This window comes from Pedobacter sp. BS3 (genome assembly GCF_008274585.1).
In the GTDB taxonomy this organism is placed as follows: domain Bacteria; phylum Bacteroidota; class Bacteroidia; order Sphingobacteriales; family Sphingobacteriaceae; genus Hufsiella_A.
The window spans coordinates 115,344-230,686 of the sequence record NZ_VTRT01000006.1; the positions used below are offsets into that span (position 1 = coordinate 115,344).

General features: G+C 44.0%; 100 protein-coding genes and 1 tRNA gene (1 of these 101 only partly in view). 58 read left to right on the forward strand and 43 right to left on the reverse strand.

The window, feature by feature from the left end; translation table 11 throughout:
• Both hemC and hemA read right to left on the reverse strand, forming a co-directional pair.
• Positions 1-1,370, reverse strand: partial view of a hydroxymethylbilane synthase gene (hemC, locus tag FW774_RS15600; RefSeq protein WP_149349141.1) — the 5' portion only. Its footprint begins 229 nt before the window's first position; 1,370 of the gene's 1,599 nt are visible here — the first part of the coding sequence; its start codon is at positions 1,368-1,370; its stop codon lies beyond the left edge, outside the window.
• A gap of 293 nt (positions 1,371-1,663) precedes the next feature.
• On the reverse strand, positions 1,664-2,890 hold the full coding sequence (hemA, locus tag FW774_RS15605) for a glutamyl-tRNA reductase (protein WP_149349142.1): 1,227 nt from the start codon (positions 2,888-2,890) through the stop codon (positions 1,664-1,666).
• Between the two features lie 233 nt (positions 2,891-3,123).
• Here hemA and FW774_RS15610 point away from each other — a divergent pair, with 233 nt between their 5' ends.
• Positions 3,124-3,588 carry a MarR family winged helix-turn-helix transcriptional regulator gene (locus FW774_RS15610; RefSeq protein WP_149349143.1) on the forward strand — a complete coding sequence of 155 codons (465 nt, stop codon included), beginning with the start codon at positions 3,124-3,126 and terminating at the stop codon, positions 3,586-3,588.
• A gap of 51 nt (positions 3,589-3,639) precedes the next feature.
• On the forward strand, positions 3,640-4,473 hold the full coding sequence (locus tag FW774_RS15615; protein WP_242457857.1) for an alpha/beta hydrolase family protein: 834 nt from the start codon (positions 3,640-3,642) through the stop codon (positions 4,471-4,473).
• Between the two features lie 463 nt (positions 4,474-4,936).
• Here FW774_RS15615 and FW774_RS15620 read toward each other — a convergent pair whose 3' ends face one another.
• The 3 genes from FW774_RS15620 to FW774_RS15630 all read right to left on the reverse strand — a co-directional run bounded on the left by FW774_RS15620 (position 4,937) and on the right by FW774_RS15630 (position 11,233).
• Entirely contained in the window at positions 4,937-6,523 is a 1,587-nt protein-coding gene (locus FW774_RS15620; protein WP_149349144.1) for a RagB/SusD family nutrient uptake outer membrane protein, read from the reverse strand.
• A 12-nt stretch (positions 6,524-6,535) separates the two neighbouring features.
• A complete protein-coding gene (locus tag FW774_RS15625; protein ID WP_242457858.1) occupies positions 6,536-9,967 on the reverse strand; it encodes a TonB-dependent receptor in 3,432 nt (1,143 codons plus the stop codon).
• Positions 9,968-10,081: 114 nt separating this feature from the next.
• Entirely contained in the window at positions 10,082-11,233 is a 1,152-nt protein-coding gene (locus FW774_RS15630; RefSeq protein WP_149349145.1) for a FecR family protein, read from the reverse strand.
• 289 nt (positions 11,234-11,522) lie between these two features.
• Between FW774_RS15630 and FW774_RS15635 the strand changes: the two genes are divergently transcribed.
• Entirely contained in the window at positions 11,523-12,497 is a 975-nt protein-coding gene (locus tag FW774_RS15635; RefSeq protein WP_149349146.1) for an NAD-dependent epimerase/dehydratase family protein, read from the forward strand.
• 16 nt (positions 12,498-12,513) lie between these two features.
• The gene (locus FW774_RS15640; protein ID WP_149349147.1) at positions 12,514-13,806 is read left to right on the forward strand and encodes an HAD-IB family phosphatase; all 1,293 of its coding nucleotides are present in this window, start codon (positions 12,514-12,516) and stop codon (positions 13,804-13,806) included.
• Between the two features lie 112 nt (positions 13,807-13,918).
• On the opposite strand, the gene FW774_RS15645 is transcribed toward FW774_RS15640, so the two are convergent.
• Positions 13,919-15,205 carry a sensor histidine kinase gene (locus FW774_RS15645; protein WP_149349148.1) on the reverse strand — a complete coding sequence of 429 codons (1,287 nt, stop codon included), beginning with the start codon at positions 15,203-15,205 and terminating at the stop codon, positions 13,919-13,921.
• Between the two features lie 271 nt (positions 15,206-15,476).
• On the opposite strand from FW774_RS15645, the gene FW774_RS15650 reads away from it, so the two are divergent.
• The 12 genes from FW774_RS15650 to FW774_RS15705 all read left to right on the forward strand — a co-directional run bounded on the left by FW774_RS15650 (position 15,477) and on the right by FW774_RS15705 (position 30,814).
• Positions 15,477-16,556 (forward strand): sensor histidine kinase, encoded by a 1,080-nt coding sequence (locus FW774_RS15650; RefSeq protein ID WP_149349149.1) that lies wholly within the window; start codon positions 15,477-15,479, stop codon positions 16,554-16,556.
• Entirely contained in the window at positions 16,553-17,269 is a 717-nt protein-coding gene (locus FW774_RS15655) for a LytR/AlgR family response regulator transcription factor (RefSeq protein WP_149349150.1), read from the forward strand. The genes FW774_RS15650 and FW774_RS15655 overlap by 4 nt, the downstream gene beginning before the upstream one ends.
• A complete protein-coding gene (locus FW774_RS15660) occupies positions 17,266-18,075 on the forward strand; it encodes a hypothetical protein (protein ID WP_149349151.1) in 810 nt (269 codons plus the stop codon). Before FW774_RS15655 ends, FW774_RS15660 begins: the two co-directional genes overlap by 4 nt.
• A 62-nt stretch (positions 18,076-18,137) precedes the next feature.
• Complete coding sequence (locus FW774_RS15665; RefSeq protein ID WP_149349152.1) at positions 18,138-21,068, forward strand: TonB-dependent receptor; 2,931 nt, start codon at positions 18,138-18,140, stop codon at positions 21,066-21,068.
• A 551-nt stretch (positions 21,069-21,619) separates the two neighbouring features.
• Positions 21,620-22,951 (forward strand): PP2C family protein-serine/threonine phosphatase, encoded by a 1,332-nt coding sequence (locus tag FW774_RS15670; protein WP_242457859.1) that lies wholly within the window; start codon positions 21,620-21,622, stop codon positions 22,949-22,951.
• A 150-nt stretch (positions 22,952-23,101) separates the two neighbouring features.
• On the forward strand, positions 23,102-23,713 hold the full coding sequence (locus FW774_RS15675; RefSeq protein ID WP_149349153.1) for a ribonuclease HII: 612 nt from the start codon (positions 23,102-23,104) through the stop codon (positions 23,711-23,713).
• Between the two features lie 40 nt (positions 23,714-23,753).
• On the forward strand, positions 23,754-24,971 hold the full coding sequence (locus tag FW774_RS15680; RefSeq protein WP_149349154.1) for a glycosyltransferase family 4 protein: 1,218 nt from the start codon (positions 23,754-23,756) through the stop codon (positions 24,969-24,971).
• Between the two features lie 326 nt (positions 24,972-25,297).
• Positions 25,298-26,377: a glycine cleavage system aminomethyltransferase GcvT gene (gcvT, locus tag FW774_RS15685; RefSeq protein ID WP_149349155.1), complete on the forward strand. Its 1,080-nt coding sequence runs from the start codon at positions 25,298-25,300 to the stop codon at positions 26,375-26,377.
• Positions 26,378-26,388: 11 nt separating this feature from the next.
• Entirely contained in the window at positions 26,389-27,111 is a 723-nt protein-coding gene (locus FW774_RS15690; RefSeq protein ID WP_149349156.1) for a 2-phosphosulfolactate phosphatase, read from the forward strand.
• Between the two features lie 569 nt (positions 27,112-27,680).
• A complete protein-coding gene (locus tag FW774_RS15695) occupies positions 27,681-28,397 on the forward strand; it encodes a phosphoadenylyl-sulfate reductase (RefSeq protein ID WP_149349157.1) in 717 nt (238 codons plus the stop codon).
• Between the two features lie 122 nt (positions 28,398-28,519).
• Positions 28,520-29,428, forward strand: a complete 909-nt coding sequence (cysD, locus tag FW774_RS15700) for a sulfate adenylyltransferase subunit CysD (RefSeq protein ID WP_149349158.1) — start codon at positions 28,520-28,522, stop codon at positions 29,426-29,428.
• A gap of 141 nt (positions 29,429-29,569) precedes the next feature.
• A complete protein-coding gene (locus FW774_RS15705) occupies positions 29,570-30,814 on the forward strand; it encodes a sulfate adenylyltransferase subunit 1 (protein ID WP_149349159.1) in 1,245 nt (414 codons plus the stop codon).
• A gap of 218 nt (positions 30,815-31,032) precedes the next feature.
• Here the strand turns inward: FW774_RS15705 and FW774_RS15710 are convergent, their stop codons facing one another.
• Positions 31,033-32,244 carry a DUF763 domain-containing protein gene (locus tag FW774_RS15710; protein ID WP_149349160.1) on the reverse strand — a complete coding sequence of 404 codons (1,212 nt, stop codon included), beginning with the start codon at positions 32,242-32,244 and terminating at the stop codon, positions 31,033-31,035.
• Positions 32,245-32,586: 342 nt separating this feature from the next.
• Here FW774_RS15710 and gcvP point away from each other — a divergent pair, with 342 nt between their 5' ends.
• Entirely contained in the window at positions 32,587-35,457 is a 2,871-nt protein-coding gene (gcvP, locus tag FW774_RS15715; RefSeq protein ID WP_149349161.1) for an aminomethyl-transferring glycine dehydrogenase, read from the forward strand.
• Between the two features lie 250 nt (positions 35,458-35,707).
• On the opposite strand, the gene FW774_RS15720 is transcribed toward gcvP, so the two are convergent.
• Both FW774_RS15720 and FW774_RS15725 read right to left on the reverse strand, forming a co-directional pair.
• Positions 35,708-36,136: a DUF6157 family protein gene (locus FW774_RS15720; RefSeq protein ID WP_149349162.1), complete on the reverse strand. Its 429-nt coding sequence runs from the start codon at positions 36,134-36,136 to the stop codon at positions 35,708-35,710.
• 31 nt (positions 36,137-36,167) lie between these two features.
• A complete protein-coding gene (locus FW774_RS15725) occupies positions 36,168-36,818 on the reverse strand; it encodes a YceH family protein (RefSeq protein ID WP_149349163.1) in 651 nt (216 codons plus the stop codon).
• A gap of 87 nt (positions 36,819-36,905) precedes the next feature.
• Here FW774_RS15725 and FW774_RS15730 point away from each other — a divergent pair, with 87 nt between their 5' ends.
• From FW774_RS15730 to gldN, 7 genes are all read left to right on the forward strand, one after another.
• A complete protein-coding gene (locus FW774_RS15730) occupies positions 36,906-38,654 on the forward strand; it encodes a BamA/TamA family outer membrane protein (protein WP_149349164.1) in 1,749 nt (582 codons plus the stop codon).
• On the forward strand, positions 38,654-39,649 hold the full coding sequence (locus FW774_RS15735) for a DUF4271 domain-containing protein (protein ID WP_149349165.1): 996 nt from the start codon (positions 38,654-38,656) through the stop codon (positions 39,647-39,649). Before FW774_RS15730 ends, FW774_RS15735 begins: the two co-directional genes overlap by 1 nt.
• Before the next feature lie 15 nt (positions 39,650-39,664).
• Positions 39,665-40,435, forward strand: coding sequence for a uroporphyrinogen-III synthase (locus FW774_RS15740; protein ID WP_149349166.1), 771 nt, complete (start codon positions 39,665-39,667; stop codon positions 40,433-40,435).
• Between the two features lie 246 nt (positions 40,436-40,681).
• Positions 40,682-41,998 carry an SUMF1/EgtB/PvdO family nonheme iron enzyme gene (locus FW774_RS15745; RefSeq protein WP_149349167.1) on the forward strand — a complete coding sequence of 439 codons (1,317 nt, stop codon included), beginning with the start codon at positions 40,682-40,684 and terminating at the stop codon, positions 41,996-41,998.
• Positions 41,999-42,049: 51 nt separating this feature from the next.
• Positions 42,050-42,850 (forward strand): gliding motility protein GldL, encoded by an 801-nt coding sequence (gene gldL, locus FW774_RS15750; protein WP_149349168.1) that lies wholly within the window; start codon positions 42,050-42,052, stop codon positions 42,848-42,850.
• A gap of 42 nt (positions 42,851-42,892) precedes the next feature.
• Positions 42,893-44,428: a gliding motility protein GldM gene (gldM, locus tag FW774_RS15755; RefSeq protein ID WP_149349169.1), complete on the forward strand. Its 1,536-nt coding sequence runs from the start codon at positions 42,893-42,895 to the stop codon at positions 44,426-44,428.
• Position 44,429: 1 nt separating this feature from the next.
• Complete coding sequence (gldN, locus tag FW774_RS15760) at positions 44,430-45,290, forward strand: gliding motility protein GldN (protein WP_149349170.1); 861 nt, start codon at positions 44,430-44,432, stop codon at positions 45,288-45,290.
• 176 nt (positions 45,291-45,466) lie between these two features.
• On the opposite strand, the gene FW774_RS15765 is transcribed toward gldN, so the two are convergent.
• From FW774_RS15765 to pheS, 6 genes are all read right to left on the reverse strand, one after another.
• A complete protein-coding gene (locus FW774_RS15765; protein ID WP_149349171.1) occupies positions 45,467-45,658 on the reverse strand; it encodes a hypothetical protein in 192 nt (63 codons plus the stop codon).
• 166 nt (positions 45,659-45,824) lie between these two features.
• Complete coding sequence (locus FW774_RS15770; protein WP_149349172.1) at positions 45,825-46,241, reverse strand: helix-turn-helix domain-containing protein; 417 nt, start codon at positions 46,239-46,241, stop codon at positions 45,825-45,827.
• 3 nt (positions 46,242-46,244) lie between these two features.
• A complete protein-coding gene (locus FW774_RS20930; RefSeq protein ID WP_149349173.1) occupies positions 46,245-46,541 on the reverse strand; it encodes a type II toxin-antitoxin system HigB family toxin in 297 nt (98 codons plus the stop codon).
• A 136-nt stretch (positions 46,542-46,677) separates the two neighbouring features.
• Positions 46,678-47,256, reverse strand: a complete 579-nt coding sequence (locus FW774_RS15780; protein WP_149349174.1) for a TetR/AcrR family transcriptional regulator — start codon at positions 47,254-47,256, stop codon at positions 46,678-46,680.
• Between the two features lie 4 nt (positions 47,257-47,260).
• Positions 47,261-47,680: a hypothetical protein gene (locus FW774_RS15785; RefSeq protein WP_149349175.1), complete on the reverse strand. Its 420-nt coding sequence runs from the start codon at positions 47,678-47,680 to the stop codon at positions 47,261-47,263.
• Complete coding sequence (gene pheS / locus FW774_RS15790; RefSeq protein ID WP_149349176.1) at positions 47,680-48,732, reverse strand: phenylalanine--tRNA ligase subunit alpha; 1,053 nt, start codon at positions 48,730-48,732, stop codon at positions 47,680-47,682. Before pheS ends, FW774_RS15785 begins: the two co-directional genes overlap by 1 nt.
• A 240-nt stretch (positions 48,733-48,972) precedes the next feature.
• On the opposite strand from pheS, the gene FW774_RS15795 reads away from it, so the two are divergent.
• The 3 genes from FW774_RS15795 to FW774_RS15805 all read left to right on the forward strand — a co-directional run bounded on the left by FW774_RS15795 (position 48,973) and on the right by FW774_RS15805 (position 53,578).
• Positions 48,973-50,064 carry a PAS domain-containing sensor histidine kinase gene (locus FW774_RS15795; RefSeq protein WP_149349177.1) on the forward strand — a complete coding sequence of 364 codons (1,092 nt, stop codon included), beginning with the start codon at positions 48,973-48,975 and terminating at the stop codon, positions 50,062-50,064.
• A gap of 103 nt (positions 50,065-50,167) precedes the next feature.
• Complete coding sequence (locus FW774_RS15800; RefSeq protein WP_149349178.1) at positions 50,168-52,627, forward strand: DUF5686 and carboxypeptidase regulatory-like domain-containing protein; 2,460 nt, start codon at positions 50,168-50,170, stop codon at positions 52,625-52,627.
• A gap of 678 nt (positions 52,628-53,305) precedes the next feature.
• Positions 53,306-53,578: a DUF2683 family protein gene (locus tag FW774_RS15805; protein WP_149349179.1), complete on the forward strand. Its 273-nt coding sequence runs from the start codon at positions 53,306-53,308 to the stop codon at positions 53,576-53,578.
• Positions 53,579-53,583: 5 nt separating this feature from the next.
• Here the strand turns inward: FW774_RS15805 and FW774_RS15810 are convergent, their stop codons facing one another.
• The 3 genes from FW774_RS15810 to FW774_RS15820 form a co-directional block, all read right to left on the reverse strand.
• Entirely contained in the window at positions 53,584-54,324 is a 741-nt protein-coding gene (locus tag FW774_RS15810) for a LytR/AlgR family response regulator transcription factor (protein WP_149349180.1), read from the reverse strand.
• Complete coding sequence (locus FW774_RS15815; protein WP_242457860.1) at positions 54,321-55,358, reverse strand: sensor histidine kinase; 1,038 nt, start codon at positions 55,356-55,358, stop codon at positions 54,321-54,323. The genes FW774_RS15810 and FW774_RS15815 overlap by 4 nt, the downstream gene beginning before the upstream one ends.
• 131 nt (positions 55,359-55,489) lie before the next feature.
• Entirely contained in the window at positions 55,490-56,374 is an 885-nt protein-coding gene (locus tag FW774_RS15820) for a LiaF transmembrane domain-containing protein (RefSeq protein WP_149349181.1), read from the reverse strand.
• Between the two features lie 135 nt (positions 56,375-56,509).
• Here FW774_RS15820 and FW774_RS15825 point away from each other — a divergent pair, with 135 nt between their 5' ends.
• From FW774_RS15825 to FW774_RS15835, 3 genes are all read left to right on the forward strand, one after another.
• Positions 56,510-57,493, forward strand: coding sequence for a 2-hydroxyacid dehydrogenase (locus FW774_RS15825; protein ID WP_149349182.1), 984 nt, complete (start codon positions 56,510-56,512; stop codon positions 57,491-57,493).
• Complete coding sequence (gene crtD / locus FW774_RS15830) at positions 57,493-58,965, forward strand: 1-hydroxycarotenoid 3,4-desaturase CrtD (protein ID WP_149349183.1); 1,473 nt, start codon at positions 57,493-57,495, stop codon at positions 58,963-58,965. The genes FW774_RS15825 and crtD overlap by 1 nt, the downstream gene beginning before the upstream one ends.
• Positions 58,966-59,086: 121 nt before the next feature.
• The gene (locus tag FW774_RS15835; RefSeq protein WP_149349184.1) at positions 59,087-59,776 is read left to right on the forward strand and encodes a hypothetical protein; all 690 of its coding nucleotides are present in this window, start codon (positions 59,087-59,089) and stop codon (positions 59,774-59,776) included.
• A gap of 350 nt (positions 59,777-60,126) precedes the next feature.
• Here FW774_RS15835 and FW774_RS15840 read toward each other — a convergent pair whose 3' ends face one another.
• Positions 60,127-61,392, reverse strand: a complete 1,266-nt coding sequence (locus FW774_RS15840; protein ID WP_149349185.1) for a 3-deoxy-D-manno-octulosonic acid transferase — start codon at positions 61,390-61,392, stop codon at positions 60,127-60,129.
• 157 nt (positions 61,393-61,549) lie between these two features.
• Here FW774_RS15840 and FW774_RS15845 point away from each other — a divergent pair, with 157 nt between their 5' ends.
• From FW774_RS15845 to FW774_RS15865, 5 genes are read left to right on the forward strand one after another with little or no spacing between them, the layout of a single operon-like run.
• Complete coding sequence (locus tag FW774_RS15845) at positions 61,550-62,863, forward strand: UDP-glucose dehydrogenase family protein (protein WP_149349186.1); 1,314 nt, start codon at positions 61,550-61,552, stop codon at positions 62,861-62,863.
• A complete protein-coding gene (locus tag FW774_RS15850) occupies positions 62,863-63,852 on the forward strand; it encodes a UDP-glucuronic acid decarboxylase family protein (RefSeq protein ID WP_149349187.1) in 990 nt (329 codons plus the stop codon). Before FW774_RS15845 ends, FW774_RS15850 begins: the two co-directional genes overlap by 1 nt.
• Positions 63,853-63,854: 2 nt before the next feature.
• Positions 63,855-64,883 (forward strand): UDP-glucose 4-epimerase GalE, encoded by a 1,029-nt coding sequence (gene galE / locus FW774_RS15855; RefSeq protein WP_149349188.1) that lies wholly within the window; start codon positions 63,855-63,857, stop codon positions 64,881-64,883.
• A gap of 21 nt (positions 64,884-64,904) precedes the next feature.
• A complete protein-coding gene (gene rfbB, locus FW774_RS15860; RefSeq protein WP_149349189.1) occupies positions 64,905-65,957 on the forward strand; it encodes a dTDP-glucose 4,6-dehydratase in 1,053 nt (350 codons plus the stop codon).
• Positions 65,957-66,697: a tyrosine-protein phosphatase gene (locus FW774_RS15865; RefSeq protein ID WP_149349190.1), complete on the forward strand. Its 741-nt coding sequence runs from the start codon at positions 65,957-65,959 to the stop codon at positions 66,695-66,697. The genes rfbB and FW774_RS15865 overlap by 1 nt, the downstream gene beginning before the upstream one ends.
• Positions 66,698-66,884: 187 nt before the next feature.
• Here FW774_RS15865 and FW774_RS15870 read toward each other — a convergent pair whose 3' ends face one another.
• The 3 genes from FW774_RS15870 to FW774_RS15880 all read right to left on the reverse strand — a co-directional run bounded on the left by FW774_RS15870 (position 66,885) and on the right by FW774_RS15880 (position 72,246).
• Positions 66,885-67,364: a hypothetical protein gene (locus FW774_RS15870; protein ID WP_149349191.1), complete on the reverse strand. Its 480-nt coding sequence runs from the start codon at positions 67,362-67,364 to the stop codon at positions 66,885-66,887.
• A 27-nt stretch (positions 67,365-67,391) separates the two neighbouring features.
• A complete protein-coding gene (locus tag FW774_RS15875; protein ID WP_149349192.1) occupies positions 67,392-69,035 on the reverse strand; it encodes a hypothetical protein in 1,644 nt (547 codons plus the stop codon).
• Positions 69,036-69,357: 322 nt separating this feature from the next.
• On the reverse strand, positions 69,358-72,246 hold the full coding sequence (locus FW774_RS15880) for a CHAT domain-containing protein (RefSeq protein ID WP_149349193.1): 2,889 nt from the start codon (positions 72,244-72,246) through the stop codon (positions 69,358-69,360).
• A 486-nt stretch (positions 72,247-72,732) separates the two neighbouring features.
• Here FW774_RS15880 and rpmB point away from each other — a divergent pair, with 486 nt between their 5' ends.
• The 8 genes from rpmB (at position 72,733) to rimO (ending at position 76,949) form a co-directional block, all read left to right on the forward strand.
• Positions 72,733-72,966, forward strand: a complete 234-nt coding sequence (rpmB, locus tag FW774_RS15885; RefSeq protein ID WP_149349194.1) for a 50S ribosomal protein L28 — start codon at positions 72,733-72,735, stop codon at positions 72,964-72,966.
• A gap of 42 nt (positions 72,967-73,008) precedes the next feature.
• Complete coding sequence (gene rpmG / locus FW774_RS15890) at positions 73,009-73,191, forward strand: 50S ribosomal protein L33 (protein ID WP_149349195.1); 183 nt, start codon at positions 73,009-73,011, stop codon at positions 73,189-73,191.
• Positions 73,192-73,249: 58 nt separating this feature from the next.
• Entirely contained in the window at positions 73,250-73,420 is a 171-nt protein-coding gene (locus FW774_RS15895) for a DUF4295 domain-containing protein (protein WP_149349196.1), read from the forward strand.
• An 89-nt stretch (positions 73,421-73,509) separates the two neighbouring features.
• Positions 73,510-74,472, forward strand: a complete 963-nt coding sequence (ftsY, locus tag FW774_RS15900; protein WP_149349197.1) for a signal recognition particle-docking protein FtsY — start codon at positions 73,510-73,512, stop codon at positions 74,470-74,472.
• Positions 74,473-74,611: 139 nt separating this feature from the next.
• Positions 74,612-74,989 carry a GxxExxY protein gene (locus tag FW774_RS15905; protein WP_149349198.1) on the forward strand — a complete coding sequence of 126 codons (378 nt, stop codon included), beginning with the start codon at positions 74,612-74,614 and terminating at the stop codon, positions 74,987-74,989.
• A gap of 101 nt (positions 74,990-75,090) precedes the next feature.
• A complete protein-coding gene (locus tag FW774_RS15910) occupies positions 75,091-75,309 on the forward strand; it encodes a hypothetical protein (protein ID WP_149349199.1) in 219 nt (72 codons plus the stop codon).
• Positions 75,293-75,622: a type II toxin-antitoxin system RelE family toxin gene (locus FW774_RS15915; RefSeq protein ID WP_187774922.1), complete on the forward strand. Its 330-nt coding sequence runs from the start codon at positions 75,293-75,295 to the stop codon at positions 75,620-75,622. The genes FW774_RS15910 and FW774_RS15915 overlap by 17 nt, the downstream gene beginning before the upstream one ends.
• 10 nt (positions 75,623-75,632) lie before the next feature.
• Positions 75,633-76,949, forward strand: coding sequence for a 30S ribosomal protein S12 methylthiotransferase RimO (gene rimO / locus FW774_RS15920; protein WP_149349201.1), 1,317 nt, complete (start codon positions 75,633-75,635; stop codon positions 76,947-76,949).
• 54 nt (positions 76,950-77,003) lie between these two features.
• On the opposite strand, the gene FW774_RS15925 is transcribed toward rimO, so the two are convergent.
• Positions 77,004-77,195: a hypothetical protein gene (locus FW774_RS15925; RefSeq protein ID WP_149349202.1), complete on the reverse strand. Its 192-nt coding sequence runs from the start codon at positions 77,193-77,195 to the stop codon at positions 77,004-77,006.
• 209 nt (positions 77,196-77,404) lie between these two features.
• Here FW774_RS15925 and bshC point away from each other — a divergent pair, with 209 nt between their 5' ends.
• The 12 genes from bshC (at position 77,405) to FW774_RS15985 (ending at position 89,639) form a co-directional block, all read left to right on the forward strand.
• Positions 77,405-79,000, forward strand: a complete 1,596-nt coding sequence (gene bshC / locus FW774_RS15930; protein ID WP_149349203.1) for a bacillithiol biosynthesis cysteine-adding enzyme BshC — start codon at positions 77,405-77,407, stop codon at positions 78,998-79,000.
• Between the two features lie 254 nt (positions 79,001-79,254).
• The gene (locus tag FW774_RS15935; RefSeq protein ID WP_149349204.1) at positions 79,255-80,343 is read left to right on the forward strand and encodes an Ldh family oxidoreductase; all 1,089 of its coding nucleotides are present in this window, start codon (positions 79,255-79,257) and stop codon (positions 80,341-80,343) included.
• 74 nt (positions 80,344-80,417) lie between these two features.
• Positions 80,418-81,137, forward strand: coding sequence for an ATP-binding cassette domain-containing protein (locus tag FW774_RS15940; RefSeq protein WP_149349205.1), 720 nt, complete (start codon positions 80,418-80,420; stop codon positions 81,135-81,137).
• Positions 81,138-81,217: 80 nt separating this feature from the next.
• Positions 81,218-81,736 carry a hypothetical protein gene (locus FW774_RS15945; RefSeq protein ID WP_149349206.1) on the forward strand — a complete coding sequence of 173 codons (519 nt, stop codon included), beginning with the start codon at positions 81,218-81,220 and terminating at the stop codon, positions 81,734-81,736.
• 296 nt (positions 81,737-82,032) lie between these two features.
• Complete coding sequence (locus FW774_RS15950) at positions 82,033-82,428, forward strand: endonuclease domain-containing protein (RefSeq protein ID WP_149349207.1); 396 nt, start codon at positions 82,033-82,035, stop codon at positions 82,426-82,428.
• Between the two features lie 217 nt (positions 82,429-82,645).
• Complete coding sequence (gene gldF, locus FW774_RS15955; protein WP_149349208.1) at positions 82,646-83,374, forward strand: gliding motility-associated ABC transporter permease subunit GldF; 729 nt, start codon at positions 82,646-82,648, stop codon at positions 83,372-83,374.
• A complete protein-coding gene (gldG, locus tag FW774_RS15960; protein WP_149349209.1) occupies positions 83,368-85,050 on the forward strand; it encodes a gliding motility-associated ABC transporter substrate-binding protein GldG in 1,683 nt (560 codons plus the stop codon). Before gldF ends, gldG begins: the two co-directional genes overlap by 7 nt.
• Positions 85,051-85,161: 111 nt before the next feature.
• Complete coding sequence (gene dnaN / locus FW774_RS15965) at positions 85,162-86,286, forward strand: DNA polymerase III subunit beta (RefSeq protein WP_149349210.1); 1,125 nt, start codon at positions 85,162-85,164, stop codon at positions 86,284-86,286.
• 236 nt (positions 86,287-86,522) lie between these two features.
• Entirely contained in the window at positions 86,523-87,221 is a 699-nt protein-coding gene (locus FW774_RS15970; protein ID WP_187774923.1) for a DUF4397 domain-containing protein, read from the forward strand.
• Between the two features lie 70 nt (positions 87,222-87,291).
• Entirely contained in the window at positions 87,292-88,074 is a 783-nt protein-coding gene (locus tag FW774_RS15975) for a DUF4397 domain-containing protein (RefSeq protein ID WP_149349212.1), read from the forward strand.
• Between the two features lie 125 nt (positions 88,075-88,199).
• The gene (locus FW774_RS15980; RefSeq protein WP_149349213.1) at positions 88,200-88,919 is read left to right on the forward strand and encodes a DUF4397 domain-containing protein; all 720 of its coding nucleotides are present in this window, start codon (positions 88,200-88,202) and stop codon (positions 88,917-88,919) included.
• A gap of 75 nt (positions 88,920-88,994) precedes the next feature.
• Complete coding sequence (locus tag FW774_RS15985; RefSeq protein ID WP_149349214.1) at positions 88,995-89,639, forward strand: DedA family protein; 645 nt, start codon at positions 88,995-88,997, stop codon at positions 89,637-89,639.
• A gap of 1,120 nt (positions 89,640-90,759) precedes the next feature.
• Here FW774_RS15985 and FW774_RS15990 read toward each other — a convergent pair.
• A complete protein-coding gene (locus tag FW774_RS15990) occupies positions 90,760-91,758 on the reverse strand; it encodes a zinc dependent phospholipase C family protein (RefSeq protein ID WP_149349215.1) in 999 nt (332 codons plus the stop codon).
• Positions 91,759-91,764: 6 nt separating this feature from the next.
• Positions 91,765-92,247, reverse strand: a complete 483-nt coding sequence (locus FW774_RS15995; protein WP_149349216.1) for a hypothetical protein — start codon at positions 92,245-92,247, stop codon at positions 91,765-91,767.
• Positions 92,248-92,446: 199 nt separating this feature from the next.
• On the opposite strand from FW774_RS15995, the gene FW774_RS16000 reads away from it, so the two are divergent.
• Positions 92,447-92,923 carry an ABC transporter ATPase gene (locus FW774_RS16000; RefSeq protein ID WP_149349217.1) on the forward strand — a complete coding sequence of 159 codons (477 nt, stop codon included), beginning with the start codon at positions 92,447-92,449 and terminating at the stop codon, positions 92,921-92,923.
• 236 nt (positions 92,924-93,159) lie between these two features.
• Here FW774_RS16000 and mtgA read toward each other — a convergent pair whose 3' ends face one another.
• The 6 genes from mtgA to pdhA form a co-directional block, all read right to left on the reverse strand.
• Positions 93,160-93,873 (reverse strand): monofunctional biosynthetic peptidoglycan transglycosylase, encoded by a 714-nt coding sequence (mtgA, locus tag FW774_RS16005; RefSeq protein WP_149349218.1) that lies wholly within the window; start codon positions 93,871-93,873, stop codon positions 93,160-93,162.
• Positions 93,874-93,935: 62 nt separating this feature from the next.
• Positions 93,936-94,379: a 50S ribosomal protein L9 gene (gene rplI / locus FW774_RS16010; protein ID WP_149349219.1), complete on the reverse strand. Its 444-nt coding sequence runs from the start codon at positions 94,377-94,379 to the stop codon at positions 93,936-93,938.
• A gap of 13 nt (positions 94,380-94,392) precedes the next feature.
• Complete coding sequence (gene rpsR, locus FW774_RS16015; RefSeq protein ID WP_149349220.1) at positions 94,393-94,656, reverse strand: 30S ribosomal protein S18; 264 nt, start codon at positions 94,654-94,656, stop codon at positions 94,393-94,395.
• A complete protein-coding gene (gene rpsF / locus FW774_RS16020) occupies positions 94,656-95,021 on the reverse strand; it encodes a 30S ribosomal protein S6 (RefSeq protein ID WP_149349221.1) in 366 nt (121 codons plus the stop codon). Before rpsF ends, rpsR begins: the two co-directional genes overlap by 1 nt.
• A 643-nt stretch (positions 95,022-95,664) precedes the next feature.
• Complete coding sequence (locus FW774_RS16025) at positions 95,665-97,344, reverse strand: pyruvate dehydrogenase complex dihydrolipoamide acetyltransferase (RefSeq protein WP_149349222.1); 1,680 nt, start codon at positions 97,342-97,344, stop codon at positions 95,665-95,667.
• A 224-nt stretch (positions 97,345-97,568) separates the two neighbouring features.
• Positions 97,569-98,564 (reverse strand): pyruvate dehydrogenase (acetyl-transferring) E1 component subunit alpha, encoded by a 996-nt coding sequence (gene pdhA, locus FW774_RS16030; RefSeq protein WP_149349223.1) that lies wholly within the window; start codon positions 98,562-98,564, stop codon positions 97,569-97,571.
• A 237-nt stretch (positions 98,565-98,801) separates the two neighbouring features.
• Here pdhA and FW774_RS16035 point away from each other — a divergent pair, with 237 nt between their 5' ends.
• Positions 98,802-99,362, forward strand: coding sequence for a C40 family peptidase (locus FW774_RS16035; RefSeq protein WP_149349224.1), 561 nt, complete (start codon positions 98,802-98,804; stop codon positions 99,360-99,362).
• 93 nt (positions 99,363-99,455) lie between these two features.
• Here the strand turns inward: FW774_RS16035 and FW774_RS16040 are convergent, their stop codons facing one another.
• The 10 genes from FW774_RS16040 to FW774_RS16085 all read right to left on the reverse strand — a co-directional run bounded on the left by FW774_RS16040 (position 99,456) and on the right by FW774_RS16085 (position 112,951).
• Complete coding sequence (locus FW774_RS16040; RefSeq protein ID WP_149349225.1) at positions 99,456-100,715, reverse strand: YeiH family protein; 1,260 nt, start codon at positions 100,713-100,715, stop codon at positions 99,456-99,458.
• 179 nt (positions 100,716-100,894) lie between these two features.
• Complete coding sequence (locus tag FW774_RS16045) at positions 100,895-102,328, reverse strand: phytoene desaturase family protein (protein ID WP_149349226.1); 1,434 nt, start codon at positions 102,326-102,328, stop codon at positions 100,895-100,897.
• A 2-nt stretch (positions 102,329-102,330) separates the two neighbouring features.
• Positions 102,331-103,239 (reverse strand): TIGR01777 family oxidoreductase, encoded by a 909-nt coding sequence (locus FW774_RS16050; RefSeq protein ID WP_149349227.1) that lies wholly within the window; start codon positions 103,237-103,239, stop codon positions 102,331-102,333.
• Between the two features lie 17 nt (positions 103,240-103,256).
• On the reverse strand, positions 103,257-104,747 hold the full coding sequence (locus FW774_RS16055; RefSeq protein WP_149349228.1) for a hypothetical protein: 1,491 nt from the start codon (positions 104,745-104,747) through the stop codon (positions 103,257-103,259).
• A 12-nt stretch (positions 104,748-104,759) separates the two neighbouring features.
• On the reverse strand, positions 104,760-106,211 hold the full coding sequence (locus tag FW774_RS16060; RefSeq protein ID WP_149349229.1) for a hypothetical protein: 1,452 nt from the start codon (positions 106,209-106,211) through the stop codon (positions 104,760-104,762).
• 4 nt (positions 106,212-106,215) lie between these two features.
• Complete coding sequence (locus FW774_RS16065; RefSeq protein WP_149349230.1) at positions 106,216-107,544, reverse strand: DoxX family protein; 1,329 nt, start codon at positions 107,542-107,544, stop codon at positions 106,216-106,218.
• An 18-nt stretch (positions 107,545-107,562) separates the two neighbouring features.
• Positions 107,563-108,939 carry a RagB/SusD family nutrient uptake outer membrane protein gene (locus FW774_RS16070; protein ID WP_149349231.1) on the reverse strand — a complete coding sequence of 459 codons (1,377 nt, stop codon included), beginning with the start codon at positions 108,937-108,939 and terminating at the stop codon, positions 107,563-107,565.
• Between the two features lie 14 nt (positions 108,940-108,953).
• Complete coding sequence (locus FW774_RS16075; protein WP_149349232.1) at positions 108,954-111,950, reverse strand: SusC/RagA family TonB-linked outer membrane protein; 2,997 nt, start codon at positions 111,948-111,950, stop codon at positions 108,954-108,956.
• A 294-nt stretch (positions 111,951-112,244) separates the two neighbouring features.
• Positions 112,245-112,315, reverse strand: a tRNA-Cys gene (locus FW774_RS16080).
• 417 nt (positions 112,316-112,732) lie between these two features.
• Positions 112,733-112,951, reverse strand: a complete 219-nt coding sequence (locus FW774_RS16085) for a hypothetical protein (protein ID WP_149349233.1) — start codon at positions 112,949-112,951, stop codon at positions 112,733-112,735.
• 134 nt (positions 112,952-113,085) lie between these two features.
• On the opposite strand from FW774_RS16085, the gene FW774_RS16090 reads away from it, so the two are divergent.
• A complete protein-coding gene (locus FW774_RS16090; RefSeq protein ID WP_149349234.1) occupies positions 113,086-113,283 on the forward strand; it encodes a hypothetical protein in 198 nt (65 codons plus the stop codon).
• Between the two features lie 44 nt (positions 113,284-113,327).
• Here FW774_RS16090 and FW774_RS16095 read toward each other — a convergent pair whose 3' ends face one another.
• Positions 113,328-114,545, reverse strand: a complete 1,218-nt coding sequence (locus tag FW774_RS16095; RefSeq protein ID WP_149349235.1) for a sterol desaturase family protein — start codon at positions 114,543-114,545, stop codon at positions 113,328-113,330.
• A gap of 1 nt (position 114,546) precedes the next feature.
• On the reverse strand, positions 114,547-115,293 hold the full coding sequence (locus FW774_RS16100; RefSeq protein ID WP_149349236.1) for an alpha/beta fold hydrolase: 747 nt from the start codon (positions 115,291-115,293) through the stop codon (positions 114,547-114,549).
• Positions 115,294-115,343 lie beyond the last annotated feature (50 nt).

A 115,343-nucleotide genomic window follows, 5' to 3' on the forward strand; every position in this document is an offset into this window, starting at 1 on the left:
TAAACCGGTAAATCTATAATTTTAGTATCGGCAGACATGGCTTTCTGCACTGTACGCAATGAATCTTTTGCGCCTGGAAACAGCACGGTACTGCCACCTGCTATTTTGTTAAATTCAATGGCTATATCGGCTGTATCAATACCTTCTTCCTCACCGTTAAAATCAGGAACAATACCAAAACTACGCAGCATATCTTCAGAGCCCCGACCTAATACGCCATATTTGGTACGTTTTGAAAGCTCGGGTTTTAAAGCCATGAAATATTCTATAGCATTTTTACTGCTGAAGAATATCCAATCTACACTGCGTAAGATGTAAGGATCGAGCTTGTGTATCATGGGTAGGGTACGTATCAGCGACCGGGCATCAATTTCAACCTGGTGCTTTTGCAGGGCTTTACGCAAGTAGCTGTTTTCAGAAAGATCGCGGGTGATAAATACGCTGGCCGGCAGTCTGCGTTCGGGCGAAAACCTGGCAACAATGGCCTCTGCAAGTCCATCAGTAGTTTCGGATTCGATAAAAAGACGGTCGGGAAAATCTTCATCATCTTCGGCTTTGGCTGTCCAAACCTGGAATTTCCCTTCATCTTTTCGGCAATAGCATCCTAATGGCATGTGGCAACCGCCTTCAAAAAGTTCCAGCACTTTACGTTCAACGGCAATCTGTTCGGCCACGTCCGGATTATGTATGCTTTGCAGGGCCTGGTAAAGTTCTTTATCGCTTTCGCGGATTTGTATCGCCAACGCTCCTTGTGCCGGGGCCGGAATAAACTCCATCGGCTCCAGTTCTTCCACATGAAATTCGGATAGATCTATTCCCAGGCGGTGTACCCCGGCTTTTGCCAGGATGATGGCATCAAAATCTTCATTCCGTAATTTCTGAATGCGTGTCGGGACATTTCCACGTAAGTCATCCACTTCCAGATCGGGGCGAACCGCCAGCAATTGTGACTTACGGCGATTGGACGATGTGCCCACCATAGCGCCATATTTCAGCGAAAGCTTTTGCTGAATGTCTACGCAATCTTTTAATATCAGTAAAAGCTCTGATGGTTCTTCGCGTTGGGGGACGGCCGCGATAATTAATCCCGGAGGATTTTCGGTTGGCAAATCTTTGTGTGAGTGTACCGCCATATCGATGCTGCCGGCAAGCAGCTCTTCCTCTAACTCCTTCGTGAAAAAACCTTTGCCTTCCAGCTTGTCTAAACGCAGGTTGAGGATGTTATCGCCCTGCGTTTTAATAATTTTTAAGGTAGATTCAATGCCAGCCTCCGCTAACCTGTCTTTTACATAATTGGCTTGCCATAACGCCAGCTCACTCCCTCGTGTACCAATGGTAACAATAGCTTTTTTGTGGTTATCTGTGCTCACTATAGATAGATTTGCAATACTGATACTGAAAAGCCCGAATTTAGTAAGACTTTTTGAGAATTCATTATGGATTTATAAGTGTTGGCATATAGTTCATGGTTTATATAGCTTATAGTCCGAAAGTTGGGAAGACCGAAAGACCGAATGTAAGCCTTAATAATGGACAGATGACAATGGACAGGTGACAATGTGGATAATATTTTTAGAGACAAGAGCATACGGAATATGACAAGGAACAGAAATTACTCCCTCCCTTTGGGAGGGTCGGGGTGGGCTTTCTCACTACTATAAAATCAGCAATTATTTACCAGGATATCTTTAGCCATAACCATGGGTACACTGATGTATTTTTTCTCCATGTAGGCTAATACTTTTTCAAGCACTTCGCGTGAGTTGGGGTCAAGTCCGCTTACCTCATTGGCAAAAACTGCCGTAAGCGCCGTATTGCGGATCTCTTTGATCTTTAACGGTACTTCACGCATGGCAAGCTCAACGCGACGCTGCCTTAATTCGGGCATAAATTCGGCAATATTACGCTCAATAATGCGCTCGGCATGAACAAGCTCCTGGTAACGGTCTTGCAGGTTTTGGTTGGCAATGTCCTGCAGGCTATTTATTTCGATATAGTGGACAGGATTGTTTACTATAACGTCTTCGCTGATATCGCCAGGCACGGCCAGATCTACAATCACTTTGGTACCGGTTTCGCCGTTAAGCAATGATTGGTAAATGTCATTGGTAACAATGGGCTCGGTAGCACCGGTACAGGTTATCAATATATCAAAGCCCTTTTTGTATTCCGAAAGCTGATCCAGGCTGTGAGCTTCACCGTTCAGGTCGGCAGCCATTTCACGGGCACGGTCGAGCGTTCTGTTAAATATCGAAAAATTGGAATATTTATGTTTCTGGAGGTATTTTGAGAGGTTACGGTTGGTTTCGCCTGCGCCGATGATCAGGATGCGGGCATTGGCGCACATTTTTAGATCGCGTAGCTTACGGTATGCTAACGAAACGATAGAAATGGGCTTTTTTGAGATGTTCGTGTTGGTATATACCTCTTTGGCGGTTTTGACCACCCTGTTCATTACCATACGCAGGTAATCGCCGGTAAAGCCAACTTCTTTGCAGCATTCATAGGCTTTACGTACCTGTGCCAGTATTTCTTTTTCGCCTACGATCAGGCTTTCGAGCGAGCAGGATATACGCAGCAAATGATTAAGCGCCTCCAAATCCTGGTACAGCGATACCTGTTCAGAAAAGCTGTCTAACTGATCTTCGGGCACACAGAAATTAAGCGTACGAATGAAATCCTTTACAAAAGCGGGAGAAATGTCTCCGTCATAACAGAAAACAAATTCTACGCGGTTGCACGTACCTACATAAAAAATCTCAGGGATATGGAACGTATCTTTAAGTCTTCTTAACCTGTCTTCAAGAGTTTCGTTGCAAATCACAAACTTCCCCAAATCTTTTAACTCGATTTTCTTGTGCGTAAAGGCTATAACTTTTAAAGATTTCAACGCTTATTACTGTTTCTAAAAAACCGAACAAATGTAGCTAATATGCCATAGGGGCACTGTCACCTCTTTGTAAAACACAACAATTTAGAATGCATATAAATAATCAACCGCCAGAAAAGTTATTAAATACTAAATTAAAATTCAAACAATTAATTTATTATTTATCCTATAAAATTATCACTATATTCTTTTTATGAATAATTTTAAGCATCTTTAAGCCCCATTTCACAATAATGAACAGTAAAGAGCAGATTAAACAGCGTTTCCCGTTTGCCACCATTGACGAGGTACCGGGTTTTTTGGTTTGGCAAAGTTCCATGTGCTGGTTACGAATAATTAACCAGGCACTACAAAAACAACAACTAACTTATACTCAATTTGTTGTGCTGCTTGTAACGTCCTGGTTAAATCACCATAACGAAAAAACGTATCAGCATCATGTAGCAAAAACAGCCCGTATAGATCGTATGATGACTTCACGGATAATGAATAGCCTGGAGCAAAAAAAATACATTAAACGTGTAAAGCAATCAAACGATGCCCGCACGAACCAGGTATTTGTTACGGAAACCGGCTCGGAAGCACTTACGCAGGCCATGCGGATTAATCATGAAATGGAACAAGACTTTTTTAAGCCAACAACTGCAATAGGAAAGGATTTTGTGAATTATATGCAGACATTATTGCCCGAATGCTAACTTATATCCGGGCTTTACGTATTAAGGCCTGAGAGATTTTTATTGCGCTTTATGTCTTCGATTGTTACTCGTGATTTTGTTATTAGTGGCGCCAATAACCGGCCTGTTAGTATGGATATTACCATACCGGCTGAGACCAATGTTAAAAACCTGGTTTTGTTTGCGCATGGGTTTAAAGGTTTTAAAGATTGGGGAACGCATAACATGGTTGCCCGTTATTTCGCGTCCAGGGAGCTGCCGTTTCTGAAGTTCAATTTCTCGCACAACGGTACTACGCCGCAACAATTGTGTGACTTTGCAGACCTCGAGGCCTTTGGTGAAAATACTTTTAGCAAGGAACTATATGATATCAATTGTGTGATTGATTTCTGCCTTAGCGGCGAAGAGTTTGCCCGGCCGGAGCAGCTTTTCCTGATAGGGCATAGTGTGGGCGGAGGCATCAGTATTATCCAGGCCGCGGAGGATAAGCGAATCAGCAAGCTGGTTACCTGGGCTTCGGTAAATAATTTTAATACTATCCTGAAAAATATCAATGCGCATTTATGGCGCAGCAATGGAGTTGTATATGTAGAAAATAGTCGCACGGGACAACAAATGCCGCTTGGTATTGACTTATTGGAAGATCTGGAAGCTAATGAAGACAGACTATCTATTAGCCGGGCCGCGGCGGCCGTTAAGTGTCCCTGGCTTATTATTCATGGTGATGCCGACGAAACCGTGCCGCTGGCCGCTGCCTTCGACCTGCATCTGGATAGAAAAAATAATCTTGTTATCATCCCCAGGGGAAATCATACGTTTGGTGCATCGCATCCTTATACAGAAGCCACTTTGCCTACCCTCCTGAAAAATGTTTGCGACAAAACGATTGCGTTTCTGAAGCTGTAGTAAAGCCTCACTCCGGCCCTCCCCAAAGGGGAAGGAGGAAGACTGTACTATTCGTCTTGTCTCTGTGTTCTTATCTCTAAAAATACTATCTGCCGTGAACTATGGATACAGACCTGTTTGCGCTCGTTTGCAAAACGAGTGCATAAATCTCCGGCGTTTGCAACGCCGATAATAGCGACTTTTGATTGCTTTAAGCGACATTACGGCGTTGCAAACGCTGTTTTATAGTATCCCGATTGCAAATCAGGACGAGCCTGCGCCTTAACCCTAACTTACGTTACATTAGTGCTTTTAGCTCTAAAAACGTAAAACTTCTTGTATCTTGCATCTTTGTTCTTATTCCTCTCTTAACTTCAGGATCTAAAAAACCGGAGAGTGTTTTTTCTCCCCGGTCATTATGTCTCCAAATCAACTATGGGTATAGATTTAGTTGGGACAGTGTTTTTATATTAAGCTAAAATTGTCAATAGTTAAGGTTTTGCGACAGGTTTGGATTTACATCCCGCTGTGTCTGGGGCACCGGCCACCAGTAATCCCGTGCAGGATTAAATGTACGGGTTACAATAGGCAGGTTTTGCGAATTGTAGATGTACCCGGGTAATACGGTCTCCGCAATTTTCCACCGACGGATATCATTGTAATAAAATCCTTCCATAGCAAATTCAATGCGCCTTTCATGCCGGATAATTTCACGCATTTCTGCTTTGGTTTTTCCGGGTGGAATTTCGTAGGGATTTAATCCTGCACGCTGCCGCACCTTATTAACCGCACTATAGATGGTTACCGCGTTTACATCAGCCTGTGGCGCAGCTAACACCTCGTTTTGTGCTTCAGCGTACATTAACAGCACATCGGCATACCGTATAACCATGAAGTTGGTTTCAGATTTGCCTTCAACAATAATGGGATTGGGATTAGGCTCTTTATCATTCAGTGTGTATTTTTTTACACCGTAGCCGGTGATCTTAAACGGGTCTGTGGTGGTGGTTACGGCTCCCAGATATGTATCTCCGGGATAAACAATCGTCTGGTACATCCGTGGGTCGCGGTTATCGTAGGGTTTTGACGCATTATATAAGGGCGATTGCGAAGTCGGCAAGCCATCTTTCATATCATAAGCATCAATCATAGCGTGCAGGGGCGCATTGCTGTTAAATGAACCTACTACAACGTCAAACGAATTTCCTAATCCGTTTGCAACTACCGAAAACTGTACATCAAATATCGATTCAGAGCTATTCTCATTAGCGGGCAAAAACAGGCTTCTGTAATTAGGAAATAAAGCGTAGCCGGTGCCGGGCAGCTCTATTACAGCCCTGGCTGCGTTTGCAGCAGCACTCCATTTGCTTACGTCATTTGAAGGATTGTTTAATGGACTGGCTTCAAAAAGCAGTACCCTTGCTTTTAGTGCCAATGCGGCGCCCTTGGTTGCCCGGCCAACATCGGCTCCCGAATACTTTAAGGGCAATACAGCAGCAGCCTCGTCAAGATCCTTCAGTATCTGGGTAACGACTTCTTCGCGGGTATTACGTGGCAGATCAGCTTGTGCATCAAAATTGGGGGCATCTAAAATTAAGGGGACGCCGCCATAATACATCTCCAGCATGGTATAATACAGGGCCCGTAAAAATTTAGCTTCGGCTTTCATCCTGTCCTTTAAAGCGTCTGTTGATATAGGTGCGGCATCTATGCGTTGTAACAGCGTGTTACAGCGTCCTATACCTTTATAGCAATCCTGCCAGCGTAAAACAATAATTCCGCCCGATGAAGCATTGTGTGTGCCTAAAGCAATTACATTGAAGCCACCGCGATTACCTGAATTGTAAGCGTTTGGAGTAACTGTTTCTTCGAGCAGAGGTGTTGCAGCCCCAAACAGTCCTTCGGCCATCAGTGCGTTATAACATCCTGATAATGCGGCCATCGCATTTTTTTCTGTTGTCCAGTAGGTTGCTTCTGTATACCTGTCGTTGGGTTGTGTATCTAATTCAGATTCAGAGCAGCCAACAATCAGCAGCGTGCCTATGATATATAATATTGATAACTTTTTCATTGTTCTTATCTTTTAGAAAGTTGCATTTATCCCGAAACTGTATGTTTTTAGTGTAGGGTATTCATAAAAGCTGTCGCCTGTAACATCCTTTTCGGGGTCAAAATCTTTGTATTTACTGAAGGTTACCAGGTTTTCACCGTTAACAAAAAGCGATATATTTTTCATCGATATTTTAGACAGCCATTTTGTGGGAAGATCATATTTAAGCTGGATATTTTTAAGCCTCAGGTATGAGCCCTTCTTTAACCAGAAGGTAGAAGGCTGAAAATTCTCTGTGGCATCTGTAGCAACGGTGAGTATAGGTAACCTGGCGTTGGGGTTTTGGGGAGTCCAGGCATCGGTAGCCCATTCTTTTGTAACACCCGCCCCGTTATTAAACGGCACAGCCCAGTTTAATGTTGGATATAGATCTATACCCTGCACTCCCTGAAAGAATGTGGACAGGCTGAAACGTTTATAACCCACATTAAGGTTAAATGAGTAATTGTATTTAGGGCTTGATATGCCGGTAATTATCCTGTCATTCGCATCAATTTTTCCATCGGGGACACCATCCGGGCCGCTTAGATCCGCATACTTAAGATAGCCTGGTCTTACACCGGCCCCAAGGTTGGGACTTGAATTTATTTCTTCCTGGTTTTGATATATTCCGATGGCCTTATACAAATAATATGAATCTATCGGGTAGCCTTCCTGTGTGATTCTGCGTGTAGATATTATTTTTTCTCCATGCAGATCAATTACCTTATTATTAACGTGGCTGATATTTCCTGCAAGCTCATAGCTGAACTGGTTTATTTTATTACGATAGATCAGGCTTATTTCATAACCTGTGTTATCTACTGTACCGATATTTTTGGTTGGGCCTGCAAGTCCGCCTACCTGGTTGGGTATTTTAACGGTTCGTATAATGTCGGATGTCCGTCTCTTGAAAACATCAAATACCACACCCAACCTGTTTTTAAACACATCTATATCCAGACCGGCATTATACGTGGTGGTGGTTTCCCAGGTAATGTTCGGATCGTTATAGGCCGCAATTGCTGCACCGGACGATATGTTATTGGCAAACGTATAGTCGTAACCGAGATTAACGGTGTTTAAGTAACTATACAGGTTTACTGCGTCCTGGTTTCCCATTTTGCCCCATGAGCCACGGAGCTTTAAGAGATCGATAAATGTCAGATCCTTCAGGAAGTTTTCCTTATCGAGCCTCCAGGCTGCAGATACGGCGGGGAAAAAGCCCCATCTTTTGTTCCTGGCAAAACGTGATGATCCGTCGTATCTGAACGTTCCTTCTAACAGATATTTATCTGCAAACCCATAATTCAGCCTGCCCAGGTAAGACATAATGATATTTTTGGTGATCTGGCCCGTTACCGAAGGCAGCGTGGAACCGGCATTTAAGTCGGTAAGCTCGTTATCGAAATATCCTTCAATGTGGCCGGAGAAATTAATCGTGTTAAAATTGTTATAGCTTGTACCAACCATTGCACTGAGGCTATGCTTTTTTGCAAAAGTTTTATCCCAGGTTAATGTTTGGTAGAATGATTGGTTTAAATAATTCTCATCGGCATTATTTGATGCAGGGTGTGTATTGTAATTATTGGGTGCTCCGGTTATAGGGTGGTAGGAAACCAGGTATGGTTCAAAGCTCTTTCTGAAAGCATCTTCCTTGTCCACACCATAGTTCAGGTTATATTTCAGGTTAAACGGCAGCTCATAAGTTGCTTCTATTTTTGCCAGTATACTTTGTCCGGCATAGGTATTACTGCCTTCTTTTATGAGCATTAAAGGGTTTTCAATGGTATTTCTTTTGGGAGTTACAAATACAACGTTAGCATATTTACCATCGGCCGTATATGTGCCGAAGATCGGCAGTGCACGGGTAAGACGGTTAAAATAATAATTGGTGGCATTGGCTCCGCCGAAAGCCGGTTGGCTGAATGTTTTGTAATTGCCAATAATGCTGGTTCCAATTTTTAGCTTCGGGGTTACATTTGCCGAGATATTGGCATTCAAGGTGTACCGGTTGGCGTGGTTAGCCTGGATCAATATACCGTCCTGGTCCATGTATCCCAGACCAATATTGTAAAGCACAGCATCGCTTCCGCCCGAAAATCGTACATTATGTTGCTGAATGTAGCCGGTTTTTAAAATAATATCAAACCAATTGTTCTGTGGATAGGTGAGCGGATCGGTGGCCATTCCGTTACGATATTCTTCTATCTGGGCCGGAGAATAATCTACCGCGGCGGGCGATCTTCCTTCGTTGATCAGCGCCTGATCTTTCATTTGCATATAAAGTATCGGATCCCAAACCACATCGGGTAACATGGTTGGGCTTTGCCTGCCATACGAATAACTGTAGTTGATATCGGTTTTGCCTTTACGGCCTTTTTTGGTGGTTATCAGAATTACCCCGTTAGCAGCCCTCGACCCGTATATTGCCGCAGAGGCATCTTTTAATACGGTGATGTTTTCAATAAAGGCTGGGTTTATAGCATTCAGATCATATTCAATACCATCTACCAATACCAATGGGTTGTTTTTACCGGCCTCGCCGATGGAGCCTATACCTCTTATGCGGATGGATGCTACATCTTGTCCTGGCTGGCTACCGGCCTGATTGATCCACATGCCCGAAACTCCATGCAACGCCTGACTGGCGTTGGTAATGGGCATATTTTCCTTGCTGCTCATTTTTAGGGTAGACACCGAGCCTGTTAAGGTTTCTTTTTTAGTAGTGCCGTAACCTAACACCACCACTTCGGTGAGCGCCTGCTTATCTTCTTTTAGAACTATTTGCAGGCTGCCTGATACATTATCTATAGTGATTTCGCGGGTAATAAAGCCCGTGTACGATACCTGCAGAACATCCGACTGATGTATATTTTTTATGCTGAATTTTCCATCCGCATTGGCAACAGTGCCCGTCTGGCTACCTTTTATACGTATAGTAGCGCCAGCCAGCGGTTGCCCTTTTTCATCGGTAACCTGGCCGGAAATGTCTATCCATACATTATCCTCTACGGTGTTAGAAAATATATCAGCCGCTTTTATAATAATGGTTTTGTTTGTTATTTTATAGGTAAACGGCTGGTCTTTAAAACATTGTTCCAGCACGTCTTCGATGCTGGCATTGTTAACGGAGATAGTAACGATTTTAGCATTCTTTACAAGATCTATAGGATAAACAAAATCATAACCGGTTTGTAGCTGGATATTCTTTAATACGTTTTTTAAGCTGGTGTTATTTTTTGATAAAGTAACTTTTTGAGCATAGGTAACAGCACTTACTTGTAAAAGAGCGCCTATTATCATCATCAGTGTAAGATTGGCCCTCATGACTATTTTTCGTTTTAATTCGGAATCCATTCCGGCAAAAAGCCGGTTAATATATTTCCTTATCGCACACGAATGGCGATTGTATAAGAATTTCATATATTTGTTTATTAGGGTTAATATTTGAATTAGATTATTGCCAAATAACTATTTTACCGGCCCTGATTGGCCAGAGGTGTACCACCACTTCTGGCTTTTTGGCCACTTTAAAGCTTATGTCATAACAATTACCCTCCTTCCCTGAATTTTAAAGTGAACATATCCTGTTGCTTCTAAAATATTGAGTACCTCAGAAAGGTTCTTAGAGCGTGAAACGGAGCCTCCGAATCGTGAAGCGGGAATGCCCTGGTATTCGATTTCAACATTATACCAGCGTGAGAGCATACGCATAATGCTTTGGATATCCGCATCAAAGAATTGTATTTTGCCGTTCTTCCATGCTATAGCATTGTCAATATCAGGGTCGTTAACAAGTCTGATGGCTGATAATGTGGTTTCTGCCTGCTCGCCTGGTTTAAGAACGATGGAATTAGCTGCATTTTTTATAGCTACCGACCCTTTAAGCAAGGTGGTTTTTACGGTGGCCTCGTTATTGTATGCCATGACGTTAAACTGTGTACCCAATACTTTAATTTCCTGATCTCTGCTAACTACCTTAAATGGCTTTGATGCATTATGGGCCACTTCAAAATAAGCCTCGCCTGTGATGCTTACTTTGCGTTCCTTACCAGTAAACGCAATGGGGAAATGAATTGACGATTCGGCATTTAACCAAACCCTTGTTCCATCAGAAAGATTAACCTGGTACTGGCCTCCCGCCGGGGTCTGGATGGTATTGTAGCCGTGCAGATTCTGGGGTTCCTTAGCAGAGGATGTCAGATCGTAAACCAGCTGCCCCCCGGCTTTTTTATATATTTTTATCCCGTTTTGATTAACAAGTTCATTATCGGGGCCATCGGACAGATTGATTTTGCGTCCGTTAGCCAGGATCAGGATCGCTTTATTTCCGCCCGGCGCTACATCGTTTGTACTTTTTGTTTTGGCAAACTGTTGTTGTGGGTTATGATTTATGATAAAATAACCTGCAAACGAAAGCGCTATTATCAGCATGGCGGCAACAGCTACCCGCCAGAAAATCATGCGTTTTATAATGGTTTTGGATTGAATGCCTTCTTTGGTTAGGATGGCTTCAAACAACCGTTCTTTGAGTTCATCGGGCGTTTCGTCAGAAATCTCCTCAAGCCTGGTATCATCAAAAGAGTGATACCAGGTGTTAAATTCTTCTTTTTCACTATTTGTTATAGTGCCTTCCTGCCATTTACGGGCAAGGTTATATATTTTTTGATGGATATCCTTGTTGGTCATAAAGAATAATTGGCCTTTAACTATAAGCCAATTGTTCTTATAAAATCCCTTAGTCCCCGGTTAAATTTTATGAATAATGTTTTTTGACTTTTTGGTCAGCCCCGGCCCGGGGCCATGGACGGGGCCTTCGGCCTGCCGTTCACAATTAGCAGAGATATGAAGTTTAAACAAAACTATTAAAGACTTTAAAGAGGAAAAAAGCTATGTACCTATGTGTTAAAAAACTCCGTTAGCGTCACAGAATATCCACCTTTAATTTTTACTTTTGAAAGCAATTTAAAAATCCCTGATGATATTAGTTACCGGTGCTACGGGCTTTTTAGGTTCAGAGCTTGTTAAACAGCTTACAGATCAAGGTAAAGCGGTTCGGGCATTGAAACGCCAGGACTCTGTTATTCCTGTTTTTTTACAAAATAACCCGGCTATAACATGGGCCGAAGCTGATATACTGGACTATTTTGCGTTGGAAGATGCGTTTGAAGGCATCTCGTACGTGTATCATTGCGCTGCTTTTATCTCGTTTAACCCGGCAGATAAGCGCAAGTTACACCATATCAATATTGAGGGGACGGCAAATGTAGTAAACCTGTGCTTGCAGAAAAACGTTGAAAAGCTGGTTCATGTGAGCTCGGTAGCAGCGGTTGGCAATGCAAAGCCCGGTAACCTGACCACCGAAAAAAACCACTGGGAATACGATGGCAAACAGCACGATTATGCCATTTCAAAATACGAAAGCGAGATGGAGGTATGGCGTGGCGTGGCCGAAGGATTAAATGCGGTCATCATTAATCCATCGCTTATTATTGGCGCTAATGCGGGAATATCCGGTAGCGGACAGCTATTTGACATGGTGCGTAAGGGGTTAAAATTTTATACCGAAGGCGGAACCGGCTTTGTAGATGTTACCGACGTTGCCCGTGCCATGATACAGCTGATGGAAAGCGACATACGACAGGAACGATTCCTGGTCAATGCCGAAAACAGAAGCTATCGCGATATTTTTTCATTAACCGCATCGCATTTCGGCTTGCAGCCACCAACCATTAAGCTACGTAAATGGATGCTGTCGCTGGCCTGGCGTGCCGCAAAATTAGTATCCCTGTTTAACAGGAAAGCGCCCGGCTTAACCAAATATACGGCTGCCAGCGCCCTGGTAAAACACTACTATTCCAACGAAAAGATCCGGCAGGCTATCGGAATAGAATTTAAGCCGGTTAATGTTTCGATACAAGAAATTTGTTCAAATTTGCAGACGATTTACTAAATCTATAATCCATACATTGAAGAACTATTATATCATTGATTTCGACAGCACCTTTACCCAGGTAGAGGCTTTAGATGAGCTGGCCCGGATATCATTAAAAAATCACCCTGAACGGGAAGCCATTTACCAGAAAATTGAAGATTTAACCAATGCCGCGATGGAAGGCCGCCTGTCGTTTCGCGAAAGCCTTACCGGTCGCGTATTGTTGCTCGAAGCTAACCGCGATCACCTGAAACAGCTGGTTAGCCGGCTGAAGAAAAAAGTATCCGCTTCGTTCTCACGCAACCGCACATTTTTCAGGAAATATGCCGATGAGGTGCTGATTGTTTCGGGTGGATTTAAAGAATTTATAACGCCTGTTGTTACCGCTTACGGCATCAAAAAAGAAAATATCTACGCCAATACGTTTGTGTTTAACGATGAAGGTAAGATTATAGGTTACGATGATAGCAATCCGCTTTCTGACGAGGGTGGAAAAGTAAAATTGCTGCAGCAGATGAACCTGACCGGTAATATCTACGGCATTGGCGACGGTCATTCTGATTTCCAGCTGAAGGAATCGGGATTGATCAAAAAGTTTTTTGCTTATACCGAAAATATAGAGCGTAAAACGGTTGCGGCTAAGGCCGATCACGTGGCTCCAAGCTTCGACGAGTTCTTATATGTCAATAACCTTCCACGGGCAATTTCATATCCTAAAAACCGCATTCTTTGCCTTGTTATTGGCGATGTGCCCGAAGAAAGTATCCAGCTGCTGAAAAAAGACGGCTTTTCTATCCGCCATAAAGCCACTTTTGAAGAAAAGTATGTGCCCGATGTTGGTATGATGTTGCTGGCTAATGGCGAAAAGCTGGAAGATGAAAAGTTACGGCGTGCCGTAAAGCTGAAAACCATCGGTTACCTGGGTAACAGTAAGCCCAATCTATCCAGGCAGCTATGTGTTGAAATGGGTATTGTGCTGTTTGACGATCCGAAAGAAAATCCCCGCAACCGGCAGTTCATACCTAAACGTGTAGCCGATTTTATCAACAAGGGCGATACGTACATGAGCGCAAACTTCCCGAATTTGCAGCTACCCAAAATCGCAAAAGCGCACCGGCTCATACACATCCATAAAAATGTTCCGGGCATTATGGCTAAAATTAACCAGGTTTTTGCGCAGAATCACATTAATATAGTAGGCCAGTTTTTAATGACCAACCCGGATATTGGTTATGCCATTACCGATATTAATTCTGAATACGATAAAAAGATCCTGAAAGAGCTTAAGCAAATTGAGCATACCATTAAATTCAGGATATTGTATTAGCCGGAGTCGCCTCAAAAAGTAATGTTTTGCCATTAAGGTGTTAAGGCACGAAAAGATAAAGCAGTAAAAAAGGCTATAACCTTGTGCCTTTGAAACTTTGTGGCATATCTTATTACTCCTTTCCAGGCAAAGAAATATAGAACGTAGTGCCAACGTTTGGCTGTGAAGTGAACCATATTTTCCCGTTTTGCCGTTCCATATATTCCCGGCATAGCATCAATCCCAGGCCGGTTCCCTGCTCCTTATTCGTGCCGGGTTTGCTGACAATATTTAGCGAGAATATGTCTTTCTGATCTTCTTCGGTTATACCGCTGCCATTATCTTCAATACTGATCAGGCAATTCTGGCTATCTTTTTCAGGCTGAGCCGTAATTTTTACTGTACCATGTGGCGGCGTAAATTTAAGAGCATTATAAATCAGGTTGCGGATAACCAGGTTGAGCATGTTTTCATCCGCGTAGACCGACAGATCATCCGGGATCGCAATTTGAAAAGCAATTTCTTTTTTTGCAGCTATCAGTGCCATGTGCCCTAACGTTGCCGAGATCTTATCCTTTAAATTGAAATAGCCAAGCTGCGGCGCCGTTCTTCCCAGCTGGTTTTGCGACCAGGCCAGCAAATTGTTCAGCAGCTCATGTGTACTTTTGGTCGATTCCAGCAGATCATGCTGAATAGCAGCCCTTTCTTCTGTACTAAGCTCTACCAGTGATAACGCCTCCAGGTACTGTTGTATATTGGCCAGCGGCGAACGCAGATCGTGAGAGATAATGGAAAAAAGTTTGTCTTTTTCTTTATTAATAGCTTCTAATATGACGGCTTTCTGCTCTATCTCTTTCCTCTGCCTGATATTGCTCTTTCTGATAGTAAGTGTTCCCCAAAAAATGATAAACACAACTACCATATAAGAGAACAACATATCAACAAAATAATCGCTGCGATTTGTGTAATTAAAAACTACCAGGTGCGGGAAATAATATTCCACACAAGCTAAGCCTGCTACTAAAACAACATTTAAAATTAACCAAACCGAGGTTTGCCTTAATGGTACTACCGTAATAGCAAAATATAATGTAATGGCCAGGTAAAGTATGCTCGGCCCCTTTATACCTGCGTTATAGAAATAATTAGCAGCAAGCAAAACACTGGTCACAAATATGGAGGCAAAAACGGCAATCTTAAAATATTTATTATTTCTGCCGATATAGTAGATAATGCTCTGTAAAATAAATACACCGCCCGAGATACCTAAAAGGCCCCATGATTGGATGTAGACGTTGATTAATGAAGCCAGCAGCGCTGCGCACACAGCAATAAGTGAGAAAGAATAAAAAATGCGCTTTTCAAGATCATTTTCAGCTGGTGTATTATCTTCAAGGTTGCCGGAAGAGTAATCGCTCATTCTATCTCTCTTATATATGTGTTTATCAAATAAAAATACTAAATAAAGAAAAAAGCCTGACTTTTAGTTTAATGATATGCTTTAACTGATATGCTATACCTGCCATATCGCTGTAATTTTAATAAAATCAGGCATTTACACCAGGCGGATAAGCATGATTTCAACAGGTTGCTGATCTTGTCGCTTAAAAAACACGATTGGTCTAAAAAAAACGTTGAACAGGCGCTAATTTATAACGGGATGAAAGTTTAGCTGTAACTTTATTCTCATTATGCTGAAAAAGCTTTATTTGAATAAGTACCTGCTCATTGCCATACACGTGTTGTTTTGGGGCCTGTTCATTATGTTACCCTATTTCTTCAGGCCATCTGCCCCTGAGCATCGCTTCGGGGCCGTAAACAGTATGTTTCAATACCGGTTTATAGCAAGCAACCTGCTATTGGTAGTACTGTTTTATGTAAATACATATCTGCTGTTCCCCTTATTTTACAAGCGCAAAAAGCTGCTGATCTATATCATCAGCGTTTGTGCTCTGATTGTTCTTTTTGTTTATCTGTCATCGTATATAGACCGACATTTTTTTTCAGAAAACCTGTATTTTAAACATACAGAAAATTCATTCCCGCATAAGCGGATAGTGAAGTTTAAGTGGTGGTTCTTCCCGCAAATGATGTCGTATCTCTTTGTAACCGGTATCAGCTTTAGCTATGCCATTATTGTAGACACCGCCAAAAAAGAAAAAATCCGGAAGGAAAAAGAAAACGAAAACCTTAAAACCGAGCTTGGCTTTCTTCGCTCGCAGGTAAGTCCGCATTTTATTTTTAATACCCTGAACAACCTGGTATCGCTGGCCCGTAAAAAATCAGACCAGCTAGAGCCGGCACTTATCCGGCTGTCAAACCTCATCAGGTATATGCTGTATGAAAACGATGACGAAAAGGTCTCGCTATCTCGCGAGATAGATTACTTACAGGATTATATTGATTTGCAATATCTCCGCTTTGGCGATGATATCACCATCCATTTTAAAAAGCCCCGTTATACCGAAGCTTATATGATAGAGCCCATGCTGCTTGTTCCGTTTGTAGAAAATGCGTTTAAGCACGGCATCGGGCTGGTTGATAACCCGGTTATCTCAATCAATGCCACCATTGACGATAAAACCGGCTGGCTGAATTTTGACGTTGAAAACTCTATACCCTCGCAACAAAGCGCAAAAGACAAAAGCTCCGGCATTGGCCTGAATAATGTGAAACGTCGCCTGGAATTGTTATATCACGATAGTTACGAGCTGAATATTACCGAAACGGAAAGCAAGTTCAGGGTTAACCTTAAAATTAAATTGTTATGATGAACTGCCTGCTGGTTGACGATGAAAAGCTTGCTTTAGACCTGATGGAAGATAACATCAGTCAGGTGCCGTTTCTTACCCTGAAAGGCAAATGCAAAAACGCGATGGAAGCGATGGAGTTTCTGCGCCAGCATTCCATAGATCTGTTATTCCTGGATATACAAATGCCTGGCTTATCAGGTTTACAATTTCTAAGCGCCCTGTCCAATCCTCCGTTGGTTATTATGGTAACCGCTTATGATAAATACGCTTTAGACGGCTTTAATCTCGATGTGGTTGATTACCTGGTAAAACCCGTACCTTTTGCCCGCTTTTTAAAGGCTATAGACAAAGCGTACGAGCTCTTTACCCTGCGGCAAAAAGGCATTAGCACCAGCCTGGCCGCCCAGGACCATATTTTTGTTAATGCCGATTATTCCATTGTACGCATTAACCTGTCGGATGTTGTTTATATCGAAGGTTTGAAAGATTATATTAAAATATACCTGCTTAACCAGCCCAAACCGGTTATTACCCGGCTGAGTATGCGCTATATGGAAGAAAAGCTGCCTCCGGCCCGGTTTTTGCGCACCCATAAATCCTATATTATTGCGCTGGATAAGCTCATCGCGTTTAAGCGGAACCGGGTTACGCTGCCCAATGCAGAAATTCCGGTTAGCGATAATTATAAAGATGAATTACTAACGTATATTAGTCAACATAATTCGATATGATGAGATTAAAAAATATTTTGTTTACGCTTTCGCTGATAAGTGTTCATCTGGTTACACAGGCCCAGAAAAAGAATGAGGTGATAGAAAACAGCGTAGCGCCGCAGCAGGTAAAAATTGACGGCAAGCTGAACGAGTGGGGCGACTCGCTGAAAAATTACAATGCGACAGCCAAGCTTTCGTACGTAATTGCCAACGACGATAACAAACTATACCTTGCCGTACGCTCGTCAGACAAACAAACCATCTCAAAAATAATGGTTGGCGGCATTGATTTTACCGTAAACACATCCGGCAAGAAAAAGGAAGGGCCAACCGTTACCTTTCCGGTAATTAACCGGCAAGGTATGCGGCAGCAGGGTGGCAAACCCAACAGACAGCAGTTTGATACAACCGAAATGCGCCAGAAAATGCTTTCGCAGATAAAAGAGATCAAGGTAAACCACTTTAAAAGTATCGTTGATGGCAGTATTTCCATTTACAACGATTATGGCATCAGCGCAGCCGTGGCCTACGATGCATCCGGAGGCCTGGTTTATGAGCTGGCCATTCCTTTACAACAGTTAGACCTTTCAGCTACTGATAATAAGGTGCTGGCCTATAATATCAAAATAAACGGACTTCAGCTTCCGCAGATGCCCTCTGAAGGTAACCGCGAAAGCGGCGGCTATCCAATGGGTGGCGGAATGTATGGCGGTGGCATGTATGGTGGCGGCGGTATGGGGCGATATAACGGCAGCGCTATGGACCGCAACCCGATGTTCCAGTCCACAGATTTTTGGATAAAGGCAACACTGGTGAAGAAGTGAAAAGTTAACGGTCAAAAGTAGAAAGTTAAAAGTCAAAAGCCCCAGGGCACATAATTCCCTATATGAAAAATATCAAGGCAATAATTAAAAGTGCAGGACTCACGTCTCATATCTCATATCTAAAATCTCCATTACTTGCAGCAACATTATTCCTGTTAGCAGCACTGGTAAAAACAGAATCTGTTAAAGCACAGACAGGCCGCGAAGTGAGCGGCGTTGTACGCGATACTGCCGGAAACAGCGTTATCTCGGCAAGTGTAAAACTGGTTTCGGCTAAAGATTCGCTGTTTGCCCGCACCAATGCCGATGGCGTTTTTGTTTTCCGAAATGTACAGTCATCACAATTTGTGATAACCATTACCAGCCTGGGCTACCGTACCATTAATAAACGTTTTCTGTACAACGAAGGTACAGACCGCCTGGTGTTAGACCCGTTTGTGATGCAAATGCAATCAAACATGCTGCAAACCGTAGTCGTATCGGGTAATACGCCGGTCACCATTAAAGAAGATACCGTTGAATACCGGGCAAGCGATTACAAGCTGCGGGAGGATGCCGTTACCGAAGACCTGCTTAAAAAACTCCCGGGAGTTGATGTAGACAAAGACGGTAACGTGACGGCTCAGGGAAAATCGGTTACCAAGGTACGGGTAAACGGCAAAGATTTTTTTGGCGGAGATGTGCGCACCGCGACACAGCAATTACCTGCCGATATTATCGATAAAATCCAGATCATTGATGACTACGGTGACCAGGCTAACATTACCGGTATTAAAAACGGCGACCCGGACAAAGTGCTGAACATCCAGATACGAAGAGATAAAAACAAAGGAACCTTTGGCCGTGCTAATGCCGGGGTTGGCGATAACGACCGGTATCAGGCTTCGCTGAGCGCTAATATATTTAATAATGAACAGCAGATTTCATTCCTGGGCAATGTGAACAATACCAATATATCGCTTTTTAACTTTGGCGGAGGCAGTTCAAGAGGAGGAGGACGAAGTAGTGGCGGCTTTAGCGGTGGAAGCAGCGGAGGGTCACGACGCAGCGGGGGGCTCCGTTCTTTTGGCAGCTCATCCAGCTTAGGCAACGGACTGGCACAAACGTCTACCGGGGACGGGCTGACCTCGCTGGCATCTGTTGGTTTAAACTACCGCGATGAATGGGGAAAGAAACTATCCTCATACGGAAGCTACAGTTATTCATACAAAGACAACAGTCTGCTCGAAAACCAGATACAACGCTATACCTCGGCCAGCGGTATTGACACTACTAACTCGGCCAACAACACCCGTGGTTTCACCACCAATCACCGCTTTAGCTGGAACTTAGAATATAAACCCGACAGCGTGAATTACATTAAGTTCTCTCCATCATTCAGTTATTCAGGAACCAACAATAACGTGATATCCAATTCGCGGATAAACAGTTACGACCCACAATCAAATTATAGTAATGATAATACCAGCAAAAGCCTGGTTAAAAACCCCAACTTCGGTGCAAACCTGTTGCTGAACCACCGGTTTAAAAAACCACGCCGCAACATCTCGCTGATGTTAAATGCCAATACCAATAATAACGATGAAAACGATAATGTACTGAACATCCTCAACCTACAAACACCAGTTCCTAAAGATTCTATACAGCATCAGTTGCAGGATATTACCAACAACAGTTTTAACGGTGGGGCAAACCTGTCGTACAGCGAACCGCTGGGCAAAAGCGGCAACCTGGAGTTTAATTACAATTACAACTATACCAAGTATAATAACGACAGGGAAACTACCGGTCTTGACCCTATTGGCGCTGCCTCACGCATAGACAGCCTGAGCAACGATTACGATTACTCGTTCACCACGCACCGTATCGGGCTAAATTATCGTTTTAACGAGCGCCGTTATAATTATTCAATTGGTTTAAGCGTACAGCCAACGGTATTATCGGCACACTCCGTAACATCAAACGGAACAACAACCTATCGTAATACGGGATTTAATTATATCCCGGTGGCACGGTTCTCGTATAATTTTTCGCGTACACGCTCATTCAACGTCAGCTATTATGGCCGGAATACCGAACCAACCTATATCCAGCTTCAACCTACGCCTGATTTTACCAATCCCAATGCCCCGATATACGGTAATCCGGACCTGAACGCAGAATTTAACCAAACGCTGAACATCCGTTATAATAATTTCGATGTCAAAGCGGGGAATGTGCTGTTTACCAACCTGTCTGTATCAACCACATCCGATAAAATAGTGCAGAACATTGTGCACAGCAAAGACCCGAACACCAATACGCTTATCCAGGAAACCCATTACCTCAATGCCGACGGATATTACACCGTTAACGGCTTTTATGTATGGTCTATGCCTTTCCAGGAGAAAAAATACGTGCTTACCTTTAACGGAAATGCCAACTATAACAACAACATCGCATATAGCGATAATTTAAAGAACATTGGACATAACTGGATATTGATGCAGGGCGTACGCCTGCAAATTAATCCTACCGATTGGCTGGAAGTTTATCCCGGCGCATCGTACACCTACAACAGTAATACCTATACCGATGCTAATTCTACAGATACCCGTGTGAGCACCTGGGCATTAAATTACAGCAGTAAAACCTATTTCCTGAAAAGCTGGCTGGTAGGTTTGGATATGAGCAAATCCATTAACCGCGGTTACAGCTCACTATCTGCCAATCCGTTTATCATGAACGCTTACCTTGAAAAGCAGTTCTTTAAAGGAAAAACCGGTGCTTTGCGACTGCAGGGATTTGACTTGTTTAACGAAAATACCAATATATCACGTACGGTTGACGGAAATATCACTACCGATACACAAAGCAACCGCTTAGGCCGATATTTTATGCTGAGCTTTACGTACAGATTCCAGAAATTTAACGGTAAAAATGGCGAAATGCCGCCACAGCAAGATCCCGGAGGTTATCGCGGCAGAGGTATGATGCGCATGCCGAGAGGATAGATCTTTAGTAACAGGAGTACGATTGAGCGAAGATCCGGCTTCATTCAGCTACTTTTAAGCCTTCTCAGCCAAGCTTCGTGTCTTCACGAAGCTTCTCTTATGCCGGTTCGTGAGGACACGAGCCGGGGCTTTGAGATTCCAGAAATTTAACGGTAAAAATGGCGAAATGCCGCCACAGCAAGATTCCGGAGGTTATCGCGGCAGAGGTATGATGCGCATGCCGAGAGGATAGATCTTTAGAAACAGGAGTACGATTGAGCGAAGCTCCGGCTTCATTCAGCTACTTTTAAGCCTCCGGCTGATACATGCAAACTAAAATCGCAATACTCATTGCCCCAAACCAATTGCCCCTGCAAAAAATGAGTTAAAGTTGCCTTTTTTCAATTTTTTATTTTTTAATTTTAGGCTTTTCCGAATTTTGGCTTTCAATTATACCAATGTCAGGTTATTATAAACTGATGTGTAAGCATATTTTTATACTGTTGATTTTAAGCCTGTTACCTGTTTTTAATTTTGGATTATTACTTTTGACTTAACATTTAACAAACCCTGTGAAACCGTTAACCCGTTTGAGCGAATCCGGCTTAATTGCACATCCTACGTTACAGGGGGCATTGCCCCAGGCTGCCGACAGTAACCTGTCTGCGGTTAAAAATCAGCCCGGCACAGACGAGAATGAACTGATCCAGCTATTGCTTAAACGGCAGGCCGAGTTAAATTCATTGCTTGAGGTCACCCGGGCCATTAACCGCAACAGCTCCTCGTCGGTGCTGTTCCAGATGCTGGAAGTAATTTTCAAGGTGCATTTAAAGATCGGCAAAATGCGCCTGCTCGTTAAAGAAGAAGAGCATTTTTATTGCGCATCCAAATATGGCGGCAAACCCGAAGACATTAAAACGCTTCAGCAAATTTGCCAGGTACTGCAAGCCAGTAAAACAACCGAAAAACTTTCAGAGCATCCTCATCCGGCTTTAAACTCATACCAGTATTTTGTTCCGGTACGGCATAAAAAAGCCATGCTGGCTTTTGTGCTTATCGGCGATTTTGAAAGCGAAGCCGAATTGATCAGTAACGACCTGAATTTTGTGCAGACGCTGATCAACCTGATCATTGTGGCTTTAGAAAACAAAAAGCTGTTCAAAGACCGGGTTCAGCGGGAACGGCTGCAACGCGATATGGAGCTGGCCAGCGAGGTGCAGAGCATGATGATACCCGGCAACCTGCCTTACAGCGATGAGATACAGGTAGCATCCATGTACCTGCCTAACCAGAATATTGGCGGCGATTATTTTGATTTCATCAAGATCAACGAAGAAGAATATTTGTGGTGTATTGCCGATGTTTCGGGAAAAGGGGTGTCAGCAGCCCTGCTGATGGCCAATTTGCAGGCCAGCCTGCGGGCCTGGACCTGGGTAGAAACCGACCTGCGAAAAATTGTAGATCGCCTGAATCATGTATTGATCCAGAATACAAAAGGCGAGCGGTTCATCACCATGTTTATTGCCAAATATAACTTGAAAACCAGGCAACTGCGTTACATCAATGCGGGTCACAATCCGCCCTTACTCGTTACCGGGAGATCGGTGCAGTTTTTAACTTTAGGGACAACCATGATCGGCGCTTTCGATGAATTGCCGCACATGACACTGGGTGTTGTTCAGGTTCCGCCAGACTCGGTAATTTTTAATTATACCGACGGTCTGCTGGAATGCTCCAATGAGAACGTTTATATTACCGACGATGAACTGGCCGAACATCTTGTGCAGTACAGCAACTATCCGGTAAACGAACTGAATAAACAGGTTATTGAGGCCATCCGTCAAAAGCACAACGTGCGTATGGACGACGATGATGTAACCTTGTTAACTATAAAAATTTTATAAGATACAGCATAAAGCCGGTTTTTGGCGTTATAAAATCAATTAGTTTTGATTTTTACAGGTCGTGTGCTTCGGCATTTTACCCCTGAATAGTCGGAATTTTGCTTTGTTCAATTTTTGAATTTTTACTTTTGAAGTTTAACTTAGCGTTGCATGCTATTGTCATTCTACCAGCAGGAGTTTATTGAAGCAGGTTGCGATGAAGCCGGTCGCGGATGCCTGGCCGGCCCGGTATTTGCCGCTGCGGTAATTTTGCCGCCAACATTTCACCATGAGCTGCTTACCGATTCCAAGCAGCTCAATGCGGCACAGCGCTATGCTTTGCGTACGGTGATAGAAACCGAGGCCGTAGCCTTTGCCGTAGCAATGGTAGACAATCACGAAATAGACCGCATCAATATTCTCAATGCTTCGTTCCTGGCAATGCATAAGGCGCTGGATATGTTAACCGTCAGGCCCGGATACATCCTGGTGGACGGAAACCGGTTTAAAAAATATGCCAATGTGCCGCACAGTTGTATTATCAAGGGCGATGGTAAATACTTTTCTATCGCGGCAGCATCTGTATTGGCAAAAACCTACCGGGATGATTTTATGCACAACATAGCCGGACAATATCCACATTATGATTGGCTGAATAATAAAGGTTATCCAACCGTTAAGCACCGGACAGCCGTTATTGAGCACGGATTTTCGCCTTTTCACCGCAAAACATTCCGTGTTACCGACCCGCAATTAGAGATTTTATTTGAAGATGAGCTTTGATTGCGACCATCAGCTTGTTATTTTTGAATAAATACAGTTTATGAGAGTTCTTTTGTTAACCAACCAAGTACCGTTTTCATCAACCAGCGGTTACCCAATAGTGGTATATAACACCATTAAAGGTTTGTTGGCGCAGGGAGCAGAAGTAGCTGTTTTTAGTTTAAATCCACAGACCTATCATATCGATATACGAACCATAGATGATCCCTTGCTAAAGCAAATTACGCTGGCAACAGCATCTATTAATACCAATCTCAGCACCTGGAATCTGCTGATCAATATGTTTAAGGGACGGGCAGCCAATGTTTCCCGTTTCTACAAATCAGCCTCGGTAGCCAAGCTGAAAAATTTCCTGAAGCATCATAAGTTCGATATCATTCAGTTGGAGGGCCTGTTTGTAATGCCTTACCTTAGTGTGATCAGGCAATACAGCAAAGCCAAAATTATTTACCGGGCACATAACTTAGAGCACCAGGTAGGCGAGCTGCTGGCGTCGACCGAGCGCTCACCTTTGCGGCGCTTATACCGGCAGATGGCGGCAAAACGGCTCTATAAATTTGAAATTGCCAACATGAACAAGCCCGATGCCATATTGACGCTGAATGAATCGGACAAAAGCCATCTGCAATTTCTCGGCTGCACCGTCCATATCCACAGCTTCCCGGTAGCCATCGACCTGGAAAACTATCATCCTGATTTTAGCCAGATGGAATTTCCCAGCATTTTCCACATCGGCTCTATGGATTTTGCCCCAAACGTAGATAGCCTCAATTGGTTTATCAACACCGTATGGAAAGATCTGCAGGCATTAAATATCGGTTTGACGTTACACCTGGCTGCACGCGATATGCCTCCTGATTTCCTCGACGACGATGAATATAACATTAAGCTGTATCATAACGTAGGCGATGCCCGGCAGTTTATGAATTCAAAAGCGATAATGATTGTGCCCCTGCGTTCAGTTAGCGGTATGCGGGTACGCATTATCGAAGCCATGGCCATGAAAAAGTGTATCATTTCCACCTCTCTTGGCGCCGATGGCATCAGGTATCAGCATGGCAAAAACATCCTGATTGCCGATACGGCCGATGAGTTCTACAAATACATTCTGAAGTGCACAACCGACCGCAAATTCTGCGAAACCATTGGCGAAAATGCCCGCAAGCTGGTAGAACGTGAGTACGATATTTCCAGCACCAGCCATAGGCTTATGGCATTTTATAAAAAGCTGGCCGTAAACAATGCCGAATTATTTTAACCCCCTCACACGGTAACCGCATATTTTGTACTTTTGCGCCTTATTAAGAAACAAGAACATAGAAGCAAGAGACAAGATAGGTAGAAGGCTATCTACAAACAAGAACATAGAAGCAAGAGACAAGACAAGGAGCAGAAACTAAGCTCCCTCCCTTTGGGAGGGTTGGGGTGGGCTTTCTGCTTGCGCTCGTTTGCAACGAATGCATAATTACCCGGCGTTTATAACGTCGTAATGCAAGCTATAAGAACATAAAAACGAATAACAATGCCTTGCCTCCTCGTTCGCCAGCCGGCAGAGCTGGGGGAGGGCTCGGAGAAATTAACACAATGAAGAATACCGCCTTAACCGAAATTCACATTGCAGCCGGTGCAAAAATGGTTCCCTTTGCAGGATACAACATGCCGGTACAATATGCGGGCATTAATGCAGAGCACGAAACTGTTAGAAAAGCTGTTGGCGTTTTTGATGTGAGCCACATGGGCGAATTTATCCTTAAAGGAGACAATGCCCTCGACCTGATCCAGAAAGTAACCTCAAACGATGCATCAAAGCTATACGATGGCAAAGTTCAGTACGCATATATGCCCAACGAGACCGGCGGAATTGTAGACGATCTGCTGGTTTACCGCATTGACGAGCGTACCTATATGCTGGTGGTGAATGCTTCGAACATTGAAAAAGACTGGAACTGGATCAGTCGCTATAATACGTTTGGCGTGGAGATGAAAGATATTTCAGACCGCACAGCTTTGCTGGCTGTACAGGGGCCGCTGGCCGCACAGGCATTACAAAGCCTTACCGATATTGACCTTTCGGCGATGGAATATTATACCTTTAAAAAAGGAACTTTCGCCGGAATTAACAACGTGCTGGTATCAGCAACCGGCTATACCGGCGCCGGAGGCTTTGAAATTTATGTAGATAATCAACACGCCATACACATCTGGAACGAAGTATTTAAAGCCGGCGAACCTTATGGGATAAAACCGATCGGACTTGGTGCACGTGATACCTTGCGCCTTGAAATGGGCTTTTGCCTGTATGGTAACGATATTGACGAAACCACATCTCCTATAGAAGCCGGGCTGGGCTGGGTAACAAAATTCACCAAAGATTTTGTGAATTCCGAAGCCCTGAAACAGCAAAAGCAGCAGGGCGTTGCCCGTAAGCTGGTAGGATTTGAAATGGTTGAGCGGGGCATTCCACGCCATGATTATGCTATTGTTGACGCCAGCGGAAACCCTATTGGAAAGGTAACTTCGGGAACACAATCGCCATCGCTGCAAAAAGCCATTGGCATGGGATATGTTAATACCGATATGGCTGCCGAAGGCACGGAGATCTTCATCAGGATCCGCGATAATAACATTAAGGCCAAAGTGGTTAAGCTGCCATTCTACAAATAGAACGTTTCCGGATGCAAAAACAGTTAAAGCTCGAAACCTGCCTGAGCCCGGCCTTACTTCCCTTGTTCGACATTAAAAACAGCATTGCTGTTATTATTGATATTTTTCGTGCCAGCTCATCCATCTGCTACGGTATTGCCAACGGTGCGGAGGCCATTATTCCCGTTGCCGAAGTGGAAGAATGTGCCGCCTATCGCGAAAAGTATCCGCAATATTTGCTGGCTGCCGAACGCAATGGCGAGGTGGTGACCGGCTACGATTTTGGCAACTCTCCATTTTCATATACAGCGGAACACGTATGCGGAAAAACGATTGTGCTAACCACTACTAACGGGACACATGCCTTGCATCTGTCACGCAATGCCAAACAGGTAATACTGGGATCTTTTCTTAACCTGACAGCCGTTTGCAACTGGCTCAGGCAGCAACAGGAAAATGTATTGCTGGTGTGTGCGGGCTGGAAAAATAACTTCAACCTGGAAGATACGCTTTTTGCCGGGGCCGTTGTTGAACAGCTGCAATCAGGTAATTACAAACCCGACGATGCCTCGATAGCAGCTAACGATCTATACCGGGCCGGGCAATCGGATCTGAATCAATACCTTAAAAAAACATCGCACAGCGAACGCCTTAAAAAGCTCGGAATTGAAAAAGATATTGAATTTTGCCTGAACGTGGATCTGATCACGGCTATCCCTGCGCTGCGGGATGATAAGCTGGTTAAGATATCGTAAGCCCGAAGCATCGTATTTTCAATTTTATAACCTGAGTTCGATTAATAATTATATTAAAAAAAGGAATTGCTTCGTCGTCCCTCCTCGCAATGACGCCCCTATTTTCGTCATTGTCCCGAGATTTCGTATTAACGTCAAGCTAAGAAAGAACCTGTTTGCGCTCGTTTGCAAAACGAGTGCATAAAATCTCCGGCGTTTGTAACGCCGATAATAGCGGCCTTTGATTGTCTTAAGCAACATTGCGGCGTTGCAAACGCCGTTCTCCGGCATCCCGATTGCAAATCGGGAGAAGGCTGCGGACTCCTATGGAGAAGCAATCTGCTAATAATCAGACAAATAACAACAGAGCTCAGGCTCTTAGATATAAAATTCTTTCATAGCTTCATACGTATATTCTCATTTCATCCTTGTAAGGTTATTATTTCAGAAGTTTTTAACTGCTTTTTTACAAAGTGTCACAGGGCGTTCTGATGCACTGATCATCTCACTATTGTCATTATCTATAACCTCTATAGGATAATTTTACTATTTCATCCTAATTCTCAATTGCTTTTACTAAATTTGCGGCCATGTCCGAGTTGCTGAAAGATAAGTATCATGCATTGGCCGAAACGATTGAGGGCGTTCCTCCCCAGGATGCGCTGCAACGTCTTGCCGGGGAATTTCCAGGCAAAATTGTGTTTTCTACCAGCTTTAGCTGGGAAGACCAGGCCATAACGCATTTGATTTTAACACAGCAGCTGCCCATTTCCATATTCACGCTCGATACAGGTCGCTTATTTGAAGAAACCTATTATGTGTGGAGCCGTACCAATGAGCAGTACCAAACGCATATCAAGCCTTATTATCCTGATAAGGATGCCTTAGAGAGTTTTATCGCCCAAAAAGGGCCTAACTCATTCTATGAATCGATTGAAAACCGTAAGGCCTGCTGCCACATACGCAAAGTAGAACCTTTGCAGCGGGCGCTCAAAGGAAATGAGCTTTGGATAACCGGACTGCGTGCCGAACATTCTCCGGAACGTACAGGCTTGCCTCAGCTGGAATGGGATGAAACCAACCAGATCATCAAGTATCACCCCATTCTGAACTGGACAACAGAGCAGCTAAAGCAGTTTGTTTACGAAAACGGTATTCCGTACAATACCTTGCACGACAAGGGTTTTGTAAGCATCGGCTGTGCGCCATGTACACGTGCCGTACGGCCCGGCGAGGATTTCAGGGCCGGCCGCTGGTGGTGGGAGAACAGGGAAAGTAAGGAATGCGGATTACATGCACATTCATAATTCATTAATATTAAGTTTAGTATAAAAAGAGGTGTATAATGTTATATCTATGTTGTTAATATTGAATCGATTATCCGCTTCTTCTTTTTTACTTTTTACTTTTTACTTTTTACTTAAAATATATGTCTTCGTATAAATTAGACTACCTGGATCAGCTTGAGTCAGAATCCATACACATCATGCGTGAGGTTGCTGCCCAGTTTGAGCGTCCGGCCCTGCTGTTTTCGGGTGGTAAAGACTCTATTACACTGGTTCAGCTGGCTATCAAAGCTTTCAGTCCCGGAAAAATACCATTTCCGCTGGTGCACATTGATACCGGTCATAATTTTCCCGAAGCTATCGCTTATCGCGATAAATTAGCCGAACAAACCGGCGCCAAGCTTATTGTACGTTATGTTGAAGATACCATTAAGGCCAAAGGATTAAAAGAGCCGGTAGGCAAATTTGCTTCACGCAACGCCTTGCAGGCTTACACGCTGCTGGACACTATCGAAGAGTTCGGTTTTGACGCTTGTATAGGCGGTGCTCGTCGCGATGAGGAGAAAGCACGGGCCAAAGAGCGTATTTTCTCCGTTCGGGATGAGTTCGGGCAATGGGATCCTAAAAAACAGCGTCCCGAATTATGGAATTTGTACAACGGTAAGATCCATAAAGGCGAAAACGTGCGGGCTTTTCCCATCAGCAACTGGGTAGAGCTGGATGTGTGGAACTATATCAAACGCGAAGGCGTTGAGCTGCCATCCATCTACTTTGCACATGAGCGGGAAGTGCTGGTGCACGGTGATTTCCTGGTGGCTACCTCTCCGTTTATACGGATTGATGAAGGCGACGTGATTGAGAAAAGGACTGTACGCTACCGCACCGTGGGCGATATGACCTGTACCGCAGCCGTAGAATCATCGGCAGCCAGCATTGACGATATTGTGGCCGAAATTACCCGTACCCAGATCAGCGAACGCGGCGAAACCCGCATAGACGACCAGGTTTCTGAAGCCGCTATGGAAGACCGCAAAAAGAATGGATACTTTTAATTTCAGACAAGAGATTTTAGATGTAAGATTTTAGACATCTGATGTTAAATATAAAATAATAGCCAGGATATTGAGAAGAGAGCGGGACCGATAAAGTCTCATATCTCATATCTCATATCTCATATCTCATATCTAAAGAACATGGATTTACTCAGATTTATAACCGCAGGCAGTGTTGATGATGGTAAAAGTACCCTGATTGGCCGCCTGTTATACGATACCGATTCGATTAAGGTAGACCAGCTACAGGCTATACAAAAGCAAAGCAAAAATAAAGGTGAAGGCGAAATTGACCTCGCCTTGTTTACCGATGGCCTGCGTGCAGAACGCGAACAGGGAATTACGATTGATGTAGCTTATAAATATTTCGCTACCGAAAAGCGCAAATTCATTATTGCCGATGCTCCGGGACATATCCAGTACACCCGTAACATGGTTACCGGCGCTTCAAATTCAGACCTGATCATCATCCTGGTGGATGCCCGCCAGGGAGTGGTAGAGCAAACCCGCCGGCACAGCATTATTGCCTCGTTGCTGCAAATACCGCATGTATTAGTTGCCATTAACAAAATGGATATGGTCAACTATTCGGAAGATGTTTACAATAACATTGTTGCCGATTATAATAAGATTGCAGCCCAGCTTAATATTAAAGATGTGGTATTTATTCCCATCAGCGCCCTTGTAGGCGATAATATTGTAAACCCATCGGCAAGAACGCCTTGGTATACCGGCGAAACATTATTGCATCACCTGGAAAACGTAAACGTGGTTAATGATATCGACTTCAATACATCACGTTTCCCCGTGCAATATGTTATCCGGCCGCAGTCAGACGATTTACATGATTACCGCGGCTATGCCGGGAAGATCATCAGCGGAACCTATAAAAAAGGTGATAAAGTTATCGTGCTTCCCGAAGGTATCCCGTCAGAAATTGAGGCGGTTGAGGTTTCGGGCGTTGAGGTTGCCGAAGCATTTGCTCCGCAAAGCGCCGTGATCCGCTTAAAAGACGATATCGACGTAAACCGCGGAAATGTGATCGTTACCGCAACCAGCAACCAGCCTAAAGTTGAGCAGGAAATTGAGGCTACCATTTGCTGGATGGATAACCGTCCGTTGCAAACCGGCGGTAAATACCTTATACAGCTGCACGGTAAAATGGTGCGGTGCATTGTTCGCGAAATACATCATAAAATTGATGTAAACACCCTTGAGAAGATCAGAAATATCGAAGAAGCAGCGCTTAACGATGTTGTACACGTTACCCTGAAAACGGCATCGCCCATTGTGTTTGACAGTTATAATGCGTTGCGTACCAACGGCGGTGCTATCCTTATCGACGAAACCCGGTACAATACTGTGGCCGGCTGCATGCTGCAGTAACCGATAATCTTAGAGCCTGTTACCCTGCCAACATGGAGAAAAGCTTCGAATAATAGAGTATGGAAGCCGCCCAACCGTAGAGCGTGATTCTTAACATTATTCTTTGTATTTTTGATAAAACCTTACACCGGGTAGTGCTTCCGTTTTGCAAGCAGGTGCAAACAGAGCTTCCTTTTGCTTTTTAGCCGTTCACCTTAAACCTTCGGCCTTTTACCTTGCTAATATTTAGCAAACAAATTTAGCTGAGCGCCTGCAGGGGGCTTGGCCCGGCCGAAAACCGTACGACCGCCATATCGCCATGATTCGCGATGCTCTTTTTCAATTACCTGCTCAAAATTCTGGTTAGGAGTAAAATCCTTTTCAGCCTGACGGGCTATTTCGGATATTTTTTTAATGGCCTGCTGTTTTTCACCCTGCCCGATCTTTGCCTGGTAAACTGCCTTTTGCAGCACAGATATCGTTTCATCGTATGTTTTAACGGGAACCGGAAAAGGATGGCCATCCTTACCGCCATGTGCAAACGAAAACCGGGCCGGATCTTTAAACCGGCTGGGAGCGCCATAAATTACCTCGCTTACCAGTGCCAGCGATTGCATGGTTCGCGGCCCCAACCCTTCAAGTAAAAGCAAGTCTTCAAAATCCTTTGGCGATCTCTCGTGCGCTAACCACAATACAGAACCCAATCGTTTTAAATCAACATCCTTGGCACGTACATCATGATGCGCCGGCAAAACCATTTTTTGCACTTCGGCTAACATTTGCTGAGGCGCTTCACGCGAGATGCTCATTACGGCATCGCGGGCCTGCAGCGCTTTATCAGAAGCCATATTCAGGATATTGCCCTGGTTCTGTCCGTAAATAAAGCTATGCGGATTATTAACAAATGAGCTTATTCCCGGCGAATGCCAGTGATAACGCCTTGCAGTAGAGTTACCCGTGCGCATGCCCTGCTGCACAACAGCCCATTGTCCGCTGTGGCTCACAATAAAATTATGCGTATAAAGCTGGAAACCATCCTGTACCGCCGTATTATCAACCTTTGCGCTTAGCTTGCTGCATCTTACCAGGTAATTTCCGTCAAGGCCGGTGCGGTTTGCAACCGAAAGCAGCTCATGGGGCGCTTGTCGCGAAAATTTCCCCTTACCCCCGCAAATGTAAAGTCCTAAATCTTTAGAATATGGGTTCACCGCCCGTTTAAGAGCGCCCATAACAGAAGTGGTAATGCCCGAAGAATGCCAGTCCATACCCATAACCGCCCCAAAGCTCTGAAACCAGAACGGATCGCTGATCCGCGATAAAAAACCATCCTGGCCAAATTCCATAATAATGGACTCTGTAATAGCCAGGCCTAATTTGGCCATACGTTCTGCCAGCCATTTAGGCACATATCCGTAATGTAAAGGTAGATCTGCCGAACCCGCACGTTTCATGCTAACAAAATTAGCAATTTATTTGCAGCAATGCTTCGTTTATTTTATGATTTTTTGAATATTACCTGTGCAATGGTGCAGATTGCCGAAATTGTTTAATGAGTATGTTAGTTTGTTAGTTGTTCGTCTCTCGTCATTCGCCTTAAACCTTCTACCTTAAACCTTCTACCTTCCACCTTTCTACCTTTCTTGTCTCTTGCATCTATGCTCTTGTTTCTATGATAGCCTTCCACCTTTCTGCCAAAACTGCTAACTACTAAACAACTAATAATCAATTGTTATTAACCATACTGTTTCAGCAGGCTTTTTATTACCTTTGCGACACTTATTTCGCTGCGCTTAATGAAACTCGCTATTGACTATCAGGAGAAGTTTGAACACCGGCATATTGCCCCTAATTCTCAGGATACTACCGAAATGCTTCGTCTTACCGGAGCCGCTTCTATTGATGAACTGATTGACCAGACCGTGCCGCCGGCTATACGCTTAAACCGGCCGCTTAATTTGCCGCCGGCACAAAGCGAAGCGGGGTACCTGGCTAATATGAAGCGGGTTTCGTTAAAGAATAAGCTGTTCAAATCGTTTATCGGACAAGGCTATTACGATACCGTAACACCCGGTGTAATTCTTCGTAACATCTTCGAAAATCCGGGTTGGTACACACAGTACACACCTTACCAGGCAGAAATTTCGCAGGGACGTTTACAGGCGCTGCTCAATTTCCAGACCATGATCATCGAGCTGACGGGTATGGAAATAGCCAATGCTTCGTTACTTGACGAAGGTACGGCTGCTGCCGAAGCTATGTTCATGCAGTACAGCCTGCGTAAAAATCCATCGGCCAACGTTTATTTTGTATCCGATAAGCTGTTCCCGCAAACCATCGATATCTTAAAAACACGTTCGGCCCCTTACGGGATACAGCTACGCATTGGCGATCATCAAAACGTTGAACTTACGGATGAGATGTTCGGGGCCATTGTACAATATCCTGCCGGCGACGGAGCGATATATGATTATTCCGGTTTCGCGGCACAGGCACATGCAAAAGATATTAAACTCACCGTTATTGCCGATATCCTCAGCCTGGCGTTGCTTACGCCTCCCGGCGAATGGGGAGCCGATGTGGTAGTGGGTTCAGCGCAACGGTTCGGTGTCCCTATGGGATTCGGCGGCCCGCATGCGGCATTTTTTGCCACCAAGGAAGCCTATAAACGCTCTATTCCCGGACGTATTATCGGCGTTAGTGTAGATAATGCCGGCAACTATGCGTTACGCATGGCGCTTCAAACCCGCGAACAACACATCCGCAGGGATAAAGCCACGTCAAATATCTGCACGGCGCAGGCGTTGCTGGCCATTATGGCCGGTATGTATGCCGTTTATCATGGGCCAAAAGGCATTAAAGCCATCGCGTCGCGTGTACACGGGTTGACAGTGCTACTTTCAGACGCATTGCAGCAGTTAGGGTATAAACAACTCAATCAGGCGTTTTTTGATACGCTGCACATTGATACCGGTAATTTAACTGATCCGATACACGGCGAGGCCTTAAATAACGAGGTGAATTTTACCTACCGGGATTCGTCTATCCTGTTATCTATTGACGAAACTACCACACCGGAAGATATCCAGACTTTGATCCGGATCTTTGCCAAAGTTAAAGGTAAAGCCCAGGGCGAGATTAATTTTGAAGCCTTACAAAGTACTATACAAGCTACTATTCCGGCTGCATTACAACGGCAATCAGAACCGTTGACCCATGCCGTTTTTAATACGCACCATGCGGAGCATGAGATGCTGCGCTATATCAAATCGCTGGAAGTTAAAGATCTTTCACTCTGTCATTCCATGATCCCGCTCGGATCATGTACCATGAAGCTGAACGCTACTGCCGAAATGATACCTGTTACCTGGAATCACTTCGGCAAGCTGCACCCGTTTGCTCCAACCGACCAGGTTGGCGGCTACATGCAGGTGTTTGATGAGCTGAACCGCTGGCTTTGCGAGATCACCGGCTTTGCCGCGATGAGCTTTCAGCCTAATTCAGGAGCGCAGGGCGAATATGCCGGCTTAATGGTTATAAGGGCTTATCATCAGGATAGGGGAGAAGGCCACCGGAACATTGTGCTGATCCCATCGTCGGCACACGGCACAAACCCGGCATCTGCGGCCATGGCCGGAATGAAGATCGTGGTAGTGCAGTGTGATGAGCATGGCAATATTGATGTGGCCGACCTGAAAGCCAAAGCTGCCGAGCATCATGATAATTTGTCATGCCTGATGGTTACCTATCCGTCAACACACGGTGTATTTGAAGAATCCATCATCGAAATATGCCAGACCATCCATGAGCATGGCGGACAGGTGTATATGGATGGCGCTAATATGAACGCCCAGGTCGGGCTAACCAGTCCGGCAGCTATCGGCGCCGATGTATGCCATCTTAACCTGCATAAAACGTTCTGTATTCCGCATGGCGGAGGCGGCCCTGGAGTAGGCCCGATTGGCGTTGCCAAGCATCTGGTTCCGTTTCTTCCCGGGCATCCGGTTGTGGATATTGAGTCGGGCAAATCTATTCACGCTGTAGCAGCGGCTCCATGGGGTTCGGCTTCTATCCTGCTTATTTCGCATGCCTATATTGCCATGATGGGTGCAGAAGGCCTGACCAATGCCACCCGCTACGCTATTCTGAATGCCAATTATATCAAAGCACGTCTCGAAAAATACTATCCTGTATTATATACCGGTAAAAATAACCGGTGTGCCCACGAAATGATACTGGATTGTCGTGCCTTTAAAAATGCCGGTATCGAGGTTACCGATATTGCCAAACGTTTAATGGATTACGGCTTCCATGCGCCAACGGTTTCGTTCCCTGTGGCTGGTACGCTGATGGTAGAGCCTACCGAGTCAGAACCCAAACAAGAACTGGATCGCTTTTGCGATGCGCTGATTGCTATCCGGAAGGAAATTGAAGCGGTAGAAAATGGTTCGGCTGATAAGGTAAATAACCCGTTAAAAAATGCGCCGCATACGGCACAGGCGGTTACAGCCGATAGCTGGGATAAACCTTACAGCAGGCAACAAGCTGCATATCCGCTGCCTTATGTAACGGTGCATAAATTCTGGCCAAGTGTAGGACGGGTAAATGACACGTATGGCGACAGAACGCTGGTTTGCTCATGTCCGCCGATAGAAGCGTATGTGTAGTTAACGTAAGTTTGGGTTAAGACGTAGCTTGTCCCGATTTGCAATCGGGATGCCGGAAAACGACGTTTGCAACGCCGAATGTTGCTTAAACAATCAAATGCCGCTATTACCGGCGTTACAAACGCCGGAGATTTATGCACTCGTTTTGCAAACGAGCGCAAACAGGTTGTGCGTTTCCTATCCCGAACTCACGTTAGTTAGACGCTTCATACTTAGAATTTCTTGTGAATAGAAAAATAACTGCTGTGCGCTATTTCTTTGAGTTTCGCATTGCTTTTACCTTTTTTATTCCGGGGTCACTCACAAATTCCTTATAGGCATCTGTCTCCACCCCATAAAGCGCCACTTTTCCATTTTTGTCGGCATGGATTCCGAATCCATACCTTTTGGTTAAAGGCGAAGCTCTGAAGCAAGGTTGTCCCTTCGAGAAAAATGCCTCCCGGGCTGCATGATATTCTTCTTTTGTTAAATCGTTTCGTCCGGCAAAAACCTGAAAAAGAACGTCATCGGAAGTAAATTTGTAAGGATTTTTTGCGATCAATTCATACTGCATTTCTGCAACAGTTTTTTTGTCGCCTTTTGATTTGGGAACTTCACCAAAGTTTGCGGGGCAATCATCAGAAACTTCTATAAAGGTATCGAAGTAATTTGTAGTATGTAAATTATCGTTCTTGTTCATGCACCATAAATTTCAATGCCCATTTTCAGTTTCAGTACAACTCCTTCATCAGCTTATCAAAAGCCGCTTTCAGTTCGGCCAGTTCCTGTTCTACTTTTGACAGGCGGTTTTCCAACTCGTTAACCGATTTCCGGGCAGGTTCTTCGGGCAGTACGTCATCTTCAATTTCCGGAGTGCCGCCTAACAGGTGCATATAACGCACTTCTTTTTGTCCGGGTTTTCGCGGTAGCTGCATAATATAAGGCATTGCCGGGTCGGCAAGTTTTTCCAGCACGGCCTGCACTTCATCCAGCGACTCAAATTCATACAGCCGGCCGGAGTTGGTATTGATCTCGCCGGGCGTTTGCGGGCCGCGTAACAGCAGCAGGCAAATAACAGCTACCTCGGCCGGAATAACCGGGTAAACAATGGCAAAATTATGCTTGTATTTCACCACACGGCTTGAACCCCCGGTAGCCGTGGAGATCAGTCCCCGTTTTTTAAGCGAATCCAGGGCCATTACTACGGTAGCTTCATCGTATTCTACAACAGGCTTACGCGATGTTTTCTGGTTACAGGCGGCTGTAAGGCCATTTAAGGTCATCGGGTAATAATCGGGCGTAGTTTTGCATTTTTCCATCAGAGCGCCCAGCACACGTTGTTCTTCGGCAGTTAATACGGGTAAAGTTTGAGTAGCATCCATGCGCTAAATATACGCATCTGTTCATTATGCCCGAAACAGGGATGCCGACTTATGCTATACTTTATTATTTTTAGCGTTTAATTGGTTATGAAGGGAATGAACCTGCTTTTTTCTGTTGTACTGGGTACCCTGGTGTTATGCAGTGCAGCGGGTTATGCCCAGGAAAAAAAGTATACGCTTACGGTAAGCACTATTCCCTTAAACCCGGATATAGTTAAAAAGCTCCATATTGATAAAGCCTATCCCGATACGGCAACCGTAACCCGTGCATTAGCAAACATGCTGTCGGATATTCGCTTTCAGGGCTACCTGCTTGCCGAGATAGCTGAAAAACAAAAAACAGATGGCAATACCCGGGTAACCATTCGTTTAAACCAGGTGTTTACACTGGTGCGGCTTCGGCCCGGAAATGTGCCTCAAACGGTAATGCAGCAGTCCGGGTATCGCGAAAAGCTGTTTAGCAATACTCCGTTTAATATGCAGCAGCTAAGCAGCCTGTTTCACAACATGCTGGCTTTTTATGAAAATAACGGGTACCCGTTTGCGGCGGTAAATTTAGACAGCGTTGAGTTTCACCAGTCGGGTATAAGCGCCGGTATCGCGGTAAGCAAGGGAAAATATATCACTTATGATACACTCCAGATAGCGGGGACAGCAAAGGTTTCGAGACCGTACCTGGAATCATTTCTTAACATAAGATCCGGAATGCCCTATTCAGAGCAGGATGTTCAAGCCATTGATCGGAAGCTGGCTCAACTATCTTTCCTGACACCGGTTAAGCCGCTGGAGGTACGATTCTATGGCGAAAAAGCGGCAATTACAGTATTTCTGAATAAAAAGAATGCCAACCAGTTTGATGGTATTTTGGGTATTGCTCCCGGTCAGAATGGCAAGGTGCAGCTTACCGGGGATATTAAGCTAAAGCTTCAGAATACGTTCAGGCGTGCCGAAACAATTGGCCTTAACTATAAAGGCTTGCCTGCCCAAAGCCGTGAGCTGAACCTGGCTGCCGCTTTTCCGGGTATCTTTTCAAGTCCGCTGGGATTAGAAGCGGGTATGAACCTGTATAAGCAGGATTCCAGTTTCCAGAATATCAATTTCAATGCGGCTTTATCGTATAAGATCGGCAGGCATAGCCGGCTAAGATTTTATATCGACCAGCGGGCCGGTAATAACCTATCGGCACAGGATTCTATGTCAACAACCAGCCTGACCGCTTATGCGGATGTGAATACAACCTTGTACGGGTTAGGATTGCAATCGGAAACATTAGATTATCCCCTGAATCCTACAAAAGGGTACCTGTTTTCGGTGAATATGGCGGCTGGTAAACGACATCTGAAAAACAGTGCAGCATTAGATTCAGCGCTTTACGCTCATCTCAAAACCAACTCAAGCCAGTATGAGATACAGGGGCAACTGGATTACTATATCCCGGCAGGACAGCGCAGCGTGATCAGGCTGATGGATCAAACCGGCATCATGCTGGGTAAAGATCTGTTCGATAATGAGATTTACCGCCTTGGCGGATTTAATAATCTGCGTGGATTTAATGAGCAGTCCATACTGGCAACCCGCTATACCTATGTTAATGCCGAATACCGGTACCTGCTTGAACGTAACTCATTTTTATTTGCATTTGTTAACCAGGCCTTTACCTGGTATGAAACAGTAAATACCAACACCTTTGATAAACCGCTTGGTTTTGGCGCCGGTATCAACGTAGAAACCAAAGCCGGAATAGTTTCTTTAAGCTATGCCTTAGGAAAACAACGGAATATTCCGGTAAATTTGCAGCGGGGTAAAATCCATTTTGGCTTAATTGCATTGTTTTGATGTATAGAAAGATTTTTGTGCTTATCGGGTTCTTATGCCTAACTGTTCTGGGGGTATCGGCTCAAACCGATTCGGCAACACTGCCTGCTGCGGTAACCAAGCCGGACAGTACGGTAACGGTTGCTCCCAGGCCCGATTCTGCTGCTTTGGCCCGGTGGAAATTCAGGCGGGACTCGCTGAAAGCCATTGGCGATTCGCTGTCCATGGTGTGGATAAAGCCGCTAAATCCCAACCGTCCCGACCAGTTTATAGACAGCCTGATCAACCTATACCTGGTTAAAGATCTTGATTTCAATGCCTGGGCACATAAATTTACCAAAAAAGTAAACCACGATAACGAAGGGAAAGTTCGCCGCAAAGGCGAAACCTGGATACTGGGCTTTATCATCTTGCTATTGTTGTTGTTTGCGCTCATTAAAAAATACTTTTCTAAAGAATTAGAAATAATTATCGAGGCATTTTACAGCAAACGCGTACTTACACAGGTTAATAAAGAAGATAACCTGTTCAATTCATGGCCATTTTTGTTTTTATACATACTTTTTGGCTTTACCATAGGGGTATTTCTGTATCTATGCGGCAAATTTTACCAGCTAACCTATGAGTATGATGGTATACAGTGGCTGTTTGTATTGTCGGTTTTAGTGATCAGCCTGTTCACGCTGAAGATCATTGCTTTGCGATTACTGGGCTTTGTTTTCGGGATACAAAAAATGGTTCGCGAATACGTTTCTGTGCTGTACCTGGCCTATTTTAATGTAGCAATTCTGTTCCTTCCGGTGATAGTGGCCTTTGCCTTAACGCCATCCCGGTATGCCCAGATCTACATCTATTTATCATTAATTATTGTGGCTGCCATGTTTGCCTTTCAGTTCTTCAGGGCGGGGGCCACAATATTATCCGGATACAAATTTTCAAAAGTTTATTTATTTCTATATCTTTGTGCCCTCGAATTTTGTCCTTTTTTGCTTCTGATCAAAGCACTTAGATATTAGCGCCTAAATAGAACTATGCAAGTTACACCGGAAGAAAGAAATAGAAAAGTTAAAAGTATTTTAGTTACGTTGCCCAAGCCCGAAAGTGATAAATCGCCATATTTCGACCTGGCTAAAAAATACAACCTAAAAATAGATTTTCGTTCTTTTATTCATGTAGAAGGCGTTCCTGCAAAAGATTTCAGAAAAGAAAAAATAAACCTGGCCGATTTTACTGCCGTGATCTTTACCAGCCGCAATGCGGCAGACCATTTTTTCAGGATATGTGAAGAGATGCGTTACGATGTTCCGGCAGATCTGAAGTATTTCTGTTTATCAGAAACCATTGCCCTGTATCTTCAAAAGTATATTCAATATCGTAAACGCAAAATATTTTTTGGAAAGCAAACTGCCGCAGATCTGGCCGAAGTGCTGAAGAAACATTCATCAGAAAAGTTTTTATATCCCTGTTCGGATGTTGCTGCCGAAGAGACCCAGCGCTTTTTGCAGGAAGAAGGTTATGATTTTACACCGGCAGTATTATTTCGTACCGTATGCAGCGATCTTTCAGATCTGGCCGAAGTTTATTACGATATTATTGCCTTTTTCAGCCCGTCAAGTATCCAGTCCTTATATAAAAATTTCCCCGATTTTAAGCAGAATTATACCCGTATAGCTGCCTTTGGTGCCAGTACGCACAAGGCAGTGCACGAGCATGATCTGATACTTGATATACCAGCGCCAACGCCAAACGCCCCCAGTATGACAATGGCTATAGAGCAGTATATCAAGCAGGTAAACAAGTAGTTAACCGGTATAAATTTTAAAAAAATGTGGCTGTCTATTGCAAAGTATGATAGAAATCACATACTTTTATAAAATTTTTATAACATTTTTGATGCATTTGTAGTATACATGGATGTTACAACGTCGGCAATATGATGAGTGTATGTGCTGGCTTAATGAATTTTTAAAGAAAATATTTTTAATATTTAAAGAACATCTTTTTATATTCGGAAACAGAACAATTGGCGATTTATGCCTTTTATGGACATGAAGAAATTATACTTTATCGCTCTTATAATCCTCTCGATAGGCTGGAGCAGTTGTGGCAGAGGAGCTGGAGGCGAGTTAATTGGTGTTAAAAATAAAAAGCTTAACAATAGGCATATCCCTCTGGGTATGGTTTATATTCCCGCCGGAACCTTTATTATGGGACAAACCGATCAGGACATTACGTTTGCACAAATTGCCCAAAATAAGCAGGTAACCGTGCAGGCGTTCTATATGGATCAAACAGAGATCACCAACAGCGAATACCGCCAGTTTGTAAATTGGGTCCGCGATTCCATTGCCATTACCAACTATCTGCAGGATGACAAGTACTACATCAAGCCGAAAGGTAACACCAACAATACCGGGCCTAAGTACATCGACTGGAAAAAAGTAGGTAATGGATCTTCTATCTGGGGAAATAAAAAAGGAAATGACGCCAATGCAAATAAATTGCAGGGCATGTATTACCAGGGCGAAGACAGGATATTTGATCGTAATGAAATTGATGTCAGGCTGCTGAAATACAATTTTGCCATTATGAAGCAGCGTGAGGCAGCCAACTACCGGGGTGATAAAACCAAGAAACGTTCTGACTTTATTTTACGCGATACCGTTGCCGTTTACCCGGATACATTGGTATGGCTGGCCGATTTCGCCTATGCGCAAAACGAACCGATGACAGAAGGTTATTTTTCACATCCGGCGTTTGACGATTACCCGGTTGTAGGTGTAACCTGGCGTCAGGCACGGGCATTTACCGTATGGCGTACCCGTTTATACGAAGGATATGCCCAGGCCCATAAAATGCCGCGTTTAAGCCGCTTACCTTATGAATTGCCTACAGAAGCAGAATTTGAGTATGCCGCACGTGGCGGAAGGATCGGGAACGATTATCCCTGGGGCGGGCCCTTTATCCGCAATGCCAAAGGATGCCTGATGGCTAACTTTAAACCCGGGCGTGGAAATTATATTGACGATGGCGGCGCTTTTACAGTAAGCGCTAAATCATACTTCCCTAATGATTTTGGCCTGTATAACATGGCCGGTAATGTTGCCGAGTGGACAGCTTCTGCGTTTGACGAATCGGCATCAACTTTTGTAAATGATTTGAACCCCACATTCAATTATGAGGCAAAGGCCGGCGATCCGGAGGTGCTGAAACGTAAAGTAGTACGCGGAGGCTCATGGAAAGATATCGGGTATTTCCTCCAAAATTCTACCCGTACATTTGAGTACCAGGATACGGCCAAGTCGTATATTGGCTTCAGGTGTGTTACCAAATTCCCCGGACGCGATATCAGAGACAAAAAATAAAGCAATAAACTACACTACACAAAAATTATCATTTAGTAAGCAACATTAATTATGGCCGGCAAAAAAAAGTTCAAATTCACTCTTGACACAATTATTTCCTGGGGTGCAACAGTAGTTATTATCGGTGCGATGTTTAAAATCCTGCACTTACCTGGCGGTTCTATCATCATCGGTTTGGGTTTGGCTGTAGAAGCATTTCTTTTCTTTCTGATGGGATTTGTGGTACAGCACAAAGAACCCGACTGGACCCGTGTGTACCCTGAATTGGCCGATGATTACACCGGCGAATTACCGACAGCATCTTCACGTAACGCTTATGCTGCTCCGTCATCAACAGCTGCGTTAGACAATATGTTGGCAGAAGCCAAAATTGGCCCCGAGCTTATCGAAAGCTTAGGTAATGGTTTGCGTACCTTTGGCGATAAAGTAGCTGCCATATCCAATGTAGCCGATGCTTCGGTTGCTACAAATGAGTTTACCGAAAAGGTTAAGGTTGCCAGCACCAATTTTGATAACCTGAGCGCTGCCTTTGAAAAAGCAACCAACGGATTAGCCGAAATGGGTAATACCAATATTGATTCTAAGGCGTATCATGATCAGGTTAATTTGCTGGCTAAAAATTTATCGGCCTTAAATGCCGTGTACGAATTAGAATTACAGGATTCAAGCGCCCACCTGAAATCAATGAATAAATTCTACCAGAATTTGTCGTTAACAATGCAGAACTTTAATGAGTCAATGGAAGATTCCAAGCAGTTTAAAGAAGAAGTTGGCAGGTTGGCTAAAAATCTATCTTCGCTTAACGCCATATATGGTAACATGCTATCTGCAATGAACCAGCCACGTGTTTAATAATTCATTAATTGTTTTTACATTTTAAAAATTAGATGACTAATGGCAGGCGGTAAAGAAACCCCAAGGCAGAAGATGATCGGTATCATGTACCTGGTGTTAATGGCTATGCTGGCCCTTAACGTATCTGATACCATATTAAATGCCTTTTCAACATTAAACGATAGTTTACAAACCTCAACCTCAAATGTAAATACCGGGTTACAACAATCCATCCAGGCGTTTGAGGCAACCAAGATGAAAGATAACCCCCAGCGGGCTAAGCCTATTTTAGATAAAATTCGCGAAACGCAACGCATAGCCGGAGAGCTGAACACGATGGTTGACCAGCTAAAAAAGGAGCTTGAAACAGCCGGTGGCGGTCGCGATCCCCAAACCGGCGAGCTGAAAGGCCGTGATAACCTGGATGTTTCGCCACGCATCATGGTGCAGCAGGGTAAAGGTGCAAAGCTGAAAGCAAAAATTAACGAGACCCGCGAAAAGCTGCTGAATTTGTTAGATCCCCGCGATCGTGCATCCGTTAACTTCTCGCTCGAAGCCAAAGATCCTACCAAGCGTACAACCGACGGAACACGTAAAAACTGGGAAGAATCTAACTTTGGCGAGGGCATTCCGTTAACGGCAACCATTACCATTCTGTCTAAGATCCAGGCTGATGCCAAGAATGCAGAATCGGCAGTGGTAAAGAAATTTTTATCTAAAATGGATGAGGCCCTGGTTAACCTGGATGCATTTGCTGCCGTTGCTGTGGCGCCCACATCGTATGTAATACAAGGACAACCTTATACCGCAGAGGTATTTTTAACAGCCTCAGACTCCAAATCGAGTCCTGATATAGCTGTAAATGGTTCGCGTTTACCGGTAAAAGATGGCAAAGGGCTTTATACGGTGAATACCAATAGCGAAGGCAGCTTTACCTGGGTAGGAACCATCAATGTAAAGCAAACGGATGGTACAGTAAAAACCTATACTACGCCTCCTCAAAAATACCAGGTGGCACGTCCGTCGGCAGTGGTATCGCCCGATAAGATGAATGTATTTTATATCGGCGTTGATAACCCGGTATCCATTTCAGCCCCGGGCATACCTAAAGAAAACCTGAAAGTAAGCATGAAGGGGGGAAGCATCTCCGGATCTAACGGCAAGTATATTGTTAAGGTGCATGAAGTTGGTGATGCCAGCATCTCGGTATCGGCCGATATTGGCGGCAAACCTGTAAATTTCGGTGCAACGCCATTCCGGGTAAAACGTATTCCCGACCCGGTAGCTAAAGTAGCCGGTAAATCTGGCGGAACCTTAGGCGCTGCAGTAATTAAATCGCAGGATGCTATATTTGCCATGCTGGAGAATTTTGATTTTGATGCCCGGTTCAGGATAACAAGATACACCCTGATCATAGCCAAGCCCAGGGCCGACGCCGTTGTTTTATCAGCAAACGGTAACGAATTTACCGGGCCTGTACGTTCGGCTATTTCAGGCATAACCCCCGGAAGCCGGGTTATTTTTGATAATATTGTTGCAGTTGGGCCAGATGGCAGCCAAAGACAATTGAACCCGATTGCGTTTACGGCTAATTGATATGAAAAGAGTAGTAACAGCGGTAGCTTTGTTGATGAGTATGTCGGGGTTTGCACAAACCCCGGCAGGCGGGAACAGACCGGTAGACGGCGTAAAACCTACAGACGGCTATTACAAGAAGAACAATATTCTTGATGCCAAGGTAACGCCTTATCCTAATCTGCGTGAAGCCGATGTGATGTATGCCAAGCGGGTGTGGCGTGAAATAGATCTGCGTGCAAAGATGAACCGGCCTTATGCATCGCCTAAAAGCCGGTTGATCGATGTGATCATGGATGCTGTTACTGCCGGCGAGCTTACCGCTTATGATGCTACCAGCAGGAAAGAAGATCCTAACGGCGATGAATTCTCTACCGTGCTGAAACCTGAAGAGGCGAAGGCAAAATTCGGCGGCGATACAACTTATGCCCCGGTTTTTGATAAAAATGGTAACCAGACCGGAACCAAACCGGTTGTTAATGAATTTAACCCGGATAGCGTGCTCAAATTCCGCATTAAAGAAGATTGGATATTTGATAAACAACGATCTGTATTTGAGCCACGTATTGTAGGAATAGCTCCGCTGGTTAAAATAAAAGCAGCGGGCCAGGATCTGGGTGAGCAGCCCGCTTTCTGGATATATTTTCCCGAAGCCCGCAAAATATTTGCCACCAAAGAAGTGGTTAACCGTGCAAACGATGCTACCGGTTTGAGCTATGACGATATTTTTGTGAAACGTATCTTTGATAGCTATATCGTCAAAGAATCTAACCCTGATGATCTGCGTATCAAAGATTATGCACAGGGTATTGATAAGCTGTATGAATCTGAACGGATCAAAAAAGAGCTGTTAGATTATGAGCACGATCTGTGGTCGTATTGATCTCTGGTCAATAAAGAAACAAGCTGTCCAAAAGCCAGGATAGACCCCTTTCATATCAGGAACCCGGATCCTCGTAAAGATTCTGAAAGACGGATCTGCTTAATAATATGACGAAATTCCGGGGCTTTTGAACAGCATTTCCCTGCCGTTTAAGAATACTTTGCCCGTACTTTTTTTTACGTATTGCTTACATCTTTGGTGGTTCTTATCAGGCCAATGCCCGTAAAGAAGAATATTACGCCTAAAATAGAATACACAATAAGTGTTCTGCTGGCTCCGCTTCCCTGTGCGAAATTTATAGCCGCATAAATCAATCCGATAATACCCAAAATGGTGAGTATAGTACCGAAAATTCGTTTTAAGTTCATAGCTGTATGTAAATTTTATACAACTAAACAATAAGCCTGCCAGATATTAAATTGCATCGAATTTAGATATTCGTATTAAAGATTAAAACAAGTGGAATCTGCACTAAAATTTAAATCACGCAGGTATGAGTGAACAAAGTACTTGTTGCAAAATCTATGCTTTCTCTCATGAGAACTCTAAAATAGTTTTAGGATCTATTCTTAGTTTCTGGTATAGTCTTTTAGCCAGTTTCATGGATACGTTACGCTTACCTGTCATTATCTGGCTGAATGTATTTTCTTTAACTTCCAGTAATTCAGCTGCCTGACGTTGGTTCAGCTTATTTTTTTTCATCTCGTTTTCTATGGATATGATGAGTGGGTTCTTTACTTTCAGGTGCTTAAATGTCATAAAGATACTTTCATAATCGGCGCACATGATACCTATACGGCCTATTTCACGCGTATATTCGTTATCATTTTCAGGATTGCTTAAATATCCATGTTGTGTGGCATAATCAATCAATTCATGCATGTATGCCATTGCCTCATCATAGGTAGGCTGGTCTATAATACTTTCCAGATGCTCTAACTTCTTTTTCATATCTCAGATGTTTTGAATATCCTTTATTTTATCATACTCTGCGTGCGTACCGCAAAATTTAACTTCTATAATGCCATTAATAAAAATAACCAAAACTATAAACCTGTATTTGTTACCTTTAATGTTAAACACATACCGACTGTTTCCTACATAATCCGCAGACGGAAAAACGCTTTTCAATTCGTTATGATTGGTAAAGCTGTTATTTTCGACTATTGCAACCCATTTGTTTATCGGGCTTCTCGTATCAGCATGTTTATGCATGAAGATATCTAATACGCCCTTATTGATTATTCTCATCTTATAGGCCTGAACACAAAGCTAATAAAAACTTCTCTTTTTGAGAAGTTTTTATTAGCTTGTTAGAGAGCCCTTTATTTAACCTTCCGGTTATTTCGACAGGAATAACAACTACATAAAATTATCTGGAAAAATTTTACAGCACCGCTGCTCTTACCAAAAAGGGCAGCATTTCTTTCTGGAAAGAAACGAAGTTTTTGCGCACGTCCGAATCGCTTACTGAAGTAAAGGCAAATGAGAACACGATACTTTTGCTGGCTTTGATGAGAAACCGCAACCGTTCCTGGAAGCCACTGTCCTGCCTAAAGAGCTTAATGTCGTTAAATGAGCTGATAAGCAACGTTTCCAGGTCATCGGAAAGGGATTTTAAAAAGTCTTGCGCATTGGTTGATTCGCGTATAAAATCCCAGCCGATAAACTCATTGCAGATGGCATAAGAGAGGCGGCTGGTTTTCAGGATCAGGTCGCTCAGATAATCCTCGTGGGTTGAAAATTTGCTTTCGCTGTTAATAAGCAGGCTTACGCTGTGGCGGATATAATCCATCAGGATACTGTGCAGCACCAGCTCTTTGCTTTCAAAATACTTATAAATGGTTGCCTTGGCAATATGCGCCTTTTTAGCGATCTCGTTAACGCTGGTTTTATGGTAACCGTATTTTCTGAAAAGGTCACGGGCGGCCCGCTTTATGGTATCCTTGATTTTGTCTGCTTCCATTGATCTAATTGATTACAGAAAGTTGGTATCCCGAAATGTAAACCGCGTATTGCTTCAGCGCCCGTTTTGCCGGTGCCTTAACCGGCGAACCATCGTATAACGAAAACTTTGCCCCACTGCACGGGTCGGTAACGGTTATGGTCGGATCATCAAGCGTTACGGCACAGCGGCTTTGCACGTTTACGGTGCTGCACCGGTCATAAGCCACATACGAGCCATCCGGCTTACGATACAGCACCAGCCCGGCTACGCCATAGCCATCAATAGTAACGGCGCCACCTGCGCTGTTCAGGCGTTGAAGACGTGGGTCTGTTAATGGTGCATGAAAATTGACAACTACATCAGGCACATAGTTCCCATCATCTTTTCCGCAGCTAACCAGCAGCAAAAAACATCCAACAAGCAGGCAGGAAAAATTCTTCATCAGATCAATTCTGTTTTAAATTGTTTCAGAAAACGGATATCGTTTTCTGAGAACATGCGCAAATCCCTGATCTCGTATTTCAGGTTCGTAATGCGCTCTATTCCCATACCAAACGCGAAACCGGTGTATTTCTTACTATCTATGCCACAATTTTCAAGCACGTTGGGGTCTACCATACCGCAGCCCAGAATTTCTACCCAGCCGGAATGCTTGCACATCTGGCAGCCGGCGCCCTTGCAAATGGTACAGGATATATCCATTTCGGCAGAGGGTTCTGTAAACGGAAAATACGAGGGGCGGAAACGCACTTTGGTATCTTCGCCAAAAAGCTCCTGTACAAAGTAGAATAAAGTTTGTTTAAGGTCGGCAAACGATACGTTTTCATCCACATACAAGCCTTCTACCTGGTGGAAAAAGCAATGCGCCCGTGCCGAAATGGCCTCATTACGGTAAACCCGGCCCGGCATAATAGCCCTGAAAGGCGGCTTTCCCTGCTCCATCATGCGCACCTGTACCGACGAGGTGTGTGTGCGAAGGGCTACAGATTCACTGCCCTGATCTCCCTCTCCTTTGGAGAGGCTAATAAAAAACGTATCCTGCATATCGCGGGCAGGGTGTTCTTCAGGGAAGTTAAGTGCCGAAAAGTTATGCCAGTCGTCCTCAATTTCAGGGCCTTCGGCAACATTGAAACCCAATTTTTTAAATATCTCGATAATTTCTGTGCGTACCATCACCAGCGGATGGCGTGCACCCAGTTCTAGGCCATTTCCGGGAAGTGTCAAATCGCCATGAGTCTGACGGCTACTACCGGTGTTGCTTAACGAATCTTTGAGCTGGTTATATTTTTCTTCAGCAAGTTTTTTAAACTCATTCAGCACCTTGCCTAAAACCCGTTTTTCTTCGGCAGATACTGTTTTAAATTCTTCAAAGAGATCTTTGATAATGCCCTTTGTTCCTAAAAATCTGATCCGGAACTGCTCTAACTCATCGGCAGTACCGGCAGAAAACGCATGTATCTCATCCGAGTACTGCGCTATTTTATCCTGTAACATACCGCCAAATATACGGCGATTTTATGTAAAATTTACAGGCTGCCGGGTTCAAATATCATGCTAATGTAGCTTTTACGTAAGAAAATGAACTCGCTGTACTATTTTTGCACAGCATGTGATGATGTGCATTTTGTATTTATCTTAATCATCTGTACTTTTATTTGGCACGGACATTCTGCCTGACGGTTTTAACGCTCACTGTACTGTATACCGCAAATGCCCGGAAATTAATAGGATTAAATGACCATCAGAGTGGATAAGCTGCCATTGCAGTATGATTTTAAGATAGAACCCTTTTTTGAGTTGTCGCATGATTTATTGTGCATTGCCGGGTTTGACGGTTATTTTAAAAAAGTTAATCCGGCGGTTTGCCGGGTTTTGGGATATACCGCAGATGAGTTAATGGCAAAACCTATCAATCAATTTGTTTATAGTGCAGACCAGCACATTACAGAACAGCATCGCAATAATCTCCGGAAAAATACTCCGCTGCTTAATTTTGAAAACCGTTACGTAACTAAAACCGGTGAAATTGTATGGCTGTCGTGGACTTCTATTCCGGCAAAAGATGAGCAACTTGTTTATGCTATTGCCAAAGATATTACCGCTAAAAAACGGATGGAAGAAGAGCGTAACGCTTTACTGGCTAATCTTACCCGTATTAATACTGACTTAAAACAGATTAATTACACCACCTCGCACGATTTGCGATCGCCGGTAAACAACCTGCTTTCAACGTTTGATATGCTGGATGTTTCTAAAATTAACGATATTGAAATTCATAATTTAATTAACATACTAAAACTTACCGTTGATAATTTAAAGGAAACGCTGAATAAGCAGATTGAAGTTTTAAACCAACGGGAAGACCTGGTTGTGAATACAGAGGCACTGAATTTAAACACATCATTAAACGTGGTGCTACAATCTATAAACAAGCTTATACATGATTCAAAGGCAACGTTTACTATTGATTTTTCTGCATTTGATACCATTATATTTAACAAGGCTTACCTGGAAAGTATTTTCCTGAACCTGATAACAAACGCCATTAAATACGCACGTGCCGATTGTCTGCCGCTTATTTCAATTTACTCCAGGGAAACTAACGGAGTAAAACAGCTGGTGTTTTCTGATAATGGGCAGGGGTTTGACATGAATAAAGTAGGCGATAAAATCTTCGGACTAAACCAAACCTTCCATGGCCATGCCGATAGTAAAGGCATAGGGCTATACCTGGTTTACAACCATGTTGTTGGTTTGGGCGGTCATATAAGCGTAGAAAGCAATGTCAATGCCGGAACAACGTTTATTATCTCGTTTAAATCTTAGAGCCTGTGAGATCTTTATATGAAATTTAAACAGGCTCTTAACAACTACGGTTAAGGATGACAAACAATTTGAAGGTTATTTTATTTAAAGGCTATTAGTGCCGATGAAAAATGTTATTACGCTCTTTGCGCTGATCTTTGTAGCCGTTACTGCACCTGCACAGGATCGCTGGCTTCGCGGTACGGTTACCGATAGCCTGGGCAATCCGTTACCGTTTGGTTCCATTTACATCAATAATACCAGTCGTGGCACATCGGCCAACGAAAAAGGTTTTTACCAGCTTAAGCTCAATACATCGGCTAACCAGGTTGTGTTTAAGTTTATAGGATATAACCCGGTTCTGGTTACCATTCCTCCCGGTAAAGCCGATACCAGCGTTCATGTACAACTTAGCCAGACGGTTTACCAGCTTGATCATGTAACCGTTACAGGTAAAAAATCAAATACCGCCAACCGGATCATGCGTATGGTTATCGATAACCGTATCAGGCATTTAGAAGAGATTAGGAACTATGTAGCCGACGTATATATTAAGGGTATGCAAAAATTAACCCGGGCGCCCAAAAGGTTTCTCGGGCAGGATGTTACCCACGTGCTTCAGCTGGATTCTAACGGGCACGGTATCATTTATCTTTCAGAATCAGAATCAAAGCTCCATTTCCAGGCGCCCAATAATTATCGCGAAGTAATGCTGGCCAGCCGGGTTTCAGGCAAAAATTCATCGTTCAGCTTTCATAAGGCCGAAGACCTGATGGTTAATTTTTACCAGAACCTGATACAGTTTGACAGTCTGGCCATACGGGGATTTATTTCGCCGCTGGCTGATTATGCGTTTGCTTATTACCGGTATAAGCTCCTGGGGCAAATTACCGAAAACGGCGAAACTATCAGCAAAATTGCGGTTATTCCCCGCAGGGCGCATGACCCGGTTTTCAGAGGAGAAATTTATATTGCCGAACATGACTGGCGTTTATATGCCGTTAACCTGTACCTTACAAAAAAAAATAACATTAACCTGGCAGATACCATACGGTTCAGTCAGCAATATTTACCCGCGAGCGATAATATTTGGATGCCATCCTCGCTGCAATTGAGTTTTAAGGGAAAAGTTTTAGGCTTTTCATACGAAGGTTATTTTGTAGGAATATTTAACAATTATAAAATAAACGAGCCACAGCCCGGAACAAAATTCAGCGGCGAAATTTTAAAGATAAGTAAAAATGCCATTAAGAAAAGCGAATCGTACTGGGAAGACAAACGCCCCATACCCTTAACAAAAGAAGAGATCCGCGATTATCGCCAAAAAGACAGCATTGAGCATATACGTACGCTGCCGCGTTATCGCGATTCTATTATGGACGTTGAAAACCGTCTGACCCTGGCCAAGGCCGCATTGTTTGGCTATACCTGGAAAAATACATTAACAGGTCGCTCGTTGAGGTTTGCGCCGGTATTACCTTCGCTATTTTACAATACGGTTGAAGGTTTCGGCTTCCAGTACGATGTACGGTTTAAAAAAGAATACAACCTGAAAAATTCCATAGAAGTTACACCACAATTGCGGTATGGCTTCTCAAACAAGCACCTCAATCCGCTGGTTGAGGGAAGGTATTATTACGATCCCGTTAACAAAGGTTTTTTAAGTCTGCGGGCGGGTTCCGAAGTGCTTGATCTCACTAATCTCCGCTCATCAACCAGCGTAACCAACTCGCTGAATACGCTGATATATGAAACCAACTGGCGCAAATTCTACGAGCAGTCGTTGCTTAGCTTTAGTGCCAGCTATGAAACCAATCCCGGCCTTTTCTTAATGGGTGGCCTTGAATATAGCCGTCGCCGGTGGCTGAATAATACCTCCAATTTCCGGCTTATTGACCATCCCGGTAAATCTTTTACATCAAACAACCCGTTTTATCCCGACGATAATACTATTCCGTTGTTTGCCAATCATACGGCTTTCATCTTTTCGGCCGAGCTGGATTATGCCCCGGCAGCCCGATATATTACCCGCCCCGAAGGGCGCTTTTATGAGCCGTTTAAATATCCCCGGTTCCTGGTAAACTATAAAAAAGGCATCAACGATTTGTTTAACTCTGATGTGGGTTTTGATTTTGCCTCGCTGGAAGTTTACCAGAATGATTTAAAGCTGGGTTTATTGGGCCGGGCCTCATACACGTTTAAGACCGGTAAATTTTTTAATGCGGCAAGCATTTATTACCCGGATTATTACCATTATCGCGGTAATAACTCGCTGATCTTTGAAAGCAGCCTGCGTAATTTCCATTACCTGGATATTTATCGTTTTAGTACCAGGGGACAGTTTTTTGAGGCTCACTACGAGCAAAATTTCGGCGGCTTTATCACAAATAAATTACCCCTGATACGCAGGTTGAAGCTGGAGGAGATTGTGGGTGGGGCCTACCTTGACCAGTCATCGCAAAAAAATTATGCGGAAGTTTTCTTCGGCTTGCAACGTTTGATATTCCGGGTTGACTATGCCGTTGCATTCAGCTACGGTGTGAAAGTTTACCATGGCTTTAAACTATCGTACAGGTTGAAGTAACAGATGGTAGAAGGTTTAATTAATAATTGACAATGGAGAGATGACAGTTGACAATGGAGAGATGACAGTTGACAATGGAGAGATGACAGTTGACAATGGAGAGATGACAGTTGACAATGGAGAGATGACAGTTGACAAGGGTTGAAGTAATAGATGGTAGAAGGTTTAAGGCGTAAGGTAGGAGGCTGAGTAAAACGAAATCCCGGTCATTCGTATTGGTGTCAGGTTAAGAAAAGATACGCTATTTCTTGTTTTTATTCTGCCGGTATTTAGAGCCTGTTTAAAAATGAAAATTTAAGTTATATGGAGCTGTTGGTGGGGACACCAGCAGCGGCAGGAAGCCGGGGTTGACCAAAAAGTCAAAAAGCAGCGCCATTTCGATCCCTCCCGTACATGCCGCATAGGCGTCAAGTTAATTTTATGAAATGTTAATAATTGGCTGTAAATCAATCAATTGTTCAAAAAGCACAGACAGAGCTAAAAAGCCCGGAACCCCGTCACCCTGAACCTGATTTCACCCCGAAACTTCGGGATTAAAACGGCGCTTATGCTGCTATTTAGGAGATTCCGGATCCCCCGAGCACTCGGGGTGGACGGCAGGGGCTTTTTAGACACCCCGGCAGGAAGCCATGGACGGTGTCTTCACCGTCCATTAATTAAAGCCTGTGAAATCTTTATATGAAATTCAAACAGGCTCTTAGTGAAATTTATTTTATTTGTGTGGACTTTCTGATTGTTTACCCGGAAAACAAAACCCAATTGAAAGCAATAAAGGCTGTAATGAAAGCCGTGAATATTACTTTTGAACAAAATCCTGAATATGTGGAACAAGATGTAAAAGAGTCACTACATCAGGCCGAAAACGGCCAATTGATACCATATACCGGTATAAAAAGATATGATAGAGCCGGCTATCAATCTAACATCTCATATCTAACATCTAACATCTAAAAAAACTATATCCCCAGCAACTGCTTCAATTTACCGTAGCCGGTTTTGCTTACGGGCAGCTTTTTACCATTTTTCAGGATGGCGGTATAGGTTTCCTTTTCGTAGGGGTCAAGGCGGGTAATTTGTTGTACCTGCACCATATATGAGCGGTGAATGCGGGCAAACTGGCCGGGCGGCAGGGTTTGCTCAAAAAACTGCATGGTTTTATTCTTCAGGTAAGTGCCGCCTGCGGTATGTATCTTCACATAATCGTCGCTGGCTTCCAGGTATTCAATCTCATTTACCGGGATGATGATGATGTTACTTCCGCTTTTTACCACCACGCGGTTATGCGCTTCTTCACGACTTACTGTTTCGAGCAGATGCTGTGTCTGCCGGCTGCTTTCAGTAGCCTGGTGTTGCGCCAGCCATTTGGTTACGGCTTTATCGAAACGCTCTTTGCCGAACGGCTTTAGCAGGTAATCAACCGCATGAGCTTCAAAAGCTTTAATGGCGTATTCATCAAAAGCGGTAGCAAATATCACCGCAGGCGGATGGTCAATCAGCTCAAGCATTTCGAAGCCATTTATTTTAGGCATCTGCACATCCAGGAATATCAGGTCGGGCTGGTGCTGCATAATAGCTTTCATGCCTTCAAAACCATCGTTACACTCGGCCACCACCTCAATCTGCTTAAAATCTTCCAGGTATTCTTTTACCACCTCCCTGGCCAACGGTTCATCGTCAATGAGTATCGCTTTGATCATGCCTGCGGAATTTTTACCAATGTGGTAAAGATATTTTTTTCTCCTGAGGTTTGAACTAAATCATGCCGGGCAAATAACAAATAAAGCCGCCTTTTTACTCCGGCCAGGCCGAAACCGGTTCCGCGTCGGGGTTGCGAGGTATCGGGATCGTATGGGTTTTGAATGCGGATAACCAGGTATCCATCCTCGCAAATAGCCTTTATGGTGATGTTCACCTGCCCGGTAGTATCGTATAAGCCGAATTTTATGGCATTTTCAACCAAGGGCTGTAATAACATGCTGGGCAGTTTCATATCGGGACAATTATCATCCTGTTCTATTTCAGTAGTCAGGCGATGTCCGAAACGCACTTTTTCAATATCGAGGTACAATTGCAGATGCTGTAATTCTTCGGCCAGCGACACCCATTCATTCTCTTCTTTCTTTAGCGTTCCCCGCAGAAAATCCGACAACTGGTGCACCATTTTCCGGGCTTCGTCGGGTTTGCGGCCAACCAACGCACTGATAGAATTGAGACTGTTAAACAGAAAATGCGGTTGCAACTGCTGCCGTAATTTATATAATTCCGCTTCGCGGGAAAGACGTTCGGCATCGTTCTTCCGGCGCTCAGCTTCCTGCTGATCCTGCCGGGTGTACCAGATAATACTTAACAAGGCCACCCACCCGATAATCAAAAAACCCACACTAAAACGCACCGGCAACGATTTATAGAATAAGGACGGGTAATCCGGCGTGACGGTAAACGTGCTTTTAATAATCCACTGACTGGCGAGAATCCATATCAGCGTAAGCAGCATACACCAAACGGCAACGTACAAAAAGCGGCCTTTTTGCGGCTGATAGTATTGAAGATTGTTGCTAATCATGGCGCTGGCCGCCATGAGGAGTACGTTGGTTATAGCAGAATCAATGAAAGACATTCGCCAGTCCAGGCCAATCCACCACAAAATACCGGCCTGCAATACCGCCCAGCATATCCAGCAGCTTAAATAAATAAGCTTTACGCGATTTGATGATAGTAATGACTGTGCCAATGTTTATAATTCTGGTATTGAGTACTGGGTATTGAGTATTGCGAGAAGCCTATGCTCCTATCTTGTCTCTTGCTTCTACGTTCTTGTTTCTAAATTGCCTTCTACCTTACGCCTTAAAACCTTCTACCTCTTTAATAACTCCGTATATCAATGCCTCCAAAAATGGATGTTCCTTTAATGATGAGTACTTTATCGGTTTGCTGATCCGGTACATGCAACGGCCTGCGGTCTTCTATGCCGCCAAACACCGCCGACATCTCCGAATGGATATGCCAGTGTGGCGGAACGATAATTTTTGTGCCGCCGCAAACCTGTACCACATCCAGGATGATACGACCCGTAAAATCGGCTTGTGTAAGGTTGATTTCCGTACCGCCCATAAAATTTACCACTTCACCGCCCTTGAAATTTTTAGAGATTACATTCTTTTTTATGCCGCCAAAAACAGTGGTGGTGTCCAGATAATCCTCGTTCGCGTAATAATTATTACGGGTATCGTTATTTTCGGTTTGTTCAGGTTCCGGCTGTGCTTCAGGCTCATGTATCGGTTCTTCCGGCTGTTGTTCATCTTCCTCAACTCTTGGAGCGGACTCGGGTTCATCAGCATTATTCCAGTCAAAATTGCGTTTGTCCCAGTTGGCTCTATCACCCCATTGATTACGCATACGTCTGCCGTAATCGCGTTTAAAAATCATCAGCAAGCCCAGCATGATAATCAGCATGGGCCAGATAAATGATGTAAAGTTAAAATCGGGGACTACCCTGTCGGCAAGAAACGCTCCGCCAATAAATATCATAATAAACGATCCCGGGTTCCTGAATTGATGACGTACACCGGAAAATATCCCGAAAACAATCAGTAGCATCGGCCAGCTAAACAGCCATCCGGGGAAGAAAAAGCCCAGTTGCTTGAGCAGTAAAATAAGCCCGATAACAAGCAGCAGCAATCCGGCCAATGCTTTTCTGGGACGGGCGTAACGGTTATATTTTCGTGGTCTTGGTCTTCTGGTTCTCATATTCTTTGATCCGAAATTTAATCTGCCTCAAATGTATAGCGATATTAGCTGTCAGGCAATATTAAACTGGTCGAAAAAGGGATTTTATCGGTAAATTGCCGAAAAAAATCGGTGAACTAAACCAATAGCATAACAATGAAAACCTTGTTTTTCAGTACAAAATCATACGATAAGCTTTATTTCGACCGGGTTAACGTTCATTACAACCAGGTTCTTGACTACACCGAAACGGCGCTCGATGCCACTACAGCCGTACTTGCCAACGGTTACGATGCGGTTTGCACTTTTGTTAATGACGCCATTGACGAAGCCGTATTACATGCCTTAAAGAAAGCCGGTATAAAAGTCATAGCCCTGCGTTGTGCCGGCTTCAACCAGGTAAACCTCGATGAAGCTAAAAAGCTGAATATCGCGGTTGTGCGTGTACCGGCCTATTCGCCGCATGCCATCGCCGAGCATGCCCTGGCGTTAATTATGACGCTGAACCGCAAAACGCACAAGGCCTATAACCGTGTACGCGAAGGTAATTTTTCGCTGGAACGACTTACCGGTTTCGATATTTATGGTAAAACCCTTGGCATTGTAGGTTTGGGTAAAATAGGCCATGCTTTTGCCGAAGTGATGTCGGGTTTCGGATGTAAGCTTATCGCTTACGACCCGGTGGCTACAACAGCACCTGGACGGGTTTTGCTGGTGAGCTTTGACGAATTGCTTGCACAAAGTGACATTATTTCGGTACACTGCCCGCTTACCCCCGAAACGCACCACCTGTTTAACGATGACAGCTTTGCGAAAATGAAACAGTCGGCCATGCTGATCAATACCAGCCGGGGCGCTGTTGTGGATACAGATGCCGCCATCAGGGCGCTGAAAAGCGGCAAGCTGGGTTACCTGGGCCTGGATGTATATGAGCAGGAAGAAAAGCTGTTTTTCAGGGATTTATCCGAAAGTGTTATTCAGGATGATTTGCTGCTGCGGCTGATGAGCTTCCCCAATGTGCTGATAACCTCGCACCAGGGCTTTTTTACCGCCGAAGCCCTGATGGAAATTGCCCATGTTACTCTACAAAACCTGAGCGATATCGAGAATAACGTTACAAACGCCAATCGCCTGACCTGATGCCCAAAGCTGTTGTGATTGGCGCAGGTATTGGCGGAATTGCTACGGCTATCCGCCTGGCTGTTAAAGGATATGACGTTACCGTATTCGAAGCAAATGAATCGGCCGGGGGAAAGCTGTCTGAAATACGGATGAACGGTTTCCGGTTCGATGCCGGGCCCAGCCTGTTTACCATGCCGCATTATGTAGATGAGCTATTCCAACTGGCCGGCAAAAATCCGCGGGCATATTTTAATTACAGCAAGCTGGATGTTATCTGCCGGTATTTTTATGAAGACGGCACTGAAATTTCCGCTTTCGCGGATGCACGGCAACTGGCTGGTGAAATCGCTGCCAAAACCACCGATGATGCGGCTTCCGTGTTAAAATTCCTGGAAAACAGTGCTCGTATATACGACATTACCCATAACGTATTTCTTGAACGTTCGCTGCATCGCTTGTCCACCTATTTACGATGGTCAACGGTATATTCCGCTCTCCGGTTACCGGCCATAGATGCCCTACGCACCATGAACAAGGCCAACAGTCGTTTTTTTAACGATAGCAAAACCATCCGTTTTTTTAACCGTTATGCCACCTATAACGGCTCTAACCCTTACCAGGCTCCGGCAACCTTAAACATTATTCCGCATTTCGAGCAGCATTTCGGGGCATATTTCCCCGATGGCGGCATGCAAAGCATTGTACGAAGCCTGCTGAAGCTGGCGTCGGAAACCGGTGTGAAGTTCAGCTATCGCTCACAGGTTACCAGGATTCTTACCGGCAAAAACAGGGTAACCGGTATCGAGGTGAACGGGAAGCAGGTAAACGCGGATATCATTATTTCAAACATGGATGTCTGGTTTACGTACAGGCAGTTGCTTAACGAAAGGAATTTCCCTAAACGCGTACTGCGCCAGCAAAGAAGCAGCTCGGCCCTGATATTTTACTGGGGCATCGGCAAGCGTTTTGAGCAACTGGATTTACATAATATCTTTTTCAGCGATGATTATGAGGATGAATTCAGGCATATCTGGCAACATCAAACCATCAGTGATGATCCTACCATTTATATCAATATCAGCTCCAAACGTCAACCCGGTGATGCTCCCGAAGGCTCCGAGAACTGGTTCGTGATGATCAATGTGCCGGCAAACAGCGGTCAAAACTGGAATATACTTATCGCGGAAGCCAGGCAGCATATCCTAAAGAAATTATCGCGGATGCTGGACGAAGATATCAGCAAGCTGATTGTATGCGAAGATACTCTCGACCCGCGAAAAATAGAACAACAAACCTCTTCCTACCAGGGATCGCTGTATGGCACGGCATCCAACAACCGGTTCGCGGCTTTTTTCAGGCATGCTAATTTTTCTTCGAAATACAAGGGCTTATATTTTACCGGCGGAAGCGTACATCCCGGCGGCGGTATTCCGTTGGCACTGCTTTCGGCCGGAATTGTAGATGGATTGATTGGTAATATCCGGCGTTAACAGGCACCAGACGGTGATATTCTCCTATTTTCAATTTTGACACACAAAGTACCGCTTCAACTGTAGTATAGATGTGCCGCACCTTCTGATTCAGGATCACACGGGTACAGCGCAAACATCCATGAAAAAAATAGCAAAGAATCCAGACAAAAATTTAAGACCTTCCCATCCCGGCATGCTGATCCATTTGGCTGATTTCGAGCCCGTTAGGCTCAAAAATACGTTTGTTCCGAAAATCCAGGCACAGCAGCAAAGCAATACTATTTACGCCGAATTTAAACAACGCAATATCCGGGTGGCCGATAATTGGCCGCTTGCCGGTAGTGAACCTGACCATGAAAATTATCAGGCCATGCTTACCCGGTATTTTAAACAACATACAGATCCGCTGCTGGTAGTGCATCCCCAAAAACCACTAAAAGAGGTGAAACGCCTGGTGCATCTTACCGACCTGCGGTATTGTGATACGGGGATCTTACAGCCGATGACAAATTTGGCAAAATCGTTGGGCGCTGATATTTTTATTGTGCACATTTCGGTTGATGGCCTTCCGGATATGGAAAATAATTACGCCGAAGATTTTCTTAAGTCTGAGATACTTCCCCGGATGTATTATGAGAACGTGGTGCTGATCAATCTTCGCAAAAAAGATCTGTTGAACGACCTGGCTATGAGTATGGACATCATTGATCCTGACATTATTTCGCTGTTCTGGAAACGACACAGTTTGTTTGATAAACTGTTCATGAATAGCGATTTAAGGCGAGCCGTCTATACCCGGGCACCTTTGTTGCTGTTTCCATCGGTATAGTTTAATGCCTGTTTCCAGCTTTCACGGTAGCTGTGGGCTGAAACGAAAGATCCAGGTGGATATAAAAAAGATTGATGAATATTGGCACAGGCGCATTTTCAAAGCGATGCCAGGATCTTTTTATCTTTTAATCTCAATTCGATTGTTAATGTAATCTGAGTTCGATTATTATTTGTTTGATTTAGTTGATTATTAGAGATTGCTTCACGCTAATGCTCACTGCCAACGCTTTCCCGAAATCTCGGGACAATGACGCACCTATTTTCGTCATTGCGAGGACGATAGGACGAAGCAATCTTCGGGATAGAACTTATTGTTACTATATTTTATTAATATGCAAATGGTTACTTCTATGTATCTATGTGGTTTTTAACCGAACTCAGATTCTTACAAATGTATCCTACAATCGCACTTGTTGCGCCGGTATTTCGCTGCACATAATTTTTGGCAGTTTCACTGGCTTGTACTCTTAGCGAATCATCCTGTAAACGTTGCATCACCGCTTTTAATCCGTTAAACGTGTCAATACTAAAGGCGGCCTGTAGCGTTATCAGTTCCCTGGCTTCGCGGAAACGCTGGTAATTAGGGCCGAAGATGACCGGCAAACCAAAAGCTGCCGCTTCGAGCGTATTGTGGATGCCTACGCCGAATCCGCCACCAATGTACGCGATGTTTCCATATTGATACAGTGATGAGAGCATGCCGATGTTATCGATGATTAAGATTTGAGATTTGAGATTTGAGATTTGAGATGTTGCTATAGCTGAATAGCGGACAAAGCTGTTTTCGGGCAATAACTTGCAAAGGGCAGTGATCCGGCTTTCGCCGATTTCATGCGGAACGATAATAAATTTCCAGTCCGGGTATTCAACAACCAGTTCAGCGAGCAGCTTTTCATCCTCAGGCCAGGTACTGCCGGCAATAAAAACCTGGTGATTGTTTGAAAATTGTTCCGCTACGGCAATAGCTTTAGGATGTACCGCGTTTTCTGCCACACGGTCAAAACGGGTATCGCCGCTAACGGTAACATGCCTTATGCCGATGGTTTGCAGGAGCTCCTTGCTGGCTTCATCCTGCACAAAAATATGACTGATGAAGTCCAGCATCTTCCTGTTTAGCGTGCCGTACCATTTAAAAAAAGGCTGCTGTTTACGGAATATCGCCGAAATGACATACAGGGGAACCTGTTTTTCATGTAATTCGTTGAAATAGTGATACCAGTAATCGTACTTGGTGAAAATAGCCATTTCAGGCTGGACGAGCCGGATAAATTCACGGGCATTGCGCCGCGTATCAACCGGAAGGTAAAAAACGTGATCGGCCAGCGGCGTATTTTTACGTATCTCATATCCCGACGGCGAAAAAAAGGTGATCACGATCTTCTTCCCCGGATAATTTTTTCGCAGCGCTTCCAGCACCGGCCGGCCTTGTTCAAATTCCCCCAACGAGGGAAAATGAAACCAGATACGGGAGTCGCCGGTATCCAGTACATCAGCAATGTGCTCAAGCAAATGCCGGCGCCCGTTTACCCACAATTTTATCTTTTTATTAAAGAGCGCTAAAATTCGGGCTACAAGAAAATAAAGGTAAATTCCGGCATCGTAAAGAAACAGCATATTTATTGCTTAATTATTATATTCGCCGAAGTTAATACTAAAAACTGCAAAGTTTAAAAAGTAAAGTGAAACAGGTTTGAGGCTTCATCTTTCGCTCAAAACAAAAGAAAGTAATATTGTATTTTACCCTTTTATCAAAAAAATTAGAATAATCTGAATGAAAATTGCTGTAGTTGGAACCGGGTACGTTGGATTGGTAACCGGAACCTGTTTGGCCGAAACGGGAAATGATGTAACCTGTGTGGATATTAATGAGGAAAAAGTTGCCCAGATGAAACAAGGGCAAATTCCCATTTACGAGCCCGGCCTCGACTTACTTTTTCACCGTAACATAGAACAAAAGCGCTTATTGTTTACCACCAGCCTGGCTGATGCGATTAAAGACGCCCAGATCATTTTCCTGGCATTGCCAACGCCGCCCGGAGGCGATGGCTCCGCCGATCTGAGCTTTGTGCTGGGGGCCGCCAAAGATATCGCCAGGCTGATAACCGATTATAAGGTGGTAGTTACCAAATCAACCGTTCCGGTTGGTACGGCAGATAAGGTAAAAGCCGTATTTAAAGAACATACCACGGTTGAAGTTGACATTGTATCAAACCCCGAATTTTTACGCGAAGGCGTTGCCGTTGAGGACTTTATGAAACCCGACCGCGTAGTGGTGGGAACCAGCAGCGAAAGGGCCCGCAACCTGATGTCTGAATTGTATGCACCGTATGTACGTTCCGGAAACCCGATCATCTTTATGGACGAGCGTTCATCAGAACTTACCAAATATGCGGCAAACTCGTTCCTGGCTACAAAAATTACCTTTATGAACGAAGTTGCCAACCTGTGCGAACGGGTAGGCGCTGATGTAGACATGGTTCGCCGCGGCATAGGTTCCGATGAGCGTATCGGCAAGCGCTTCCTGTTTCCCGGCGTGGGCTATGGCGGAAGCTGTTTCCCTAAGGACGTGCAGGCGCTGGTAAAATCGGCTAATGAGTATCAGTATGAGTTTAAGATATTAAACTCGGTTATCGATGTTAATGAGCGGCAAAAAACCATCATTGTAGATAAAATGAACCGCTATTACAACGGCGATTTAAAAGGTAAGAAATTTGCGCTTTGGGGCCTGGCATTTAAGCCCGAAACTGATGATATCCGCGAAGCGCCGGCCTTATATATTATTGACGCCCTGGTAAAAGCAGGCGCCCGGGTAACGGCTTACGACCCGGAAGCGATGGAAAATGTGAAAAAGTTGAAAGGCGATGCCATTGCTTACGCTACAGACCCTTACCAGGCGTTAGAAGGCGCCGATGCGCTGATCATTGTTACCGAATGGCAATTGTTCAGGAACCCTGACTTTGACCGGATAGACCAGCTGCTGAAAGCAAAAGTGATATTCGACGGACGCAACCTGTACGACATCCAGCGCATGATTGATAAAGGATATTATTACAACAGCATTGGCCGTAAAATAGTAGAAGCATAATGGCACGTAAACGCATTTTAATTACCGGGGCAGCCGGGTTTCTCGGTTCGCACCTTTGCGACAGGTTTATCAGCGAAGATTTCCATGTTATTGGTATGGATAACCTGATTACCGGCGATATCCGCAACATTGAGCATTTGTTCAAACTCGAAAATTTTGAGTTTTATAATCACGATGTTTCAAAGTTTGTGCATGTGCCCGGCCAGCTGGATTACATCCTGCATTTTGCATCACCGGCCAGCCCGATAGACTATCTCAAGATACCGATACAGACGCTCAAAGTAGGCTCGTTAGGAACCCATAACCTGCTGGGACTTGCCCGTGCTAAAAAAGCACGTATGCTCATTGCGTCCACCTCCGAAGTTTATGGCGATCCCAGCGTTAACCCGCAACCTGAAGAATATTGGGGAAACGTAAACCCCGTAGGGCCGAGGGGCGTTTACGATGAAGCCAAGCGTTTCCAGGAAGCCATCACCATGGCTTATCATACCTTTCACGGACTGGAAACCCGTATTGTACGGATATTCAACACCTATGGCCCCCGTATGCGCCTGAACGATGGCCGGGTGCTGCCCGCATTTATCGGGCAGGCTATCCGCGGCGAAGACCTTACCGTTTTCGGCGATGGCTCACAAACCCGTTCGTTCTGCTATGTGGACGACCTGGTGGAAGGGATTTACCGCCTGCTGTTTTCCGATTACGTTTACCCGGTAAATATTGGCAACCCAAGCGAAATTACCATCAGGGAATTTGCCGAGGAAATTATTAAGCTAACAGGCACTACACAGAAAATAGTGTACAAAGAGCTGCCAACCGACGACCCAAAGCAACGCAGGCCGGATATCACGAAAGCCAGATCCATTTTAGGCTGGGAGCCCAAGGTATCACGTGCCGAAGGGCTGAAAATAACGTATGAATATTTTAAATCCCTTCCGAAGGATTTAATTGACAAGATTGAACACAAAGATTTTAAAAGCTATAACAAATAATTATGAGTAAGAAAATCCTGGTAACAGGCGGCACCGGTTACATTGGCTCGCACACCGTAGTGGAGCTGCAAAATGCCGGTTATGAAGTGATCATTGTGGATAACCTGGATAATTCAAACATCCGGATATTGGACCAGATAACTAAAATATCGGGCATTAAGCCACAGTTCTACCAATTAGATCTAAGCGAAGAAAATAAGGTAATTGAGCTGGCGAAAGCGCACCCTGAGATTTCGGGAGTTATCCATTTTGCCGCTCATAAGGCCGTTGGTGAATCGGTGCAGCTTCCGCTGAAATATTACCGCAATAATTTCTTTTCGCTGATAAACCTGCTTACCGCTTTTGCCGGAAGGGAAGTTGATTTCGTTTTCTCTTCGTCCTGTACCGTTTACGGGCAGCCCGATCAGCTTCCGGTAACCGAGAGCGCACCGGTAAAAAAAGCCGAATCGCCTTACGGAAACACCAAGCAGGTTGCCGAGGAAATACTCCAGGAAACAGCCGAAGCAAACACCAATTACCACGTGATATCCCTGCGCTATTTTAATCCCGTTGGGGCACATGCGTCGGCGTTGATCGGCGAGCTTCCTATCGGCGTTCCGCAAAACCTGGTTCCGTTCATTACCCAAAGCGCTATTGGCAAACGTGGCCCCATTACCGTTTTCGGCGATGATTATAATACACCCGATGGCAGCTGCATCCGCGATTATATTCATGTAGTTGACCTGGCGAAAGCACACGTAGCCGCTATTAAGCTGCTTGAAGACAATCGTACCATTAAATACGATGTGTTTAACGTAGGGACCGGTAAAGGCAGCTCGGTGCTGGAAACCATTAAGGCGTTTGAGAGCGCTACCGGCGTTAAGCTGAACTATAAGATCGGGCCACGTCGGGCCGGAGATATTGAGCAGGTTTGGGGCGATGTTACCAAATCAGCAAAAGAATTACATTGGAAAGCGGAGTTAGGCCTTGATGAAATGATGCGCTCGGCATGGGCCTGGGAACAATATATCGCGGAAAATCCGTTTGAATAGTTGCAGACAGAGGAGATACCCATGAAAAAAATAGTTATTACCGGCGGTGCAGGATTTATCGGTTCGCATGTAGTGCGCCGGTTTGTGAATACATACCCGCAATACCAGATCATTAATCTGGATAAGCTGACGTATGCCGGTAATCTGGCAAACCTGAAAGATATTGAGCAAAAAGACAACTACCGTTTTGTAAAAGGCGATATTGTTGACGCAGCATTTATTGACCAGTTGTTTGCCGATGAGCAGTTTGATGCCGTGATACATCTTGCGGCAGAATCGCATGTAGACCGTTCTATTTCCAGTCCGCTGGATTTTGTAATGACCAATGTGGTAGGTACGGTAAACCTGCTCAACGCGGCACGCAAATACTGGAAGGATGACTATCCATCCCGGCGATTTTATCATGTATCTACCGACGAGGTTTACGGTACGCTTGGCGAGGATGGCATGTTTACCGAGGAAACACCTTACGACCCGCACAGCCCATATTCGGCATCTAAAGCCAGCTCAGACCATTTTGTGCGGGCTTACCAGGATACTTATGGTTTAAATACCGTTATTTCGAACTGCTCAAACAATTATGGCTCGCACCATTTTCCTGAAAAGCTGATCCCACTGGCTATCAACAATATTAAAAACAATAAGCCTGTTCCGGTTTACGGCAAGGGCGAAAATATACGCGACTGGCTTTGGGTTGAAGATCATGCCCGTGCCATCGATGTGATCTTCCACCAGGCGAAAGCCGGCGATACTTACAATATTGGCGGGCATAACGAGTGGAAAAATATCGATCTGATACGTTTGCTTTGCCGTATTATGGATAAAAAGTTGGGGCGAGAAAGCGGTGAATCTGAAAAGCTGATCACTTTTGTAACCGACCGTGCCGGACATGACCTGCGCTATGCCATTGACTCAACCAAATTGCAAAAAGAGCTGGGCTGGGTTCCGAGCCTGCAATTTGAGGAAGGGCTTGAAAAGACTGTAGATTGGTACCTGGCTAACGAAGACTGGCTAAGCGATGTGACCTCCGGTCATTACCAGTCGTACTACGAGGAACAATATGCAAACCGGTAATGTTTAACCTGTTTAAAAAGAAAGAACAGCTTCCGCAAACCGATTTTTCGGCTGTAAAGGCCGATATGCATTCACACCTTATTCCCGGCATTGACGATGGGGCCCCGAACCTGGAGGCTTCCATCTTGCTATTGCAAAAAATGCAGGCGCTGGCTTTTGAAAAAGTAATTACCACGCCGCATATTATGGCCGATTACTATCGCAATACGCCGGAAATTATATTGTCTGGCCTGGATAAATTGCGGGAAGAAGCCATCAAACAGCAGCTTACTATAAAAATTGACGCTGCCGCAGAATATTACCTGGATGAAACCTTTGTTTCAAAGTTGCAAAAGCAAAAGCTGTTAACACTGGGGCAGGATTACCTGTTGTTCGAGCTATCCTTTGTGAATTACCCGCAAAACCTGTTCGATGTGATTTTCGAGATACAGGCAAAAGGGTATAAGCCGGTGCTGGCCCATCCCGAACGGTATCCCTATTTTGCCGGCGAGATGGAAAATTACTCCCGTATAAAAAATGCGGGATGTTTATTGCAACTCAATACCATTTCCCTTACGGGACATTATGGCAAAAACGTGCAGAAAACCGCCGAAGACCTGGTGGATCATTACCTGGTTGATTTTATCGGCACAGACATGCATCATCCCGGCCATGCACAGCTGTTGCAGAAGGCGCTCACATTGCCTTATGTGCACCGGCTTGCAACCGATTACCAGTTGCTAAACCCGCTGCTGGCTTGAAAAGATCCCTGGAATTTATGCACAGAAAAAGAAGGGGATGACTACAAGCAGCGTGATGTCCGAAGGAATGTTAACAGGACAGAAATGCTGTTCACGGATTTGCGGAACAGCTCGATGGTATTGATGGTTGCCGGCTTTTAGGTCCCCTCCTTTAATTTTTCAGGTCAATTTTTACCTGGTCATTTGTTTACTTATTGATACTGTCGAACATTTTATCGGCCACGGCTGTATCATCCTGGTTGCTTCTGATCAGGGTGATGGAGTAAGCGTTTTTGCCTTCTACCACTACGCCTTTATCTACATAGAACTTCCTTTCAGGCTCATAAAATAATGCCCTTAAGCCTTTTTGTCCATTGATGATCAGGTCTGATTTTCTGATAAGCTTTGCCTGTTGCGAATTGCCGCTTACGATCATATTTGCTGCTGCCATAAAAGGATCACCTTTGATGCCGTTGGGTAAATCGTAAACATTAATATAAACCGAATAATCGCCATATTCAGCTTTTACACGTCGTAAGCCATTCTGCGTATCCTCGGTTATGGTTGGCGTGGTTGGCACGGAGATACTAAAATTGGCCGATTTGTCTTTGTAGCTTGTCCAGTTTTGGGCAAAAGCGTTTGCTGAAATCACCGTTACAGCAAAAAGTAGAATGGAGAACTTTTTCATGATTGTGTGTATTTATTAATTTATTAGTTATTTCTTCTCGTAAACCTGGCAAACGCCATGGTCGAACATTAAGGTTTTTTTGAAATTTGATTTCGGAGCTTTCGGATAACGCTGGTCGATAACAATGGCCGTTTTGTTGTTGGCCACATAAACGCCCAGATCAATGGTTGCCAGAAACGGCCCTCCGGCTGTTTTTTTGGCCATAATACCCACATCCTGCAGCTTAATGCTGTTACCCTTTTCGTCCAGGTGGTCGACGAAAAAAATGGTACGGTCTTCACCATTCCGGATGGTGCGCACCACAAAAAGTATCAGCGAACCTGCGCCGCAATTACCAATTTTACCCAGCGCCAGGATATCTTTTACCTTCGTGTCGGCGCTTAACGAATTAAGATAATGGTTTTTGGTAAAGGGCAGGCTGATAATGTCACGGCCTTTTAGGGACTGTGCGTTGGTAAGATTAAAATAAAAATGATCGATATCGGCAAAGTTGATCATGAAATTTTTAAAATCATAGTCAGCTTTTGCATCCTCTTCGATCTTTCTTATCCCAAATTCTGAGTTAAGAGCATTTTTGGCCATCGCAACGGTACTTTCGCCGGCCATGATACTGAATGATTTTACCGGGTCTGGTTTATTAATATCGTACACCAAAATTTTGCCCGGATCGTTGCTCATTACAAAGAATTTCGTGTTACCCTGGGGCATCCTGGCATAAGTATACCTTGAAGATTGATCCGTCTGATTCATACGGGCGAAATCTTTACCGGTTTTCATATCCCTTATTACAAACTGGTACAGCTTGTTTGTTTCAAAGTACATTCCGTATTTCCCATCGTCAGAAAAGGTGTAAGGGCCGGTAATACCGTCTTTATCCGTCCATTTCACAATATCTTTGGTTTCGGTATTATAATAGGCGTTTCGCCAGTCATCCCCGGTTGGCGGACGCTTTATCCATTTGGATGTATAGAAAAGGTAATCTGTATAGTAGAAATAATACTTGGTCTTATCGTTGTATTTCAAGCCGGTATTTTCAGATTTCCCGGTCAGCGGGTCATATAAGATAAAGCGCTTGTTCTCCGTATTTTTCCCGTAATACGTTTTCCCATCAAGGCTGAAGCCTACGGGTGCAAAGTTTTTTATGCCCTGAACCGTAATAATTACCTTACTCCCCTCAGGTGGCGGACAGGTTTGCACGTACCAGCTGGGCGATTTTCCGGCTTCACGCATGTGCGCCATAGCCACATAATCGCCTTTGGCAGAAAAGCCATAGATCTTATCATTGAACACGGCATCGTCGGGGCTGAGCTTTCCGGCCCGGATATCAAAAAGAAATGCCTGCTCATTTCCGCCTTTAGGCGTAAGCAATACAATGAGCTTGGTCAAATCCGGCGATGGCACGGCTTTTAGCGACCAGCGCTCATCCGTAGGGTCATATTGTTTTATAAAGGCCGCAAAGTTTATTCGCTGTACAGGCTTCTCTGTGGCAATATCCCATAAAATAGCGTCGGCCAGCCCAACGGTTAACACCTGGGTACAGTTTTCGTTAAAAAAGCTGTACTGGGGGCTTATGATATGCCCCTCGGAAAGCGGCGGACTATAAACTGCCTGGGCATGAGCTTTGCCGAAAAGCAGCAACGCCGGAATGAATAAGTAAATTAATTTTTTCATGATTACTAAGTTTAGCCCACCCCAGCCCTCCCTAAGGGAGGGAGCTTGGTTTCTACTCCTTATTTTGCTTCTTGCATTTATGTTCTTGTTGGCCTCATCCCAACCCTCTTGATCTGGTATTGGGTATTGAGTAGTGCGTATTGAGCCTTGCGCCTTAAACCTTCTGCCTTCCATCTTTTTTGTTTCTTTGTTCTTTCCTCTCTTCCCGACTCTCGGACTTTCCCGACTTCCGGACTATATGCCATAAACTATGAACCATAAGCCTCTAAAACCTAAAACGTATAACCTTCTACCTTCTACCTTCCAGCCTTCCACCTTTTCATCACATTCCGTAAAGCACGTATGGCGCCCAGAAATTAAAGTGCCTGAATTGTTGCCCGAAATCGCCGCGGATAAACCTGCGCTTCATGATCGAGGCTGCTTCTTCGTAGCTTTTCCCCTCTTTGGTTGTCATGGTGTAAAGCCCGGTCATATAGTACATCGTTCCCTCGTCGGACACGGGCCATAACGATACCAGCGCCCGGTTAGCACCCGCAGTAAGCAGCGAGCCGGTTAAACCGGATACACCTTCACCGCCATAAATCTTACCCAGGGCTGTTTCGCAGGCAGAAAGCACCGCGATATCGGCCTGCATGTGCAACCCGGAAATTTCAGGTGCGGTAAGATAGCCGTCTTCATTGCCCTGCATCTGGTTGAAAATACACATGGCAACGCCGGATAATTCCGGGATTTCGGGAACGGCAAAACCATGTGTTGCCAGGTGGATGACCTTGTAGTTTTTTAGCTGTCCCGTTGCCGACATCTGCTTAATGCGATTCTCGGTCATGTCGGCCCCGAAGAACACATCCCTGTCCTGGAAAATATTGCTCAGATTTTTTACTTCCTGTAGCGTTCCGGCCAGGTAATTCATCTTTTTAGAGCCGAAAAGCGCCGCGTAGATTTCCCGTTGCGGTTTGTTGTTGAACAGGTTCTGCTCGGCAATTTCCTGCAGGTTCACCAGTTGCTCCTGGCCGCGAAGCGGCTGGGCCTGCTCAGACATATCCTGGTATATGGCGCCGCCCATGCCTAAAAATGATTTGCGTGAAGCGGGGTAAACGCGTTCATGAACAGTATTAAACACATCGGCCGACTGGCAATACCTGATATCAAAATTCTCAATCAGGAAGTGGTTATCGGGCGCCAGAAGCGCTTCGTAAGGAAGAAAATTTAAAATGCCGCTGGGCGAAATAATGAGCTTGCTTTTCCCGGTTATTCTGGATAACACCGGCGAAATCAGCGTTCTATAATAGCTGGCCAGTAAATCGGCAGTAACCGAAGCTGGTATCTGGCCCTGAACATCCTGTAAACATTCGCGGGTGAGCTGCATGATCTCATCCATGTCGTTTCGCGAAATCATCTGGGAAACATCCTTCGTCTGGTATTTTATGCCACTCTGCTCAATAATACCCGTAGCCGGTTTATAGCCTGAGGCCTTGCCATCTGCCTGGTGTATGCGGTCTAAATATTTTTTCTTTACATCAACCCAGTGCTGAAAATCTTCTATATACACCGGCGTTGCGCTCTCTTTGGTTACTACGTTAATAATGAAGGCTCCGGCCTCCATCTGGCTGTAAAACAAGGCGGCTTCATCCGCTTTAAGCTTTGCCTGAAACTTTTCAAGCGTTACCGGCGATGACAGTCTTTTCTTCAGGGTTTCGCCCAGCACCCGTGCCCGGTCTTTATTCTGAATATCAAAAACCGCTTTGCCATTGCCCAGCCGGGCATACGAGGCTACCAGCAGCTCAAAAGCGCTTACGTGCTGCTGGAAGTAAAGAATTTTTTCACGACCCTTGAGCGTGCTGCGCAACTGCTCGGTAATATCTGCCGCCTTTTGTAATAAGGGAATTGCTGCCGCGAAATTTTTATCTTGATAATACAAAGCTCCGGCATTATTGTACGAGCTTTCTGCCAGGCCCAGATCTCCTTTGGCCCTCGCTTTTTCTGCCGCTTCAACGTACAATTGTTTGGCTTTCTCTTTGTCGCCCTGTTGCCATAATGAAATAGCTGTATTGGGGGTAAACTCATCGTATAAAGCATCCAGGTTATTCAGTTTGGCCGTGTTTAATGCCTGCTGAAAATAAAAAGCCGCTTTTTTACGGTCGACGGGAATGGGCGATGCCACATACGCTATACCCAGAAAATTGCTGGCATTTGCCTGGTACCAGGCATCGCTTGTAGTATTCTGAACCTTGCTAAGCGTTTCGGCAATAACTTTAAGGCTTTGCAGGGCGGTGGGGTCAGACTGCTGCACCCCGTTCATGAGTGTGGCGTAGTAGTACAAAAAATTCGCTTTCTCATTACCATAATTAATGGCTGCGGGAACCAGCTTCCAATAAGCATTGCCAAAAGAAACGCCTTTTTCATAGTCGTTAACCCGCTGATAGTGCGAAAGCACAATAGCTGCCGCAGATAGCTGGGCAGTAGCCATAATTTTGCCGGGGTAGCTTTTAGCCATATCCAGCGACTGCATGGCGTAAGGAAAATCGTAATCGTTGGCTGCATTAAAAAAGTTTTGCGCTGCCACAAAGGCCACTGTCGATCTCAGAAACTGAAATTCGGCAGGAACCTGGGCAAATAAACCGAGCGCCTTGTCAAAAGCGGATTTGGCCGGCGTATATTTTTTCGCGTTGATTTGCTGTACAGCCTCGTTAATAAGAGCGTTGATTTGTATGAATGTTTTGTTTCTTGCCGGATGCGCCGTTTTAACATACGTAAGCACTTCGTTGAAAACCGCCGGGTTTACATGATGCGCTATAATATCATTCAGGTCTTTCTCAACAGCCGGCAGGTTGTTGCCATCCGGGTCGAGCCATAAAGCCAGATTCAGGAACCCAAGCCCTTCGCTTTTTCTGTTCTGGGCATACAGCACATACGCTTTTATAATGGTAGCACCTATATCCATCTGGTATAACTGGTAAGCGTTATCAGCATAGGCCGATGCCTGCGTTAAATCGTTTTTCAGCAGGTAGATCCAGGAAATTTGAACGTGCACACCGCTATATCCGGGCGCCTCTTTCAGCAAGGCCTGAAATTTGGGAAGCGCCTCGTCTGGTTTACCGGCATTGCTCAGTTGCCAGGCCTCCTGAAACCGGGCATTAAAATCCTGCGAGTAACCTGCTAATGGCGCAAGTATTGCAACAAGCAGCAGTATGAAGATGCGTTTTTTTACCATCGTATTGAGAGACGTGTGTTAACAGAGGTAAAGATATTCTGATAGATCAGGCGTCTGCAATACCGGGAAATACGTAGATGATGTATTTAGATAAAAGATATTAGATGAAATCAGCTTTACTGCCCTGAATGAGAAAAGAGTGGATTTTCACTTTGCTGGTAGCTAAACCTCACGGGGTTTCTGAAACTTGTCAGGCTTGCAAGTTTAACAGCACTGTCCTGACTTAGCTAAACCCGGTTGCAGCGAATACCGGCCTTGTGGCTAATGCCCTGCGAGGTATCGGGGCGGGCCTGTGCAGTATAAGCGGAAGACGGGACTATCCTGTGCTGATGCAATACTGTCTTTGCTTTTCAAACTAAAAAACAATCAGTAAAAAGACATTGTAAAATAAATCGCAAACTGTATTGTGATTGTTATTTATTATTCGGATATTTGCAAACTCTTTAAGAGGCTGTAGTTTATAACGAACGAAATACACACATAGTTATGTCGAGAATTTGTGATTTAACAGGGAAAGCGCCTTTAAATGGTCACCACGTATCGAACTCGAACGTGAAAACCAAGCGTAAATTTTATCCTAACCTGAAAATAAAGAAATTTTATATCCCTGAAGAAGGGAAATGGATTACGCTGAAAGTATCTACATCGGCTATTAAAACCATTAACAAAAACGGCATTTCGGCTGTTATTGATAAATTTTTGAAAAAAGGATACGTATAATATAAGCATACGGCTTTGCTGTACGCATAACACGATAAGAAAATGGCTAAGAAAGGCAACAGAGTTCAGGTGATATTAGAGTGTACCGAACACAAAGAGAGCGGTTTACCGGGTATGTCTCGTTACATTACCAAAAAGAACAAAAAGAATACTACCGAGCGCCTGGAGTTGAAAAAATACAATCCGGTGCTGAAACGCGTAACTGTTCATAAAGAGATAAAATAAGGTTAATGGTTAGAAGGCGAAAGCCTGATTTTCATTCAATCAGTTAAATTTATAAAACATGGCAAAGAAAGTAGTTGCAACCCTTAAAACAGGTAAAGGTAAAGAATATTCGAAAGTTATTACCATGGTGAAATCACCTAAAACCGGCGCTTATTCTTTTAAAGAGATTATTGCACATAACGATCACGTTAAAGACGCTATTGCAGCAGCAAAAGCATCTGCACAATAATAAATTGTTCTAACAAAATATAAGAGCCGTCCAGATTTGATTCCGGAGGGCTTTTTTTGTTATCTGTAGTTTCATCAAATAAATGTCTTATGGGATTATTTGATTTTTTTAAGAAAAAAGATACTTCGGTACAGGAGCAGGAAGCCTTGGACAAGGGGCTTGAAAAAACAAAGGAAGGTCTGTTTTCGAAAATCACCAAGGCGGTAGTTGGTAAATCTACCGTTGATGATGATGTGCTCGACGACCTGGAAGAAGTGCTGGTAACATCGGATGTGGGTGTAAATACTACGCTGAAAATTGTTAAGCGTATTGAAGAGCGTGTTGCCCGCGATAAATATGTAAGCACATCGGAGCTGAACGGCATTCTGCGTGATGAAATTCAGCAGTTGCTGGCAGAAAACAACAGCAACGATTTTCAGAACTTTGAATACGGCAGTCATAAGCCTTACGTGATTATGGTGGTGGGAGTGAATGGCGTAGGCAAAACTACTACTATTGGTAAGCTGGCTCATAAGCTGAAAGCTGCCGGAAACCAGGTGGTGCTGGGCGCTGCCGATACGTTCAGAGCCGCGGCTGTTGACCAGTTAAAATTATGGGGCGAACGTGTGGATGTTCGTGTGGTGGCTCAGCCTATGGGTTCTGACCCGGCTTCGGTAGCGTTTGATACGCTGCAATCGGCTGTTGCTAATAATGACGATGTGGCAATTATTGATACGGCTGGTCGTTTGCATAATAAGGTAGCCCTGATGAACGAGCTGAGCAAGATTAAAAACGTAATGCAAAAGGTTGTACCCGGCGCTCCGCACGAGATTCTGCTGGTGTTGGATGCTTCTACCGGGCAAAATGCCATTGAGCAATGCCGGCAGTTTACCCAGGCAACAGACGTGAATGCGCTGGCTCTAACCAAGCTGGATGGTACGGCTAAAGGCGGCGTGGTTATCGGCATATCCGACCAGTTTAAAATACCGGTAAAGTACATTGGCGTGGGCGAGGGCATGGATCACCTGCAACTGTTTGACCGGAAAGCGTTTGTGGATAGTTTGTTTAGATGATTAAAGAGGGTTACACAGATTGCCTGGATTTCACAGATTACAAAGAGAAATTTATAAATAGATAGAATATTCACAATCAAGCATCCGTGAAATCCCCAAATCGGTGTAATCTCATTAATCCGCGTAATCCCCCATTAATATGGAACCTGAATTACTGCATGCTCAGTTAACTGAGAAAATTATTGGATGCTGTTTCGCCGTTCACCGGGAATTAGGGCCGGGTTTTAATGAGAAGATTTATTCAAGAGCGCTTCAGATACTATTTTTAAAAGAAGGAATCCGTTTTACGGCAGAAAAGGAGTTTGTAGTAATGTTTGATGGCAAGCAAGTTGGAAAATTCAGGTGTGATTTATTTATAGAAGATAAAGTGATTGTGGAACTAAAGTCAGTAACAGGAATTCAGCCCAAGCTATTTCAAAACCAGCTAATATCATATCTAAAAGCCGGCAAAGTAAAAACCGGACTACTCATAAATTTTGGCAACGCCAGCTGTGAAGTAAAACGTTTATCGGTGTAATCTACTAATCTGCGTAATCAAAACAATCCGTGTAATCGTCTAAATCAGTGTAATCCCTTAAATTATCAGTGTAATCCCTTAAATTTGTGTAATCCTAATATATGAACAGCATAATCATACATACAGATAGTGATAGCGATTTATCTCTGCTAAAGCAACTGGCTAAAAAAATGGGATTGTCGTCTCATGTTGTATCTGGAAGTGAGAAAGAGGACATTGGTTTGGCTTTGGCTATAGAAGAAAATGATTCTGCTGATAACCTGACCAGGGAAGAGGCCGTATCTTATTATCAGGCTTTAAAGAATGAAAATAAGCTATAATCGCAGGTTTCTTAAAGATTTGGTCAGACTCCCTCAAAAAGACAGAATTAAAATTGAAGAGTTTGTGTTCGGTGAAGCCGGGAAGTACAATGCTTCATCAGACATTGAAAAACTTGAAAAATTAAGCGGTTATTCACATTACTATAAAATACGCTTTGGTAATTACAGGGTGGGTGTGAAATTAATTGATGAAGAATTGGTATTTGAAAGAGTATTGCATCGAAAGAAGTCTATAAGTATTTCCCTTAAATCATCTGTGCAATCATACCATCTGCGTAATCTCCCCAATCCGTGTAATCCCTTAAATCTGTGAAATCTCACTAATGAAATCCAAAACAATAAATAAACCCCGTGTAAATGTTATCACGCTCGGCTGTTCCAAGAATGTGTACGATTCTGAAGTGCTGATGGGACAGCTTCGCGGTAACCAGGTTGATGTAGTACATGAGGCGGAAAACGTAGGCAGCGATGATATTGTGGTAATCAACACCTGCGGCTTTATCGACAATGCCAAACAGGAATCTATTGATACCATTTTGCAGTACAGTCAGCTAAAGGAAGAGGGGAAGCTGGGCAAACTTATTGTGACAGGATGTTTATCCGAACGCTATAAACCCGAACTGGAAACCGAAATAACCAATGTGGATGCTTATTTCGGTACGAACGATTTGCAGCACATTTTGCATACGCTGGGCGCTGATTACAAGTATGAGCTTATCGGCGAACGCCTGCTCACTACGCCATCGCATTTTGCCTATTTTAAAATTGCCGAAGGCTGTAATCGTCCCTGTTCATTCTGCGCTATTCCGCTGATGCGTGGCAAGCATGTGTCAAAGCCCATTGATGAACTGGTAAAGGAAGCCAAAAGCCTGGCCCGGAATGGCACTAAAGAGCTGATTCTGATTGCCCAGGATTTAACCTATTACGGACTGGATTTATATGGCAAGCGCAACCTGGCCGATTTGCTGCGCAACCTGTCGGATGTAGATGGTATAGAATGGATACGTTTGCAGTATGCTTATCCTTCCGGTTTCCCGATGGAAATCCTGGATGTGATGAATGAGCGTGAAAATATCTGCAATTACCTCGACATGCCGCTACAGCATATTACCGATAACATGTTGCGTTCTATGCGGCGTGGTATTGATAAGCAAAAAACCATCGACCTGGTAAATGCCATCCGTGATAAAGTTCCGGGTATCGCTTTGCGTACCACGTTAATATGCGGTTACCCCGGCGAAACCGGGCAAGACCACGAAGAAATGAAAGCCTGGGTAGAGCAAACCCGTTTTGACCGTTTGGGATGTTTCACCTATTCGCACGAAGAAAAAACACACGCCTATTCGCTGGAAGATAATATTCCGCAGGAAGTTAAGGAACAGCGTGTGGAAGATATTATGGACGTGCAGCAGGTTATTTCTTACGAGATAAACCAGCAGAAAATTGGCAAGACCTTTAACGTGCTTATTGATAAAACTGAGGGCGAGTACCTGGTTGGCCGCACCGAATTTGATTCTCCCGAAGTTGACAACGAAGTGCTTATCCCGGCAAAAGAGAACTACGCCGCTGTAGGCAGCTTTGTTAATGTAATCATAGACCGGGCGGAGGATTTTGATTTATATGGGCGGATAGTGAAGTAAAGCTGTTTTCTCAGCAAGAGAGAACTTTGTCAACCTTCACAAGGTTGACAAAGTTTAAAGATCTAATGAACTAAAAGCGGTTAATTCCTTGTCATTCAGATAGTCACTGTATAATTCTTCGGCAGCCAATTCCATTTGCTGATTTAGCTCATCCTTTTTAATGGATTTAAGAGTTTCTTCTACCACATAAAACCGTTTGGCAAGTGGCAGGCGCTGAATTTCTTGTATTAAATCTACTGTTTGCATCCGTTTCTAATATGAGATATGTATTCAATACCAACAATTCTTTAAAAGGAGTGTTGAGTACGTGCTGTATACATCTTATAAAGTTACAAAATAAAATAAGAGTATGCGTTGCATATTCCTGGACAGAATACGTTATCCAATATCGACACATTGTCAAATAACGGGATACCTGTTACAAGATTGCGGCTTTTGCTTAACTTCGTCCCCCGATGAATGCCACATACATCGATTACGAGGAAACCCATGCCTTTTCAGATACCGTAATAAGTTATCTGTGTAACGATACACGATTGAAGCCATTCATTGTTCAACAAGCGGATATAACGGGTTTCAGCCGGTTGCTTCAGGAAAAACATTTTAACGGAAATAGGCAGCTACTGGCCGAAACGCTTACTAATCAATATCGTGATACCGGTATAAAAGCGGACGAGAACCCGGTCGTTTTCAGCAATATTGAATCGCTGAAGCAGGAGAATACCTATACGGTAACTACCGGTCATCAGCTTAACATTTTTACCGGTCCTTTATATTTTATTTATAAAATAGTTACCGCCATCAACCTGGCAAAAGAACTAAAGGAAAATTTCCCGGATAAGCATTTTGTGCCGGTGTACTGGATGGCTACCGAAGACCATGATTTTGCCGAGATTAACCACACCTATCTGCTCAATAAAAAAATAAGCTGGAACGTCACCGCGAGTGGAGCGACAGGACGTATGGCCACCAAAACCATTGCCGAAGCCATAAAACAGTACCAGGGTATTTTGGGAATATCAGCCAACGCGGTCAAATTGTCGCGACTGATTGAACATGCTTACCTGAATCATCATACACTTGCCGATGCCACACGTTACCTGGTAAATGCCTTATTTTCTGAATACGGTCTGGTAATTATTGACGCGGACAACAAGAACCTCAAAGCCCAATTTGCAGGTATTATTGAGCAGGACATCATAGAACAAAACAGCTACAGGCTGATAGCGGAAAGCAGCGAAGCATTACAGGAAGCTGGTTTTAAAACGCAGGTCAATGCCCGCGAAATCAATTTCTTCTACCTGAACGGCGAGCTGCGGGAACGCCTGACGGAAAAAGATGGGCAATATTTTGTATTAAACAGTGATATCAGCTTTACCGCTAAGGAGCTGAGGCAGGAAATCCGGCAGCATCCCGAGCGGTTTAGTCCTAACGTGATACTTCGCCCGCTTTACCAGGAAGTTATTTTGCCGAACCTGGCTTATATTGGTGGTGGCGCTGAGATTGTTTACTGGCTGCAGCTCAAAAAGAATTTTGGTTTTTACGAGGTCGATTTTCCCATATTGATATTGCGTAATTCGGCTATGATTGCCGACGATGTCATAGCTGGAAAACTGCGCCGGCTTGATTTGAACTTTCCGGATTTATTTAAGCCTGTCGAGCTTATCCGGCAAGAGTGGGTGAAACAGCATACGGATAAAGATTTGTCCCTTGCCGATGAGTGGCAGGAAATGCGATGTATCTTCGAGAAAATCAAGCTTCGGGCCTTTAAAATAGATACTACGCTGGCTCCCAGTACAGAAGCTGTGAGGGAGCGGTTGCATCACCAGCTTCAAAGCCTGGAAAAAAAGCTGCTGAAAGCCGAGAAACGCAATTATGCAACGGCACTGGGGCAAATAGAGCGACTACGGGAAAAACTGTTTCCTGGTGGTGGTCTTCAGGAAAGGAAGGAGAACTTTGGGATGTTCTATGTGCAGTACGGAGATGAATTTATCCGCACATTAGTACGGTATTTCAAGCCACTGGATTTTAAGTTTACTATTCTTTATTAATGAACTTATTTAAGCTTTTGCCAAACCACAACTTGTCCGACTATTGGCGGATAGAAGCATAGAAATTGCGTTGCATTAGGCGTTGAAATATTGAGCCAATCATAGTATTTTCATCGAAGATGAAAATCTTTGAGCCTCTTTCTGTTAACTATAACTATATAAAGAAACTATGTCCCTATGTGGTTTATTTAGACAGCTTCAATGTACACTTGTCAGGTTTTTTATTTTTGAATTTTTACTTTTGACTTTCCTCAATGATTGTATCAGAATCTGAACTACGAAATTTTACCGAACAGGTTTTTAAGCAAATGGGCTGTCCCTCGCAGGATGCCGTTTTAGCTGCGGATGTGTTATTGCGTTCTGATTTGCGGGGAATTGATTCGCATGGTGTAGCCCGTCTAAGCGGATATGTGCGATTATGGGAAAAGAAACGGATTAATCCTAAACCGGAGATAAAAATTGTTCATGAAACCGCTACCACGGCAACAGTAGATGGCGACAGTGGTTTAGGCCTTGTGGTTGCCCCCTTCGCTATGGATGTTGCCATCGCGAAAGCGGAAAAATATGGCTCAGGTTGGGTATCTGTGCGTAACTCAAACCATTTTGGTATCGCCGGTTATCATGCGTTAAAGGCGGTAGCGAAAGACATGATTGGTTTTGCCATGACCAATGCCAGTCCGCTGGTTGCGCCCACCTTTACCACGGAGCGTTTGCTGGGAACCAATCCCATGTGTTACGCTTTTCCGGCGGGCAAATATCCGCCTTTAATTGTCGATATGGCTACATCGGCGGCAGCCAATGGCAAGCTGGAAATTGCACAGCGTTCGGGAAAAGAAATCCCGGAAGGTTGGGTGCAAACCAGTGCCGGAGCTGTCAGTACCGACCCGCATGCCTTAAAGCAGGGAGGTTCGTTGCTTCCCCTGGGCAGCGACCGCGAGCATGGAAGCCATAAAGGTTTTGGGTTAAGCGCAACGGTAGATATTCTTTCGTCGGTACTTTCCGGAGCCAACTACGGGCCCTGGGTTCCGCCGTTTGTAGCTTTTATTGACCCGTTGTCCGATTTACCGGGACAGGGTATCGGGCATTTCCTGGGTGCTATGCGGGTTGACGGTTTCCGCCCGGTTGATGAATTTAAGCAGCACCTGGATAACTGGATAAGTCGGTTTAAATCGGCAAAACCGGTCCATGCAGAACAGCCTGTAATTATCCCCGGCGAACCGGAATACGAAGCAGAGCAGGAACGTAGGGTAAACGGTATTCCCCTGGTTGACGCCGTTGTTGATGATATGAATATACTTGCCGAACGCTTTGGCATTGAGAAGCTTCGTGCCTATACGGCTTAATGCGAGCAGAAATGTTACAATAAATAATTCGGGCAAAACCGGTATGGTTGATAATTTCGTTATAATTTTGATGTATGAGCATTTGCGTAGAAGAGCTTACTAAAGTGTACGAATCGCAAAAAGCGGTTGATAAAGTATCTTTTACAGCACAAAAAGGTCGCGTATTAGGGTTTCTGGGGCCAAACGGCGCCGGTAAATCCACCGTGATGAAAATCCTCACCTGCTTTATTCCGCAAACATCAGGCAAGGCAACCGTAAACGGTTATGATGTGAATCTCAATCCCATAGATGTACGGCGTTGTGTAGGATATTTGCCCGAACATAATCCCCTGTACCTGGATATGTATGTCAAAGAGTTTCTGACTTTTGCAGCAGGGATGCACAAACTACCTGATAAAACCAGGCATGTTGCCCGTGTTATTGAGCATGTTTCCCTGGGCGATGAGCAGCATAAGAAAATAGGAGCCTTATCAAAAGGTTACCGGCAGCGGGTGGGTTTGGCCCAGGCGCTGATTCATGACCCGCAGGTGCTGATTTTAGATGAGCCAACATCGGGCCTTGACCCGAATCAGCTAATTGGCATTCGCGGTTTGATTCGTGAGCTGGGTAAAGACAAAACAGTCATCCTGTCTACGCACATTATGCAGGAAGCAGAAGCTGTGTGCAATGATGTGGTGATTATTAACCGGGGACGCATTGTTGCTAACGATGCACTGGATAACCTGCAGGTCACGTATCCCGGTAAGGGGCTTGAAGAGATTTTTATCACGCTCACTACAGCCGGGCAGAAATGATAAACAAAGGTTAAAAAGTAAACAGATTTATCCCATTGCTGTTAGGTAGTTAGAACGGATGTGGTTTTAATCAAAAAAGTATGAAGAAAGTAGTTTGGGGAATAATGGCGTTGTTTTTCAGTACAGCAGTTTGGGCGCAAAAACAGCCTGAATATATTGCCAAACCCCGTTTTAATATCGGCGCTGAATTTGGCCTGCCAACCACAGGCAGCTATGCAGAACTATTCACCATTGGGTTTGGCGGTTCCGGAAAGCTGGAAGTTCCGGTTACCAAAACTTTTTACGCTACTGCTACAGCCGGTTTTATTACATACTATCTTAAAGAAGGCGTTTCGCCCACTTACAACAGAAGTTATATTCCGTTAAAAGCCGGAGGTAAATATTATTTTAATCCGATGATATATGCCGAAGGAGAATTGGGAATAAGTATTGGCATGCAGCGCAAAGCCGGTTCAGCCTTTGTTTGGGCACCAGGTGTGGGTACATCATTCAGCATTGCCAAAGATGGTTACCTGGATGCCGGTATCCGGTATGAAGGCTGGGAGCGTAACGGAGGCAACCTTGACCAGTTTGCCCTTCGGGTTGCATACAAATTCTAAGAAGCTGCCTAAAAATAAAAACTTCACGTCATTTCGACGAGGTAAGAGGAGACCACGGAGTAGCTGCGAAGCAAAATATCTATAGCGCTAAGCCTCGGCTTGAATACCCTACGCGATACAATCGCTGTTTTCTACCGAGTTGCAAACCTACTGTGTACCCACATCTTTAACAATATTTACAGCCCTCGCCTGCACTCTACCTTGTCCTCTCACTACCTTTGTTAATCACTGTCCCCCACTGGAGGGGGTAGGGGGAGGAAAAGACAATTATTTATATTTAGTGAAAATATAGTAGAATGGAAAAGGCCAGTAAATCCAACTATTGGAACTATAATCCTAAATTAAAGTCATTTGCTACAAGTAACCGGAAAAACATGACTAAGGCTGAGGCATGTCTATGGAAATACCTGTTAAGTGGAAGAAAACTGATGGGATACCGGTTCAACAGACAAAGACCCGCGGGAAATTATATTGCTGATTTTCTATGTAAAGAGCTGATGTTAATTATTGAGGTGGACGGCATTACACATCAATTTGAAGAAGTTAACTTAAAAGACCAGAACCGTCAAAAAGACTTACAGGCGATGGGCTTCACGATTATACGCTTTGATGATGATGAAGTGTTGCATGAGATGGCAAATGTAGAGAGGACATTAATGCACTATATAGAGATTTACAAATCAGGTAAATAAGAAATACCCTCCCCCTGCCCCCTCCAGCGGGGGACACCGTTCTACAACGGTATTTGCAACAACAAAAACAGTACAAGTAATAACTGGAAGTACTGGAATAATTGTGGGTACATAGTAGGTTGCAAACGCGGACGAGTAGAATGACGATAACTATTTTTGACAGTCTCTAACAGAGTCCTTTTCTTTTGAGCGGATATTAGCTAATTTCGACCTCGTCATGCTAACAGTATTCCGCAAAGAAATAGCCGCTTATTTAGGTTCCCTGGTAGCCTATATCATTATTGGCATTTTTTTGCTGGTTGCCGGCCTGTTCCTGTGGGTTTTTCCCGATACAGCCATTCCCGATTACGGCTATGCCGGGCTTGACAGCTTCTTTAATATTGCGCCTTACCTGTTCATGTTCCTTATCCCGGCAATCACCATGCGTTCGTTTGCCGAAGAGCGGAAGGAAGGAACATTTGAGCTGCTGGCTACCTGGCCGCTAACCGACTGGCAGATAATTATGGGTAAATATTTAGGCAGCCTGGCTATTGTGTTGCTGGCATTGCTGCCTACGCTCATATATTACTATACCGTTTATCACCTGGGAGCGGTAACAGGCAATATTGATACAGGCGCTGTAATTGGCTCATATATTGGGTTGCTATTATTGGGGGCAGGTTTTACGGCGATAGGTATTTTTGCGTCCTCGCTTACCAAAAACCAGATTATCGCTTTCGCGATAGCGGTATTTTTAAGCTTCTTCGCGTTCAGCGGATTTGCCTCGTTAAGCAACCTGATTGCCTTACAATCGGTAGATACAATGATTGCTTCGCTGGGAATCAGCCAGCATTACGAGGCGGTGAGCCGCGGAGTGCTCGATACACGGGATTTGGTCTATTTCCTGAGCTTTTCAGCATTATTTCTTGTGTTAACTAAAACAGTTTTAGCTGGCAGAAAATGGTAAATCGAAAAAGAACCGATATTAGTTTTCTGCTTATCTGCATTGCTGTTATCCTGGCAGTAAATGTGTTGAGTTCATCGTATTATGGACGTATAGACTTTACCGCCGAGAAACGATATACCCTATCGCCGGTTACAAAAAATATCCTGCAAAAGTTAAAGGGAAATATACAGGTTACCGTATATCTGGATGGCGATTTCCCGGCTGGCTTTAAGCATCTGCGCAATGCTACCCGCGATGTACTGTCTGATTTCAAAGCGTATGCCGGTGGGAATTTTCGCTATGCGTTTGTTAATCCCTCGCAAGGTGATGAGGCTACACAACAGGCCACTTACGAAGAGCTTATATCTAAGGGATTAGAGCCTACTAACCTGAGTGTAAAAACCGAAAACGGGCTTTCCCAGAAAATCATTTTCCCCGCGGCGCTGGTTACGTATAATGGCCGGCAGATACCGGTAAAGCTGCTACAAAATCGTATGGGAGCAACACCGGACGAGGTGCTGAATAACTCGATAGAAAATCTGGAATACGCGTTTGCCAGCGCCATTGTAAAAGTTTCGTCGGGAGGTAAACCGCGGGTTGGCTTTACCGAGGGCAACGGCGAGCTAACCGATTTGCAACTATCTGATGCCATGCGGACACTGGAAGACGGTTACGAGGTGGGTAGGGTAGACCTTCGGCAAATTACGTTTGAAGGCTTGGATAAGCTTAAATTATTGATTATTCCCAAACCCGACCGGGAGTTTTCTGAAGCCGAAAAATATAAGCTGAATTATTTTGTAATGCGTGGCGGGCGTGTGCTGTGGGCTATTGACCAGGTAAATGCCGAAATGGATAGCTTACAGGGACATGGAGCACAGCAGCTCACCTTTCCTAAAAAACTGAATTTAGACGATATCCTGTTTAAGTACGGAGTGCGCATTAGTTACAACCTGATTGCCGATATGAATTGCGCCCAAATACCGGTAAACGTGGGCAGCGTTGGCGGACAACCGCAAATCCAATTGGTTCCCTGGTTGTTTTATCCCATATTTATGCCAACGGCACAGCATCCACTGGTGCGCAATCTTGACGGTATCCGCAGCGAGTTTGCCAGCACTATTGATACCATTGCGGTTAAAGGTATCCGTAAGCAGGTTATTCTTTCATCATCTCCATATTCGCGGATATTAAATGCTCCGGGAATGATTTCGCTGAAAATGATTGAGCAGGAGCCCGACCCCAATGATTTTAAAAGTGTTCCATTGCCAACCGGGGTATTGCTTGAGGGAAATTTTCCTTCCGATTTTAAAAACAGGCCCGTTCCCGATGGTATTCCGCAGCAGGTCAGCCTGCCGGATACCAGCAAATTTACCCGCATGATTGTGCTTTCGGATGGTGATATCCTGAAAAACCAGGTCAATGCTAAAGACAATTCGCCGTTCCCGCTGGGGTATGACCGGTACACGCAGCAGCAGTATGGAAACAAGGCGCTTTTGCTCAACATTGTCGATTATCTTACCGATGACTCGGGAATTATCAGCCTGCGCAACAAAGAAGTGAAACTGCGTTTGCTTGACCGGGCAAAAGTACGTGCCGAAAAGCTGAAATGGCAGTTAATAAATGTGTTATTCCCCTTATTGCTGGTGGTTTTGTGCGGCGTGCTGCAGCAATATTACCGCCGCAGAAAATATGGATAAAATTTTTAGCTGTTACATGCTTTAATTTGTATTTTAGCGGTGCACATCGTCCGAAATATTCCTGGGACTTTGGATGCTTTTAAGAGAGTTTTATAACATTTTGTCGTATACATGAGATTTATTGTTTCCACATCCACGCTGTTAAAACAGCTTCAGGCAGTAAATGGTGCCTCAAGCAGCAGTACCGTATTGCCTATTTTAGAAAATTTTCTTTTTGAGATACGCGATGGCATCCTGACCATTTCTGCTACCGATTTGCAGACCAGCATGACCACATCTCTGACCGTAGAATCAAAGGAGGAAGGGAAAATAGCGATACCCGCTAAAATTTTGCTGGAAACACTGAAAACGTTACCCGACCAGCCTATTGCCTTTACGGTTGATGACCAGACCTTTGCCGTTGAAATCAGTGCCGGCGATGGAAAATATAAGCTGAGCGGCGAAAACGGCGAAGACTTTCCGAAAATACCAACGGTTGAAAATGCTTCGGCGGTAAATCTTCCCGCTTCTGTACTTTCAGAAGCCATAAACAAAACTATTTTTGCGGTAAGTAACGATGAATTACGTCCGGCTATGACCGGTGTGTATTGCCAGCTAAGCCCGCAACATGTTACGTTTGTTGCTACCGATGCGCATAAACTGGTGCGTTATCGCCGCAAAGATGTCCGGTCTGACGCGGCAGCATCGTTCATTATCCCTAAGAAGGCCCTTAATTTATTGAAATCCTCGTTGCCGTCAGATGATGTTAATGTTTCGGTAGAATATAACAGTACCAGTGCGTTTTTCCGTTTTGGTAACATCAATTTAATTTGCCGGCTTATTGATGAACGTTACCCGGATTACGAAGCTGTTATACCGCAAAACAATCCCAACAAACTGACACTTGACCGTGCCTTGTTCCTAAACTCGCTGCGTCGTGTGGTTATCTTCGCCAATAAAACCACGCATCAGGTGCGCTTAAAAATCAGCGGAAGCGAATTAAATATCTCATCAGAAGACCTTGATTTTGCTAATGAAGCACATGAGCGTTTAGGCTGTCAATATGAAGGTGATGATATGGAAATAGGCTTTAACGCCCGTTTTCTGATAGAGATGCTGAGCAACCTGGGCGGCGAGGAAGTGGTGCTGGAAATGAGCACACCAAACCGTGCAGGTTTACTGATACCGCAAACCAATGATGAGAATGAAGATGTGCTGATGCTGGTGATGCCTGTTATGTTAAACAGTAATGCCTAAAAATATACACACTTAGAGGCTGTCTAAAAAGCTTGCTGGAGTCATCCTGAGCTTGTCGAAGGATTGGTTCATCATGGCTAAAAACGCTTCGACAAGCTCAACGTGACTATAATTTTAACGGTTTTGTTAGCTTTTTAGACGAGTTTTAAGATATAAATTCCTTCTTGTTTTATAGGATTTATGGTAATGGCCTGGATATTGTCCAGGCTTTTATGTTATATAAAATGCATATTACCATGAAAACGATTAAAACAGTAAACAAAAAAACGCTCTGTCTGGCAGTGGTCGCCCTGGGTTTAACAGGAGTACTGTCTTCCTGCTCTAAACATGATGATGACGATGTATATGCCAGCGGTTCTGTAGATGTGATGGTGGTGAACGGCAATGAAGCCTCTGCACCGCAAAACTTTTATCTGGATGACGCTAAAATTAACGGAAGCGCCGTAGCGTACACCGAAGCTACATCGTATGTAAAGACCCGGTCGGGTAACCGTAAAGGTGAATTCCGTTCGTCTGTAACCGGACAGGTCAATACTTCCGCTACGTACACCATCCAGAAAGACCGTCACTACACCTTTTATTACACCGGTAACGCAAGTGCTTCAGATGCGGTAATGACCGAGGACGATTTATCTTCGCCGTCATCCGGAAAGGCTAAAGTGCGTTATGTTCACTTAAGCACTGCGGCAGCTTCTAATGTAGATGTGGCAGTGCAGGGCGGAGCAAAACTTATTTCCAACCTGGCCTATAAATCGGCTACAGCCTTTTCTGAGATAGAGGCCGGTACTTACAACCTGCAACTGCTTGCCGCCGGAACTGCAAATGTTGCCCTGAGTATCCCGAATATAACTTTCCAGGCCGGAAAGATTTATACGGTATATGTTTCCGGAGCAACTTCGGCAACCATTTCTTATCACGTTATAGTTAATCAATAAATAATTGGTTTTATTGAATAAAAGAAAGCCCGGTATCGTCCGGGCTTTTTATATTTGTAGTCATATTAAAATGAAAGTCGCTGATTTGCACGGTATTTTTTGGGGAGCTAAGCCGGTTTTAAAAACAGGCCGGGTGCTGTATGGGCTGTTGCTTATCGCGATATTTGGTACGGGCTGCTCAAAAGATGAGTTATCCGGGGCTAAAATCACTACGGCTATCATGACGGTGAATGCGGCCTCGAACTTCCCTGATATGAACTTTTATCTTGCTGATTTGCAAGGTCAGCAGATTAACCCGGATGGAGCGGTGCAATATCCCGGTAACTCCGAATACATCACACCTTATCAGGATAATTTCCGTTTCGGGATTCAGATTCCCGGCGAATCTGATTTCCATGTGCTGGATACAACCGGGCAGCGAACAGATACATTAGGGTTTGCCGGAGGTAAATATTATACCATTTTCGCCGTTCGCAGGTCAGCAGCGGCAAGCAGCGCTGATTCTATCAGGGTAATTATTACAGCCGATGATTTATCGGCGCCCGTAACAGGTAAGGCAAAGCTGCGCTTTATTAACCTTACGCCGGATGCGCCGGGCATAGATGTTGTGGCAAGAGACAGCTCGACACTGTTCAGAAACCAGACATTTGGTAACATGTCATCGTTTATAACCCTGTCGCCTAAAACCTCGCTGATATTAGAGCTGCACGAAACCGGGAAAACCGATATAAAGCTCACACTTCCTGCGCTGGTAATACAGCCTGATAAAATCTATACGCTTTGGAGCAGGGGATTGTGGAGCAGCACCACCGGTACCACAGCGCTGGGTTTAAATGTTATAACTAACAAATAATCAGTATTTTGCAGGGATAAATAAACTTGTAAAAACAATAAACAATGTTGTGGTTACGTTGTTTACAGTTAATGTCTTTTACTAAATGGTAAGACAAAAGATTAAAGGGATAAGGAGATAAGATTATGGGAACAATAAAATACATAGTGCAGGGAAAAAGGTTTTTTCTGCCGATGCTTTTAGTGGTAATTACACTATCATCCTGTTTAAAAAACAAGGATAATTATACCGAACCGCCTGCCGCTTCGCTTATGCTGGTCAACGCCTCATCCGGGGTTCCTGATATGGATTTTTACCTGAACCGTAGTTTGGTTAATAACAGCGGGCCAATTGAATATCCTTCGGCAACCAATTATTTTCAGTTGTATCAGGGTAACTGGGAAGTAGCCGTAGTCAAATACGGGGGTAATATCGCGTTAAGCGCCGGAACAGCTGTTTTTGTTGGCGGAAAATATTACACCGTTTTTGCTGCCAGAAAATCGGCAACCAGTACAGACTCTGTGGCTTTATTTGCTTCTACTGATGATTTAACAGCTCCGCCAAGCGGAAAGGCGAAAATCAGATTTATCAATTTAACTCCTGATGCTCCGGCAATAGATGTAGCTGTAAAAGACAGTACAACGGTATTAACCGGTCAGGCATTTGGTAAGATGTCCGATTTTATAACCGTTTCTCCTAAAGATGCGTTTGTGCTGGAGCTGCATGAAGCGGGTAATTCGAATGTTAAACTGACTACAGCATCATTTACCGTGCGTGCCGATAAAATTTATACGGTTTATAGCCATGGCTTGTGGAATGTAAGCTCAGGCGATACCGCTTTTAACGTGTCATCCATCAACAACTAATAATATTTGCTATATAAATGGTAGTATCATGAAACCTATGCATGATATTACTATTTTTGGCCAAAATTTACGGCCTTGGAACTGATACGCACCTTAATCGATTTCATATTACACATTGACCGTCACCTGGTAGAAATTGTAAGCCAGTATCAAACCTGGACTTACCTGATTTTGTTCCTGATTATTTTTGCCGAAACCGGTTTTGTGGTTACACCCTTCCTTCCGGGAGATTCGTTGCTGTTTGCTGTTGCGGCATTGATAGCCAAAGGAAATACCGGCTTGGATATATACCTGATGGCCTTATTACTGTGTATTGCGGCAATAGCCGGAAATACTGTGAATTATTACCTCGGCAGGTACTTAGGTGTTAAGGTTTTCAAACCGGAAAATAAGGTGCTCAAATTGGAGTACTATACAAAAACCCGTGAGTTTTTTGATAAGCACGGCGGCAAGGCGGTCATATTCAGTCGTTTTTTACCTATCATCAGAACGGTGGCGCCTTTTGTTGCCGGTGTTGGCCGGATGGAAATTGGCCGGTACACTACCTATAATATTATCGGAGGCGTTAGCTGGGTAGTCAGCTTTTTATTGTTGGGCTATCTTTTCGGGAACCTGCCCGTTGTAAAAGAGAATTTTACCATTGTGGTGCTGCTGATTATTGTCGTGTCCGTTTTTCCGGCTTTTTACGCTGCCATACAATCGCGGTTGAAAAAGGCTTAGTATTTAGTATAACGATAAAATGCAGTTTGTCATGCTGAACAACGTGAAGCATCTCGTTTTGCACTGCGGTATGAAAGTCTGTGCTGTACTATGATTATTAATATATAAGATTGCTTCGCTCGTCCCGAGACTTCGCATAGGCGTCAAGTTAACAAAGGAATACATTCAATAATGACAAAAGCACCTCCCCCTTCCTACGCACATTGCTAACACTCCCCCCCTCAAAGAAGCTATCGTGCGTACACATCCTATCACTCTTAGCTATGAAGCCGTTGTTATGTATGCGGTATGCCTACTAAGCAAATCGTCAGGTTACTTTGATAAAAGTAAGAGATTTTCCGAAGTATGCCGTCAATCCCCAAGAGCCGGACAAATCAAAAAAACAGTTGCAGAATAGTATCTTTAGCACAGCCAAGCCTTAAACGTAGTGGTTTTGTGAACAAGTTTGCATAAAGCGTTCGATCTGTACTAACGAACAAAACGAAGCGCCGCTGTTTTTTTGATGAGCGTAGGCTATGTGGATAAAGGCTCCTAGTGGGATTGACAAGCATTTTTGCCTACTTTTGATGCCTCAAAAGTAGGATGCCCTGCGGCATAGAGCGAAATAATATTTGTGTACACACGATAGCCGCTGGAGGGCCCAGGGGAGGTTGTTTTTTATTTGCCTGATTTTCAAAAATCTACGAAATAAACAAATAATTTCTCATGCGATACTTCATCATCAAAGCATAACCCCAAAGCCCATCGTCTGTAAATCTTTTTGCGGGAGGGCTTCCCAAATATTACAATTTCTCTTTTCCTCCCCCCTACCCCCTCCAAATGAGGGGGACAGTAATCGACAAAGTCAATGCTCAGGCAGCGTACAGTGCAGATAAAGGCTATAAAGGTCAATCGGCTTATTGTTAAAGATGTGTCCACACGATAGCTCAAAGAGGGGGACAGGCACAGTTGGACGCTATTTTACAAAAGTTAGGTAGTGATGGGCGTTTATATATCCGCTGCTGAAGGGACAATGGGAGGATTTACCTTTAGCTTGACGCTAATACGAGGCTTCGGAAACGCTCTTATTTTCGTCTTTGCGAGGAGGCACGATGATGCAATCTGTAACTCTCAATAACACTTATTCCTCCGGCCGGCCGATAATTTTACCTTGCTGGTAACGCTGTTCCGTTTTTTCTTCCTGCTTTTGCTCGTCCATAGTTTCAGCAGAGCCGGTTAACTTCCGTAAGTTGGGTTGCCCGGCATCTACCCAGGCCGAATACCAGTAGCTGCCTACATCAATGATAGAAAGGCGCATTTGCTGTTCAACCATGCCTTTCATGGCATCGTGGTACGCTTTTGAGTAATCCTCGGAATATTGCTTGATTACTTTCCCGTTGCGTTGGCTGAAGGCGTACTTGCGGTCGCTGGGAAATGTTTTGCTTAACCGGGCCTCGATGGATAGAACGGAATCTTTATAGGAATACGTATGAGCAACAATTTTCCAGGCTTCGGCCAGCGGATTTTCAATATACCGGGCACGGCCTACCAGGAAATCATAGTTTCCGGCAAATAATTCCGGCAGACGGCTTTCCCAGAAGCCGTGAATCCCGGTTTGTCCGGTTATCTGACCGTTATAGTTCTCGGTAGTATGCAGCGGTACATGCGCATCGGCAATGTAATGTCCAAGCTCTGTAGAGATTTTCAAAATACGCATGGAATCCTTTTGCGAAAAAGCCTTAACCAGGGCATAATAGCTGCGTTGTATTTGCCAGGGGACAATGCCATAGGCTTTCAGCGTATCTTCGGTGTATTTGGCAACAGCGTCATTCCATTTTTGCGGAATACTGTCGAACGGCGATTTGCCGTAATGGTCGGCATCCAGGTAATGGCGGGCGCCCTCTAATGAATCCGCGTATCGGCGTTTATCCGGGTCGACCGCGTGCTCGGTAATGTAAACGATATTGTTTTTATAAAATCCAGCCATATCCGACGGAAGTGTAAATATGGCCAGGTGATTGATTTGCTTGTGCGCAAAGAAACCCCACGAGCTGCAAACAAGCAGGATGCCGGTTAATGTAAGCCACAAAAGGCTTTTTGAGCCTGATTTACAAAATGTTTGAATCCTGTTTTTTTGCATGATGCTTTAATTGTAACCTTGTTTCAAAGAAGCAAGCGTATGTTGTAAACTATCCAGTTGTTCGGGCTCTATATTCTTCACCGGTAAAGGTAATATATTCGTCATGGAATCGATATTGCCCTTCGGGTCATTATAGGTTTGCACGATGATATCCTGGTTTTTGGTTTTAAGCAAAATGGTTCCCGCTTCAGTTGTGCCGATGTAATTCATATCGTCAAAGCGTTTCAGATAAAACGAGAAATATTCCTGCTTGCCGTTAGGGAAATATTTCCGAAGCCTGAAGAAGCCCTCATTACTGATGCTTAGTTCCCATTTTTTTAGTTTAATATTATCAGAAAAAGGGTCAAAGCAGCGTGAAAGCCATGTCTGCGACCATTGTACGGCGTTAAATTCAGGGTCGGCACGGAAAGCTGTACACCATATTATAAGGCCGGCGCTAAACCATAAACCCACTAACCGGCTCATTTTTATTGGTTTCTGAGATGCCATATCCGGGTATAAGTCAAAAGTTGAGTCCCGTATCCCGAATCGTTCCTCTCGGGACAGGCAGTACGGGAAAATCTCGAGCATTCGGGATAAAAAGGCCTGCCAACCTGTATTTTTGAGCGTTTGAATAAGACGTTCGTTATTGACATGACATTCGTTGCTTATTACAAATACAAATTAAAGAATTTGGTAACTTTGTAGTATGGAAATTTCTAAAAATTCCCGCGTATGGATTTACCAGTCGGATAAGCGTTTTAGCGATGAGCAGGTAGCCGAAATCCAGAATATGCTGACTGATTTTACTTCGCAGTGGCTGGCCCATGGAAAAGACCTGTATGCTAAGGCCGAAATACGGTATAACCGTTTTATTATTTTAATGGTCGATGAGTCAGTTGCCGAAGCTACCGGCTGTTCTATTGATAAGTCTGTAGCCTTAATGAAAGCAATTGAAGCCCGCTTTAGTGTGAATTTATTCGACCGGTTTAACATTGCTTACCACGAGGCCGATGAAGTTGTTTCCTGCGACAGGGCAGAATTTGAACGCTTACTCTCTGATGGAATTATCTCTGATGAAACCATTGTATTTAATAACCTGGTACAAACCGTAGGCGAGCTGGAAACAAACTGGGAAATTCCATTAAAAGACAGTTGGCACGCACAGGTGTTTAGTTTGAAGTAGAGGTTTGAGGCTTAAGGCAGAAGGTGTAAGGTGGTGTATAGTCCGAAAGTCGGGAAAGTCAGAAAGTAAAAAGAAGCAAGAACATAAAAGTTTTACGTGGTACGTTTTAGTATAGTTCGAAAGTAATTTTAGAAATAAAAAGAATTACGAGTTACTGTGTTGTGGGTTGCGAGGCACGTAACCCATAACAATTAACCAACTAACTAAATAACCAAAAAACTAAACAATAGTGAGGCTTAAAATTCCAGCTTTCTAATCCTTCGCATATTTCTTAAAATCAGTTGCTGCTTATGGTAAATATAGGCCGTTGGCTTTGCCGGCGACCACCGGCGTGGATTGGGAAATACTGCCACCAGCAGTGCTGCCTCGCTTCGCGATAAGCGGATAGCCGGTTTGTGAAAATAAGCTTGTGTAGCAGCTTCAGCGCCGTAAATGCCGTCGCCGGTTTCTATTACATTCAGGTACACTTCCAGGATGCGTTTTTTGCTCCATAGCAATTCTATTAAAGCCGTAAAATACGCTTCAAATCCTTTGCGAATCCACGAGCGGCCCGGCCACAGGAAAACATTTTTTGCTGTTTGCTGACTAATGGTGCTTCCTCCGCGAAGTGGCAGACCTTTCTCATTTTTCTGGTAGGCTTTCTGTATGGCGTTCATGTCGAAGCCCCAGTGCTGCAGAAAACGGGCATCTTCGCCAGCCACAGCGGCAAGCTTCAGGTTAGCCGAAAGCTCGTCAAAATCACGCCATTGTTTTTCCAGCTTCCAGTCTTTTCCATCAAACTTACGTTCAAGTCCCCGCTGTAGCATTAACCAGGTTACCGGCGGATTTACAAACCGGTACAACAGCACCCAGCATACCGTTACAGCGATGAAAAGTAATACAGCTTTCCGTATAACGGTTAATATGCCGGAAGCACTGAACCGGCGACGTTGGGATTTGCGTTTAGCCATTGGCTAAAAATAAAAAAGGTGCTCCGGAAACGGAACACCTTTTGTGTTATTGTGAATAATACTTATTCGGCAACTACTTCAAACGGAACCTGAACTTTAACCTCTTTATGCAGGTTAAGGTTGGCTACATATTCGCCAACAAATTTAGGCTCAACTTCAAACGTAATACGACGGCGGTCAACCTCAAATCCTTCCTTCTTCAGGGCATCGGCAACCTGTATGGTATTTACAGAACCGAAAATCTTGCCGCTTTCGCCAGCTTTAGCGCCAATAGATAATTTAACACCTTCCAGCTTAGAGGCAATAGCCAGCGCATCGTTTTTAATTTTTTCCTGTTTAAACTGGGCTTGCTTAATGTTTTCGGCCAGCACTTTCTTTGCAGAAGAAGTAGCCAAAACGGCATAGCCTTTCGGAATCAGGTAATTGCGTCCATAGCCCGGCTTAACAACTACAATGTCGTCTTTTTCGCCAAGGTTTTTAATATCCTGTTTTAATATAATTTCCATGTCGCTTATCCCCCTATTTTAATGAGTCTGTAACATAAGGTAATAAACCAATGTGACGGGCACGTTTTACTGCCTGGGCTACCTTACGCTGAAATTTCAGCGAAGTTCCGGTTAAACGGCGGGGTAATACTTTTCCCTGGTCGTTTACAAATTTCAGCAGGAAGTTGGCATCCTTATAGTCAATGTACTTGATGCCGTTTTTCTTAAAGCGGCAGTATTTTTTGCGGTTATCCTCCACCTTGGGAGCAGTAACGTACTGAATTTGCTCTTTTGCCATTATCCTGCTACCTCCTCAGTTTTTGTTTTTTTCTGGTTGAAAGCGCCGCTGCGTTTTTTCTCATTGTACGCAATGGCATGCTTGTCTAAAGCAATAGTCAGAAAACGCATTACACGCTCATCACGCTTGTATTCAACCTCCAGTTTACCAATTAATTCACCCGGAGCCTTGAATTCTGTTAGGTGATAATACCCTGTAGTTTTTTTCTGAATAGGGTACGCTAATTTTTTCAAACCCCAATTATCCTCATGGATAATTTCGGCTCCGTTATCGGTTAAAATTTTGCTGAATTTGGCAATGGCCTCTTTCGCAGAATCTTCTGATAACAACGGGGTAAGAACTACTACTGTTTCGTACTGTTGCATTTATTACTTGATTTTTAATACATTATCCCGCACTAAACGGGGACGCAAATGTAGGAACTTTTTTATAAAATTCAAACCGGTTTATCAGAAAAGCAAAGGCTGGGAGGCTTCGGCCGCTGTAGTCCCACTTTTCGCTCATACGCCTGCAAGCATTAGCCACAGGCCGGTATCCGCTGCAATTGGGTTTAGCTGGCAGAGGCAGGTGCTACAACAATTAATAGGAGATGTCTAAAAAGCTCCGATAGGGCGAAGCTCCTGCTTCGTCCGGCTACTTTAAAGCCTCTGGCTTTTGTGCCGGTACTTCTCAGGCACACGCCACAGACGTGCGCCAGCGAGGGACCAGCGAGAGTTACCTGCGTTAGCAACACTTCCAGAAACACGCCTGAGTTTTAAACTCTTTTTTATTAAACAATCCGTAGTTCTCCAAACCTTATTGCCCAGCGCACAAACTACGGTCAGTTGGCATCATCAGCAATTATAGTCTTTGGTGTTATAAACGCCATATAATGAGACACTCGTTATGAACGATCCCCAGCCAAATTGTAAGCAGATATCCGTTTAAAGTTAATTTCAATAAGCACAAAAAATCCGGAAGCTGATCAGCTTCCGGATTTTTTATTTATCCTCTAATAAGAAAGATTTTTTATGCTAATAACCGGATGGGCTCTTCTAACAACTGTTTTAAGGTTTGTAAGAAAGCAGCACCGGTTGCGCCGTCTACTACACGGTGGTCGCAGCCTAAGGTCAGCTTCATGATATTGCCAGGTACTACAGCACCATTTTTAACTACCGGTACAGCCTGGATGGCTCCTACAGATAAAATGGCTCCGTCCGGCGAGTTAATGATCGATGTAAACTCATCAATACCGAACATGCCTAAGTTAGATACGGTGAACGTTGAGCCTTCCCAATCTGACGGTTGTAGTTTCTTGGCTTTTGCTTTCGCACCGAAATCTTTCACTTCGGCAGAGATATGTGATAAGGATTTACCGTCTGCAAAACGAACTACAGGAACCAGCAAGCCGTCTTCAACAGCCATGGCCACGCCAATGTTGGTATGCTCGTTAAAGCGGATCTTATCACCTTCCCACGAAGAATTAACGGCCGGGTGTTTCTTTAAGGCTACGGCTACTGCTTTAATTACAATATCATTGAAAGATACTTTTACCGGAGCCACGTCATTGATCCGTGTGCGGGCAGCTATAGCGTTATCCATATCTACACTAATGGTCAGGTAGAAATGAGGGGCGGTAAACAGGCTTTCTGATAAGCGCTTGGCAATAACCTTACGCATTTGCGAAACAGGCTTTTCGGTGTATTTTTCTTCGCCAACGTATTGCGGAATAGTAACAGCCTGTGCACCGGCAGAAGCAGCGGCTTTCGGGGCGGCTTCTGCAATTTGTTGTGTTGAAGGTGTAAAGCCTTCGATATCTTTTTTAACAATACGGCCGCCTTCTGCCGAACCTTTTACCTGGCTCAGGTCAATGCCTTTATCTTTAGCTATTTTACGTGCCAAAGGCGAGGCTTTTACGCGTGAATCATCTGCTGATGATGAAGTGCTGGCCGCTTGTTCCTCTGGTTTTTCAGGTGTAACCGTTTCGGGTTTAGAAGATTCAGCAGCCTTGCTTTCTCCTCCTTTAGGTGCAGCAGATTGCTTTAAAAGCGGTGTAATATCGGTGCCTTCTTTACCAACAATGGCAATAATATCGTTTACCTTGGCGGCTTGTCCTTTTTCAACGCCAATATATAACAGTGTACCTTCGGCGTAAGCGGTAACTTCCATGGTGGCTTTGTCGGTTTCAACCTCAGCCAGAACATCATCGCTTTTCACCGTATCACCCACTTTTTTATTCCATTCGGCAATAACGCCTTCGGTCATAGTATCGCTTAATAAAGGCATCCGGATAACGGTTGCTCCCAGCGATTCGGGCGTAACGGTTTCGCCTTTCGATTCCTCCGCAGCAGGTTTTTCTTCCGGTTGTTTTTCTTCCTTAGTGCCAGATTCAGATTCGGGCTGGGCTGGTTTTTCCTCTTTTTTAGGGCTTTCGCCGCCGGCTGCATCCAGGGCAGCTTTATAATCTTCGCCTTCTTCGCCTAACACGGCTATCACAGCATCTACCGGAACGGCATCGCCTTCCTGTGCACCAATATATAATAAGGTACCTTCCTGGAAAGATTCGAAATCCATGGTAGCCTTATCGGTTTCTATTTCGGCAACCAAATCGCCTGAACTTACTTTATCTCCAACTTTTTTGTGCCATTTGGCGATCACCCCTTCGGTCATGGTATCGCTCATTTTGGGCATGCGGACTACTTCTGCCATGTTGTTCTATAGATTTGCGTTTATATCAGTGTCAAAGTAAAAATTATTTTCAATGAGCTCGCTAAAGCTCGGTTCAAAAGTAAAAACCCTGCCAACTGGCGGGCTCATTGATACCTTATAAAACAATAAAAAAATATCAATAATTCAAAATATCAAAATAAAGCATCGTAATCGGCTCAATACTGGCAATATAGAACAGATACGCTTTTTATATTAAATTTATCTTAGCTGCGGATAAAAGGATAATCTGCATCTACGTATACATCCTCATATAATTCATGCGATTCCGGGAACGGAGATTCTTCGGCAAATTTTACCGCATCATCAACAATATCCTTTACTTTTTGCCCTATTTCTTCGATCCAGGCTTCATCAGCATATTTTTTCTCCAGAATGGTATGTTTCACCAGTTCGATCGGGTCTTTGGCTTTATAGGATTCCAGCTCTTCTTTGGTACGGTATTTCGCCGGGTCTGACATCGAGTGCCCTTTATAGCGATAGGTACGTATCTCAAGGAAAGTTGGCCCTTCGCCGTTACGTGCCCGCTGAATGGCTTCATCCATTGCTGTATGCACCTCTGCCGGATCCATTCCGTTAACCGGAGCACAAGGCATATCGAATCCTAAACCGATTTTATAGATATCAACCATGTTGGTGGTACGTGCCACCGATGTTCCCATGGCATAACCGTTATTTTCGCAAACAAAAATCACCGGTAATTTCCAAAGCATGGCCATATTGAATGTTTCATTCAGCGCACCCTGCCGTACAGCGCCATCGCCCATGTAGCAAATATTTACGTGGTCGGTTCCTTTATATTTTTCGGCAAAGGCTATACCAGCACCTAAGGGTATCTGACCGCCTACAATGGCATGGCCGCCATAAAAATGATGCTCTTTGCTGAACATGTGCATAGAACCACCTTTACCTTTTGAACAGCCGGTAACTTTACCGTATAGCTCTGCCATTACTTTTTTAGGCTCTAAACCCAGTGCTATGGCATGTGCGTGGTCACGATAGGTAGTAATCATAGAGTCGCCTTTTTTCATCGCTGAAATGGCGCCGGCTACTACGGCTTCCTGACCTATATATAAATGGCAGAATCCACGGATCTTTTGCTGACCATACAGCTGGCCGGCTTTTTCCTCAAATTTGCGCATTAGCAGCATAGACTCATACCACTGTAAATAGGTGTCTTTAGTAATTTCTACTGAACTCATTCGATATACTTATTTTGGGAAGGCAAATCTAATCATAGATTACTAAAAAAAAGAAAATCAAAATGTTTTGTTGCTTACAGATAACATCTTTACGAAAAGAACGTTGTTGAAAAAACAATAATTTGGGGTTGTATAGCTCAACTATTTATTTTACGTTTGTAACGTTTTTGTTGAGCATGATGAGTGATGAGGCGTTTATAGTCTTGTTGTTTAACTATTAAACGAGTTTAAAAAAGAATGGGGAAAAAACTAATTGTAGCATTACTGCTTGTATGCACTTTTGTGTCTGCCCAGGCGCAAACAACACCGGCAAAAGGTTCAAAAACCGAGGTTCAGGATCCGGATAATTTAGCAAAAGATTATTTTTCACAGATTATGGGTGTAGCTATTTCGGCAACATCTAATCTAAAATTATACCAGTTTATTTACGACTGGATCGGTACGCCATACCGTCTTGGTGGCGATACCAAACGCGGTATAGATTGTTCGGGTTTTGCCTACCAACTGTATGATAAAGTGTTCAATACGGTTATCGGTAATAATTCCCGCAACATTTTCAGCATGGTAAACCCGATTGATAAGGACGAGCTGAAAGAAGGCGACCTGGTTTTCTTTAAGATCAAAAGCCGGTCGATATCGCATATCGGTGTTTATATCGGCGACAATAAGTTTGCTCATGCATCCAGCAGCCGGGGGGTTATGATCAGTAACCTGGACGAGCCTTACTGGAAACGCTATTACTATAAAGGCGGTCGTTTAATAGAATCGCTACGCGAAAAGCTAAATACCGAGAATTAATATTATCTCCAAGCCTAAATAACAACAAACACAGAAAAGCCATCTCAAAGGATGGCTTTTTTTATTGCATAAGTAAAAGATTGGAAAATAATATTACCCGAACAAAATATAAGCAATAATGAGAGTGATAAAAATGTTAAAGGTTTGAGCGATGAGGAATGCATAAACCGGTTTCCTGTTCTGTACGCCAACTAAATCCCTGAAATTAGTTTCCAGGCCAATGCTGGTAAAGGCCAGCGCAAACCATAATCCCTGTAAACTCTTAATTGGATTTTTAACGCCGGCAGTAAGCTCTGGAGACAGGAGAAAGGAAAATATAAGCGATGCGGCAATAAAACCGATAACAAACTTAGGGAACCGTTCCCAGATCACTTTTAACGTAGGGTTCGTTTCTTTATCCTGTCCGGCAGGATTCTTCGTGTAAGTCCAGTAAACAGAAATGGCAAAGGCGGCTATTCCCAGGAGCACGTTTTGTGAGAATTTTACAATGGTGCTGTACTTTAGTGCAATATCTCCAACCAGGCTTCCCGAGGCTACCACGGCACCGGTAGTATCAATAGTTCCGCCCAGCCAGGCGCCGGTAACCTCCTGCTTAAAACCGAAATAGCTGGCGATATAGGGCATAAAAACCATCATAGGAACAGCCGTAATTAATACCAACGAGATAACCAGCGAAAGTTTTTTAGAATCGCCTTTAATGGCCCCGGAGGTAGCAATGGCTGCAGAAACACCGCAAATGGATACGGCGCTTGAAAGCATCATGGAAAGTTCGCTATCTACTTTTAGCTTTTTGCACACCCAGAAAGAGAAATACCATACGGATAAAACCACCACCAGTGCCTGGATCAATCCCAGGGAACCCGCCTTTAGAATATCTGAGAAAATAACGCTTGTTCCCAGTAAAACCAAACCGATCTTTACAAAGAATTCTGAAGCCAATGATTGCCTGAGCCAGGCAGGTAGTTTGAATAAATTACCGATAAGCAAACCAATGGCCAGGCTGAAAATAACAGCTTCAAGATTGAGCACCTTTAAACGTCCGTTGCCCGAAATAATCAGGGCCAATACCGTTAGCAGGTATATTACCGGAAAACCTTTCGCTGTATTTTTTACGGAGCCGCCGGTAATAAATGTGCCTAACAAGGCAATGATGAATACATAAATAAATTGCAGGGCAATCTTTAGCAGGTTTTCTGCACCTAATACTGAGCCGGTAAGTTCAGACAGATAAGTCCAGTCATAAATTGGCGATGCCAGTATTATACCTCCTAATGAGAGAATAATAGCCAGAAAACCGAGCACAACTACGGCCCAGTCTTCGGGCAGGATTACTTTCTTTTGTAAAGCTATCATAGTAAAAATTTATTATTGTTTAATTAGTAATAACTGTAATTCGGTGGAATGAAAAACCGAAAGCGCAATAATTCTTTCTTCATACAAGGAATTGTTTTTCTCTTGTGCGATTTCAATTCTGTGTGTGTGAATCATGCGTTATATCTTCATATCTGCTGTTATTATTTCATCACCCTGAACTATTCTATATTAAATATATCTTTCAGCGCCGTTTTTGCAGCATGATAACCACACATACCATGTACTCCTCCGCCCGGTGGAGTTGATGATGAACAAATATACAGGCCCTTGGTCGACGTACGATACGGCGAACTGCGCAAGGCTGGGCGGGTAAACAACTGGGCAAGGTCAATGATACCACCATTAATATCGCCACCAATGTAGTTTGGGTTATACTGCTCTAATTCCCGGGTGTTCATGGTGTGCCGGGCCAATATCCTTTCTTTAAAGCCAGGGGCGAAACGTTCTACCTGATTTTCTATTTCGGCGGTCATATTCCTTACCGAACCATTTGGTACATGGCAGTAAGCCCATGCTACGTGTTTACCTTGTGGCGCACGGGTGTGGTCGAATAAACTTTGCTGTGCCAGCAGCACAAAAGGCTTTTCTACATAATTGCCTTTGGCACTTTGTTGTTCAGACCATGCTATTTCTTTTAATGTACCACCCAAATGTACGGTACCCGCAAGCCTGGCATTTTCGTCTTTAAATGGCACCTGACCATCTAATGCCCAATCTACCTTGTAAACCCCCATACCATAACGGTATTTCTCTAACTGCCACCGATAGATATTTGAAAACCGGTGTCCGGCAATTTTGAGCAATTGTTGCGGGCCAATATCAAAGAGTAGGGTTCTGCTGGACGGCAACTGAGACAAAGAGCTGATAAAGGTTCCCGTTTGCACCGTTCCGCCTATCTTCTTAAAATAAGCTACCAAAGCATGGGCAATACTTTTAGAACCACCTACAGGAATGGGCCAGCCTTTAAGATGAGCTGCTGCTATAAGTACCAATCCAATGGCCGAGGTGCTGAGGTTTGTTAATGGTTGTATGGCGTGTGCCGCCATACCGGCCCACAACCCTTTCGCTTTCTCGCTTTTAAATGTCCTGGCTAAAAATGTGGCTGAGGTGATGGCTTTTAAGCCAAATTTTGTCATAGCTATGGGATGTTTTGGAAAATGGAGCGGAGCTAAAACATCATTGGCAATTTTTGGCCAACCGGCCACAATTGGCGCTATCAGATCCAGGTAGTTCTCCTTATCTGTTTCCAGGGCCTGGGCCGTCTGTGTCAAACTATGGGTAAGGTATGCCGCTTGGCCATTATCAAACGGATGTGCCGCCGCATGGATAGGAAAAACATATTGCAAACCGTGTTCCTGCAAAGGTAACGTTTGGAAGAATGGAGAGGCTATGGCCAACGGATGTATGGCCGAGCATATATCAGATACGTAGCCGGGCAAGGTAAGCTCTGCCGACCTTAAACCTCCTCCTATTTCTTCTTTGCCCTCAATAAGTAAAACAGACAGGCCCTGCTGTTGTATAGCAATGGCTGCCGCCAGTCCATTCGGCCCTGAGCCAATTACAATGGCATCGTATGTTGTGGTGCTGCCCAACTTTATTGCTTTAATAAGTTATTTAACGCCTTGTCAAGGTATGGAAATGCAAAAGTATATCCTGCTTGCTTTAGTACAGTGGAAATTACCCTTCTCCCCGACAGTATCAATACAGGCTCAGTACCGATTAGCCAGCCGCCCAATATTGTAAAAATTGCAGGATTGGGAATACCGAAAGGAAAATTGATGGCCTGCCTGATGCTTTTCATAAATATTTTATTTTCAACAGGCTGTGGGCTGGCAGCATTTATTACTCCATTTATGCTACCGTCGTTAATTATCCAGCTAACCAGCGCTGCAAAATCTGTTTCATGTATCCAGGTAATGTATTGCCTGCCACTACCTATTTTCCCTCCGAAACCAAATTTAGCCAGATTTAAAAATGGCTTTAATATTCCCTTGTCTTTTTGTAGTACAAGACCAATTCTTAACAAGACCTTTCTTGTTTCCGGGTTTGAATAAGTGTGGAATGCTTTTTCCCACTGTTTGCAAACTTCTGCCGAAAAATCATCGCCAAAGGATGCCTGTTCATCTAACAATGTATCACCACGGTTGCCATATATGGCCGCCGAACCTGCATTTATCCATACCTTTGGCGGGTTTTGCAATTCACTTATGGCCTTTCCTATGGCCAGGGTACTATTTACCCGCGATGTAATGATAGCGTTTTTATTGGCTTTGGTGTACCTGCAATTTACCGATTTTCCTGTTAGGTTAATAATAGCAGTGGCATTAACAAGCTCATTCACCCAATCTCCTGTGGTAATACCGTCCCAGTAAATATATCTAACGTTCCCCCGGGCATCCGGTGGCTTTCGGCTTAGTATAACCAGTTCATAGGTTGATAAATAAGCCGTTAAGCACTGGCCTAAAGCGCCTGTTCCGCCTGCTATTATTATTTTACCTTCCATAATTGTTTACTATTGTTTTACCGGGCTTTTCGGCCTTCTAACAGGGGGTACTTGTACGCTGACCTGTCCAACACCACTTCAATCAGATTGTCCCTGTCATCTATCCCTTTTAAAATAATCCTGTTCGGGGCCGGCCTTTCGTAATGCAGTTTCATTGTTTCATTACGATTAGAACGATTCTTGTTTTGAAGATACAAAATCTGCTTAACAGTATCGGCTTTATAATAATACCAGTGCCTGCCCGACATGCCGGAAGATTCCCACGTGATATTTAAATCCCGTTGAGAAGGGTCACGTTTTTTCTTACGCTTTCCTGCACTTCCATATCTTCTGATATCTCCCTGAATATGAAAATACCATTTCCCGTCGTACACCTCGTTGTTTCCCGGGTAACTTCCCGCTGCAAACATTTCGATCTGCTGCGGCCTGTTGGCAAATTTTACACTTATAGACGACCAATCTTCGAAAGTTACATTTTGCCAGCGAACAGTATCCAAAGGGTTATAAGGGATAAGCTTATTGTTGACCCTGAATTCTGAAACTTCGTAAAATCCTGTGGTGTTTTTCAATCCCGGTGTATTCGGGATTTTATAGAAATCATTGTGTGTGTAGGCGTACACCTCGAAGATGAAAAACAATACCACAAACACAAAATTGAACGCAAATTTTATCGACCAACGGGTATATTTTTGCCAGGCTTTCTTAAACTGCGGATAGTAATGGCTTATCTTACTGTCTTTTTCTTTTACCAGCAACTGGTAGATGGCCGGAATATCTTTCCACAAAACAAATGCGGCTAATATGGCCATAAGGGCACTGGGAACCTGTTCGCCGATATCGTAAGCGTGGTTGGAAATGGCGATATTGCCAAATACCACAAAGGCGATGGCTGCCCCCAGCGTGGTTGTTTTTCTAAACAATAGCAGGAAGCCGCCAATAAACTCGGCAAAGCCTAAAAATACTTCGTAACGGGGCGCTACACTCAACGCTTCCCAATATAGTCTTTTGGCAAAAAAATCAATAATTTCGGTATTCCACAATCCTTCATATTGGCGGGGCATTTGCATAATAAACAATTTTTTATAGCCCCAGCCTATACCTGCATAAGCTACACGGTACCGGGCAAATACCCTTACCCAGTAGTACAGTTTGTTGTAGTTCACACTGGCTTTATCTAACTTTCCCCATATCAGGGCGCCAATAATGGCAATGAGCAGCACAAAAGGCAAATTGACATAGCTGGCCAGCCCAAAAAATCCGCTCTCGGAAAAAATGTTGATGAACTGTGGGTTGAAAAAGGCTACCACCTCGGTCAAGTGCCTGTAATTGAGATGAGCATAATCGAAATGGAAGATCATGCGGTAAAACCCAAAATCGAGCGGAATGGAACATAGCGTAAAAAAGATAAACGCTATACGGAACCAGATCTTTTGGGTTTCTGTCCATCTTTCGTTTGAATATAAACCGCCCGGATAAGTGGCGGAAAAAGCTGTATTACTTGTTGCCATGATAATATGTTTTTAAGGCTTCCAGATGATGTGGTCTTCCCGTTTTCCAAATATGGGATAAGTTTTGTCCCTTCGGTTGAGCACCAGGTATATGGAATCCTGATATTCGTTCTTACCCCATAGTACCAATTGGCCGGGTGTTGGCCGTTGGTAATGCAAATCGAGTTTTTGATCTTTATATACCTTGTTCTTGTTCTGTAAATGCAGTATTTGGTTTGCCGAATCTATTTCGTAATAAAAATGCCTGCGGCCACCCCCGGTTCCTGCCGATTCGTAAGTTCTGTCTATGTCTTTAATTTGTTTGCCCCGGCCAGCCTCGCCGTGTATCATAAAGGTGTTAAATACCGTAAATGACAGGGTTGACCATTTTTCGAGAGTCACATTCTGCCAGCGTAACGAATCGACGGGGGAATAAGGAAGTACCTTATTATTGAGTTTAAATTCATCTACACTATACAAGCCACGGGCATTGGCCAGGCCCGGCCGCGAAGGTACTTTGTAGGAATCGTGCTTGTAATTGTCCCAATGCAGATAGCCTGCAAGAACAAAAAAGAACAGAAAAACAAAAGCTTTAAATGCTATCCTGAAGTACTTTTCCCGGGTTTTTTTAAACGGATAATAGGTAATGCCTAACTGTGTATCCTGTTCTTTTACCAGCAAACGCCATAATGAGGGAATGTAGCGCCAAAGTACAAATGCTCCACCCAAAGCATAAAACGAGGCCGCCAGGTGGATACCGCCATCGTAGGCATGGTTGGCAAAGGCGATGTTGCCTATCATGGCCAATGCTAAAGCCGCTCCAAAAGCCCGGGTTTGTCTGAAAAACAGCAAGAGCATAATTGTCAATTCGGCCCAACCTGCAAAACGTTCGTAGTTGTGCACAAAGCTGAATTGTATCCAGTATAGCTTTTGGGCTACAAAATCGCCAAACGGCGTATTCAACTGGGTTAATGCCAGATCGGGCATTTGGGTGGGGAACATTTTGGAAAAAGTTAGCCCATTTAGCTGTATGAGCATAGCATAGCTCACTAAAACCCCTAAAAAGTAGTAAAGTATATCGTAGTTCCGCGGCTTTCTATCGGCCAATGTCCATATTGCGGCACCAATAAGGCCAAGTACGAAAGCTATGCCCCAGTTAATGTAGCTCTCCAATCCAAATTCGCCACTTTGGGGATATATGGTGTACAGATATTGCTTTGAATTGGGTATGCCGCCGGTATCATTACCTCCATCTCTTTTAGTGGCTACCTTAACGGGGCTAAACGACGATCCGCTCAATTTTCCGATATCCCTGATGTGCAGGTTCTTCCAATCGGTAGTAAACCAGTTTTTGTAATAGCCCGAATTGAACGGCACTATCAGTATGACAAAAAACACAAAGAATGTTCTGAAAACAAACTTTTGGAAGCCTGTCCATGCTTTTATAGCCGTTTGGGGTGTGGATGTGTCAATTACTTCGCTCATTTCCCTATAGTTTTACAGGCTTTCTGCGGCCTTCGTACAACATGTATTTTCTGTTGATCTTTTCCAATACGGCATAAATGGAATCCCGTTTTTCATTCACCCCATTCAGCACAATGGTAGAATCGTTAACAAACTGATAGTGAAAGGTAAATTTTTCCGCTTTGTGGTGTTTGTTTTTATTAGCCAGTTCCAGTACGTGGTTAACGGTATCTGCCCCGTAGGCAAAATACCTGCGGCCACCTACTCCTGCCGATTCGTAGTTTCTGTCTATATCTTTCTCCCGGTATTCATCGCCTATGGAATTATCAATAACAATGGGCCTTGCTGTTTTAATGCTAATGGTTGCCCATTTTTCGAATACTACATTTTGCCACCTGTTACTATCTGTAACCGAATAGGGGATCTCGACATTATTGAGCTTAAAGGTGCGTACATTGTAATAGCCATAACTGCCTTTTAACCCAGCCGTTTGCGGCAATTTATAAGGATGTTTGCTATAATTGGCATAAGTTGATACACTTAGTACTACGATAAAAATTGCGGCCAATACCTTTAGCGCTACCCTTGCCCCGGATTGGATGGCTGTAAAAGCAGGCTGATATTTATTGGCTATAGTTTGTTTCTGCACTATAAGCAAGCTATATAAGCGGGGGGCATCATAAGCAAAAAGTGCTATGGCCAACAAGGTAAGATATAGGCTGTACACATCCTGGCCAATATCATAGGCCAAATTTGCGACAAAAATATTTCCCGTAAAACCGATAACAATACCCGCCCCAAAAGTGGCTGTTTTCCTGTTGAGCAACAACAACCCTGCAACCACCTCTACTGTTCCCAAAAATACTTCGTAGGGCTGTGCAATGCCCAGGGTATGGAAATAGATTTTCCAGGGGAGGAAATCGCCATAATTGGTATGCAGATTACTTAATGAAGGGTAAGGCATCTGCAACGGGAACAGTTTGATAAGACCAAAGGCAATAACGCCGATAGCCAAACGGTAACGCAAAATTACCCTTAGCCAGTAATAGATCCTATCATCGTCAACGCTTTTATTTTTCTCTACATTTTTCCAAATGAATGCGCCCGCCACCGCTAATATTGCCGCAACCAGCCAATTGGCATACCCGCTCAGCCCGAAAAACCGGGGTGAGTAGGTAGTAAGTTTAAACCAATCGAAGAACGAGGCATGCAACCAATTGGTAGTAAAAATCTCTTTGTAGAACTTCCAGTCGAGCGGAACGGCCTGAATAAAGAAATAGACAAAGAAGAAGCGTAAAACCAACTTGCTGGTTGCACTCCATTGCACTGGTTTATCATTATTAAAAAAACTCATGGACTTATATTTTATAGGTTAATAGCCTGGATTTTTCTCTAAATTATTGGGGTCAAGCAGGAGCTGTGTTGCAGGTATGGGGAACAAATATTCATAATCTTCTACCTTGGTATTAGCATCTAAGGCTTCCAAAACAACCTTTGCCCGGCCTGTTCTGGCCAGATCATACCAACGGTGTGCTTCAAAAGCAAATTCATACCTTCTTTCTTCCTCTATGGCCAGCAAAATGTCTTGCTGCGTTACCGCTGCCGATGGCGCAAGCCCTGCTCTATCACGTATCTGGTTAAGATCATACAATGCGCCTGTGGTAGCCGAAAGGTTATTTAGATGCGCCCTGGCTTCGGCACGTATGAGGTACATTTCGGCTATCCTGAAAATGTAAGCCGGATCTGAAGCATCTTTACGGTAGTATAAATTACCGTACCAATTAACAATGCCGCTTTGTGTAACGCTGCCTATTAATGCGCTACGTCCACCACCTATGGCAGGATCGTTCAGTAATTGTATAAACCTGTCATTTGGCGCATACCGGTATTGACCTCCGTTGGTAGAGTGCGCCATTTGTATGCGGGTTGCATTGGGGTTAATAGCGCTAAACTCTAACTCAAATATTGATTCCCGGGTGGCTTTGGCATCGTTCTGAAACCAGGCGCCATAAGGTTTGATCAGGGTGTAATCTGCGGTTTTTTCAATTAGCTTGGTGGCATATTCTTCGGCCAAAGCCCATTCTTTTTTGTAAAGGTGCAACCTTGCCCGTAAGGCCCAAACTGTGCGCCTGGTAGCCCTGATCCTATTCACCACATCAGGCAGCAGGGTTTCTGCGTCTTCCAGGTCTTTTAATACCTGCGCATAGGTTTGCTCTAAGGTGCTTCTTTTTACTTGTGGCGTATTTTGGAGCGAGGTAGTAGGTTCAAGAATTAGCTGTACTCCACCCCAGGCACGTGCCAGGTCAAAATAGGCTAAGGCCCTTAAAAATTTTGCTTCGCCTACATATTGGTTCTTCAATTCGGTAGTTAGCAATGGATCATTTACAGAAGGCACCTTCGCTATCACATGGTTTGCCCTATTGATAGCGGAATATATGGCCACCCATGTGGTATTGAAAAGCACGTCATCTGCCCGGAAGTTTACATTTATAAAGTTGGCCGAGCCGCCCGTTGTAAGGTTTTTTATATCGCCACTGGGGAAATAACCAAAAGTAACGTAGTTTTCGCCATAATAGCCCTGGCTCCCAAATTGTCGGTAAACTGCCCTAAGGGCTGTTTCGGCAGAAACTTTATCAACAATGGTGGTTTCGTCTGAAACCGCGTTTACAGGCTCTGTTGTTAAAAATTTCTCGCAGCCGGTAAAAGTGAACATGCTGATGGAGAAGAGGATATATCGTAATATTTTCATGACAGCTAAATAATTTATAGTGTAACATTTAGGCCCAACTGCACAGTGCGGGGCTGTGGCGGGGTATCGTAATCGTAACCTTGTATGTTTTGTGTACCTAAATTCGACTCCGGATCGGCGCCGGTGTACTTAGTGAATAGCAACAGGTTATTACCGGTTACGTACAAGCGGACTTTGTTGATTTTTGCACGTTGTGTTAACGGCTTGGGCAGGGTGTAACCAAACGTTAGCGAACGCAAACGCAAAAATGACGCGTCCTCAAAAAAACGGCTGTTTTCCTGCCGGGAGTAGTTGGCTGCCGTAAGCCTTGGGGTTTCAGTAATTTGCCCCGGCGTGGTCCACCTGTTTAACTGGCTGGCCAGCAACACACGTCCGGCATCGAGCGTACCGCCGGTTTCGCCCAGCATACGGTTGTGGTTCCAGATATAATTACCATAAGAGAACACAAAAAATGCCGATAAATCAAAACCTTTGTAAGAAAAGCTATTGCTTATACCTCCAAAAAACTTAGGCCATGTACTGCCAAGAATTTGCCTGTCGTCTACAGTAATTTGTCCGTCATGGCTATAATCATCAAAAATGGCATCGCCGGTATTGGGGTCAACCCCCAATTGTTTATATAGCCAATAGGAATACAATGGACTACCTTGCTTTAAACGTATCAGATCCCGCCCGGCAAATGGGAGATCGGCAGGTATTTTTTCGATGGTGTTTTTATTACCGGCAATATTAAAATCTGTTTTCCATGTAAATGACCGGTTGCGGATATTAACCGAACTAATGGATAGCTCATAACCGTTATTGCTGATTTCGCCATAATTGGTCAGGTACGAGGTAAAACCTGTTATACCGGGTGTAGCCACCTGCAAAAGTACATCGCTGGTATATTTACGGTAATAGTTCAGCTCTATGCTTAAACGGTCTTTAAACAAACCAATATCTAATCCCGAGCTAAATTGCGCTGTGCTTTCCCATTTCAAATTAGGGTTGGCTATCTGGAGAGGGCCTGTACCGGGCAACTCGGCGCCTCCTGCCGCATCGGCATAGCCAAAGCCCCCTGTCCATAAACCTCTCGATGCAAAATCGCTTACCCCTCCCTGATTACCGGTTATACCATAGCTAAGCCTTAATTTTAAGTTAGATATTTGTGGTATATTCTTAATGAAATTCTCTTCGCTAATGCGCCATGCACCACCTACTGCCGGGAAATACCCCCACCGGTGGTTTTTCCCGAATTTAGAGGAACCATCGGCCCTGATGATAAACTCGGCATAGTATTTTGAGTTGTAGTTATAATCTACCCGTGAGAAAAAAGAAGCTAATGTGCTATTGTTTTTATATTGTGATGCCGTTTGGGTGGCAGCCGATGAAATTTGGGTGTATGAGTTATTGGGAAAGTTAGTGCCCGTGGCCGAAACGTTTTTGACCTCAACACCCTGCAGGGTATTTCCTAGCAATACCCCAAATGCATGTTTACCTATTTTATCATTATAGGTTAAAGTTTGTTCATTAATAGCTGTTGAAGACTGTGTTATACTTTGTGTTCCTCGCCCTCCATTATTACCTAAAATAGTTCTGGTATCCCAATATTCATTTTCTTCATAATTATCATAATCTACTCCAAACGTAGACCTGAAGTTTAATTTGGGGGTTATTTTATAATCGAGGCTTACATTACCAACATAGTGGTAGCTGTTAGACCACAGGTTTTGTGTGCTGGTGAGCACCCAAATGTTATCAAAGTTTACCCATTTAAGCGGCGTGCCTGCGGCATCAAAAATGGGCAGGTAAGTAGGGATATTTAGTGATGCCTGCAACAGGGTTCCGTTGGCGCCATTGGCTGGTCTTGCCTGGTCGCGGTGGGTTTTGCTAATGCTATTGCTGGTTGAGATACTTATTTTATCGGAAATTTTATGGTCTAAATTGATTTTAATGGCCCCTCGCTCTAAACCCATGGGGCGCCATATTGATTCCTGTCCGGTGTAACCGCCACCGAAATAAAACTTGGTTTTCTCTGAACCTCCTTGCAGTGCCAGGTCATAATTGCGCAGGTTTGCATTACGGAATAAATAGCTCAACCTGTCATAAGTTGGCTGTTCAGACGGCAATCCCCTGCCTGCAACACCGTTAATTATAATGCTTTTATCTCTAAAGGGTTCCGGTTTACCCATATTTCTGTTATACTCGTTTACCAGCATAGCATGCTCCGGCCCAGTAGTTGTTTTCCAGATCCTATCGCTGGGAGCCCAGCCCAGTCCTTCAGAAGCATTAAAATCTATCTTGGTTTGCTGGCCATAATTGCCCCTCTTGGTGGTTACCAGGATTACGCCGTTTGCACCCCTTGAGCCATAAATGGCTACGGCCGAAGCATCTTTCAATATCTCTATACTTTCAATATCGGCCGGATTAATATCGGCCAAAGGCGAAATGCCCCTGTCCTGATCAATATTCTGAAGGCTTGAATTATTTACAAATACGCCATCTATCACATACAAGGGGTCATTAGAAGCATTTATAGAAGTTGCTCCCCTTACCCGGATAAAAACATCGGCCCCCGGAACTCCGGAGTTCGCATTGATCTGCACACCTGCGGCTTTACCCTGCAGCTGAATATCAAAACTGCCTGTTGGAATGGTCTTGGTATCGGTAGGGTCTATTTTGGTTACAGAGCCTACCAGGTTTTTGCGTTCCTGTGTAGCGTAACCTACCACAACAACATCGTTCAGCTGGTTAACAGCCTCCTTTAGCTGGATTGTAATTGGGCTTCCGGTGGCAACTGCTTCCTGCTTTTCATAGCCGATATAGCTAATAACGATAGTAAAGGGCAGCTTTTGTGCAGTATATAAACTAAACTCGCCCCTCGCATTCGTAGAAGTGCCATTTGTAATACCTTTGATCTGAACCGAAACGCCAATAAGCGGCTCATGGGTTGTAGCATCAATAACTTTACCTTTTAATACGGAGTTAATTACCGGCTGATTCTGTGCGTTAACGGATATGCAGGAAAACATAAGGACAAATATTCCTGCCAGCTGTACATACCCGGGGTATGACTTTTGAATGAACTGGGAAAAACGTATAAAAGCCCGTCTGGCTTTTTCATTAAATTGCATAACTTAGCATGGGTTTAATTAAACAGATTGAGACAGGTGCCAACGCCAATTGAAAGCCTGTTTCATGAATTTTAATCCCGGGAGCCGCTCCAAGCGGCTCCTTTGTTTTATATAAGCGTTAATTTTAGGTACAGATCATTGTAATATTCTACTCCTTTCTTTATTTCTGGATTTTTAACTTTAATAATTTAGACGCCGTGGGTAGATTCGAACTACCGTAGCAGGTTTTGCAGACCTGATCCTAACCACTCGGACACACGGCTATATGCGGATTAACCTTGTGCAATAGAAAACTAACAACAACAGCCTGGTGAGAAATAAGGCCGGTTGCACGGTTGTTGTTGTGGAACGTTGTTAGCTGAACTCATTTTACAACAGTTGTATTTTATGAGGGCAAATGTAAAACTTTAAATTTTAAAAACAAATAAAATCTATAGATTTTATAGATTATTGTTAAGATGTTTATGGAAATATCACATATACTCCATATTGACATAACTGGTATCAAGATCTGCAATAATGTTAGTGCTATTAGTTTCACCTTGGTTACCCCGAAACGGGAAGGCATATTGGACTCACAACAAATAGCCGTTTTGCCTTTTTTATTCCAATTAGTTCAGTAAGCGCCCCATAAATGGAACCTTAACATAATTTTCAGATCAAAAGGTTTGGGCTGGCACTTAGTCCACGTATCGCCAGCCAATAATATATCCCGATTGATCAGAACAGGTACCATCTTCATTAAGGTAGACCCAAAACAGGCGGGCTATCCAGTAAACGTAACACCCCGTACGGCCAATAGTGCTTTTTTCAATAATAGATATGTAGCGATCACCTTCAAAATCAATGAGATAAACGCATCTTCTTCCGGTAAGTAAACTGATAAATCGTTGTAGCATCTGTCTGAAAAATTTGCAGTAAGTGCTGGCAAATATAAATTGATTTCAATAATATATAAAATATATAGATTATATATAATTAATATATTATATTGTAAAGTTCTGATTATCAATAACTAAAAATCATTAAAAATATGTCTGTAGATTTTGTAACTAAAAGAGAAATACACACCGTACTGGTTTCCCACATACTAAGGCAAGCCTGGCGTATATCCGGCTATATCATTTTTTGTATAGGGGACGCATTATCGAATCCGGCTCCTACGGAAGATGTATTGCTGAATCCAAAGGAAGAGCTTACCCGCGAATATGTAAAGGGATATATCTCCTGATATGCCCAGGGATCTATCGTATTAATCCGGCATCGATTACTTTATTAGTTATCAGGATCATACAATAACCGGATATACCATCGTTGGGCAGGCGTAGTGGCGTCAAGTACAAAAAGCAGCAGCAATGCTGTAATTAAAAGGCTATAAGTATCCCACAAAATGCTTAAATAACCGGCAACGATGAGCAGGCGTGCAAATTCCAGGTAGTAGATCCACCGGCGTTGTTCCAGCAGTGCTCCGCAATTTATTAAGGTAATGATAATAAATAAAGCGCCAAATACTTTGTCTGGGATGCTTAGGTAGTTGTAAACTAAGGTGAAAATGAAAAGCAAAGTAACACAAACACCGATCTGGATATTGAGATAAACCCTGAACTTCTGGCTGGTTTGATCTTTACGTTTATAGGGGAGATATTTTTTTTCAAGCTCAGGGCGGATATCCTGATCCATATCTTCCGGCCGGCCGAAAATTATTCTGAGTTTGCCGGCAAGGCCATTTACCCGGGTACAGGCTTCGGCAATTTCAAGAAAATAATGAAAATGCTGCCACATAAAGCTATAGCTGTTCAGCGGATGGGTCAACCCGTACTTAGGTTCCTCTTCTTCTTTGGCATAAGTGCCAAACAATTTGTCCCAGAATACAAAAAGATCGCCATAATTCTTGTTCAGGTAATGCTCATTAGAGGCATGATGCACCCGGTGCAGCGAAGGCGTAATGAAAATATATTCCAGCCAGCCCAACTTACCGATCAGTTGTGTGTGGGTAAAGAAAGAATATGCCCCATGAATAAGAAGTATGGTAATAACCAACGCAGGATGGAATCCGATAAAGGGTAGAATACACCAGAACAGGTTGCGTATAAGCGCCTGGAACGTGGTAATGCGGGCAGAGACCGTATAGTTAAATTCATCGCTTTGATGATGAACAATATGAGCGCCCCACAAGATATTAATTTCGTGTCCCAAACGATGATACCAATACCAAACCAGGTCTGTAGCTAACAATAGCGCTATCCATACAGGCCAGGTGTTGGAAATGTTAAACAAGGCGAAATGGGTGTACACATAGTAGAATAGTCGGTAAAAGCTTGCAGAGATGAACAGGTTCAGTAAACGTTCTGCCAGTCCGATACTGATATTAGCCACAGAGCTATCGTATTTAAAAATGTGTTTCTTTCCTTTCTGCTGTGCTGCAATAAATTCAAGAATAACAAACAGGAAGAAGGCCGGGATGCCAAATGCAAGATAATTAAGCTCGTTCATGTTATTCCTCCAGAAATTCTTTCAGATATTGGTTAAACAATGCGGGTTGTTCCATCATGGGCACGTGGCCGCATTTATCGATGAACCGCAGGCGGGCATCGGGTAACAGCTCCTTAAATTTCAGCGCTACTTCGGGAGGTGTGATGTTATCCTGTAAACCCCAGATCAGTAAAACCGGTACTTTAATGCGACCCAGGCAGTTGCTTAGATTTTGCTTCTGGGCAGCCCTGGCCAATGTAATAATTGATAATACATTGCCGGTATCCTGAACGGTATCATACACTTCATTGACCAGTGTTTCGGTTACCACATCTTTCTGGTAAAAGGTATAACTCACTTTTTCGCGGATGTAAGCAAAGTCCTTGACCCGCGGAAAGGTCCGGTTAAATGAATTTTCATACAACCCCGAGCTGCCGGTAAGTACCAGCTTGCTTACTTTATGAGGATATTTTAACGTATATAATAAGGCAATATGACCGCCGATAGAGTTTCCCACCAGCACTACTTTTTTTAGCTTATTATTTTCAATATACCTATCCAGGTAATGGGCCAGGTGATCCAGGCGGCGCTCGGTAAGCGAAAATTCATATAGCGGTAATTTGGGTATCTGTACCGTATGCCCGGATGAAAATTCATCGCTAACCTGCTGCCAGTTACTCAGGTTTCCAAACAGGTCATGTAATAAAACAAGATGCTGTCTGTCAGTTTGTTGTGGAGGTGCGGTTACACTGCTCTGTATATTAATCATGGTATTTAACAGTTATTGATGCGGACAAATATAGAAAAAAATAAAAAAAT

Excerpts from the sequence above, each read along its gene's own strand:
- FW774_RS15610 (WP_149349143.1), top strand. The coding sequence starts at position 3,124 with ATGAACAGTAAAGAGCAGATTAAACAGCGTTTCCCGTTTGCCACCATT.
- FW774_RS15615 (WP_242457857.1), top strand. The coding sequence starts at position 3,640 with ATGTCTTCGATTGTTACTCGTGATTTTGTTATTAGTGGCGCCAATAAC.
- FW774_RS15620 (WP_149349144.1), bottom strand. The coding sequence starts at position 6,523 with ATGAAAAAGTTATCAATATTATATATCATAGGCACGCTGCTGATTGTT.
- FW774_RS15625 (WP_242457858.1), bottom strand. The coding sequence starts at position 9,967 with ATGAAATTCTTATACAATCGCCATTCGTGTGCGATAAGGAAATATATT.
- FW774_RS15630 (WP_149349145.1), bottom strand. The coding sequence starts at position 11,233 with ATGACCAACAAGGATATCCATCAAAAAATATATAACCTTGCCCGTAAA.
- FW774_RS15635 (WP_149349146.1), top strand. The coding sequence starts at position 11,523 with ATGATATTAGTTACCGGTGCTACGGGCTTTTTAGGTTCAGAGCTTGTT.
- FW774_RS15645 (WP_149349148.1), bottom strand. The coding sequence starts at position 15,205 with ATGAGCGATTACTCTTCCGGCAACCTTGAAGATAATACACCAGCTGAA.
- FW774_RS15650 (WP_149349149.1), top strand. The coding sequence starts at position 15,477 with ATGCTGAAAAAGCTTTATTTGAATAAGTACCTGCTCATTGCCATACAC.
- FW774_RS15655 (WP_149349150.1), top strand. The coding sequence starts at position 16,553 with ATGATGAACTGCCTGCTGGTTGACGATGAAAAGCTTGCTTTAGACCTG.
- FW774_RS15660 (WP_149349151.1), top strand. The coding sequence starts at position 17,266 with ATGATGAGATTAAAAAATATTTTGTTTACGCTTTCGCTGATAAGTGTT.
- FW774_RS15665 (WP_149349152.1), top strand. The coding sequence starts at position 18,138 with ATGAAAAATATCAAGGCAATAATTAAAAGTGCAGGACTCACGTCTCAT.
- FW774_RS15675 (WP_149349153.1), top strand. The coding sequence starts at position 23,102 with ATGCTATTGTCATTCTACCAGCAGGAGTTTATTGAAGCAGGTTGCGAT.
- FW774_RS15680 (WP_149349154.1), top strand. The coding sequence starts at position 23,754 with ATGAGAGTTCTTTTGTTAACCAACCAAGTACCGTTTTCATCAACCAGC.
- gcvT (WP_149349155.1), top strand. The coding sequence starts at position 25,298 with ATGAAGAATACCGCCTTAACCGAAATTCACATTGCAGCCGGTGCAAAA.
- FW774_RS15690 (WP_149349156.1), top strand. The coding sequence starts at position 26,389 with ATGCAAAAACAGTTAAAGCTCGAAACCTGCCTGAGCCCGGCCTTACTT.
- FW774_RS15695 (WP_149349157.1), top strand. The coding sequence starts at position 27,681 with ATGTCCGAGTTGCTGAAAGATAAGTATCATGCATTGGCCGAAACGATT.
- cysD (WP_149349158.1), top strand. The coding sequence starts at position 28,520 with ATGTCTTCGTATAAATTAGACTACCTGGATCAGCTTGAGTCAGAATCC.
- FW774_RS15705 (WP_149349159.1), top strand. The coding sequence starts at position 29,570 with ATGGATTTACTCAGATTTATAACCGCAGGCAGTGTTGATGATGGTAAA.
- FW774_RS15710 (WP_149349160.1), bottom strand. The coding sequence starts at position 32,244 with ATGAAACGTGCGGGTTCGGCAGATCTACCTTTACATTACGGATATGTG.
- gcvP (WP_149349161.1), top strand. The coding sequence starts at position 32,587 with ATGAAACTCGCTATTGACTATCAGGAGAAGTTTGAACACCGGCATATT.
- FW774_RS15720 (WP_149349162.1), bottom strand. The coding sequence starts at position 36,136 with ATGAACAAGAACGATAATTTACATACTACAAATTACTTCGATACCTTT.
- FW774_RS15725 (WP_149349163.1), bottom strand. The coding sequence starts at position 36,818 with ATGGATGCTACTCAAACTTTACCCGTATTAACTGCCGAAGAACAACGT.
- FW774_RS15730 (WP_149349164.1), top strand. The coding sequence starts at position 36,906 with ATGAAGGGAATGAACCTGCTTTTTTCTGTTGTACTGGGTACCCTGGTG.
- FW774_RS15735 (WP_149349165.1), top strand. The coding sequence starts at position 38,654 with ATGTATAGAAAGATTTTTGTGCTTATCGGGTTCTTATGCCTAACTGTT.
- FW774_RS15740 (WP_149349166.1), top strand. The coding sequence starts at position 39,665 with ATGCAAGTTACACCGGAAGAAAGAAATAGAAAAGTTAAAAGTATTTTA.
- FW774_RS15745 (WP_149349167.1), top strand. The coding sequence starts at position 40,682 with ATGAAGAAATTATACTTTATCGCTCTTATAATCCTCTCGATAGGCTGG.
- gldL (WP_149349168.1), top strand. The coding sequence starts at position 42,050 with ATGGCCGGCAAAAAAAAGTTCAAATTCACTCTTGACACAATTATTTCC.
- gldM (WP_149349169.1), top strand. The coding sequence starts at position 42,893 with ATGGCAGGCGGTAAAGAAACCCCAAGGCAGAAGATGATCGGTATCATG.
- gldN (WP_149349170.1), top strand. The coding sequence starts at position 44,430 with ATGAAAAGAGTAGTAACAGCGGTAGCTTTGTTGATGAGTATGTCGGGG.
- FW774_RS15765 (WP_149349171.1), bottom strand. The coding sequence starts at position 45,658 with ATGAACTTAAAACGAATTTTCGGTACTATACTCACCATTTTGGGTATT.
- FW774_RS15770 (WP_149349172.1), bottom strand. The coding sequence starts at position 46,241 with ATGAAAAAGAAGTTAGAGCATCTGGAAAGTATTATAGACCAGCCTACC.
- FW774_RS20930 (WP_149349173.1), bottom strand. The coding sequence starts at position 46,541 with ATGAGAATAATCAATAAGGGCGTATTAGATATCTTCATGCATAAACAT.
- FW774_RS15780 (WP_149349174.1), bottom strand. The coding sequence starts at position 47,256 with ATGGAAGCAGACAAAATCAAGGATACCATAAAGCGGGCCGCCCGTGAC.
- FW774_RS15785 (WP_149349175.1), bottom strand. The coding sequence starts at position 47,680 with ATGAAGAATTTTTCCTGCCTGCTTGTTGGATGTTTTTTGCTGCTGGTT.
- pheS (WP_149349176.1), bottom strand. The coding sequence starts at position 48,732 with ATGTTACAGGATAAAATAGCGCAGTACTCGGATGAGATACATGCGTTT.
- FW774_RS15795 (WP_149349177.1), top strand. The coding sequence starts at position 48,973 with ATGACCATCAGAGTGGATAAGCTGCCATTGCAGTATGATTTTAAGATA.
- FW774_RS15800 (WP_149349178.1), top strand. The coding sequence starts at position 50,168 with ATGAAAAATGTTATTACGCTCTTTGCGCTGATCTTTGTAGCCGTTACT.
- FW774_RS15805 (WP_149349179.1), top strand. The coding sequence starts at position 53,306 with ATGAAATTCAAACAGGCTCTTAGTGAAATTTATTTTATTTGTGTGGAC.
- FW774_RS15810 (WP_149349180.1), bottom strand. The coding sequence starts at position 54,324 with ATGATCAAAGCGATACTCATTGACGATGAACCGTTGGCCAGGGAGGTG.
- FW774_RS15820 (WP_149349181.1), bottom strand. The coding sequence starts at position 56,374 with ATGAGAACCAGAAGACCAAGACCACGAAAATATAACCGTTACGCCCGT.
- FW774_RS15825 (WP_149349182.1), top strand. The coding sequence starts at position 56,510 with ATGAAAACCTTGTTTTTCAGTACAAAATCATACGATAAGCTTTATTTC.
- crtD (WP_149349183.1), top strand. The coding sequence starts at position 57,493 with ATGCCCAAAGCTGTTGTGATTGGCGCAGGTATTGGCGGAATTGCTACG.
- FW774_RS15835 (WP_149349184.1), top strand. The coding sequence starts at position 59,087 with ATGAAAAAAATAGCAAAGAATCCAGACAAAAATTTAAGACCTTCCCAT.
- FW774_RS15840 (WP_149349185.1), bottom strand. The coding sequence starts at position 61,392 with ATGCTGTTTCTTTACGATGCCGGAATTTACCTTTATTTTCTTGTAGCC.
- FW774_RS15845 (WP_149349186.1), top strand. The coding sequence starts at position 61,550 with ATGAAAATTGCTGTAGTTGGAACCGGGTACGTTGGATTGGTAACCGGA.
- FW774_RS15850 (WP_149349187.1), top strand. The coding sequence starts at position 62,863 with ATGGCACGTAAACGCATTTTAATTACCGGGGCAGCCGGGTTTCTCGGT.
- galE (WP_149349188.1), top strand. The coding sequence starts at position 63,855 with ATGAGTAAGAAAATCCTGGTAACAGGCGGCACCGGTTACATTGGCTCG.
- rfbB (WP_149349189.1), top strand. The coding sequence starts at position 64,905 with ATGAAAAAAATAGTTATTACCGGCGGTGCAGGATTTATCGGTTCGCAT.
- FW774_RS15865 (WP_149349190.1), top strand. The coding sequence starts at position 65,957 with ATGTTTAACCTGTTTAAAAAGAAAGAACAGCTTCCGCAAACCGATTTT.
- FW774_RS15870 (WP_149349191.1), bottom strand. The coding sequence starts at position 67,364 with ATGAAAAAGTTCTCCATTCTACTTTTTGCTGTAACGGTGATTTCAGCA.
- FW774_RS15875 (WP_149349192.1), bottom strand. The coding sequence starts at position 69,035 with ATGAAAAAATTAATTTACTTATTCATTCCGGCGTTGCTGCTTTTCGGC.
- FW774_RS15880 (WP_149349193.1), bottom strand. The coding sequence starts at position 72,246 with ATGGTAAAAAAACGCATCTTCATACTGCTGCTTGTTGCAATACTTGCG.
- rpmB (WP_149349194.1), top strand. The coding sequence starts at position 72,733 with ATGTCGAGAATTTGTGATTTAACAGGGAAAGCGCCTTTAAATGGTCAC.
- rpmG (WP_149349195.1), top strand. The coding sequence starts at position 73,009 with ATGGCTAAGAAAGGCAACAGAGTTCAGGTGATATTAGAGTGTACCGAA.
- FW774_RS15895 (WP_149349196.1), top strand. The coding sequence starts at position 73,250 with ATGGCAAAGAAAGTAGTTGCAACCCTTAAAACAGGTAAAGGTAAAGAA.
- ftsY (WP_149349197.1), top strand. The coding sequence starts at position 73,510 with ATGGGATTATTTGATTTTTTTAAGAAAAAAGATACTTCGGTACAGGAG.
- FW774_RS15905 (WP_149349198.1), top strand. The coding sequence starts at position 74,612 with ATGGAACCTGAATTACTGCATGCTCAGTTAACTGAGAAAATTATTGGA.
- FW774_RS15910 (WP_149349199.1), top strand. The coding sequence starts at position 75,091 with ATGAACAGCATAATCATACATACAGATAGTGATAGCGATTTATCTCTG.
- FW774_RS15915 (WP_187774922.1), top strand. The coding sequence starts at position 75,293 with ATGAAAATAAGCTATAATCGCAGGTTTCTTAAAGATTTGGTCAGACTC.
- rimO (WP_149349201.1), top strand. The coding sequence starts at position 75,633 with ATGAAATCCAAAACAATAAATAAACCCCGTGTAAATGTTATCACGCTC.
- FW774_RS15925 (WP_149349202.1), bottom strand. The coding sequence starts at position 77,195 with ATGCAAACAGTAGATTTAATACAAGAAATTCAGCGCCTGCCACTTGCC.
- bshC (WP_149349203.1), top strand. The coding sequence starts at position 77,405 with ATGAATGCCACATACATCGATTACGAGGAAACCCATGCCTTTTCAGAT.
- FW774_RS15935 (WP_149349204.1), top strand. The coding sequence starts at position 79,255 with ATGATTGTATCAGAATCTGAACTACGAAATTTTACCGAACAGGTTTTT.
- FW774_RS15940 (WP_149349205.1), top strand. The coding sequence starts at position 80,418 with ATGAGCATTTGCGTAGAAGAGCTTACTAAAGTGTACGAATCGCAAAAA.
- FW774_RS15945 (WP_149349206.1), top strand. The coding sequence starts at position 81,218 with ATGAAGAAAGTAGTTTGGGGAATAATGGCGTTGTTTTTCAGTACAGCA.
- FW774_RS15950 (WP_149349207.1), top strand. The coding sequence starts at position 82,033 with ATGGAAAAGGCCAGTAAATCCAACTATTGGAACTATAATCCTAAATTA.
- gldF (WP_149349208.1), top strand. The coding sequence starts at position 82,646 with ATGCTAACAGTATTCCGCAAAGAAATAGCCGCTTATTTAGGTTCCCTG.
- gldG (WP_149349209.1), top strand. The coding sequence starts at position 83,368 with ATGGTAAATCGAAAAAGAACCGATATTAGTTTTCTGCTTATCTGCATT.
- dnaN (WP_149349210.1), top strand. The coding sequence starts at position 85,162 with ATGAGATTTATTGTTTCCACATCCACGCTGTTAAAACAGCTTCAGGCA.
- FW774_RS15970 (WP_187774923.1), top strand. The coding sequence starts at position 86,523 with ATGAAAACGATTAAAACAGTAAACAAAAAAACGCTCTGTCTGGCAGTG.
- FW774_RS15975 (WP_149349212.1), top strand. The coding sequence starts at position 87,292 with ATGAAAGTCGCTGATTTGCACGGTATTTTTTGGGGAGCTAAGCCGGTT.
- FW774_RS15980 (WP_149349213.1), top strand. The coding sequence starts at position 88,200 with ATGGGAACAATAAAATACATAGTGCAGGGAAAAAGGTTTTTTCTGCCG.
- FW774_RS15990 (WP_149349215.1), bottom strand. The coding sequence starts at position 91,758 with ATGCAAAAAAACAGGATTCAAACATTTTGTAAATCAGGCTCAAAAAGC.
- FW774_RS15995 (WP_149349216.1), bottom strand. The coding sequence starts at position 92,247 with ATGGCATCTCAGAAACCAATAAAAATGAGCCGGTTAGTGGGTTTATGG.
- FW774_RS16000 (WP_149349217.1), top strand. The coding sequence starts at position 92,447 with ATGGAAATTTCTAAAAATTCCCGCGTATGGATTTACCAGTCGGATAAG.
- mtgA (WP_149349218.1), bottom strand. The coding sequence starts at position 93,873 with ATGGCTAAACGCAAATCCCAACGTCGCCGGTTCAGTGCTTCCGGCATA.
- rplI (WP_149349219.1), bottom strand. The coding sequence starts at position 94,379 with ATGGAAATTATATTAAAACAGGATATTAAAAACCTTGGCGAAAAAGAC.
- rpsR (WP_149349220.1), bottom strand. The coding sequence starts at position 94,656 with ATGGCAAAAGAGCAAATTCAGTACGTTACTGCTCCCAAGGTGGAGGAT.
- rpsF (WP_149349221.1), bottom strand. The coding sequence starts at position 95,021 with ATGCAACAGTACGAAACAGTAGTAGTTCTTACCCCGTTGTTATCAGAA.
- FW774_RS16025 (WP_149349222.1), bottom strand. The coding sequence starts at position 97,344 with ATGGCAGAAGTAGTCCGCATGCCCAAAATGAGCGATACCATGACCGAA.
- pdhA (WP_149349223.1), bottom strand. The coding sequence starts at position 98,564 with ATGAGTTCAGTAGAAATTACTAAAGACACCTATTTACAGTGGTATGAG.
- FW774_RS16035 (WP_149349224.1), top strand. The coding sequence starts at position 98,802 with ATGGGGAAAAAACTAATTGTAGCATTACTGCTTGTATGCACTTTTGTG.
- FW774_RS16040 (WP_149349225.1), bottom strand. The coding sequence starts at position 100,715 with ATGATAGCTTTACAAAAGAAAGTAATCCTGCCCGAAGACTGGGCCGTA.
- FW774_RS16050 (WP_149349227.1), bottom strand. The coding sequence starts at position 103,239 with ATGGAAGGTAAAATAATAATAGCAGGCGGAACAGGCGCTTTAGGCCAG.
- FW774_RS16055 (WP_149349228.1), bottom strand. The coding sequence starts at position 104,747 with ATGGCAACAAGTAATACAGCTTTTTCCGCCACTTATCCGGGCGGTTTA.
- FW774_RS16060 (WP_149349229.1), bottom strand. The coding sequence starts at position 106,211 with ATGAGCGAAGTAATTGACACATCCACACCCCAAACGGCTATAAAAGCA.
- FW774_RS16065 (WP_149349230.1), bottom strand. The coding sequence starts at position 107,544 with ATGAGTTTTTTTAATAATGATAAACCAGTGCAATGGAGTGCAACCAGC.
- FW774_RS16070 (WP_149349231.1), bottom strand. The coding sequence starts at position 108,939 with ATGAAAATATTACGATATATCCTCTTCTCCATCAGCATGTTCACTTTT.
- FW774_RS16075 (WP_149349232.1), bottom strand. The coding sequence starts at position 111,950 with ATGTTTTCCTGCATATCCGTTAACGCACAGAATCAGCCGGTAATTAAC.
- FW774_RS16085 (WP_149349233.1), bottom strand. The coding sequence starts at position 112,951 with ATGCTACAACGATTTATCAGTTTACTTACCGGAAGAAGATGCGTTTAT.
- FW774_RS16090 (WP_149349234.1), top strand. The coding sequence starts at position 113,086 with ATGTCTGTAGATTTTGTAACTAAAAGAGAAATACACACCGTACTGGTT.
- FW774_RS16095 (WP_149349235.1), bottom strand. The coding sequence starts at position 114,545 with ATGAACGAGCTTAATTATCTTGCATTTGGCATCCCGGCCTTCTTCCTG.
- FW774_RS16100 (WP_149349236.1), bottom strand. The coding sequence starts at position 115,293 with ATGATTAATATACAGAGCAGTGTAACCGCACCTCCACAACAAACTGAC.